The 113967-nt window shown below is 64.2% G+C and carries 109 protein-coding genes, 2 tRNA genes and 1 other RNA gene (1 of these 112 cut by a window edge); 70 read left to right on the top strand and 42 right to left on the bottom strand.

The window, feature by feature from the left end:
* Positions 1 to 89 precede the first annotated feature (89 nt).
* From LDH74_RS02060 to LDH74_RS02045, 4 genes are all read left to right on the top strand, one after another.
* Entirely contained in the window at positions 90 to 1256 is a 1167-nt protein-coding gene (locus tag LDH74_RS02060; protein ID WP_226040975.1) for an ABC transporter ATP-binding protein, read from the top strand.
* A gap of 222 nt (positions 1257 to 1478) precedes the next feature.
* Positions 1479 to 2120, top strand: coding sequence for a DUF998 domain-containing protein (locus tag LDH74_RS02055; RefSeq protein WP_226040974.1), 642 nt, complete (start codon positions 1479 to 1481; stop codon positions 2118 to 2120).
* A 72-nt stretch (positions 2121 to 2192) separates the two neighbouring features.
* On the top strand, positions 2193 to 2471 hold the full coding sequence (locus tag LDH74_RS02050; protein WP_098724042.1) for a UPF0058 family protein: 279 nt from the start codon (positions 2193 to 2195) through the stop codon (positions 2469 to 2471).
* 57 nt (positions 2472 to 2528) lie between these two features.
* Positions 2529 to 5258, top strand: coding sequence for a transcriptional regulator (locus LDH74_RS02045; RefSeq protein WP_226040973.1), 2730 nt, complete (start codon positions 2529 to 2531; stop codon positions 5256 to 5258).
* A 248-nt stretch (positions 5259 to 5506) separates the two neighbouring features.
* On the opposite strand, the gene LDH74_RS02040 is transcribed toward LDH74_RS02045, so the two are convergent.
* The gene (locus tag LDH74_RS02040; RefSeq protein ID WP_098724040.1) at positions 5507 to 5812 is read right to left on the bottom strand and encodes a hypothetical protein; all 306 of its coding nucleotides are present in this window, start codon (positions 5810 to 5812) and stop codon (positions 5507 to 5509) included.
* Positions 5813 to 6117: 305 nt separating this feature from the next.
* Between LDH74_RS02040 and LDH74_RS02035 the strand changes: the two genes are divergently transcribed.
* The 3 genes from LDH74_RS02035 (at position 6118) to LDH74_RS02025 (ending at position 8488) form a co-directional block, all read left to right on the top strand.
* Complete coding sequence (locus tag LDH74_RS02035; protein WP_226040972.1) at positions 6118 to 7533, top strand: adenylosuccinate synthase; 1416 nt, start codon at positions 6118 to 6120, stop codon at positions 7531 to 7533.
* A 154-nt stretch (positions 7534 to 7687) separates the two neighbouring features.
* A complete protein-coding gene (locus tag LDH74_RS02030; protein WP_226040971.1) occupies positions 7688 to 7882 on the top strand; it encodes a methytransferase partner Trm112 in 195 nt (64 codons plus the stop codon).
* A 15-nt stretch (positions 7883 to 7897) separates the two neighbouring features.
* The gene (locus tag LDH74_RS02025; RefSeq protein WP_226040970.1) at positions 7898 to 8488 is read left to right on the top strand and encodes a hypothetical protein; all 591 of its coding nucleotides are present in this window, start codon (positions 7898 to 7900) and stop codon (positions 8486 to 8488) included.
* Between the two features lie 129 nt (positions 8489 to 8617).
* Here the strand turns inward: LDH74_RS02025 and LDH74_RS02020 are convergent, their stop codons facing one another.
* From LDH74_RS02020 to LDH74_RS02010, 3 genes are all read right to left on the bottom strand, one after another.
* The gene (locus tag LDH74_RS02020; protein ID WP_226040969.1) at positions 8618 to 9754 is read right to left on the bottom strand and encodes a DR2241 family protein; all 1137 of its coding nucleotides are present in this window, start codon (positions 9752 to 9754) and stop codon (positions 8618 to 8620) included.
* Between the two features lie 4 nt (positions 9755 to 9758).
* Positions 9759 to 10676: a CbiX/SirB N-terminal domain-containing protein gene (locus tag LDH74_RS02015; protein ID WP_226040968.1), complete on the bottom strand. Its 918-nt coding sequence runs from the start codon at positions 10674 to 10676 to the stop codon at positions 9759 to 9761.
* Between the two features lie 156 nt (positions 10677 to 10832).
* On the bottom strand, positions 10833 to 11177 hold the full coding sequence (locus LDH74_RS02010; RefSeq protein ID WP_226040967.1) for a BsuPI-related putative proteinase inhibitor: 345 nt from the start codon (positions 11175 to 11177) through the stop codon (positions 10833 to 10835).
* Positions 11178 to 11303: 126 nt separating this feature from the next.
* Between LDH74_RS02010 and LDH74_RS02005 the strand changes: the two genes are divergently transcribed.
* A complete protein-coding gene (locus LDH74_RS02005) occupies positions 11304 to 12062 on the top strand; it encodes a DUF2797 domain-containing protein (RefSeq protein ID WP_226040966.1) in 759 nt (252 codons plus the stop codon).
* Between the two features lie 73 nt (positions 12063 to 12135).
* On the top strand, positions 12136 to 12534 hold the full coding sequence (locus tag LDH74_RS02000) for a hypothetical protein (RefSeq protein ID WP_226040965.1): 399 nt from the start codon (positions 12136 to 12138) through the stop codon (positions 12532 to 12534).
* 89 nt (positions 12535 to 12623) lie between these two features.
* Here the strand turns inward: LDH74_RS02000 and LDH74_RS01995 are convergent, their stop codons facing one another.
* The 3 genes from LDH74_RS01995 to LDH74_RS01985 all read right to left on the bottom strand — a co-directional run bounded on the left by LDH74_RS01995 (position 12624) and on the right by LDH74_RS01985 (position 17212).
* A complete protein-coding gene (locus LDH74_RS01995; RefSeq protein WP_226040964.1) occupies positions 12624 to 14402 on the bottom strand; it encodes an ABC transporter substrate-binding protein in 1779 nt (592 codons plus the stop codon).
* 138 nt (positions 14403 to 14540) lie between these two features.
* Complete coding sequence (locus LDH74_RS01990; protein WP_226040963.1) at positions 14541 to 15413, bottom strand: phosphatase PAP2 family protein; 873 nt, start codon at positions 15411 to 15413, stop codon at positions 14541 to 14543.
* A 5-nt stretch (positions 15414 to 15418) separates the two neighbouring features.
* A complete protein-coding gene (locus LDH74_RS01985) occupies positions 15419 to 17212 on the bottom strand; it encodes an ABC transporter substrate-binding protein (protein ID WP_226040962.1) in 1794 nt (597 codons plus the stop codon).
* A 212-nt stretch (positions 17213 to 17424) separates the two neighbouring features.
* Here LDH74_RS01985 and LDH74_RS01980 point away from each other — a divergent pair, with 212 nt between their 5' ends.
* From LDH74_RS01980 to LDH74_RS01970, 3 genes are all read left to right on the top strand, one after another.
* On the top strand, positions 17425 to 17721 hold the full coding sequence (locus tag LDH74_RS01980) for a ribonuclease P (RefSeq protein ID WP_226040961.1): 297 nt from the start codon (positions 17425 to 17427) through the stop codon (positions 17719 to 17721).
* A 117-nt stretch (positions 17722 to 17838) separates the two neighbouring features.
* Positions 17839 to 18087, top strand: a complete 249-nt coding sequence (locus tag LDH74_RS01975) for a YhbY family RNA-binding protein (protein WP_226040960.1) — start codon at positions 17839 to 17841, stop codon at positions 18085 to 18087.
* Positions 18084 to 19010, top strand: coding sequence for a mechanosensitive ion channel family protein (locus LDH74_RS01970; RefSeq protein ID WP_226040959.1), 927 nt, complete (start codon positions 18084 to 18086; stop codon positions 19008 to 19010). Before LDH74_RS01975 ends, LDH74_RS01970 begins: the two co-directional genes overlap by 4 nt.
* 44 nt (positions 19011 to 19054) lie before the next feature.
* Here LDH74_RS01970 and LDH74_RS01965 read toward each other — a convergent pair whose 3' ends face one another.
* Both LDH74_RS01965 and ffs read right to left on the bottom strand, forming a co-directional pair.
* The gene (locus tag LDH74_RS01965) at positions 19055 to 19876 is read right to left on the bottom strand and encodes a DUF2092 domain-containing protein (protein WP_226040958.1); all 822 of its coding nucleotides are present in this window, start codon (positions 19874 to 19876) and stop codon (positions 19055 to 19057) included.
* Between the two features lie 474 nt (positions 19877 to 20350).
* Positions 20351 to 20662: signal recognition particle sRNA (gene ffs, locus LDH74_RS01960), an RNA gene on the bottom strand.
* A gap of 173 nt (positions 20663 to 20835) precedes the next feature.
* Here ffs and LDH74_RS01955 point away from each other — a divergent pair.
* The 3 genes from LDH74_RS01955 (at position 20836) to LDH74_RS01945 (ending at position 23476) form a co-directional block, all read left to right on the top strand.
* Entirely contained in the window at positions 20836 to 21165 is a 330-nt protein-coding gene (locus LDH74_RS01955) for a DUF5798 family protein (RefSeq protein WP_226040957.1), read from the top strand.
* A gap of 97 nt (positions 21166 to 21262) precedes the next feature.
* A complete protein-coding gene (locus LDH74_RS01950; RefSeq protein ID WP_226040956.1) occupies positions 21263 to 22243 on the top strand; it encodes a PLP-dependent cysteine synthase family protein in 981 nt (326 codons plus the stop codon).
* A 90-nt stretch (positions 22244 to 22333) separates the two neighbouring features.
* Positions 22334 to 23476 (top strand): class 1 isoprenoid biosynthesis enzyme, encoded by a 1143-nt coding sequence (locus LDH74_RS01945; protein ID WP_226040955.1) that lies wholly within the window; start codon positions 22334 to 22336, stop codon positions 23474 to 23476.
* A gap of 9 nt (positions 23477 to 23485) precedes the next feature.
* Here the strand turns inward: LDH74_RS01945 and LDH74_RS01940 are convergent, their stop codons facing one another.
* The 4 genes from LDH74_RS01940 to LDH74_RS01925 form a co-directional block, all read right to left on the bottom strand.
* Positions 23486 to 23896, bottom strand: coding sequence for a CoA-binding protein (locus LDH74_RS01940; protein WP_226040954.1), 411 nt, complete (start codon positions 23894 to 23896; stop codon positions 23486 to 23488).
* Between the two features lie 361 nt (positions 23897 to 24257).
* Positions 24258 to 24890 carry a recombinase RecA gene (locus LDH74_RS01935; protein WP_226040953.1) on the bottom strand — a complete coding sequence of 211 codons (633 nt, stop codon included), beginning with the start codon at positions 24888 to 24890 and terminating at the stop codon, positions 24258 to 24260.
* A gap of 192 nt (positions 24891 to 25082) precedes the next feature.
* Positions 25083 to 25943: a geranylgeranylglycerol-phosphate geranylgeranyltransferase gene (locus tag LDH74_RS01930; RefSeq protein ID WP_226040952.1), complete on the bottom strand. Its 861-nt coding sequence runs from the start codon at positions 25941 to 25943 to the stop codon at positions 25083 to 25085.
* Positions 25944 to 26115: 172 nt separating this feature from the next.
* Entirely contained in the window at positions 26116 to 26298 is a 183-nt protein-coding gene (locus LDH74_RS01925) for a hypothetical protein (RefSeq protein WP_226040951.1), read from the bottom strand.
* A 149-nt stretch (positions 26299 to 26447) separates the two neighbouring features.
* On the opposite strand from LDH74_RS01925, the gene LDH74_RS01920 reads away from it, so the two are divergent.
* A tRNA-Arg gene (locus tag LDH74_RS01920) sits at positions 26448 to 26522 on the top strand.
* Positions 26523 to 26880: 358 nt separating this feature from the next.
* Here the strand turns inward: LDH74_RS01920 and LDH74_RS01915 are convergent.
* A complete protein-coding gene (locus LDH74_RS01915; protein WP_226040950.1) occupies positions 26881 to 27969 on the bottom strand; it encodes a class I SAM-dependent methyltransferase in 1089 nt (362 codons plus the stop codon).
* A 435-nt stretch (positions 27970 to 28404) separates the two neighbouring features.
* On the opposite strand from LDH74_RS01915, the gene LDH74_RS01910 reads away from it, so the two are divergent.
* Positions 28405 to 29238: an alpha/beta hydrolase gene (locus tag LDH74_RS01910; RefSeq protein WP_226040949.1), complete on the top strand. Its 834-nt coding sequence runs from the start codon at positions 28405 to 28407 to the stop codon at positions 29236 to 29238.
* Positions 29239 to 29872: 634 nt separating this feature from the next.
* Here the strand turns inward: LDH74_RS01910 and LDH74_RS01905 are convergent.
* The 8 genes from LDH74_RS01905 to LDH74_RS01870 form a co-directional block, all read right to left on the bottom strand.
* Positions 29873 to 30448: a helix-turn-helix domain-containing protein gene (locus LDH74_RS01905; RefSeq protein ID WP_226040948.1), complete on the bottom strand. Its 576-nt coding sequence runs from the start codon at positions 30446 to 30448 to the stop codon at positions 29873 to 29875.
* Positions 30449 to 30734: 286 nt separating this feature from the next.
* A complete protein-coding gene (locus tag LDH74_RS01900; protein ID WP_226040947.1) occupies positions 30735 to 31190 on the bottom strand; it encodes a hypothetical protein in 456 nt (151 codons plus the stop codon).
* A 507-nt stretch (positions 31191 to 31697) separates the two neighbouring features.
* A complete protein-coding gene (locus LDH74_RS01895) occupies positions 31698 to 33869 on the bottom strand; it encodes an ATP-binding protein (protein ID WP_226040946.1) in 2172 nt (723 codons plus the stop codon).
* Between the two features lie 146 nt (positions 33870 to 34015).
* A complete protein-coding gene (locus tag LDH74_RS01890) occupies positions 34016 to 34333 on the bottom strand; it encodes a hypothetical protein (protein ID WP_226040945.1) in 318 nt (105 codons plus the stop codon).
* Between the two features lie 122 nt (positions 34334 to 34455).
* Entirely contained in the window at positions 34456 to 35796 is a 1341-nt protein-coding gene (locus LDH74_RS01885; protein WP_226040944.1) for a PQQ-binding-like beta-propeller repeat protein, read from the bottom strand.
* Positions 35797 to 35980: 184 nt separating this feature from the next.
* Positions 35981 to 36634 carry a MaoC family dehydratase gene (locus LDH74_RS01880; RefSeq protein WP_226040943.1) on the bottom strand — a complete coding sequence of 218 codons (654 nt, stop codon included), beginning with the start codon at positions 36632 to 36634 and terminating at the stop codon, positions 35981 to 35983.
* A 233-nt stretch (positions 36635 to 36867) separates the two neighbouring features.
* Positions 36868 to 37695: an alpha/beta hydrolase gene (locus LDH74_RS01875; protein WP_226040942.1), complete on the bottom strand. Its 828-nt coding sequence runs from the start codon at positions 37693 to 37695 to the stop codon at positions 36868 to 36870.
* Between the two features lie 125 nt (positions 37696 to 37820).
* Complete coding sequence (locus LDH74_RS01870; RefSeq protein WP_226040941.1) at positions 37821 to 40073, bottom strand: VWA domain-containing protein; 2253 nt, start codon at positions 40071 to 40073, stop codon at positions 37821 to 37823.
* A 34-nt stretch (positions 40074 to 40107) separates the two neighbouring features.
* Here LDH74_RS01870 and cobN point away from each other — a divergent pair, with 34 nt between their 5' ends.
* From cobN to LDH74_RS01855, 3 genes are read left to right on the top strand one after another with little or no spacing between them, the layout of a single operon-like run.
* On the top strand, positions 40108 to 43998 hold the full coding sequence (cobN, locus tag LDH74_RS01865; RefSeq protein WP_226040940.1) for a cobaltochelatase subunit CobN: 3891 nt from the start codon (positions 40108 to 40110) through the stop codon (positions 43996 to 43998).
* The gene (locus LDH74_RS01860) at positions 43991 to 44749 is read left to right on the top strand and encodes a precorrin-8X methylmutase (RefSeq protein WP_226040939.1); all 759 of its coding nucleotides are present in this window, start codon (positions 43991 to 43993) and stop codon (positions 44747 to 44749) included. Before cobN ends, LDH74_RS01860 begins: the two co-directional genes overlap by 8 nt.
* The gene (locus LDH74_RS01855) at positions 44746 to 45537 is read left to right on the top strand and encodes a cobalt-precorrin-7 (C(5))-methyltransferase (RefSeq protein ID WP_226040938.1); all 792 of its coding nucleotides are present in this window, start codon (positions 44746 to 44748) and stop codon (positions 45535 to 45537) included. The genes LDH74_RS01860 and LDH74_RS01855 overlap by 4 nt, the downstream gene beginning before the upstream one ends.
* A gap of 452 nt (positions 45538 to 45989) precedes the next feature.
* Here LDH74_RS01855 and LDH74_RS01850 read toward each other — a convergent pair whose 3' ends face one another.
* Both LDH74_RS01850 and LDH74_RS01845 read right to left on the bottom strand, forming a co-directional pair.
* On the bottom strand, positions 45990 to 46157 hold the full coding sequence (locus LDH74_RS01850; RefSeq protein WP_226040937.1) for a hypothetical protein: 168 nt from the start codon (positions 46155 to 46157) through the stop codon (positions 45990 to 45992).
* 60 nt (positions 46158 to 46217) lie between these two features.
* Positions 46218 to 46775 carry a DUF1802 family protein gene (locus LDH74_RS01845; protein ID WP_226040936.1) on the bottom strand — a complete coding sequence of 186 codons (558 nt, stop codon included), beginning with the start codon at positions 46773 to 46775 and terminating at the stop codon, positions 46218 to 46220.
* Between the two features lie 238 nt (positions 46776 to 47013).
* Between LDH74_RS01845 and LDH74_RS01840 the strand changes: the two genes are divergently transcribed.
* The 22 genes from LDH74_RS01840 (at position 47014) to LDH74_RS01735 (ending at position 66796) form a co-directional block, all read left to right on the top strand.
* Complete coding sequence (locus tag LDH74_RS01840; protein WP_226040935.1) at positions 47014 to 48321, top strand: cobyrinic acid a,c-diamide synthase; 1308 nt, start codon at positions 47014 to 47016, stop codon at positions 48319 to 48321.
* A 249-nt stretch (positions 48322 to 48570) separates the two neighbouring features.
* A complete protein-coding gene (locus LDH74_RS01835; RefSeq protein ID WP_226040934.1) occupies positions 48571 to 49353 on the top strand; it encodes a 3-oxoacyl-ACP reductase family protein in 783 nt (260 codons plus the stop codon).
* Positions 49354 to 49660: 307 nt separating this feature from the next.
* On the top strand, positions 49661 to 50278 hold the full coding sequence (gene cbiT, locus LDH74_RS01830) for a precorrin-6Y C5,15-methyltransferase (decarboxylating) subunit CbiT (protein WP_226042585.1): 618 nt from the start codon (positions 49661 to 49663) through the stop codon (positions 50276 to 50278).
* Positions 50275 to 51093, top strand: coding sequence for a cobalt-factor II C(20)-methyltransferase (locus LDH74_RS01825; RefSeq protein ID WP_226040933.1), 819 nt, complete (start codon positions 50275 to 50277; stop codon positions 51091 to 51093). Before cbiT ends, LDH74_RS01825 begins: the two co-directional genes overlap by 4 nt.
* Positions 51090 to 51986, top strand: coding sequence for a cobalt-precorrin-4/precorrin-4 C(11)-methyltransferase (locus LDH74_RS01820; RefSeq protein ID WP_226040932.1), 897 nt, complete (start codon positions 51090 to 51092; stop codon positions 51984 to 51986). Before LDH74_RS01825 ends, LDH74_RS01820 begins: the two co-directional genes overlap by 4 nt.
* Before the next feature lie 273 nt (positions 51987 to 52259).
* Complete coding sequence (gene cbiG, locus LDH74_RS01815; protein ID WP_226040931.1) at positions 52260 to 53258, top strand: cobalt-precorrin 5A hydrolase; 999 nt, start codon at positions 52260 to 52262, stop codon at positions 53256 to 53258.
* The gene (locus tag LDH74_RS01810; protein WP_226040930.1) at positions 53255 to 54136 is read left to right on the top strand and encodes an SAM-dependent methyltransferase; all 882 of its coding nucleotides are present in this window, start codon (positions 53255 to 53257) and stop codon (positions 54134 to 54136) included. The genes cbiG and LDH74_RS01810 overlap by 4 nt, the downstream gene beginning before the upstream one ends.
* A gap of 19 nt (positions 54137 to 54155) precedes the next feature.
* Positions 54156 to 55199: a precorrin-3B C(17)-methyltransferase gene (gene cobJ, locus LDH74_RS01805; protein ID WP_226040929.1), complete on the top strand. Its 1044-nt coding sequence runs from the start codon at positions 54156 to 54158 to the stop codon at positions 55197 to 55199.
* A 38-nt stretch (positions 55200 to 55237) separates the two neighbouring features.
* Entirely contained in the window at positions 55238 to 55504 is a 267-nt protein-coding gene (locus LDH74_RS01800) for a ferredoxin (protein ID WP_098723960.1), read from the top strand.
* The gene (locus tag LDH74_RS01795; protein WP_226040928.1) at positions 55501 to 56223 is read left to right on the top strand and encodes a cobalamin biosynthesis protein; all 723 of its coding nucleotides are present in this window, start codon (positions 55501 to 55503) and stop codon (positions 56221 to 56223) included. The genes LDH74_RS01800 and LDH74_RS01795 overlap by 4 nt, the downstream gene beginning before the upstream one ends.
* A 14-nt stretch (positions 56224 to 56237) precedes the next feature.
* Positions 56238 to 57470: a CbiX/SirB N-terminal domain-containing protein gene (locus LDH74_RS01790; RefSeq protein ID WP_226040927.1), complete on the top strand. Its 1233-nt coding sequence runs from the start codon at positions 56238 to 56240 to the stop codon at positions 57468 to 57470.
* Positions 57471 to 57513: 43 nt separating this feature from the next.
* Entirely contained in the window at positions 57514 to 57885 is a 372-nt protein-coding gene (locus LDH74_RS01785) for a DUF3209 family protein (RefSeq protein WP_226040926.1), read from the top strand.
* A gap of 2 nt (positions 57886 to 57887) precedes the next feature.
* Positions 57888 to 59180 (top strand): PQQ-binding-like beta-propeller repeat protein, encoded by a 1293-nt coding sequence (locus tag LDH74_RS01780; RefSeq protein ID WP_226040925.1) that lies wholly within the window; start codon positions 57888 to 57890, stop codon positions 59178 to 59180.
* 111 nt (positions 59181 to 59291) lie between these two features.
* Entirely contained in the window at positions 59292 to 60179 is an 888-nt protein-coding gene (locus tag LDH74_RS01775; protein ID WP_226040924.1) for a hypothetical protein, read from the top strand.
* Positions 60179 to 60709 carry a DNA polymerase V family protein gene (locus LDH74_RS01770; RefSeq protein WP_226040923.1) on the top strand — a complete coding sequence of 177 codons (531 nt, stop codon included), beginning with the start codon at positions 60179 to 60181 and terminating at the stop codon, positions 60707 to 60709. The genes LDH74_RS01775 and LDH74_RS01770 overlap by 1 nt, the downstream gene beginning before the upstream one ends.
* A gap of 53 nt (positions 60710 to 60762) precedes the next feature.
* Positions 60763 to 61761: a hypothetical protein gene (locus LDH74_RS01765; RefSeq protein WP_345778540.1), complete on the top strand. Its 999-nt coding sequence runs from the start codon at positions 60763 to 60765 to the stop codon at positions 61759 to 61761.
* Between the two features lie 90 nt (positions 61762 to 61851).
* Positions 61852 to 62766, top strand: coding sequence for a hypothetical protein (locus LDH74_RS01760; RefSeq protein ID WP_226040921.1), 915 nt, complete (start codon positions 61852 to 61854; stop codon positions 62764 to 62766).
* 109 nt (positions 62767 to 62875) lie between these two features.
* Positions 62876 to 63340, top strand: coding sequence for a hypothetical protein (locus LDH74_RS01755; protein WP_226040920.1), 465 nt, complete (start codon positions 62876 to 62878; stop codon positions 63338 to 63340).
* A 152-nt stretch (positions 63341 to 63492) separates the two neighbouring features.
* Entirely contained in the window at positions 63493 to 64416 is a 924-nt protein-coding gene (locus LDH74_RS01750; protein ID WP_226040919.1) for a substrate-binding domain-containing protein, read from the top strand.
* Between the two features lie 60 nt (positions 64417 to 64476).
* Entirely contained in the window at positions 64477 to 65148 is a 672-nt protein-coding gene (locus LDH74_RS01745) for an ABC transporter permease (RefSeq protein ID WP_226040918.1), read from the top strand.
* Between the two features lie 34 nt (positions 65149 to 65182).
* Positions 65183 to 65986, top strand: coding sequence for a phosphate ABC transporter ATP-binding protein (locus LDH74_RS01740; protein WP_226040917.1), 804 nt, complete (start codon positions 65183 to 65185; stop codon positions 65984 to 65986).
* Between the two features lie 75 nt (positions 65987 to 66061).
* Positions 66062 to 66796 (top strand): TOBE domain-containing protein, encoded by a 735-nt coding sequence (locus LDH74_RS01735; RefSeq protein ID WP_226042584.1) that lies wholly within the window; start codon positions 66062 to 66064, stop codon positions 66794 to 66796.
* A gap of 52 nt (positions 66797 to 66848) precedes the next feature.
* On the opposite strand, the gene LDH74_RS01730 is transcribed toward LDH74_RS01735, so the two are convergent.
* Positions 66849 to 67514, bottom strand: a complete 666-nt coding sequence (locus LDH74_RS01730) for an HD domain-containing protein (protein WP_226040916.1) — start codon at positions 67512 to 67514, stop codon at positions 66849 to 66851.
* 135 nt (positions 67515 to 67649) lie between these two features.
* On the opposite strand from LDH74_RS01730, the gene LDH74_RS01725 reads away from it, so the two are divergent.
* From LDH74_RS01725 to LDH74_RS01690, 8 genes are all read left to right on the top strand, one after another.
* Positions 67650 to 68141 (top strand): universal stress protein, encoded by a 492-nt coding sequence (locus LDH74_RS01725; protein ID WP_226040915.1) that lies wholly within the window; start codon positions 67650 to 67652, stop codon positions 68139 to 68141.
* Between the two features lie 136 nt (positions 68142 to 68277).
* Entirely contained in the window at positions 68278 to 68778 is a 501-nt protein-coding gene (locus LDH74_RS01720; RefSeq protein WP_226040914.1) for a universal stress protein, read from the top strand.
* 104 nt (positions 68779 to 68882) lie between these two features.
* A complete protein-coding gene (acs, locus tag LDH74_RS01715) occupies positions 68883 to 70871 on the top strand; it encodes an acetate--CoA ligase (protein ID WP_226040913.1) in 1989 nt (662 codons plus the stop codon).
* 128 nt (positions 70872 to 70999) lie between these two features.
* Complete coding sequence (locus LDH74_RS01710; RefSeq protein ID WP_226040912.1) at positions 71000 to 73234, top strand: bacterio-opsin activator domain-containing protein; 2235 nt, start codon at positions 71000 to 71002, stop codon at positions 73232 to 73234.
* A 271-nt stretch (positions 73235 to 73505) separates the two neighbouring features.
* Positions 73506 to 75485 carry an acetate--CoA ligase gene (gene acs, locus LDH74_RS01705; RefSeq protein ID WP_226040911.1) on the top strand — a complete coding sequence of 660 codons (1980 nt, stop codon included), beginning with the start codon at positions 73506 to 73508 and terminating at the stop codon, positions 75483 to 75485.
* A gap of 56 nt (positions 75486 to 75541) precedes the next feature.
* Positions 75542 to 75985: a DUF4212 domain-containing protein gene (locus LDH74_RS01700; RefSeq protein ID WP_226040910.1), complete on the top strand. Its 444-nt coding sequence runs from the start codon at positions 75542 to 75544 to the stop codon at positions 75983 to 75985.
* The gene (locus tag LDH74_RS01695; protein WP_226040909.1) at positions 75982 to 77673 is read left to right on the top strand and encodes a VC_2705 family sodium/solute symporter; all 1692 of its coding nucleotides are present in this window, start codon (positions 75982 to 75984) and stop codon (positions 77671 to 77673) included. The genes LDH74_RS01700 and LDH74_RS01695 overlap by 4 nt, the downstream gene beginning before the upstream one ends.
* A gap of 4 nt (positions 77674 to 77677) precedes the next feature.
* Positions 77678 to 78130: a universal stress protein gene (locus LDH74_RS01690; RefSeq protein WP_226040908.1), complete on the top strand. Its 453-nt coding sequence runs from the start codon at positions 77678 to 77680 to the stop codon at positions 78128 to 78130.
* Between the two features lie 192 nt (positions 78131 to 78322).
* Here LDH74_RS01690 and LDH74_RS01685 read toward each other — a convergent pair whose 3' ends face one another.
* The 3 genes from LDH74_RS01685 to LDH74_RS01675 all read right to left on the bottom strand — a co-directional run bounded on the left by LDH74_RS01685 (position 78323) and on the right by LDH74_RS01675 (position 79521).
* Positions 78323 to 78544, bottom strand: a complete 222-nt coding sequence (locus LDH74_RS01685; protein ID WP_226040907.1) for a hypothetical protein — start codon at positions 78542 to 78544, stop codon at positions 78323 to 78325.
* An 81-nt stretch (positions 78545 to 78625) separates the two neighbouring features.
* Positions 78626 to 78991: a cupin domain-containing protein gene (locus LDH74_RS01680; protein WP_226040906.1), complete on the bottom strand. Its 366-nt coding sequence runs from the start codon at positions 78989 to 78991 to the stop codon at positions 78626 to 78628.
* A 53-nt stretch (positions 78992 to 79044) separates the two neighbouring features.
* Positions 79045 to 79521, bottom strand: a complete 477-nt coding sequence (locus LDH74_RS01675; RefSeq protein ID WP_226040905.1) for a cupin domain-containing protein — start codon at positions 79519 to 79521, stop codon at positions 79045 to 79047.
* A 500-nt stretch (positions 79522 to 80021) separates the two neighbouring features.
* Here LDH74_RS01675 and LDH74_RS01670 point away from each other — a divergent pair, with 500 nt between their 5' ends.
* Both LDH74_RS01670 and LDH74_RS01665 read left to right on the top strand, forming a co-directional pair.
* On the top strand, positions 80022 to 80585 hold the full coding sequence (locus LDH74_RS01670; protein ID WP_226040904.1) for a tRNA (cytidine(56)-2'-O)-methyltransferase: 564 nt from the start codon (positions 80022 to 80024) through the stop codon (positions 80583 to 80585).
* A gap of 219 nt (positions 80586 to 80804) precedes the next feature.
* Positions 80805 to 81635, top strand: coding sequence for an MBL fold metallo-hydrolase (locus LDH74_RS01665; RefSeq protein WP_226040903.1), 831 nt, complete (start codon positions 80805 to 80807; stop codon positions 81633 to 81635).
* Between the two features lie 80 nt (positions 81636 to 81715).
* On the opposite strand, the gene LDH74_RS01660 is transcribed toward LDH74_RS01665, so the two are convergent.
* The gene (locus LDH74_RS01660; RefSeq protein ID WP_226040902.1) at positions 81716 to 82264 is read right to left on the bottom strand and encodes a hypothetical protein; all 549 of its coding nucleotides are present in this window, start codon (positions 82262 to 82264) and stop codon (positions 81716 to 81718) included.
* A gap of 123 nt (positions 82265 to 82387) precedes the next feature.
* Between LDH74_RS01660 and LDH74_RS01655 the strand changes: the two genes are divergently transcribed.
* Positions 82388 to 83965 (top strand): class I adenylate-forming enzyme family protein, encoded by a 1578-nt coding sequence (locus LDH74_RS01655; protein ID WP_226040901.1) that lies wholly within the window; start codon positions 82388 to 82390, stop codon positions 83963 to 83965.
* Between the two features lie 61 nt (positions 83966 to 84026).
* On the opposite strand, the gene LDH74_RS01650 is transcribed toward LDH74_RS01655, so the two are convergent.
* Positions 84027 to 85022: an MBL fold metallo-hydrolase gene (locus tag LDH74_RS01650; protein WP_226040900.1), complete on the bottom strand. Its 996-nt coding sequence runs from the start codon at positions 85020 to 85022 to the stop codon at positions 84027 to 84029.
* Between the two features lie 478 nt (positions 85023 to 85500).
* Between LDH74_RS01650 and LDH74_RS01645 the strand changes: the two genes are divergently transcribed.
* The 3 genes from LDH74_RS01645 to LDH74_RS01635 are packed head-to-tail and all read left to right on the top strand — an operon-like array spanning position 85501 to position 87495.
* On the top strand, positions 85501 to 86019 hold the full coding sequence (locus LDH74_RS01645; protein WP_226040899.1) for a transcription factor: 519 nt from the start codon (positions 85501 to 85503) through the stop codon (positions 86017 to 86019).
* The gene (locus tag LDH74_RS01640; RefSeq protein ID WP_226040898.1) at positions 86019 to 86717 is read left to right on the top strand and encodes a DUF2110 family protein; all 699 of its coding nucleotides are present in this window, start codon (positions 86019 to 86021) and stop codon (positions 86715 to 86717) included. Before LDH74_RS01645 ends, LDH74_RS01640 begins: the two co-directional genes overlap by 1 nt.
* A gap of 1 nt (position 86718) precedes the next feature.
* Complete coding sequence (locus tag LDH74_RS01635) at positions 86719 to 87495, top strand: DUF5803 family protein (protein ID WP_226040897.1); 777 nt, start codon at positions 86719 to 86721, stop codon at positions 87493 to 87495.
* A 62-nt stretch (positions 87496 to 87557) separates the two neighbouring features.
* On the opposite strand, the gene LDH74_RS01630 is transcribed toward LDH74_RS01635, so the two are convergent.
* Positions 87558 to 88016, bottom strand: a complete 459-nt coding sequence (locus LDH74_RS01630; protein ID WP_226040896.1) for a chemotaxis protein CheW — start codon at positions 88014 to 88016, stop codon at positions 87558 to 87560.
* A 140-nt stretch (positions 88017 to 88156) separates the two neighbouring features.
* Here LDH74_RS01630 and LDH74_RS01625 point away from each other — a divergent pair, with 140 nt between their 5' ends.
* The 9 genes from LDH74_RS01625 (at position 88157) to LDH74_RS01585 (ending at position 99134) form a co-directional block, all read left to right on the top strand.
* Positions 88157 to 88951 (top strand): chemotaxis protein CheW, encoded by a 795-nt coding sequence (locus LDH74_RS01625; protein WP_226040895.1) that lies wholly within the window; start codon positions 88157 to 88159, stop codon positions 88949 to 88951.
* A gap of 138 nt (positions 88952 to 89089) precedes the next feature.
* Positions 89090 to 89452, top strand: coding sequence for a chemotaxis protein CheY (cheY, locus tag LDH74_RS01620; protein WP_006181855.1), 363 nt, complete (start codon positions 89090 to 89092; stop codon positions 89450 to 89452).
* The gene (cheB, locus tag LDH74_RS01615; protein WP_226040894.1) at positions 89449 to 90666 is read left to right on the top strand and encodes a chemotaxis-specific protein-glutamate methyltransferase CheB; all 1218 of its coding nucleotides are present in this window, start codon (positions 89449 to 89451) and stop codon (positions 90664 to 90666) included. The genes cheY and cheB overlap by 4 nt, the downstream gene beginning before the upstream one ends.
* Positions 90659 to 94420, top strand: a complete 3762-nt coding sequence (locus LDH74_RS01610; protein ID WP_226040893.1) for a chemotaxis protein CheA — start codon at positions 90659 to 90661, stop codon at positions 94418 to 94420. The genes cheB and LDH74_RS01610 overlap by 8 nt, the downstream gene beginning before the upstream one ends.
* Positions 94421 to 94448: 28 nt before the next feature.
* Positions 94449 to 95054, top strand: a complete 606-nt coding sequence (locus tag LDH74_RS01605; RefSeq protein ID WP_226040892.1) for a chemotaxis protein CheC — start codon at positions 94449 to 94451, stop codon at positions 95052 to 95054.
* Positions 95051 to 96319 carry a chemotaxis protein CheC gene (locus tag LDH74_RS01600; RefSeq protein WP_226040891.1) on the top strand — a complete coding sequence of 423 codons (1269 nt, stop codon included), beginning with the start codon at positions 95051 to 95053 and terminating at the stop codon, positions 96317 to 96319. The genes LDH74_RS01605 and LDH74_RS01600 overlap by 4 nt, the downstream gene beginning before the upstream one ends.
* Positions 96316 to 96831, top strand: a complete 516-nt coding sequence (locus LDH74_RS01595) for a chemotaxis protein CheD (protein WP_226040890.1) — start codon at positions 96316 to 96318, stop codon at positions 96829 to 96831. The genes LDH74_RS01600 and LDH74_RS01595 overlap by 4 nt, the downstream gene beginning before the upstream one ends.
* Complete coding sequence (locus tag LDH74_RS01590) at positions 96831 to 97778, top strand: protein-glutamate O-methyltransferase CheR (RefSeq protein ID WP_226042583.1); 948 nt, start codon at positions 96831 to 96833, stop codon at positions 97776 to 97778. Before LDH74_RS01595 ends, LDH74_RS01590 begins: the two co-directional genes overlap by 1 nt.
* A 129-nt stretch (positions 97779 to 97907) precedes the next feature.
* Entirely contained in the window at positions 97908 to 99134 is a 1227-nt protein-coding gene (locus LDH74_RS01585) for a hypothetical protein (protein ID WP_226040889.1), read from the top strand.
* Positions 99135 to 99147: 13 nt separating this feature from the next.
* On the opposite strand, the gene LDH74_RS01580 is transcribed toward LDH74_RS01585, so the two are convergent.
* Genes LDH74_RS01580 through LDH74_RS01550 form a run of 7 tightly spaced genes read right to left on the bottom strand, consistent with a single transcriptional unit; the run spans position 99148 to position 108127 of the window.
* A complete protein-coding gene (locus tag LDH74_RS01580; protein WP_226040888.1) occupies positions 99148 to 99954 on the bottom strand; it encodes a hypothetical protein in 807 nt (268 codons plus the stop codon).
* Complete coding sequence (locus LDH74_RS01575) at positions 99951 to 100424, bottom strand: hypothetical protein (protein WP_226040887.1); 474 nt, start codon at positions 100422 to 100424, stop codon at positions 99951 to 99953. Before LDH74_RS01575 ends, LDH74_RS01580 begins: the two co-directional genes overlap by 4 nt.
* Positions 100421 to 100882: a hypothetical protein gene (locus LDH74_RS01570; RefSeq protein WP_226040886.1), complete on the bottom strand. Its 462-nt coding sequence runs from the start codon at positions 100880 to 100882 to the stop codon at positions 100421 to 100423. Before LDH74_RS01570 ends, LDH74_RS01575 begins: the two co-directional genes overlap by 4 nt.
* Positions 100876 to 101517 carry a hypothetical protein gene (locus LDH74_RS01565; protein WP_226040885.1) on the bottom strand — a complete coding sequence of 214 codons (642 nt, stop codon included), beginning with the start codon at positions 101515 to 101517 and terminating at the stop codon, positions 100876 to 100878. Before LDH74_RS01565 ends, LDH74_RS01570 begins: the two co-directional genes overlap by 7 nt.
* A 4-nt stretch (positions 101518 to 101521) precedes the next feature.
* Complete coding sequence (locus tag LDH74_RS01560; RefSeq protein ID WP_226040884.1) at positions 101522 to 102061, bottom strand: hypothetical protein; 540 nt, start codon at positions 102059 to 102061, stop codon at positions 101522 to 101524.
* Between the two features lies 1 nt (position 102062).
* Positions 102063 to 104132, bottom strand: a complete 2070-nt coding sequence (locus LDH74_RS01555) for a type II secretion system F family protein (RefSeq protein WP_226040883.1) — start codon at positions 104130 to 104132, stop codon at positions 102063 to 102065.
* Entirely contained in the window at positions 104129 to 108127 is a 3999-nt protein-coding gene (locus LDH74_RS01550; protein WP_226040882.1) for an ATPase, T2SS/T4P/T4SS family, read from the bottom strand. Before LDH74_RS01550 ends, LDH74_RS01555 begins: the two co-directional genes overlap by 4 nt.
* A gap of 297 nt (positions 108128 to 108424) precedes the next feature.
* On the opposite strand from LDH74_RS01550, the gene LDH74_RS01545 reads away from it, so the two are divergent.
* Together LDH74_RS01545 and LDH74_RS01540 are read left to right on the top strand one after the other, a co-directional pair.
* On the top strand, positions 108425 to 109192 hold the full coding sequence (locus tag LDH74_RS01545; protein WP_226040881.1) for a glucose 1-dehydrogenase: 768 nt from the start codon (positions 108425 to 108427) through the stop codon (positions 109190 to 109192).
* 131 nt (positions 109193 to 109323) lie between these two features.
* The gene (locus LDH74_RS01540; protein ID WP_226040880.1) at positions 109324 to 110565 is read left to right on the top strand and encodes an acyl-CoA dehydrogenase family protein; all 1242 of its coding nucleotides are present in this window, start codon (positions 109324 to 109326) and stop codon (positions 110563 to 110565) included.
* A 336-nt stretch (positions 110566 to 110901) separates the two neighbouring features.
* Here LDH74_RS01540 and LDH74_RS01535 read toward each other — a convergent pair.
* Both LDH74_RS01535 and LDH74_RS01530 read right to left on the bottom strand, forming a co-directional pair.
* Positions 110902 to 110974 (bottom strand) — tRNA-Arg (locus tag LDH74_RS01535).
* A gap of 16 nt (positions 110975 to 110990) precedes the next feature.
* Positions 110991 to 111308, bottom strand: a complete 318-nt coding sequence (locus LDH74_RS01530) for a twin-arginine translocase TatA/TatE family subunit (RefSeq protein WP_226040879.1) — start codon at positions 111306 to 111308, stop codon at positions 110991 to 110993.
* A gap of 217 nt (positions 111309 to 111525) precedes the next feature.
* Between LDH74_RS01530 and LDH74_RS01525 the strand changes: the two genes are divergently transcribed.
* Positions 111526 to 112005 (top strand): redoxin domain-containing protein, encoded by a 480-nt coding sequence (locus LDH74_RS01525; RefSeq protein WP_226040878.1) that lies wholly within the window; start codon positions 111526 to 111528, stop codon positions 112003 to 112005.
* Positions 112006 to 112087: 82 nt separating this feature from the next.
* Entirely contained in the window at positions 112088 to 112903 is an 816-nt protein-coding gene (locus LDH74_RS01520) for an HD domain-containing protein (RefSeq protein WP_226040877.1), read from the top strand.
* Between the two features lie 253 nt (positions 112904 to 113156).
* Here LDH74_RS01520 and LDH74_RS01515 read toward each other — a convergent pair whose 3' ends face one another.
* Positions 113157 to 113381: a helix-turn-helix domain-containing protein gene (locus LDH74_RS01515; protein ID WP_226040876.1), complete on the bottom strand. Its 225-nt coding sequence runs from the start codon at positions 113379 to 113381 to the stop codon at positions 113157 to 113159.
* 271 nt (positions 113382 to 113652) lie between these two features.
* Here LDH74_RS01515 and LDH74_RS01510 point away from each other — a divergent pair, with 271 nt between their 5' ends.
* Positions 113653 to 113847 carry a DUF1427 family protein gene (locus LDH74_RS01510; RefSeq protein WP_226040875.1) on the top strand — a complete coding sequence of 65 codons (195 nt, stop codon included), beginning with the start codon at positions 113653 to 113655 and terminating at the stop codon, positions 113845 to 113847.
* Between the two features lie 31 nt (positions 113848 to 113878).
* Here the strand turns inward: LDH74_RS01510 and LDH74_RS01505 are convergent, their stop codons facing one another.
* On the bottom strand, positions 113879 to 113967 hold the 3' portion of the coding sequence (locus tag LDH74_RS01505; protein WP_226040874.1) for a hypothetical protein. Its footprint extends 61 nt past the window's final position; only the last 89 of its 150 coding nucleotides appear in the window; its start codon lies beyond the right edge, outside the window — the gene reads right to left on this strand; it ends in the stop codon at positions 113879 to 113881.

The raw sequence follows: 113967 nt of genomic DNA, 5'->3' as shown, positions 1-113967 counted from the left end.
CGTTCACCGTCCGGTGCTGGACCGGCAATTATAAGTGTTTTAGGCGTGCCTAAAGGCATGTACGCCGGCGGACGGCGAGGAGTCGATATATGGTGAACGGGCAACTACGGACGACGACGGCCGAGGAACAATCCGCAAAGCCGACGGCGAGGGAGTCGATTCTCGAACTCGACGGAGTCACGAAACGGTACGGAAGCGAGGACGTCATCGGTGACCTTTCCGTCTCCGTCCACGACGGCGAAATTCTCACCCTCCTGGGCCCGTCGGGCTGTGGCAAGACCACGACGCTCCGGCTGATTGCTGGCCTCGAGAAACCCGACGCCGGCCGGGTCCGACTCCAGAACGAGACCGTCTCGGGCGACGGGAACTTCGTGCCGCCGGAGGAACGTAACGTCGGAATCGTCTTTCAGGACTTCGCCCTCTTTCCACACCTGTCCGCGCGAGAGAACGTTGCTTTCGGCCTTCAAGACCGGACCGAGACCGAGCGTGCAGCCCGCGTCGACGAACTCCTCGATCTGGTCGGTCTCGAGGCACACGGCGACCACTATCCGGACGAACTCTCCGGCGGGCAACAACAGCGAATCGCACTCGCGCGCTCGCTGGCCCCCGAACCCGAGATGTTGTTGCTCGACGAACCGTTCTCGAGCCTGGACGTGAGTTTGCGCGTCGAGATGCGTGAGGAGGTCCGCCGGATCATCAAGCAAACGGGCGTCACCGCGATTTCCGTTACCCACGATCAGGAGGAGGCGCTGTCAATTTCCGACAGGGTCGCCGTAATGAACGACGGCGACATCGAACAGATCGACAGCCCGCAGCAGGTCTTTCAGCAACCAGAATCTCGATTCGTCGCCGGCTTCCTCGGCCACGCCAGTTTCCTCTCTGGTGAGGTCCACAGCGACAGCGTCGACACCGCGCTCGGCCGCGTCCTCCGCAACGACGTTCACGGACTGGCACAGCAATACGACGGGAGTACCGTCGACCTGCTCGTCCGGCCCGACGACGTGACCGCCTATCCGGCCGAGGGCGCGGAGGCCGACGGCCGCGTCGTCTATCGGCGCTATCTCGGCCCGACCGTCCTCTATCGCGTCGAACTCGACGGCGGGGAGACGATCGAGTGCATGCACAATCACTCCGACCGGATCGACCTCGACGAGCGTGTCGGTGTCCGCGTTAGCACCGACCACGAACTCGCGTGGTTCCCCGCGGATCACCGCGAGGACGTCGACGCGGAGCCCGCTCCCGCCAGCGCCGATTGATCGCGACGCGTCACGACTCCCAGCCACTTTTCGTCTTCCAGCGGGCCTCGCCCGTCTGTTCGGATCTGTCGCTCGAGAGTTGATGGTGTGGACCCTCGCTCGAGTCGATTCGACGGCGGCTTACCCCTTTACCGGCACTTGCGCTTACGCAGGTGTTCGCTCACAGCGAAATCAACGATCCGAATAGTCACGTTGATTGAGACGCACATGCGAGTCAGCGCTATGGTTGCCTGGAGACGGATCGCGACGTACTGTGGGTTCGCCGGACCGATCGTCTCGATTGGGGCGATCATGCTCGCCACGATCGTTGCACCGCTCGAGACGTTCACGTGGCACGGACGGGCGCTCTCCGATATGGGTCGGTACGGCGCGCCGACGTTTTTCCTGTTCAACGGTGGACTGATCGTCGGCGGGCTGCTCGGTTTCCCCTTCGCGTGGCGGCTGTGGCTCGAGAGTCGAAACAGCCTCGAGCGCGTCGGCATCGTGCTACTCGCGGTCGCCGTCGTCGGGATGATCGGCGTCGGGATCTTCTTCCTCGAACACACGACCCTCTACCTCGAGACGAGTTTGCACGGCCTCGCGGCACTGACCGTGTTCGGCGTGGCACCGTTTGCGGGGTGGATCTACGGTACCGGTGCGGCACTGGCCGGCGATGGCCGTCTCGCGGTCGCCTCGTTCTGGCTCGGAATCGTCCACCCGGTTGCGTGGCTGGGCTGGCTGGTGTCCCTCGGCGGCGCAATCGATACCGGGACGTGGTTCGCCGTCCCCGAATTCGTCGCCGCCCTCGCGTTCGGCGGCTGGATCCTCTCGCTGGCACTCACCGTCTCTCGTCGGGCTGACAGCGAACCGGACGTATCGGCCTAGTGAGCGCTTCCGGCCGTTATTGCGACCGTCGGCCACACAACGCTTAAATCGAAACCGTTCTTACACGTGTATATGCATAAAGACGAACTCCTCGAGCTTCACGAAGAACTCGTCGTCATCATGGAGTACTTCTCGGAGCGCGAGGAGGTCGACGAGACGTTGTTCGATCACTACCGACAACTCGACGTCGACCCCTCGCACGTTCACAAGTCGAAGAGTGAACACAAACACGCGGTTTTCGTCCTCGGCAACGCGCTCGCGAGCGCGATGAGCGAAGACGAGTTCTCGAGTGCCGGTCGGATCGGCAAGCGGATGAAGGAACTCGCCGAGGACGCGGAATCGAAGATATAGAAAATAGCGCGGTCGTCTAGGCGAAACGTATTTGGTGTGGTTCCCGCTTGTTGACGTATGGACTCGCGCACGCAAGAGCGCGTCGAGGAGTGGGACTCCCGCCCATTCAACGGCGGTTTCGACGGTCTCTCCGATCTCGCTGATAGTGATTTTTCGGGTGCCGTATCGGCGGCGGGCACGTGGCTCTTTATGCTCAACGGCCGCATCGTCGGCGTTGTTGATGGCGACATCGAGGACTTCGAGACTGCCTCGGGCACGCGGTACGAGGCCCCCCACTCGTCGCTTCCCTTACTCTGTACGATGGAGGAACAGGGCGGCGAGCCGCGGGCGAAATACTACACGAACGAGACACCGCTTCGCGAGGTCGACGGCACGTTGCAGAGCGGCTCGTTCACCGGCTACATCGAACTGAGCGAGAACGTGCTCAGCGGCGACTACTACGCCGTCTACTACGGCGGTCGCCGCATGGCCGCAGCCTACATCGGCAACGCCGAACGGCTGCACACCGGGGACGATGCCTTCGAGCGAGCGGCCGACGAGGTCGGTATCTACGAGGTCACCGACGTTGAGATCGATGTCGTCGACGTTCCAGGGACGGCCGACGTCGAACCCGATTCAGGGCCGAAATCGACGACAGGCGCCGATACGGCCGATCGAGCGGTCGACGCGGGCGCTACCGACCCGTCTCCGGCTGCCGACTCGGCGTCCGATCCGACCGCTGACTCATCTACTGACTCAACGACCCCGTCGATCGACCCGATCGACGTCTCGGACACCGACCCAGTCGCCACCGACGACGCGGCCGGGAGCGACCCGATCGAAGCGGCCACCGACGACGACGAGCCGACGCTGTCGTCGGAGATCGATCTGACGGACGACGCGACGGGTATCACGGCGACCGACGAAAGCGAAGCGGAGTCGGAGTCCGCCACTGCGGGCATTACCGACTCGGGGCTGTCCGTCGATCTCGATCCGGATTCTGACCCGGACAACGAACGCACCCCAGCAGAGCAGGAGACGGGCGCGGAGACCGAGTCGACGGAGTATGCGGATCCCGACACTGAATCCGCTGGATCGGTCGAGTCCGAATCGGAGTCGGAGCCAGCACTGGCGGAGCCGGAAGTCGAAGGATCGTCGGCCGGCGAGGGTACCGCGCCCGATCCGACGGACGGAGACAGCACTGAGAACGAGCCGTCGACGACCACGGAGACGACTGCAGCGTCCACCGAGACGGCCGTCGAACCGACTGAAACTGCGGATTCCGTTGAAACCGACGACGCCGACACCGATGATTCACGACCGACGACGGGCGAGGGGTCCGCTTCGAGTCCCAACCTCGCGGAGGTCGAGGCGGCGGCCGAGGAACTCGAACAGAACGATATTTCCTGGGTCGATGAGGACGACGCAGACGAGGACGACGAGACGACGGCAGTCGGCTCGTCCGACGACGAACCCGCCACCGAGGCCGAGGCGACGAGCGCGGAGGACGGCCTCGAGGAGCAGTTCGAACGGGAGGAGGAGTGGCGCGAGACGCGACGCATTCCGTCGATCGATCCGGAGAACAGCGAGGCGATTTCCGACTCGAGTGCGAGCGAACGCGAGGCGAAACCGGGTCGCTCGTCGCCGGATCGATCCTCGTCGGAGCAGTCGTCGAACCAGGCCGACGCGAGCACGGCCAACACCCCGTCGAACGACGCTCGAGCGGACTCGCAGGACTCTGCGGCCGAGACGTCGACGGCGTCGGCCGCCGCCGGGTCGCGAGCGGGCCGATCTCGAGACGCGGAGTCGGGTTCACGGAGTGAGGCCGCCGCCGCGACCGACGCGCGCAACGAACGGGTTGCGGCCCTCACCGAGAAGGTCGAGACGCTACAGGAGCAACGCGACGCGCTCGTCGCGAAAGCCGACGAACTCGAGGCCGAACGCGATCGGCTGCAGTCGACGAACGAGGATCTCTCCGCGACCGTCGAGCGGCTCCAGACGCGGATCGAGGAACTCGAGACGGAGCTGCAACGCGCCCGCCAGCGCGAGGCCGGCGATGTGGAAGCCGAAGCGAGCGCGACCACCCAGCTCTCGGCCCAGCAGGCGCTCTCGGGGACGAATCTCTTCGTTCGCTACGGGTCGAAGAGTCAGCCGACCCTCGAGACGGCCCACGACGGCAACGCGGATCGCAGCGAGGTCGCGTCGAACCTCCAACTGGAACACCACACCGGGTTCGATTCGAGTGACGCCGCCGTCGACGGGACGTCCTACGAGGAATTCCTCGAGTCGACGATGGAACACCGGTTCGTCGACTGGCTCACCGAGATGCTGCTCTACGAGATCCGCGACACCGGCAACGCGGACGGACTTGGTGACCTGTACGACGCGATCCCGCGGATCGATCGGGCCGAGCTCGGCGCGACCATCTCGCTCGCGGACGACGAGACCGAGGACGTCCCCGACCAGGTCACCTTCGACATCGTCGCCTACGACAAAATGGGGAATCCGCTCGTGCTGGTCACGCTCAACGACTCGCGGGAGCCGGCGACGCAGGAACTCCTCGGCGAACTCGAGGAAGCCGCGTCCGCGGTGAAGGCGAACTATCCGGATCTGGCGGCCGCGATCGCCGTCACCTCGAGTTACTTCGAACCCGGCGCGCTCGAGGTGGCCGAGCAGGCCACGAGCGGGGGCTTCCTCAGCCGGGGCTCGAAACTGAGTTACGTCAACCTCTCCCGGAAGGACGGCTACCACCTCTGTCTGGTCGAGTCCCGTTCCGAAGGGTTCCACATGAACGTCCCCGAGCTGTAGGCCGCCGCCGTCGAATCCGTCCGATTTTCCCCGTCGATAGCAGTTATCACCATCGTACCGACGGTGCCTACTACTGATCACCAAATCGGCCGCGGTGGCTCTCTCGGCGTAGCGACGCTCTGAGAGGAACAGGTGAGCTATAAGTAGCCGCTGTCCGGCAAAAAACGGCGGGAAGAAGTGTCGTTCGTCGGCGACGCACCGGCTAGCGGCCGCGGGGTCGGGCGACGGCGTCCGAACCGGACGCGAGACTAGCCTTCGATCTCCGCGACGTCTTCGATCTTCATGCCGTCGAGCTTCTCGACGATTTCGTCGAGCTTGCCGTCGAGTTCGTCGACGAACTCGACGGTGCGCTCGGTCTTGATCGCTCCCTGACTCGAGGGCTCGATCAGGTTCTCCTCCTCGAGGACTCGAAGCGAGTAGCGGACCTTGTGGTGGGGGTACCCCGTCTCGTTCGACATCTTGACGATCCCGATCGGTTCGTTCTCGATAACCATCTTCAGGACCTGCAGATGACGTTCCAACATATCGACTTCCTTCTCAAGTCGGTCTATCATGGCATTTGTTAACTTGTCTTTGGACCTTTTAAAAGTTCCCCTCGAGAATCGGAACGTCCACTCTCAACTAGGTGTTTGTTCCTGTGAGTAGTTAACACTTTCGGTGGCGCCGGCGTGTCGGAGACGCCCGCGGGCGAGTCACCCGAATCTGTCGCTTCCGGTTGTGCCTCAAGTCACAGACCCGAGACCGGCGGGGAAGCGCGTTTTCGCGGACGCTGTCGCTCGCGTGGCGGATTCGCGGCCCTCGGTAGAGTCACCCGCATACCGTAATCTGTTTATCGGCCCGGCAAGAACCCGCCGCTGTTATGACCGTCACTATCGTCGGGTCGCAACTCGGCGACGAAGGCAAAGGTGGGGTCGTCGATCTCTACGGCGACGCCGCCGACGTCGTCGCCCGGTATCAGGGCGGCGACAACGCTGGCCACACCGTCGTTCACGACGGAACGAAGTACAAACTGTCGCTCGTGCCGTCGGGAGCCGTTCGAGGGAAGATCGGCGTCCTCGGCAACGGCTGCGTCGTCAACCCCGAAACGCTGTTCGACGAGATCGACACGCTACGAGAGCGCGGTCTCGAGCCGGACGTCCGGGTCGCCGAGCGCGCCCACGTCATTCTCCCCTACCACCGCGCGCTCGACGGCATCGAAGAGGAGGAAAAGGAGGACCTCGCCGCCGGGACGACCAAACGCGGCATCGGCCCGACCTACGAGGACAAAGCCGGCCGCCGCGGCGTCCGCATCGGCGACCTGCTCGACCCCGACGTGCTCCGCGAGCGCCTCGAGTACGTCGTTCCCCAGAAGAAAGCCCTCGCGGAGGAGGTCTTCGACAAGGAGACCGGCGAGGAGTTCGACATCGACCACCTCTATGAAACCTATCGCGAGTACGGGGAGCGCCTCGCCGAGGAGAACATGACCGTCGACTGCGGGACCTTCCTGCAAGAGCGGATCGACGCCGGCGAGAACGTCATGCTCGAGGGCGCGCAGGGTACCTCCCTCGATATCGACCACGGGGTCTACCCCTACGTCACCTCCTCGAACCCGACCGCGGGCGGCGCGACCGTCGGCACCGGTCTGGGCCCGACCGTCGTCGGCGACGGCGAGGTCATCGGCATCGTCAAGGCGTATCTCTCTCGAGTCGGGACCGGCCCGCTGCCGACCGAACTCGGCGGCGTCGAGGACCAGACGCCCGACTACGATAGTGACGCGGATGGGGCCGCGGACGAGGAAGAACTCGCGACCTACATCCGCGACGAGGGTGGGGAGTACGGCACCGTCACCGGCCGCCCGCGGCGCGTCGGCTGGCTCGACATGCCGATGCTTCGCCACGCGGCCCGCGCGAACGGATTCACCGGACTCGCGGTCAATCACATCGACGTGCTCGCGGGTCTCGAGACGGTCGAAGTCGGCCACAGCTACGAGTTCGACGCCGCCGAGCAAAGCTCGGCGAGCAATCAGAACTCCCCGAGTTCTGATGACGGCGAGGAGATCTTCACGATGCCGCCGACGACCGAACAGTGGGGGCGCTGTGAGGCCACGTTCAAATCGTTCGACGGCTGGCCCGAAGTCGACTGGGGCGCGGTCGCCGCCGAGGGCTACGAGGCTATCCCCGAGAACGCGCGGACCTACCTCGAGTACATCGCCGACGAACTCGAGACGCCGATCTACGCCGTCGGCGTCGGTCCCGGCCGCGAGGAGACCATCGTCGTCGAGAACCCGTACCAATAGCGCGACGGCCGTTTTCTTCGACCGCCGTCCGCTCTCCGCTCGGGCGTGCGCAAACCGCTACGCTTCGTCACCAGTCCCACTACCGCCCGGTTGCCCGTCCGCTCGCGAGCGACGTTCCCGAAACCTTTTGCTGGAGGCGACGAGCCTACGTAGTATGAAGGAGTCGTTGCTGGACATTCTCTGCTGTCCGCTCGATAAACACGACCTGGAGCTCGAGGACGCCGAACACGATGACGAGGAAGTCATCGCCGGCACCCTCGTCTGTTCCGAGTGCGGTGAGGAGTACCCCATCGAGGACGGCATTCCGAACCTGCTGCCGCCAGACATGCGCGAGGGAACGCCGGCCTAACCGGTCAGATCTATCGTGTCTCAACCAGCGGTCACCGTCCACGTCAACCGCGGGTCCGCCGAGGCGCTCGAGCCGTCGAGCACGTCGCTCGAGACCGACGGCTCGTTTCTCCTCTCGCTGTCGGGTCACGAGTCGCCCGCACACGTCCACTGTCGCCTCGCGGGTGACCTCGAACGGATCGCATCGCTCGAGGAGTCGAACTACTTCGTCGAACCGGACGGCGTCACGACCGTCCCGATTGCCGTCAACGCCGACGTGATCGAACGTCCCGTCGACGGCCACCTCGAGGTACTGACGGGCTACGGCTCCGAGTCGATCTCGATCGCCGTCACCGTCGTCCCCGGACCGCCGGATGTCGACGTCGACGAGTCCCTCGCCGAACCCGCCCGCTCGGAGCCCGAGCCGACGACGCTCGAGCGCGCGGTCGATCGGGTCACCGATATCGCGGGACTCGAGCCGGGAACACTGGCGGTGCTGGCGCTCGGAGTCGTCGCGGTCGGGATCGCCGCGCTGACGGCGGCGTCGATCGGCAGTCCGGTCGTCACGGCGGGGCTCGCGATCGTCGTCGCTGGGTTTGCCGTCGCGCTGTTTCTGTTGGTTCAGTAGATCGTCGCGTATCGTCGGTGCAACTCCCCAGTACGAACCCAGACGACGGATCGAAAGTCGAGTTGCGGCGGGTCGCAGCCTCGAGTCCGGGCCTCGAGCCGGAATACGAATTACGGGCCGATATCCGATTCACTCGTCGACCGGCGTCGCCTCGAGTCCCTCCTCGCCGAATCGCTTGGCCCGGAGGTACCGCGCCCGGTAGCGGTTCGCACCGTCGTTGACGTCGGCTTCGCGGATCTCGTCGACCCGCCCCTCGGCGACCGCGTCGATCAGCTCCTCGAGCTGGTTGCGTTCGCTGGTCGTCAACTCGAGCTCGTAGGTTCGTTCTTCCTCGGACTCGAGGATGGCCCACTTGCGAGCGGCCGCGATCACGAGCGAGCAGGGCTCGCGGCAGGGGAAGGGGCCGTCGCCGCCGTCGGCGTCGAGTTCGTCGCCGTCCTCGTACTCCCACTCCCGCCGACGGAGACACTGGGAATCGACGCAGCAGGCCTCGGCCATCCACTCGACGGCCTCGCGGGGGAGTTCGTCGATCACGTCGTAGATCCCGGTCTGTCGCTCGGCGGTCTCGAGCCAGTGGTCGACATCGAGGGCCCCCCGTCGTTCTCGATGCCAGTTGGCGATCGTTGCCGGATAGAAGAACCCGATCGCGTCGACGAGGTCGTCACCCGAGAGACCGGTGAAGGCCCAGCCGGCGGGAAGCGTCGGTGCGGTCTTCAGCGGCCGATAGCGGCCGTCATCGTCGTGCGTCGCGATCTCTCGCGCGTCTCGCGGCTCGTCGTAGACCTCGAGGTCGGCGAGATCGCTGTCGGCATCGTCGACGTGCCAGAGGTCGTAGACGCGCTCGCCGTCGGGGTCGTCGATATCGACGAAGCGGGCCGTGATAGACAGCTGGCCCCACTCGCGGTCGATACCGTCGCGCAGCGCGTCGTACCGCTCGGGGACGGCGAGCGGCGCGTCGACCGTGGCTTCCGCATCCGCCGCGTCCTCGGCGTCCGCGAGCGGCGCTCGTTCGCACCACCGGAGGAAGGCGCGTCGCGCGGTCCCCTCCCCGCCGACCGTTTCCTGCCAGTAGCGCCAGTTCGTGACGTACTCGTCGCTGGACTCGAGGGCGCGCCCCAACGCGGCCTCGTCGAGGCCGGGCCACCGGTTTTCGCCCGCTTCGAGGCTGTACCCGTCGTCCGTCTCGTCGATTCGGAGGCCGTCGAACGCGACGCCCGACGACGCGCGGTCGAGCAGCGCCTCGAGGTCGTCCGTCGCGACCGTCACGCGTCTAATCCCCCGCGCCCGCTCCGGCGTTCGGTTCGGGACCGGAGTCGGCCCCGGTCTCGGCGACCGACGCGGCGAGTTCGCGGACCGCCTCGCGCGCGTCGCCGATGTCGGCTCCCGCGTCGGCCGCCCGCTCGAGGAGGACGTCGGCCAGCAGGTCCTCCGTGCCGACGGCGCCGGTGTACCAGATCCGGTGGCCGTCGACCTCGCTCGGCACGTCCCAGCCGAGCCGGTAGTCCTCGGTCAGCCCCATATCTTCGGGAATGTCCTCCTGCGTGTGGTAGCCGTCGGCGATGAAGAGGGGGACGACGACGATGTCGTCGCTCTCGAAGTAGTCCGTCACGTCGTCGACCTCCGGCTCCTCGTCCATGAACAGCGCCTTCACCTCGTCGAAGCGGTCTCGTTCGGCGATTCGGTCGCTGTGGTACTCGATGGCCTTCGCGGAGTTCTCGTTGCGGTCGGTGCCGTGGCCGACGACCGAGAGGCCGACCCCCTCTCCCACGTCCGGATTCTCGGTCGCGGTTTCGGCTCGCTGGATGATCACGTCCGTCATCGCGTCGTGCGTGCCGACAGGCCCGCAGTAGTGGATCGTCTTGCCGACGTCCTCGGCCTCGAGCGTGGCCTGTGATGCGCTGGTGCCGTCCGACTCCCACCTGTCGGGATCCCAGTCCTCGAGGCGAAGTTCCCGCGGAATGATTTGCTCGGTGAAGTAGCCCTCGCTGATGAAGAGCGGGACGACGAACACCTCGTCGGACTCGAGGGTGCGGATGACCTCGCGGAAGTGGGGTTCCTCCTTCCAGAACGCCTCGCGGACCTCGTCGAACGCGCCCGTCTCGCGGATCGTGTCCGCGTGGGCGTAGGTCGGATCAGAGGCGTCCGGATTCAGATGCGATCCGTGTGCCGCGATGACCAGCGCTTGCATGGCCGACGCTTAGGATGGACACGGTATATGGACTTCGCTGCCGGTCCTCGTCGCCGGGTCCGATGACGGCGCTGGAACCGGTTCGACCCCGCAAACGACGGGTCTCACGACGGCACCGAAGTTGCGAGTGTTACGACGCCACCAAAGCGGCGAGCGTCACGACGGCACCGAAACGTCGGTTCTCGCCTCGCAGGTCTCGTCGGTCGCTCGCAGCTCCGCGGTCGCGGTGTACGTTCCCGGCTGGGGGTCGGACCACTCCGCTTCGTACGTCGCCGACTCGCCGGGCGCGAGGGGTTCCGAGCTGAGTACCTGCGCGAACACCCGTCCCTCGGAGAATCGCCAAACTTCTTCCTCGTCCGCGGCGAGCACGAACTCCGCCGTACACGCGTCCGTAAACTCGAGTTCGACCGCTTCGCCGCCTGCGTTGGTAATGGTGAACACGAACAACACGGCGTCACGCGCGTCGTCACCGGCCGTCTCGAGCGTTCCCTCGAGGGACATGGCTCACCAATCGGGGTCGTCGCGGATAGGTCTTCCTCGGCGGCCGCCGAACGATCGGTCGGCGCGTCCGAGACGGCGAATCCTGAGAGCGCTACGCCTATTTACGCCCGGTCCCAACCCGAACCCGTGCAACTGGTCGGCTACCGCTCGAGCGGGAACGGCTCGTCGCTGCTGGTGAGCGACGACGCCGGGGAGATCGACCACCGACCGCTCGAGGCCGGCGAGGACCTCGCGTACTCGCTCGGAGAGCGTCACTGTGCCGGCACCATCGACGAAGACGGCGCGCACGTCGCCTGCGATCGGCCGTCGGCCCCCTACTGCGAGTACCACACGAGCACGTGGGTCTGTGCCCGCTGTACCGGCACCTGCCTGAAAGACGAAATGGACTGTTACGAGGAGCACGCGGTGTACATCGCAGCCTTCGCCCCCGACACGTTCAAGGTCGGCGTCACCAAGCATCGGCGGCTCGAGACCCGACTGCGCGAACAGGGAGCCGACCGCGCGGCCCACGTCCACACCGTCTCGAACGGCCGGATCGCCCGCGAGATCGAGGCCGAGATCGCCCAGCGGCTGGTCGATCGCGTCCGGACGCCGGCGAAGGTCGCCTCGCTGGCCGCGACGGTCGACGAGGCCGCGTGGGAGTCCACCCTCGCGGAGTTCGATATCCTCGAGCGGTTCGACTTCGACTACGGGGTCGACCTCGAGACGCGTCCGGTTCGCGAGACGATCGCCTCGGGGACCGTCGTGGGCGTGAAAGGGCGGTTGGTCGCGCTCACGAACGGCGGGACGACTTACGCCGTGGATATGCGCGACCTCGTGGGGTACGACCTCGAAGAGGGCCCGTCGAATCGCGATCTGCAATCGTCGCTGGGATCGTTCGGGTAGGCATCACGTTCGGTCCGGCGTGCTCATCAGAGACATGGCAACCCTTTTCCCCGCCGCTCCAGAATCGATTGGTATGACGGACGAAAACGATTCTCCCGACGGAGAAGAGACAGGCGAGGATAGCGAGGAGAAATCCTTCCGCGAGCGTGTCGAGGAGATTCGCGAAAAACGCGCCGAAGAGGGCGACGGCGAAGGAGAGGCCCCCGAGAACCCGTTCGGCGGCGGTGGCGGTCCGGGTGGCCCCGGCGGTATGGGCGGCGGCAACCCGTTTGCACAGATGATGGGCGGCATGATGGGCGGCGGTGGCGGCCCCGGTGCCGGCCCGGGCGGTCCGGGTGCTGGTCCCGGCGGTCCCAGCGCACAGGACGAGAGCAACGAAGAACTCGTGCGTGAGGTCCGACAGATGCGGGACGAACTACGCGATCAGACTCGCGCACTCAAGCGCATCGCCGACGCGCTCGAGGATCGATAACGTCACCGTCTCGTTTTCGACGCTTCTCCGGCCGATAAGCGACGCGAGAAGCGCGTCTTCCGCGCTCATCGACGGGAACACGACGCCGATCACTGTCTGACGCGGAGTCGGTCCTGCTCGTCGTATCGGAAGCCAGCGTCTTCGAACGCCATTTGTGCCGCGTTGACGTTTATCTCTCCGTCCGTTCCAAGGAACGGCGTTTCGGGGTCGCTCCCGTTCCACTCGAGGCTCTCGGGAACCCACTCGTCGATGACTGGCGTCGCCACGGGTCGTGCGTTTCCGTGGAACACCTCTTCCACCAGCCACTCCTTGTCGATCAACTGCGCGAGGACGCGCCGGAACCGTGGGTTACTGAACGGTGCGTTCCGCGCGTTGAAGCCGAGGAAGTAGAACGTCCACGACGGCGATTCGACCAGCTGGCCACCGTCGGATCTGCTGACGCCGTCGATGACGTTCATCTCGAGTGCCGACAGCGTGACGTCGGCGTCGTCGTTCTCGACGGCCTGAACCGCCGTTTTACTGCTCGGGGCGATTCCGACCGAGAACTCGTCGACGGTCGGTGACGGCAGATCGACGTCGTGGTCGAGTGTAAAGTGAGAGTCGAACCGTTCTACGGTGAGCCGTTCGCCTTCGGTTCGGTCCGCGAACCGGAACGGGCCGCTTCCGACCGGTTCCATATTGTTCGTCACGACCGCCTTCGTGGTCCCCTGAGCGATGCTGACAGTGCCTGGTCCCCTGGCGTCGGCTGTCCGGTCGCGCCAGACGTGTTCGGGGAGTATCGGAACGAGAAGGGCGCGTTCGCCGACCGCTCGATTCGTCCCGACCGTAATCTCGACGCGATTGCGGCCCCGGGTGTCGACCGTCTCGACGGATTCGACCTGACCGCGGAACCGGGGGGCTGGAGAGTCGATATCCCCATCCTCGAAGGACATGTCTTTGAGAAACTCGTACGTGAACTTGACGTCGCTGGCGGTTACCGACGTGCCGTCGTGGAACTCGCACCCGTCTCGCAGTCGGACATCGATCGTCGCTCCGTCCCAGTCCCACGATTTTGCGAACCACGGGTGGACGGTGCCAGTGGGATCGTCCGTCGCCAGCGAGTCGTAGAGCAACTCGGTAATCGTTCCGCGACCGCGATAGTCGACCGCGAGCGGATTGAGATTTTCCGTCGGTCTGGCATCCGTGTGGGTGGCGCGGAGCGTCTCGACGCCCACCGACGGCTCGAGACCGAGATAGCCGCGACGGGTCGCGAGGTGGTCCTTGCTCCAGCCGGCGAATCGATCCGTTCTGACGGCTCGGTGTTCTTCAGGAATGCAGATCGGAACGAACGGCTGCTCGACCGCGATCGCCTCGAGTGCGCTCGTGACGGCCTGCCGTCGTTCATCGCCCTCGGCGCGGCGTTGCTTCACGAGGAGGTCGTCGACGGCCAGGTTAGTGTAGCCGAATGGGTTCTGCCAGCCCGATTCGTCGGCGTAGCGCGAGTACAACGCCTGGAAGAGGTAGTCGGGATCGGTTCCGCCGGGATGACGACTGATACAGATGTCAAAATCGTGGTCGTACAGCACCGTCCGGTGGAAGTCGATGCCCGATCGAACGTCCAAGGAGACATCGATTCCGGCTGCCGTGAACGTCTGTTCCAATCCGTTCGCGATCCTGATGCACGCTCTGTCGCTTTCGGCGGGGAGGGTAGTGATCGTTAGCGAGAGCTGGTCGATATTGTCCCGGGTTACGAGATTCCGGAGGCGTTGCATACAGCCGCTGGTGGAGACCGTCAGACCGGCGGTCGCAGCGAGCGCGGCTCGACGGCTGATGGATGTGCCGTCAGTGTCGCGGCTACTGCGTTTCGGGACGCCACGTCGTCCGTTCATTATGGTCGTCTCTCATCATTACCCACCGCGCTATAACAGTATTATGTTCCCTGAATGGATGAGTCGTCGGTGACGCCGCACGACTTCGGTAGATCAGGTGGGGGATCTGTCGACTCAGTTGGACTCGGTTCCCCGCGTTTAGTCCTGTTCCTGAACCGAAGGGAGTCGCTCCTGCAGCCAGGGGAATCGATCACTGACCTTTGTAGCGAGTTCCTCGAGCGTCCAGCGACCGACGAGCCGATCCGAGAGGCTCACACAGAGGGCGGCGAGCAGTAATCCCGCGGCGACGTCGATGCCCCAGTGAATTCCGAGATACATCGTCGAAATCGCGACGCTCGCCGCCAGCACGACCGCGATGGGGAACCACTTCGGAAACGCGGACCGCGTTTGCCACGCGAACGCCGCGACGGTCGCCGAAAGCGAGGTATGAAGCGACGGGAAGACGTTCGTGCTGGCGTTGACCTCGCGGGTGAGATACTGGTACTCTGGGTTCGTGTTGTACAACATCCGCTCCATGAGTTCGGCGGGCATCAGATTCCGAGGACCGTACGCGATCACGAAGATATACAGGACGAGACCGATCGCGTAGTTGAGGGCGTAGGCCGTCAACAGGCGGCGAAAGACCCGGGTATCGGAGAGGGTAAAGTAGGCGATAACCGGGAAGATCAGCAGGAACGTGTAGCCGTAGACGTAGACCGACGAGAAATACGCTGACGTCTCCGGGGTCTGAATCGTCTGAAAGACCAGGATGAACTCCCCTTCGATATTGTAAAACGCCGACGTCAGGCGGATCCCGATCTGCCGCGATAGCTTCGGCGCGGTCTGTCGGGCGACCCGGTTGATCAGTAAGACGACGATCAACACGGCGATCACCGGGGCAGTCGTCTTGAGCCGAGTCCGCCACTCCGAGCGCGTTCGAGCGAGGCGCTCACGGCCGATGAAGACGATGATCGACACCGGCACCAGAATCGCGATTACGACGACGAGCTGAGTCAGCACCTCGGCGAGCATCGCACCTAGTAGCCTCCAAGCAACCGACCGTTATCATCGTACCGGAAGCCGGCTCTCTCGAACGTCGCTTTCGCCGCTTCGACGTTGAGTTCCCCGTTCGACCCGATGAACGGCAGTACGGGGTCTTCACCGTTCCACTCGAGGCTCTCGGGAACCCACTCGTCGGTGACCGGCGTTGCGACGGGAGTTGCGTGTCCGTAGAACACGTCCTCGACGACCGCTTCCTTGTCGATCAATTGCGAAACCGCGCGTCGGAAGTGCGTGTTGCTGAAGGGTGCGTTGCGGACGTTGAATCCGATATGGTAGAAGGTTCTCGAGGTGGATTTCAACTGTTCGACGTCCGGGGAGTCGGGAAGCGCGTCCAACGTGTATGCGGAGAGCATCGAGGCCGTCACGTCCGCATTCCCGTCGGCGACCCGGCTGATCGCTGACGCGCTGCTGGGTTCGATATCGAATCGGAGTTCGTCGACGGTCGGCCCGGGGAGAGCCACGTCCTCACGGAGCGTAAAGTGGTCCTCGTATCTGGTGAGGCGGAGTTGCTCGTCCTGGGTTCGACTGTCGAACTGGAACGGGCCGCTTCCGACCGGCGGGATGTGGTCCCCCGTGACGGCGATCCACCGGCCTTGCGGCGCGGTGAACTCGCCGTTGGCAGTTCGTCGGTCGACGAGATCGCGCCAGTAGTGTTTCGGCAGGATCGGGACGGTAAACGCTCGCTTAGCGGCCTCCCGACCGCCCTTGAACGAGAACAGCAGCTCGTACTCGCCATCGGCGGCGTCGTCGTCGACAGAGATCTCGTCGATCACGTCGACGTGGCCCTGATACCGCGGTGCCGGCGACGAGGGCCCTCGTCCGAGCGACGTGTCTTCGAGGAACCGATAGGTAAAGGCGACATCCTCGGCGGTCAGCGGCTCGCCGTCGTGGAACTGACAGTCTTCGTGGAGGGTGACTGTCGCGGTCAGCGTCGATTCCTGCTCGCTGGCATCCGGTTCCGTCCAGTCCCAGGACGTGGCCAACCACGGCTCTATCTCGCCGTTGTTGACCGTCGCCAGGGAATCGAAGAGCAGGTCGATAGTCGTGTTTCGCTCACGCATCGTCGCCGAGAGCGGGTTGAGGTTGCTCGTCGCTCGAGCGTCGGTTCTGAGCGCGTGGAGCTGATCGACACCGTCCGCCGGCTCGAGACCGAGATAGCCGTGGCGGGTCGTGAGATCGGCTTCGGTCCAGCCCTCGAACCGATCCGCTCTGGCGAGGCGATACTCGTCGGGCAGACAGATCGGGTCAAACGGTTTCGCCTGTGCCAGCGCTTTCAGGACCGATTGGACGTCTCGCTTCCGCTGGTCGCCCTCGGAGTGGCGCTGTCGCTCCAGTAGCGTGTCGAACGCCATGTTGGTGAGCCCGAATGGATTCTGCCAGCCGGCTTCGTTCGCGTACGTCGAGTGGAGCGTTTCGTAGAGGAAGTCCGGATCGTAATCGGCGGGGTGGAGACCGACGTAGATATCGAAGTCGTGATCGATCAGGACCGCTTTCAGCAGCTCCGATTGCGAGCGGACGTCAAGTGTGACCGCCATACCGGCCTTCTTGAGGTTACTCTCGAGACGGCGCGCGATCTGGATGCTCTGCTTGTCGCCTTCCGCCGGGACCGTCGCGATAGAGAGCGATAGCTGATTGTCGCCGGCCTGACCGACCACGCTTCGCACGCTGTTCATACAGCCGCTCGTCGTGATTGCAGCCCCCGTTGCGCCGGCCGCCAGGAACGACCGCCTGCTGAGACCGTCGTCGGGGAGGGTGGGGTTCCAATTCATAGCGTTATGTAGCACCTCCTATCATGTGATATATAACAATATTGCGTACTATGAATGAAGACGTGTCACTGTAAAGAATCTTTCTACTCGGGAGTAGATTCGTCTCGGACGCGCAGTCGTGTGATAAGTTACCGATGCGCTGGATAGCTGTCCGTGATCTGACGCCGGTTTCGGAGCGCAACATCAATAGGTCGACCGACGAAACGTCGGGTATGGACGTCGCCGGTGAACGAATCGAGCGGCTTCACGACCTCGCTCGAGCGGCGGCAGCGGACGGCGACGCCGATCGAGCGCGCTACTACGTCCGCCTCGCGCGGCGAGTCGCGGAGCGAAACCGGCTCACGTTGCCCCTCGCGTTTCGTCGGTCCACGTGCGATCAGTGTGATGCGTATCTCCGGCCGGGGGCCAACGCTCGCGTCAGGTTACGGGACGGTCACGTCGTCGTCACCTGCGACTGCGGTGCGCACGCGAGATACCCGTACGAAGACCGCGTCTCCGACGAAGACTGAACCGCGACCTGAGATTAGCGAGACCGAACGACGGTCGAATCGCGACGACGCAGTCACTCCGCTGGCTGTCCGTGCCGAATCGAGAAGATTGAAACCGCTCCTCTCCCTTTCCCGGGTATGGACCAACAGGAACTCAAGCGCCGCGCACACGACCTCGACGTGACCGTCTGGGTCGGCAAGAGCGGCATCGACGCCGTCGTCGACGAACTCGACGACCAGCTAACCGACAGGGACCTCGTGAAGGTGAAATTCCTGCGGGCCGCCCGCGCCGGAAGTTCGACCGAGGAGAAAGCGGCCGATCTCGCCGAGCACGTCCACGCGGATCTCATCGATACGCGCGGGCACACCGCAGTGTTGCATCGATGAGCGGTAGTCCCGCGAAGCTGCTACAGAACGGGACTGGAGATCTCGGCGTGATCGGAAACGCGCTCGAGGACGCGTGGCTCACTCCGACGCAGGCCGGGATGGCCGAGGGAGCGATTCGATTCGTCGTCGCGCTCGCAGTGATCTGGGTGATCGGTCGGTTACTGTTCGTCCCGCTGGTTAAACGAGCCCTCGACAGGCGCGAACTGGACGAACACGCCCAGAACCCGTTGTTATTGCTCACCCGATTCGGAATCGGCTTCCTCGCGTTCGCCGTCGCCTTCGGCTTCGCTGGCTTCGGCAACTTCCTCGTCTCGATGGCCGGTATCGCGGCGGCCGGCGCGCTCGCCGTCGGGCTCGCGATGCAGAACGTCATCTCGAACTTCGTGGCCGGCGTGTTCATCTACACGGACAAACCGTTCCGCATCGGCGACTGGATCGAGTGGGAGGACGGCACCTACTCGGGCGTCGTCGAGGACATCAGCCTCCGCGTCACCCGCGTGCGAACGTTCGACAACGAACTGCTCACGGTTCCCAATTCGGCGCTCACTGAGGGAGTCCTCAAGAACCCCGTCGAGGCCGATAAACTCCGGCTGAAGTTCGTCTTCGGCATCGGCTACGACGACGACATCGAGCAGGCGACCGAGGTCATCGTCGACGAGGCCGAACGCCACCCCGACATCATGGACACCCCCGAACCGTCCGTTCGCCTGACTGAACTGGGCGACTCCGACGTCGGCCTCCAGTCGCGGATCTGGATCTCGAACCCGTCTCGTGCCGACTTCGTTCGAACCCGGGGGGAGTACGTCACCGCGGTCAAACGTCGCTTCGACGAGGAGGGGATCGACATTCCCTACCCCGTCCGCACGCTCGAGGGCGGACTCGACCTCGAGAGTGACAAGAGCGTCGTGCAACCAGCAGAGTAGCAGCAAAAAACCGCCATCGTTCCGTCCGTTCCCCGCTGATCGACCTACGAGATGTCCTGAACGGTCGCGTTTTCCGGCGGCTCGAACGTGAACGTCTCGTCGTCGAGACCGGTGTTGAACGAAACCGACTCGAACTGTTCGGTCATGACGATGCGCTCGCCGTTCGGTTGTTCGAACACGACTCGCTCCTTGAGCGGGTAGTCGTACTCCGTGTCGATCCACAGCGTCTGTTCGACGGCCTGCAGTTCGTCTTTCGGGTCGCTCGTCTCGAGGGCGTAGACGAACTTGGTGTCGCCAATGATCGCCGAAATTCCTTTTTCGACGGTCTCGTTTTTCGCTTCGACGTCGAGAACGTGTGCGTCCCGCCCTGCGATCTGTTCCGTGCCCTGATACTCGAGATCGTACTTCTCGAGTTGCTGGTCGGCCATCTTGGCCCGATCCGATCGAACCCGTTCATTGTCGAACGGCTCGTCCGGCTTGAAGTACTGCGCCACCTGTGAGTCGGGGAAATAGAACCAGTTCTTCGACGCGTTCGAGACGTAGACGTTCCCTTTCGCAGCGGGATCCGATGCGTCGAGTACTTCGGTTCGTTCGTCGATGTACGGTCGCTCCTGAACACGAACGAGTTCCGTGACCGTCACGGAGCCGTTGGTTACTTCGCTCGTCCGATTCCCCTGCACGTCCTCGAGATCGTCGGCGTGGACGAACGCGCCCTCGAACACCGCTTCTGGATCGGGGCCGTCGGAATCGTCGGGACCGTCGGGATTGTCGGGACCGCTCGAGGGAGCGTCGAAAGCGATGCAGCCACTGAGGAGAACGCCCACGACAATGATTCCGAGAACAGCTGCGAATCGACGAGTCGTCATTGGTGTACTCCTTTAGAAGAGCTGCTGTAAGTTTTTCCGTTATTGTGTCCGGAGAGAGGCCCGACGAGTGACTCGAGTTCGTCCACGCGGTCAGTGGCCGGGAACGCTGCTCGAACGACAGTGAGAGCCGCGCGACCCAGCGGAAGAGCAAGCTCTTCCGAGCGGCGAGGGACCGCTGGTCCCTCGAGCAGTCGGCGCTTCGCGCCGACGACCTCGCGGACGCGGAGCGTCCGCTCAACGGGGAAGGGCAGGCGGTTACCCGGTACCGACCGCGAGCGAAGCCGTGCGCGGCGCTACGCGCCGCGAACAGGCGAACGGCCGAAGGCCGTGAGATAGGCTCAGCGAGCGGGCCGACGACTGACTCGAAGCGAGAGAAACGAGCTGAGAGGAAGGAGGAGTGCTTTTGATCGACCTTTTACCGAGTGAGCGCGGCGCGCAGCGCCGCTGCTCACGTAGAGTAAAAGGTCGGTATGAATGCGGACAACCGCGGTTGCCCGGCGTTCCGACCGGGGGAATCTCGGTTGCCTTCTCCACCCCGCAACCCGTCGAGCGACAGGTGTCCGGCGGTCCACTGCTCGCTTCCGCGCCTGATGGGCTGTCGCCGACTAACCACGATGGGGCGTCCCTGCGGACGGCCATCGTGGACCGCTGTCCCCGACGGACGAGGCTTCTCTGTTGGCTCCCGAGGCCCCGGTCGGTCTGACCGGACGCCTGCGGTGTTCGGTCCCCGCTAATGACCATAGCGCGGGTAACGAGCAGGGCCAAACTGCCCGACCTAGTCCAGTTCACCATAGGCAATGGGTACTTATGGGCCTTTCGTCTCCGTGCGCTCGAGTGCGCGGTGGCTAACTCGCTCAAGCGTACCGTGGTCGACCGGCCGTATCCGTCGCTGATTCGGGCGAGACCTCCGCTCGGAGCGGAGGAAAAGGCCCATTAGTTCCCCGACACATCCTTCGGGTATGGGACTCGGCAGCACCGCAAAGAAGATTCAGGGCATCTCGGACCGAGCGGAAGCAATGTACAAGCAGGTACAGAAACTCCAGCAGCGCATTACGGGGCTGGAAGAGGAGATGGACGAAACCCACGACACGGTCACGCGCATGGACCACCAGCTCACCGAACAGCGCGCGCTCTTGCTCGCCATCGCCGAGGAACAGGGGCTCGACGGCGAGGAAATCCTGGCGGAGGCGGCGATCGACGAAGCCGAACTCGAGGACGAGGCCGCCGATTCGGCGACCGATGGGGATGCGACGGCCGAGGCGACCGCGGGCGACACGACCGCCGAATAACGGCTCGAGACTCCCGCCGTTTCGTCCGTTCACGTTCCCGGCCTCGGGCACGGCTTCGGGACAAGAGCTAACAGCGGGGGCGCCTTCTGCCAGTACGATGACGACCCACGAGGAGCCGGCGGACTCGGTCCTCGAGACGATCGGTCGAACGCCGCTCGTCCGGCTGCAGGACGGTCCCGCGGACGTCCCCATCTACGCGAAACTCGAGACGTTCAACCCCGGGGCCAGCATCAAAGACCGGATCGGGAAGTACATGCTCGAGCGAATGCTCGAGCGCGGCGACGTGGCACCCGGCGGAACGATTATCGAGCCGACGGCCGGCAACACGGGGATCGGGCTGGCGATCGCGGCCGAGCAACTGGGCCTGGAGTCGATTTTCGTCGTCCCCGAGCGGTTCAGCGTTGAGAAACAGCAGTTGATGGCGGCGCTGGGGGCGGAGGTCATCAACACGCCCACGGACGACGGCATGGACGGTGCTATCGCTCGCGCTCACGAACTCGCCGCGGAACTCGAGGACGCCGCCGTCCCCCAGCAGTTCTCGAACCCCCTGAACACCGAGGCCCACTACGAGACGACTGCTCCGGAAATTTTCGAGGCACTTGACGGCCAGGTCGGCGCGGTCGTCGCCGGCTGTGGCACCGCCGGCACGCTCATGGGAATCGCCCGCTACGCGCTCGAGCAGGAGCCGGAAACCCACATCGTCGCCGTCGAGCCCGAGGGATCGGTGTACGGCGAACTCCTCGGCGACGACCGCGCGGAAGCCGAGTACAAGACCGAGGGCATCGGCACCCACGACACCGCGACCAACGAACTATTCGAGCCCGAACTGGTCGACGCGGTCGACGCCGTCTCGGACCGAGCGGCCCACGCGGAACTCGAACGGCTCGCCCGCGAGGAGGGGCATCTGGTCGCCTCGAGTGCGGGCGCCGCGAGCGTGGCGTCGAAACGGGTCGCCGAACGGATCGACGACGGCGACCTCGAGGTCCCCCACGAGACGGTCGTGACGATCTTCCCCGACTCGAGCGAGCGCTACCTCTCGAAGGGGATCTACCGCTCGTTCGAGGAGTGGACGTCGTAGACCGCTGTCAGACCGGGGCACCGACCGGTGATCGGTCCGGATGCGGCCGCTAACCAGTACACTCTTTTGATTTCCCCGGAAGAAGTGGGTATGAGCCGGCTGTCGGACTTCCTCCAGTCCGAAGCGGACCTGCCACCCGCCCTTCGGCCGAAAGTCGACGCCTACGCCGACCAGGGCGGCCTGTTAGGTGCGTTCACGTACTTTTTCGCGTCGCTCGAGACCGACGACGAGGAACTCGCCGCGACGCTCGCGTCGATCCCGACCGATCTCTTCGTCACGAGCGCGCTCCACGACGACGCGATCGACGAGGCGGATACGTGGTGCGCGGATCGCAAGCAGCGCCTGAACGAACACGTCTCGGTCGGCGATCTCGCCTTCACGAACGTCGCCGCCGCCGTCGCCGAGACGCCGGCCGACGTCAACCTGCGCTCGGCGCTCGAGACCGTCCGCGAAATCGGGTCGGGCCAGCTCGCGGAGGAAGCGTTCGACGCGACGACGGCGACCGTCGACGATGCGATCGCTCGCATCGAGGAGCGCGGCGGCATCTGGGGCGACCTCGCGGTCGAGATCATCGCGGCTCTCGGCTGCTATTCCGACGCGCAACTCGAGCACCTGCGGACGATCGCGACGAACGGCCTGTTCGTGTTGACCGTCATCGACGACCTCGCGGACCTGCCCGAAGACGTCGAGAACGGCGTCGCGACGCTGCCGCTCGTCTGCTTCGACGGGAATCCCGACGAGTACCGCTCGACCGAGGCGCTGATCGAGGCCGTCCTCGCGTCCGACGTTCCGGACCGACTCGAGGAACTCGTGGCCCAGCGCCGGGCCGCGATCGACGCCGCCGCGTCCGAACTCTACGCGTCGCTCGACCGGTCGAACGAAGCGCTGCTCGCGGCCGCCGCTCGAGCGCTGACGTGGTACTGCGAGTCGGTCTGTTCGGTTCCGGTCGCCGAGACCGTCTCGGCGGAGCAGCGACGAGCGATCCGCGACCGGCTAACGGGCGACGAGCGCTCGACGCGTCGGTACGTTGCCGAGCGCGTCGAAAAATACCGGTACCCGGTTGCCGTCGATACTGACGAAATCGGTTCGACCGTCACCGAACTCCCCGACGAACCGGTCGTTCAAACGGCGATCCGACTACGACACCTCGAGTCGATCGTCGACGGCGTGATGTACACGACCCTCGACGACGCGCTGACCGAGCTTCGGGCGGAATCGGCGTCGGTTTCGTGACCGATTCCCTCAAGCGACCAGACGCCGGTGCTGGACCTTCATACACCGATCCTGGACGACGGTTCGACCGTCGGTCTCCGCGCGGGCCGCCGCCTCGTCGTCGCGAATGCCCTGCTGGGTCCAGATGACGCGCACGTCGTCGCGCTCGAGCGCCGCGTCGACGATCTCGCTCACCTCGTCACTCGGGCGGAAGATACAGACGACGTCGATCTCCTCCTCGACGTCCGCGAGGGAGTCATCCACCTCGCGGCCGAATATTTCGTCCGCGTAGGGGTTGACCGGGAGCACGTTGTAGCCGTGCTCGAGCAGGTACTTCGGCACGTCGTGGGCTGCCTTCCCGGGCGTGCTCGAGCAGCCGACGACGGCGATCGTGTCGTATCCGAGAATCGCCTCGAGTTCGTCCGCGGATTCGACTGGCATACCGCAGCGTACGGGCTCGAGGAGTAAACGTCTCGGGGTCGTGGCGGTAGTGCGTTGCGGCGCGGGGGTATGGCGGTAGTGAGTTACGGCGCGGGGGTAAGGCGGTAGTAAGTTGTGGCGTCGAGGACGTCGATCCTCGAGGGATTCGATGCCGCACCACTCCGAAAGCCCTCTCGCGCTCGCGGCCTGCACCTCGCTACGCGCGGCTCGGCGGCCGTGTTCGCATCGGTTCGGCTCGCGAGCGCTCGGCCCCGTTCGAGTTCCTACCCGATAGCGGACGGGCGGTCGGCCGTTACAGCGCCGAAATTGCGGTGGCTACGGCTCCGTCTGATTGCGGATGGGAAATCGTCGTGACAGCCACTTACGTCGAAAACCCGGCCGTCCGAATCGGGGGCTCCTCGCCATCGGCCCCTTCCTCGAGTTCGATGACGGCATCGAACAGCTGTTTGAGCGTGTTCATCGTCTGGTCGTCGTGAGCCGTCGAGTCGATGACGTAAACGCCCAGTGCGTCGGCGCTCTGGATTCGACCCGTGAAGACGTGGAGGAACCGGAAGACGGTCTGCAGATCGGAGTACATCAGTAGCGTCGAGACGGAGTGCAACAGGACGCGGTTCTCGGTGACCCCTCGCGTCTCGTAGAACTCCTGGAGGAACTCGGAGAGTTTGATCCCGATGCCGGTCATATCAACTGGCGAGGAGGCGTATTTGATCCGCGGATCGTCGTCGATGGTCCCGATGCCACGTTGCTTCGTTACGCAGTCGACGACACCGATGTCAGGTTCGATGCCTTCGTCGATACGGTCGTCGAAGCTCTCGAGGACCTTGTCGGCGCTATCCTTCGTGGTGACGATGATCGAGCCATCACCGCGGTTCGCGCCGCTCGCGAGGATATCGAAGGCGATCCGTCGTTTCCCCGTCAGTGGCGGGCCCGCGACGAGTACGTTCGTCCCCGGATCGAGTTCGGCGTCCGGCAGGACATCTGCGAGGTCATACATACGGAATACTCACATCCATCGCCGTGGCAACGAGCTGGTACCACAGCTCACTCCGATGGCCGGCGTGTTGTATGAGAATACGCGAAGCCGCTTATAGTACTTTTGATTACAATATACGGATCACTCGTTCAATCGTCTCACATGTCCGGCTATCGTCCACTTCCGATCGCGCTATACCGGTACAATCGCGAACTACAGTGGCAGTGATACCGAGAGAGCAGCACGACCGACCATAAACGCCACTGCGGCGAGGAACATCCCGTACTTGAGATGTGATTGGCCGGCGGTCGGGTCCGCGAAGCTCTCGTAAGCGGCGATAAGCATGATCGCGTCCGCGGGGACGACGACGAGTAGATACGCGACCCCGAACTCCTCGCGGAGGTAGGGCATCGGACTGGCGACGACTGCCGCCACGAGCAAGAGGGCCGCGACGGCGAGCGCCCGGCGTTCCCCGATCGCGATCGGAAGCGTGTGCAGTCCTTCCTCGCGGTCGCCCTCGAGGTCCTCGACGTCCTTGATGATCTCTCGGGTCAGCGTCGCGATCGCCGCGAGCACGAAGAGCACGACCGCTGGACCGATCTCTCCTCCCTCGATCGCCGCCGCGCCGAAGAGGAACGTGCTGCCGACGAGGTACGCGACGAGCGCGTTACCCAGTCCGGGAAGGCCCTTGAAGAACTCAGTGTACGCGATCAACGCCAGGAGATTGACGACCGCGATACCGATCGCTAACGGGGGCAGTGCCAGCGCAAGGGCGACCGCGCCAGCGAAGAGGACGATGCTGAACGCCAGCGCGCCACGCGGACTCACCGCACCGCGGGGGATCGCCCGCTCGGGTTGGTTGATTCGGTCGATCTCCCGATCAAAATAGTCGTTGATCGCGTTCCCCGCACCGACCGCCAACGCCGTGGCACCCACCGCTGCAGCGACTGCGATCGGCTCCTCAGTCACGCCGCCGGCGACGAACGAGCCGATGAACGTCAGCACGCCCGCCGCGATCACGTTCACCGGCCGCGTCAACTCGAGCAACCCGCGACCAGTCTCCCCGGCTGTCATACGCTGGAGTGGTCATGCGGACCGGTTAAACGGTGCGGTCCGCCGTCGAGGAGCGCCACAGTACGACCGTTGAATCGATTTTCGAACGGCCGACGGCGAACTCGAACCGACATTACTCGCGGACAGAAAGAGAGGAATCGACCGCTAGCGGAACCGGCGTCCGTCCCGCGTTTCAGCGCCACTGCTCGAGGTCGCAGAGCACCTCGTCTTCGATCTCGAGCCACTTGCTCACCCGCTCGTCGCCGCTCGCGTCCGCGGGGACGGCGGTCCAGACGTGCTCGTCGTCGGAGAGTAACTCGAGCGGGGTCGCACCGGATTGCACCTCGTCGGGAACGGGGGCCTCGGATTTCGTCATGGTACGCGTAGACGTTGGGACTACATAACAAAGACCCCTGACGGCGATTGTCAGTGGGTGAAAACTCTCGAGGCGTGGGCGTGTCTGTCACTGTCGAAAGCGGTGAAAATCGAGTGACTTATACGGATACATCGGGAACGAAGCGATGCGGGCGCTTAGCTCAGTCTGGACAGAGTTCTTGGCTTCGGACCAAGCTGTCGCGGGTTCAAATCCTGCAGCGCCCATACATTTGACGCGAGATAAACGCCCGACAGCACAGCGATAATCGGTCGAACGAGCCTGATTTCACTTTCATTCGATGACCGAACGGTTGAGTGGACGTCTCGGAAATTCGCGTACAGCCAAACTGGTCGCGTTCGAGAAAATCAATCGCCGATTGAAGAGCAATCTTCGATGGCTCCGAATCAGTAGTCTTGATTCGGGACGTCCGTAGGGCCTGTCAAGACTTCGTACTGAATACAGAGGCTGCATTCAGTAAATCAGTAACTCCAGTGCAAATAGTTCACAGATGCGTGACGATGAGGGCTGCGGAGAAAGAACTCAAAATGTATCGACCCCTCGTTTTGAGGTCGGGGGTAACCATCACTCTCTGACTTCGAGTACCAGATTGAACGGTGTCTCAGCCGCCTGCCGGAATCGGCTGAAGCCTCCTTCAGTAACCACCTCACGCAGCCGTTCCTCGCCCGCTTGCGCACCCAGTGCAGGATTTCCGCCTTGGTCAAGCGAGTTCGGCGTGCAGAACATTGTCGAGAAGCCGTAGAACACTCGCCCCACCGGGTTCAGATTGTCTTCGACCTGATCGTTGGCGAACGGCTCGATCAACATCAACGTCCCGTCGTCGGCGAGCGTCTCCCGGACGTGCGCCGCCACGCCGACGGGATTGCCCATGTCGTGGAAGGCGTCGAATATGGTTACTAGGTCGTAGTCGTTCCCATTATACTCCTCAGCTGTCGCCACCTCGAAGCTGAGGCGGCCGGCGACACCAGCCTCTTCGGCGCGCTCACGTGCCATGTCTATCGAGTGGTCGTGGTAGTCGATGCCGACGAACGTCGAATTCGGGTACGCCTCGGCCATGAGGATCGTTGTTGCCCCATAGCCACAGCCGATGTCGGCCACGCGTGCGCCGTTTTCGAGCTTCTCATCTACCCCTTCAAGGGAAGGGATCCACTCACTCACTAGGCTGGCCGCATAGCCAGGTTTGTAGAACCGCTCCGTGGCCGGGAACAGTTCCGGGTGGTGCTCGTGCCATCCTACACCGTCGCCAGTCCGGAACGCCGCTTCGATGTCGTCTTGAACGTCCGCAAGGATAGCGTTCATTCCTTGGAAGCCGCCCAACATGAACGCCGGACTGTCCTCATCAGCTAACACGGCCTTCTGTTCGGGAGAAAGACTATACAGACCTGTCTCGGGGTCGTAGGTTACGTAGCCACCAGCAGCCTGCGAGCGTAGCCACTCACGCACGTAGCGTTCGTGGGTATCTGTCTGTTCGGCCAGTTCAGTAGATGTGAGTGGTCCTGCGTCGGCCAATGCCGTGTAGAGGCCGAGCCAGTCACCGATTTCGGCCAGTGCGGCTTGGACCGCACCGCCGAGATCGTTCACGGCTGTTCCGACGAGTTCGTCTAGTTTCTCTTCATCAATTGATTCTGCCGGCGTGCGGGTTTCTGTTGTCATAGTTGGTCGTCCTGCGTATCCCGAGACGGGGCGAATGAAGACATAGGTATCTAGTGCAATTCACCCAGCGTCTGGTCCTCCTGTAGCCGATGAAAGTGAGCCACCGGCTGCAAGCGAGTGAATCGTTCCCTCTACCCATCCTGTCACTGACCGAATCAGTCACCAGTGATAGACACGACGAATATCCCCGTAGCCAGCGAGGGATGCTCATGCCGAGTAACGTGGTGTTGAATGATTTTCGCCTCTATCGAGATTTCCGGACAGAGATAAATTGTATTGGCTGTGCTGCAGCAGGGCGTGTATTATTCACCTACGGATCGACACGGAGTACCTCGCGTTCCTGGTCGGCTCGTGCATCGTGGTCAGGCTCTGCGGATCTTTCACGGAATGCGACTATGTGATGACGCCACGTAGTGACCCTGGGTGATCCACCCGATGGCAGAAGCGACACCACCAGGCACGGGGAAGGAAACAGGAACAGTCACGTCCACGGATGGAACTACGGTCGCCTTCGAGCGAACGGGGAGCGGGCCACCGCTCGTGCTCGTCCACGGGAACGGCGACGTTCACAAATTCTGGGATTTAGCTGGAGCCCATCCTGCTTTCGCGGAACGTTGCACCGTATACGCGATCAGCCGTCGCGGTCGTGGGGCGAGCGGCGACGCCGCCACGTACGAGCTGGAACGAGAGGCCGAGGACGTGGCTGCGGTCGTCGATTCGATCGACGACCCAGTGACACTGCTCGGGCATTCAGGCGGGGCCCTCTATTCACTGGAAGGTGCCCTACATACCGATAATCTACGCAAACTGATCCTGAACCAACCCCCCATTGCGGTCGGCAACAACGAACTTAACGTCGAAGAAGCGGTCACCGCAATGAAACGGTTGCTCGACAACGGTGAGAGCGAGCAGGCGCTCGTTTTGTTCCTGCAAGACGTCGGTCAACTTACGCCGGACGAACTCAACGCGGTTCGCTCGGCACCGATCTGGCAGGAGATGGTTGAGGCGGCCCAAGCACTGCCCCGCGAGTTGCGAGCGATCGCCAAGTACGAGTTCGATGCCACCCGGTTCGAGGGACTGACCACGCCGACGTTGCTGCTGTCCGGGGGTGAGAGCCCTCCACTCTACAGAGACGCGACCGAAGCGGTCGGCGCTGCGCTCCCGAACAGCCGGATCGTTATCTTCGACGAGCACGCACACGAGCCAATGAATACTGCACCGGACCGATTTGTTGACGAGGTACTCACGTTCATCCGTGCATCGAACTAGACGACCGGCAATCGATCACCTCCTCACTTCCGACATCCGTTCCAGATACGGGTGGAGGATGCCGCTGGTTTAGTGCAGCGGCCCGAAAGAATAGTGGGGCACTGGTATTGGGTATTGGAGATAACACAGTTGATTACAGTGAATCGATGAACTGTCCAACGATCTGATTGAACCGATCAGGTTCCTCAATGGTGGGCAGTGCCCACTTTCCTCGAATAGCTCAAAGCGAGCGTCCGAGACGAGTTCCGCAGTCCGCTCGACCATATCCACCGCCCGCCACTTTTCGTCCGTACCGGCGTATACCAGCATCGGGATGTCCACCAAGGGGAGGACCTCTCGGTAGCCGCGCATCGTCGCATCAAAGATGATGGAGCTTTTGACCGGTGGCGGAGACCGTGCGTCCTCGTCGAGAATCTCGGGTTACGTCTCGGTAGCTTCTACTTCGAGGGGTCGGGCCTCGTCACGATAGCACTCGTAGAGTGGAATCGCCCACTCGCGTGCTTTCGGAGCGTCGGTATCGACGATTGCCCGTAACATGCCTGTATCAGGGTTGTAGCCAGTGAGCACGACACGGTCGTCGAAGATGGTGAGTCCGCACGGAAGAGTGTCGTGCAGCAGGATAGTGAGGTTCCCGCTAGCAAGACCTTTTTTTGGCTGCTTGGGGCGACCAGTCGAGGACGGCCTCGACGATGGGTGGAGGGTAAATGATCTCCGTTTCCATGCCGGCGCGGACGTTTCGGAACAATGATCCGGCGTTGGCCGACTTGAGGGTTGCCGTGCCAAATGCCCGCATCGTCTTAGCGTCCTCGATGAGCTCGTCGTAACGCTCGACTGGCCTGTAGGGATCCTCGTCGTCAGAGACTGTGATAATCGCTTCGGCAAACGCCTCAATCGTAATACCGAGTTTCTCCGTCGGGAGCCACTGCGCGACATCCCGGAGTGTCCGCTCCGTTTCTACCCGCGTGAGCAACGTCGTGACCTCCTCCGCGATGAATCGACCCGCGGGCGTCGCCTGATGCTGGTGGCCGTCTCGGACGACCCAGCCCTGCGTTTCGAATTCGCGCAGCATCCGTCCAATCGTGGACGACGATGCGCCAGTTATGGCTCGTAGGTCTGATCGGCTATGCGGACCGTCGGCCAGTGCGTCGATCACTTCAATGCGGTGTTCTGAGCGTGTGAGATACTCGACCTCGTCGAGTGCTGAATCCATGCTATACGTTCGCACTCAGTATCTAAGTGTTTGGGGGGGGAAGAGCTGCTTCTCTGTACACGAATTAAGATATACAGCAAGCGCATGAATGTCAATTGGATATCGTAACGGGTGTTTTCAGACCCCCTGCATTCGGCCGCCTCACGCCTCAATGGTCGATTCGTTCGACACTGGAACTCGAGCCTGCAGCCCCCATCCGTTTTGTGGTTAGTTGGAATCCAACTTCGTGCTACAACACGACCCCAAGAGAACAGTGGAAAGACCCGTATCGTCTTAACCACGATTCCTACACGCCTTTCGAACACATCAGAACTGTGGCTTGCCGAAAAGCTACCCGAAAAATGGCCTTCCAACTTTGACTCGTTGATATAGTCGTTGACCCACTCCATCCAATCGTGCTCGTCGGCCTCCTCGAGCTGTGTCGCCGTCTCTGGCATCGAAAACCTGGATTCACTCGTCTGAGATAAAGCTGGCACATCCCGATGGCCGTTCGATGGTTCGCGGTGGGCAGCGCGTGCTTGAGGATCAGATTCGAGGCCAGGCGACCCGCCACCTCGACCGCCGTTCCGTTCCAGTCGATCTGATTGAGCGCTGGTTCGATGTCTTCGGCCGCGATGTCCTTATACACCCGCACTCGTTTCCCTTCCTCTACGTAGTTCTCCTCGAGAACGTTCTTGAAGGAGTCGACTAACCTGGTCGCGATGGCGCCGTTCGATGGCTCCATCGAGTCGATGCTAGCCATCGGACGAACTCAGCGACGGCCGCTCGGGCAGTTCGAACCGCCTCACCCTCGGCGGTCGCATAGACCGCCAATGGGTTGCGGTAGTGATTTTCGAGAGACGGCTGCATAGATGCGGTAACCTCTTCGTGGGGTTTCGTTGTCGCGGCGTTATCCACGTAGATCATGTGTAGTAGTGCTCGAGGCGCGACATCCGTTCCTGAACGCTTCAATTTGGAACTGAAACGACCCTCCACCATAATTAGTGGTCGTAGTTCCCTCTATTGAAGAATCCCCATCGAGACACAAGCCACCAACTGACGAAGCTCCTGTCTGAACTTCGGACTCGTCCTCAGTGGAACGATGGTACCTAGTCGCCAGACAGTTCCGCAGGACTAGCCCAGGAGGAGGTTCTTTTCATAAGCTCCGACTGTATCGTACGTTCTCTTTCTCTCAGTCCGGCCAGGAGCAGTGAGCAGTAAGATCAGCAGTGAATAGCTATGAACAAATAAGTCCTCCCCATCGAGCCCGTCACGCCGATCGAACGCCCGATGTGCGGTCGTCGCATTCTTCGTCGACCGCCGGCAGGGTGACCGAGAAGGTCGAGCCCTCGCCGGGTTCGGAGTCGACCCAGATCTCCCCGCCGTGGCGTTCGACGATCCGTTCGCAGAGCGCGAGGCCGATGCCGGTGCCGGCGTGTTTCTCGCGGCTGTGGAGTCGGTGGAATACCTCGAAGATGCGCTTCTGGTCGTCCGGCTCGATACCGATTCCGTTGTCCGCGACGGACACCGTCCACTCCGCACCGTTCCGTTCGGCGGAGACGTGAACCCGAGCCGGCTCCTCGCCGCTGTACTCGATCGCGTTCGATACCAGATTCTGAAAGACCTGGCGCAACTGGGCCGCGTCGCCCTCGACTCGGGGGAGCGACTCCGTCGTAATCTCTGTCTCCTGATCCTCGATTTTCACCTGGAGGTTCTTGCGAACGTCCTCGAGGACGGCCTCGAGATCCACCGGTTCGAACGGATCGCCCCGCATCTCGACGCGGGAGTACTCGAGCAGCCCGTCGATCATATCGCGCATGCGGTCGGCCCCGTCGACGGCGTACGCGAGGAACTCCTCGCCGTCCTCGTCGAGTTCGTCACCGTACCGCCGTTCGATCAGGGTGAGGTAGCTCGAGACCATCCGGAGCGGTTCCTGCAGGTCGTGTGAGGCCGCGTAGGCGAATTGCTCCAAGCGTTTGTTGGACTCCTCGAGGTCGTCGATCAACGCCTCGAGTTCGTCCTGATACTGCCGGCGCTCGATCGCCTCCGCGAGGACGTTGGCGACGCTCTGGACGAAGGTGACGTCCTCCTCGGTGAACCGTTTGCTGTCGGTGTCGTGCGTGCCGAGGATTCCCCAGGGGTCGTCGGCCGGACCGATGATGGTACTGATGCCGCTGCGGACGTCGTGACTCCGCAGTAACTCGGGCCCGCTGAAGCGCGATTCCGTCGCGAGGTCTTCGACCACGATCGGGTGATCGTTCGCGAGGGTGTACGCCGCCTGGGAGTCCGCTTCGACGGCGGACACGGTCGCCTCGCCGACGAGGCCGTCGGTCCAGCCGACGCCCTGGCGGAGCAGGAGTTCGTCGGTCCCCTCGTTGAGGTCGAGCACTTTGCAGTACTCGTTATCGAGGACGGTCGCCACCTGCCGGGTCGCGTCGTGCATGAGCTCGTCGAGGTCGTCGGTCTCGAGGGCGAGCTGGCCGAGATCGGCCACGACCTGTTGCTGCCGGGCTCGCCGTTCGAGCTCTCGTTCGCGCTCTCTGCGCTTCGAGATATCGCGGCCGATACCCGCCAGCACCGGTTCGCCGTCCGGAGTCTCGAGTCTCGAGGCGGCGAACTCGTAGGGGACTGACGCGCCGTCACTGGTGCGAATCGCTGCCTCGAGCTGCAGGCTACCGGTTTCGAATCCCGTCGCGATCGAATCCGCGATCCGCTCGCGATCGTCGTCATCGAAGAAGTCCCCGGCGCTCATCGACGCGACCGCCGCGTCCGAGTAGCCCGTTACCTCACAGAGGCTCTCGTTCCACCGCTGGAGCGTCCCATCCGCCTCGAGCACGTAGAAGACGTCGTGGATTGCGTTCAGCACGTGGTCGGTGTACGTTCGATAGTGTTCGAGGCGTTCGTTCGACTCCGCGAGCTGGGTGTTGGCGTCCTCGAGTCGCTGGACCGTTTCCTCGAGTTCCGACTGGGCGACCTGTAGCTCTCGGTTGCGGGTTTCGAGCTCTCTCGTTCGCGTTTTGGCCTCCCCGTCGCGGATCCCGGCGGCGAGCCCGGCGACGCTGGCGAGCGCCGTCAGGATGAGGATCGTCGCCACGTCGTCGACGATTTCGCCCGGCTGAAGACTGTACACCAGGAGGACGCCGAACATCACCCCGAACCCGCCGAGACACCACGCCGCGATCGTATCGTGAAATTCGGCGTGGATATCGAGCGCAGGCAACCGATAGCCGGTATAGAGGAGGACGAACCCGGGGCCCGCGACGAGCAGCGTGATGATGAAAACGCTCTCGATCGGGGTCCCCGCAGCGACTCGGACGAGCGCCCGCCCCGTGGCGAGCACGACGTACAGCGCGCCGAGCGCGATGATGATGGTTCTCCCACCGACGACGGAGATGGCACGGTTCCAGCTGACCACTGGTAACAGTCTACCGACCGTCACCATTAGAATTGCGCTGGAGGGCGCGGTACCGAGTCGGTTGCGTGGAGAAAACGATCCTCGAAACACACCGGTCTGCGAGGATTCAGGTACTGAACTGTGGGCAGCGAGGCGGACTGTGCGACCCGCGCCCGCTCGAGGGCTGCCGCGAGTTACTCGTCGATGTCGAGCCACGACCGGATCCGTTCGATGACGACCGTGGCGATGGCGTCACCGATGCGATCGGCCGACTCCGAGAGGTCCCACACGTGGTCGCCGCCGCGAGACACCGTCACCCACTCGACGTAGTCGTGACGGTCCAACTCGAGCAGGAGGTCCTCGAGAACCGTCTCGTCGAGCCGGCAGCCGAGCGCGGTCTCGATCGAATCGGTCAACTGGGTCGTCGTCGCGAGAACGCGATCCTCGGGTCCGGTATTCGCGATCGCGGACGCGACGGTCGGTGTCGATGGGGATGGCGGCCGATCGGTCATTCTCGGCCACTGGTTGTGGTGGTGGTAGTATTAATGCTGGTGGTAGTCGCGCGCGGCTGACTTCGGGTCGGAACGGAGTCGTCGAATCGGTCGATCGCAAACTATCGTCGCTAGTCGATCGCTCACTCGGCCTCGACGAGCTTGTAGCCGCCGCCGTCGGTATCGATATCCTCGTCGGACTGGTCCTCGCCGTCTTCCGGCGGATTCGGCGCGCGTTCGGCGTAGTAGATGTCGCCGTCGATCACGCGCGGCGTGCTCGTGACCACGCCGTCGTTGTCGACCTCCCAGACGAGATCTCCAGTGCGTTTCTCGAGCGCGTAGAGCGTGGTGTCCTTCGAGCCGACGAGCACCCGCTGGTCGCAGACGGTCGGACAGCCCGTGATCGCGAGGTCGGTTTCGAACGACCAGTGTCGCTCGCCCGATTGCGCGTCGAGCGCGTACAGGTTGCCGTCGTGGCTCCCGACGAAGACCGTGTCCAGTTCGGGATCGAGCGCCGGCCCCGACATGACCAGGTTCCCCGTCTGGAACGACCAGTCTTCGGTGCCGTCCTCGAGGTTCACCCGGTAGACGTTGTGGTCCCACGAGCCGAAGTAGGCCCCGCCGTCGTAGGTCGCGATCGGTCCCTTGATCTCGCTGTTGTTGTCGTCTCGGTCCTCGGTCTCGAACGACCAGGCGAACTCGAGGTCGGGGTAGCGCCACCCGTACAGGTTGCCGTCGTTCGATCCGCAGACCAGATGGCCGGACTCGGGATCGATCGCCGGCGTCGAGTGCGGGTGATCCGTCGGCCGCCCCTCGGGGTCCTCCCAGACGACCGATCCGTCCGCCGCGTCGACCACGAACGTGCTTCCCTCGGGATCGTAGTATTCGACGGCGATGACGATGGTGCCGTCGTGATAGAGCGGGCTCGAGCCGATGGCGTCGCCGAGGTCGTTTCGCCACTCGATGTCGCCCGTCTCGAGGTCGATGGCGTAGAGCACGCCGTCGTACGCGCCGACGTACGCGCGGCCGTCGGCGATCGCAGGGGTTCCGTGGATGCCGCGGCTGTCGGTGTCCGTCCCGGTACGCCAGCGCTCGGTGCCGTCGGCGTCGAGGGCGACGAGATACCCCGTGTCGCCGGGGAAGACGAGACCGCCGTCCGGCAAGGGGACGGCGCTGGCCTTCGCGGCGCCGTGGGAGCCCGTATTGAGTCGGTCGAGCCGCCACTCCCGTTCGACCTCGTCGGGAACCGTGGCGTCGGGATAGTACCCCCACCGCTCGAGCGAGTGTCTGAACTGGGCGACGCCGTCGGGAACGGTCTGCTCGAGTCCGGTTTCTGCTCTGGGTATCGCGTCCGTTCCGCGTTGGCCGAGACAGCCGGCGAGTCCGGCGGTCGCGACCGCGGCGGTGCCGACGGCCTGGAGTATCCGACGCCGGCCGTGTGCCGGCTCGAGTCGCCCGTCGACGGCACGTGGATCGTCTGTCATCGTCACGACGGTCTCACTCGAAGGGTACCAGCTTTGTGTTCTTCGCGACGGGTCTCCGCGTCGATATACCCCGCAGCAACTCTCGTCCGGCCACGTCGCTCTGGCCGCTCCGTCGGCCGGAGTTTCGATTGCGAAACGGGCGACCAGCCTCGACGCTGCTCGTCTGCTCACCTCGAGCGACGCGTCACTCGTCGGGCAGTTCGTTGATGATGACGACGGCTTCGCCGTCGATAACCGTCTCGTTGTCCTCGTTGACGACCGTGGTGTGCAGCCGGTAGCGATCGCCGCCGAGATCTTCGACGATCTCACACTCGGCGGTGACCGTCTCGCCGATCCGAACTGGTCCTGCGAACTCGAGGTCCTGCGAGAGGTAGACGGTCACCCCGGGGAGGCGGGCCAGCGCGGCACTGATCGTGCCGGCTACGAGCGTCCCGTGGGCGATCCGGCCACCGAACTGGGTATTTTCGGCGAACTCGGGCTCGAGGTGGAGCCGGTTCGTGTCGCCGGAAACCTGTGCGAACGCGGTGATGTCGGCGTCCATAATCGGTTTCGTGAATCGGACGTAGTCACCGACGCCGAGGGAGTCGTAGTCGTCGGTCGACCGTTCCATGAGCCAGTTCTCGTCGCCGAACGCGACTTCGACGGCCGGCGTCGAAGTCGTCGTGTCCGCGTTCGGCTGGGTGGCGGACGCCTCGCCGGTGCCCGTAAATCCCATCGCCGCGAGGAAGGCGTTGTTGGCCTCGATGTAGCTGTTGAAGACGTGTTTCGAGATACTGGTCCAGTGCTCAGTTGCTGGAGCGGAGTCGACGCTGTCGGTGTCCGTACAGTGGCTACTCATTGATCTGGTTCCGGGTCGGAGTGTCATTCGAGTGACTTTCCGATGCCGAAAGTGCGTACCACGGTCGCTGCCTTCGGGGTATCGCCAAATCACGTTGGGGTGGCAACCGTGACTCTCGTGACTGTTGACGGGCGACCCCGAACGGCGATCGGTGTCGACTGCGACTGACGGTATCCCTGTGCGCGATTCACCGAAGCGGTTCAGCGAATCGATCCCTGACGGGGAGTGATCGCCTACGCAGCGGGGAGGTCCTCGAGAAAGTCGGTCGCCGCCGCGTTGAACGCTCGGGGCCGGTCCTGATTGACGAGATGGCCCGACTCCGTGAGCTCGAGTTGCGTGCCGTCGGCGACGGCCGACGCGATCTGTCTCCCCTGTCGCTTGACCAGCGGGGCCTCCTGCTCGCCGTGGACGACGAGCGTCGGCGTTTCGATGCCCGATAGCTCGGGCGGATCGTAGCGGTAGAGCGCGTCGAAGATCTTCCGGAACTCGGCCGACGGGATATCGCCGACGGCGTCGATCGCGTCGGCCCTGGTATCGGGGTCGACCGACAGCCACCGTTCGCCGGTCGTCGCCTGTATCGAATACAGCATCGAACGGAAGGTCCCTTTTGACCCCGAGACCGACAGCGACGTGGCCAGCGCGGGCATCGGCGACCAGAACGACTTCACTCCCGACGGCATTTCTACGGGTGGCATCGACCGTACTGCCCCGCCCAGAATCGCCCCTGCCGTGTCGTCGGAATGACGATTCAGATACTCCTGAACGACCATCGACCCCAGCGAGAGCCCGCAGAGGATCGGCCGTTCGATTTCGAGTCGCGAGAGCAACGTCTCGAGGTCGTCGGTGAAGAGGCCGATCGAGTACTGATCGGGCTCCGTCACGCCGGTGTTACCGTGGCCCCGCACGTCGAGCGTGACGACCCGATACTCGTCGGCGAAGTGTTCGATCTGTGGCTCCCAGGCCGTCCCGTCCATCCAGCCGCCGTGGACGAACACCAGCGGCGGTCCGTCACCGGTCGTCTCGTACCAGATGGTCCCGTCGTCGAGTTCGAGTTCTGCCATACAACGACTGGGGGCCGCTCGCTCTTAGAACGCCGGGTTGCATGTCACACTCCGAGTGGCGATCAAAACGGGATACTGGTCCGCTCTCGTCGATGTCGCTCGAGGGTGCTACCTCGGGAACCGTCCTATCGGCCCGTCTCGTCGGCCGCACGCTCGGCGGCCGTTCTGACGGCGTCGGCCGACAACGTGGCGAGGTCGACCAGTTCGCCGTCGGTTTCGCTCGCGACGAGTTCCGAGAGGCCGGCGCGGGAGTCGTCGCCGGCGTCGACGACGATCACTTGAGTGTCGCCCGTCGCGAGCGCTCGAGCCGCGGTTCGCGTCGCCTCGGTCGGACTCCCGTCGGCGACGTTCGCTCGCCCGTCGGTGACGAGGACGACGACCGAGGCGTCGGTGTCGGCGCGCTCGAGGACCTTCCGCGAGGTCTCGAGGCCGGCCGGCAGCGGCGTCCGATCGCCCGAGGGGAGGTCCTTGAGATGTCTGGCAGCCAGCGAGACGCTGTCGGTCGGCGGGAGCAAGACGTCGGCGTCCTCGCCGGCGAAGGCGACGAACGAGACCTGATCGCGGTGTTCGTAACTGTCGCGCAGGAGCTCGAGGACGACGCCCTTCGCGGTTCGCATCGCCGGCCGCATCGAGGCGCTGGCGTCGACGGCGAAGACGATCGTCACCGACGTCTCGCCGGTGCGGACGGATCGCCGGAGGTCCCGCTCGTCGACCCGCGACTCCCCGCGGGACGCGGCCGACCGGACCGACGCGGCGGCGTCGATCGGTCCGTCGCCGGACGCGCGTTCGGTACGGACTCGAGCGCCCCGGTTGTCCGCGCTCGGTGCCGTGCTCGCTCGCGTTCCCGTGGCGCTCGCGGCCGCGCTCTTGTCGCGTTCGGCAGTCGGCGTCTCGAGATCCGGTGCCCGCGCCTCGCCGATCCCTGCGCGCTGCTGGCCGGGAACGAGCGGCTGGGCGGTTTCGTCTTCGCTATCGTCTTCGGGTGACTCGTCCGACTCCGAGTCATGCTCGCTCGAGTCGTCGTTCGAACTCCCGTTACCGGTCTCGGCGGACGACCGGTTCGGCGATGCCGGATCATCACTGCCCTCCGTTCGTTGCTCGGGCTCGGAGTCCTCGCCGTCGTCACCGTCGGATTCGGGATCGGTGCCGTCGCTCGAGCCGTCGCCGTCCGTACCGCCGTCGTCATCGCCGGATCCGTCGTCTCCGCCCGCCTCGCGATCGCCGCGCTCGTCTCCGTCTCTCGGTTCGGGCTCTGATTTCGGATCGTCGCCGTCACTTCCATCACCGTCGTCCGCGTCATTTCTGCCAGATTCGTTTCCCTCCTCGTTGCCCTCGTCCGGCGACTCCTCGTCGAACCGGTCCTCGAGCAGGTCGTCGAGCTCCGGTTCGTCCTCGAAGGGCGTGCTCCGGAGGCGGTGTGGGAGCGCGTAGGTCGCGGCCTCGTGGATATCGGGCTCGATGACGGTCTCTCGACCCTCGAGCGCGGCCAGCGTCATGGCGGTTCGAGCCGTCGCCACGTCGCCGCGGTGGCCGTCGACGCCGGCCTCGAGGCAGAGGTCGGCGATCTCCGCTTTGAAATCGGGCGGGAGATCGACGCTCGAGAGGCGATCGCGGGCCGCGGCGAGGTCGCCGCGCAGCGTTTCGACTTCGTCTGCGTACTCCGTCACAGCATCCGTTTCGCCGCCGTCCGCCTCGAGCGCGCGGTCGATGATCTCGACGCGGTCGTCGATCTCGCGACAGCCCTCGACGGTGGCCTGTAGGGCGAATCGATCCCGCAGTTGAGGCCGTAGGTCGCCCTCCTCGGGGTTCATCGTGCCGATGAGCGTGAAGTCGGCGGGGTGAGAGACGCTGATGCCGTCGCGCTCGACGGTGTTGAGCCCGCTCGCGGCCGAGTCGAGGACGACATCGACGAGGTGGTCGTCCAGCAGGTTGACCTCGTCGACGTAGAGGATGCCGCGGTTCGCCCGAGCCAGCAGGCCGGGATCGAAATCCGCCTCGCCGGCCAGCGCGTCTTCGACGGAGAGGGTGCCGACGACGCGGTCTCGAGTCGCACCGAGCGGCAGCGTGACGAGCGGGACCGGGCGCGTCTCGACCGGCAGGTCGTCGGAATCGCGTTCGCGGCACTCGTCGCACTGCAGATCGGGGTCGTCGGGCGAACAGCCGTACGGACAGTCGGCGACAGCTCGTTGCTCGGGGAGGAGATCCACGAGCGCTCGAACGGCGGTCGACTTCGCGGTCCCCTTCTCGCCGACGATCAGGGCCCCGTCGAGGCCGTCGTTGGCCGCGACGGTCAACAACACGCGTTTCAGATCGTCCTGTCCGACGATCGCCGGAAAGGGGAGTGACGACAGCTTTTTGCCCCCGGCGTTTGCAACCATACTTGCGCTAATACAACAGAGGTTTAAAAACACGATGGCACGGATCGGGATCTACACTGCGACGGAGAACGAACTCGGCTCGATCGGCCGGGCCGCACAGCGCCTCGAGGGGGTCGAGCTGGTCGTCCGGTCGGAGAGCGACCTCGACGAGGAGGCCGACGTCGAGGAGTTCGTCGAGGAATTGCGCGACGCCGCGGCGGCCGTCTTCTGGCTGCACGGGGCCGAGGACAGCATGCCGGGCTACGACTACGCGACGGGCGCGCTCGAAGAGGCGGGCGTCCCGCTGATCGTCAAGGCGACCGGCGACGCCTTCGCCGTGGAGGACACGACGGTTTCGGCAGCCCACCGAGACCGCGTCTACGACTATCTGGAGAAGGGCGGGACGATCAACGTCGCGAACCTGTGTCGGTTCCTCGCCGCCGAGTACGAGGGACAGGATTTCGAGTACGACGATCCCACCGAACTGCCGACGGAGGGGGTCTACCACCCCGACCATCCGGGGATCGAGTACGAGGACCTGCTCGAGACGCACGATCCCGAGAAGCCGACGGTCGCGGTCTGGTTCTACGAGTCCCACTGGACCCACGAGAACACCCGCTACGTGGATTCACAGGTCCGGGCGCTCGAGGAGCAGGGGGCGAACGCCCTGCCGATTTTCTGTAACCCCGCCACGGATACCGACGAACAGGAAGACGCGGAGTGGGTGACGGACAACTGGCTCATCGACGCTGACGGGAATTCGATCGTTGACGCCGTGCTGTCGTCCTTTATGTTCTCGCTCTCGATGGACGAGCGCGGCCGCAGTGCCAGCGACGAAGGTACCTCCGCGGAAGACGTCTTCCTCGACCGGTTGGGCGTCCCCGTTTTGCAGACGGTCACGACGATGCGATCGCGCTCGCGCTACGAATCCAGCGACACGGGCGTGATGGGCTTTGAACTCGCCCTCTCCGTGGCGCTGCCGGAGTTCGACGGCAACGTGATCACACACCCGATTTCCGGCAAGGAGCGCACCGACGACGAGGCCGGTATCGGCTCCGCGCCGAAACACCACTTCCCGATCGAGGACCGGATCGACCACGCGACCCGCCTCGCTGTGAACTGGGCCGAGCTTCGTCACACGCCCAACGAGGACAAACAGGTCGCCGTGGTCCTCCACAACTACCCGCCGAGCGACGACGGGATCGGGACCGCATTCGGTCTCGATTCGCCGGAGTCGACGGTCAATTTGCTCGAGGAACTCGACGCTCGAGGGTACGACCTCGGCGACGAGATGCCCGACAGCGGGCAGTCACTCGTCGAGAAGTTGACCGCCCAACTCACGCTCGAGGACCGCTGGGTCGCACCCGAGGACGTCCGGGACCTCTCGGTCGATGTCGTTTCCTCGGACACGTACGAACAGTGGTTCAGCGATACTGACGACCGATTCCAGGAGAATATTATCGAGGAATGGGGCGAGGTTCCCGACCGCCCGTTCGCGATTCCGGGCGTCGAGTTCGGCAACGTCCTCGTCACGGTCCAGCCCCCGCGCGGGTTCGGGATGGATCCATCGAAGGTCTACCACGACTCGAACTTGCAGCCCCCACACGACTACTACGCCTTCTACGGCTGGCTACGAAATACGTTCGAAACCGACGCGGTGGTCCATCTGGGCACGCACGGCAGCCTCGAGTGGCTCCCAGGCAAGACCGTCGGCCTGAACGGCGAGAGCGCACCTGACCAGCTGATCGACGACATTCCGAACGTCTACCCCTATATCGTCAACAATCCCGGTGAGGGGACTCAGGCCAAGCGCCGATCCTACGCCGCTATCGTCGACTACCTCACGCCCGTCATGCGGAACGCGGGCACCTACGACGAGCTATCCGAACTCGAGGAACTCGCCAACCAGTATCGAGAAGCCGGAATGGAGGACGCTCGCGCAGACGACGGCGAACACCTGGCGGACCTCATGCGCGAGAAAGTCGAGGAGCTCGATCTCGCCGTCGAACTCGGTATTACCGGGACGATCGACGAGAAGGCCGACGTTCGCGGTCCGGATGTGGCTGGCTCGAGCCTCGCTGAAGGCGACGTCGAAGGCGACGAGGTCGATATCGACGAACTGGTCGAACGGATCCACGAGTACCTGACCGACGTGAAGACGACCCAGATCCGGCTCGGACTGCACACCATGTCCGAGCCGCCGGAGGGCGAACGCCTGACCGAGTATCTGGTCGCCCTGACGCGACTCGAGAACCCTGGCGCACCGAGCCTTCGCGAGAGCGTGGCCGGCGCGCTGGGCGTCGACTATCAAACGATGCTCGACTCCCCCGGCGAGTACGCCGAGGATCTCGGGATGACCTACGCCGAGGCCGCGGACATCGTCTACGAGACCAGCGTCGAACTGATCGAGACGCTCGCCGAGCACGACTTCGACATCCCGGTCTCGGGTCGCGAGGCCGGTCCCGATGACGAGGTCAACGTCAACCTCCTGATCGTCGACCTCGAGACGATCGGCGACGGGCGCGCGAAATCCGGCGCACACAACGACCTCCGGGAGGCCCTCGCCTACATCTGCGAGGAGGCCCAGCCGCGCGTGCAGGGGGCCGAGGACGAGATTCCCAGAACCGCGGATGCCCTCTCGGGCGAGTACGTCCCGCCGGGGGGCTCCGGCGCGCCGACCCGCGGCGGGGTCGACCTGCTGCCGACCGCGCGGAACTTCTACACGCTCGACCCGCGCAAGGTACCGGCGAAGGCCGCCTGGCAGGTCGGGAGCGAAGTCGCAGAAGGGGTGCTCGAGCGCCACCACAGCGAAAACGACGAGTACCCCGAGGAGATCGGCGTGGTCGCCTGGGGCACCCCCACCGTCCGCACCCGCGGTGAGACCATCGCACAGGTGCTCGCGATGATGGGCGTCGAGCCACAGTGGACCGACGCCGGACGGATCGACGACGTCGAACCGATCCCGCTCGAGGAACTCGATCGACCCCGCGTCGACGTGACGACCCGGGTATCCGGGCTGTTCCGCGACGCCTTCCCGGCGGCTGCGGGCGTCATCCACGACGCCGTCGACGCCGTCGTGGATCTCGACGAACCCCTCGAGAGAAACTACGTCAAAAAGCACGTCGAGGAGGAGCAGGCGGAACTCGAGGCGGAGGAGGGCCTCGACGAATCGGACGCCCGCAAGGCCGCGAAACACCGCGTCTTCACGACCCGCCCCGGCGGCTACGGTGCCGGGACGAACAAGGCCGTCGACGAGGGCAACTGGGACGATCGCTCCGATCTCGCCGAGGTGTACGTTCAGTGGGGCGGCTACGCGATGGGCTCGAGAGGGCGCGTCTCGGACGCCCACGAATCCTTCGAGCGCCGCCTCTCGAGCGTCGACGCGACGGTCAAGATCGAGGACACGATGGAACAGGACGAGTTCGACTCCTCGGACTGGTACGCCTTCCACGGCGGCTTCATCTCCGCCGTGTCCGAAATCTCGGGCGAGGAACCGGCCTCCTACGTCGGCGACTCCTCGGACCCGGACAACGTCGACGTCTACACCAACGAGGAGAAGGTCCGCAAGGCCATGCGCTCGCGCGTGCTCAATCCCGACTGGCTCGAGTCCATGGAAGAGCACGGCTACAAGGGTGCTGGCGACCTCTCGACGACCGTCGACGTGACGCTCGGCTGGGACGCGACCACCGGCGTCGTCAGCGACACCCTCTGGGAGGAGGTCGCCGAGAAGTTCGCCTTCGACGAGGATCGACAGGACTGGATGCGCGACGTGAACCCGTGGGCGCTCGAGTCCATCACGGACACGCTGCTCGAGGCCATCGAGCGGGACCTCTGGGACGCCGACGACGAGACGATCGACCAGCTTCGAGACCTCAATCTCGAGGTGGAAGGCGATCTCGAGGCGCGGACGACCAACGAGGCCGTGGGGGTGACCACCGATGACTGAACAAGAGTTCGAGAAGGAGTACGCCGATCTGGGTGCAACGACGCAGAACGCGATGGACATCGCGGAGACGAGCATGGACATCGTCCGGCAGTTCGTGCCGGACGAGACGCTGGCCGACCGCATTCGGCAGAAGTCGGTTCATTCGATGGGTGACATCGAGTTTCAGCACCTGATCGAGTTCACTGGCAGCGACGCGCTCGGCGACGACGAGGACGCGCCGGTTCGGGCCGGCGCTCGAGCGGTCCTCGACGAAGCCACGATCGTCACGGACATCACGATGTCCAAGGCCGGCATCACCGGTCGCGGACACAACTGCGAGAAGCGGAAAGCGATCGGCAACGGGGCAGAGCTGGCCGAGGAGACTGGGATGACCCGAACCGCGGCTTCGGTGCTCGAGCTCGACAAGCAGGGCGTCTACGACGGCGCGATCGCGACGATCGGCAACGCGCCGACGGCCGCCTTCGCGCTGGCGGACTGCATCGAGGACGGCACCCGACCCGCCGCCATCGTCGCGACGCCCGTCGGCTTCGTCAAGGCCGAGGAGAGCCGCCAGCGCATCCGCGAAGTCAGCGAAGAATATGCTGTGCCGGCGATCACCAACGTCGGCCGCCGCGGCGGCAGCGGACTGGCGGCGGCCCTGACGAACGAACTGATTCACGTCGCGAAAGACGTTCGGACCGACGACCTCGAGTTGGAACTCGAGGCCGAGGCTCGAACAGCCCGGAATCGCGACGCGACCGAGGACGAATGAGCGACGAATACGACCTCGAGAGCGGACCGGACCCGGCGACGTTCGCGGCTGCAGCGGCGGAGCCAGATATGGACGAAGGGGCGGACGACCCGGTCTACGCCGTCGGCGTCGGGCCGGGGAATCAGGAGTATCTCACCCCCCGCGGCGAGCGCGCGATCCGCGAGGCCGACGTCGTCGTCGGCTTCGCGACCGTCGTGGAGTTCGTCGAAGACCTGACGGACGCCGACTTGCTGACCTGCGGCTACAAGGACGAGGCCGAGGCGCTCGAGGAGTTCGGCGAGCGCGTCGCCGCCGGCGAGTCCGGAACCGCGGTCGCGATGGGCGACCCGAACCACTCGGGCTACCAGTTCGTCGGGAAGGTCCAGGACGCCGTTGAACGCCGCGATACAGAACGCCCGGTGCGCGTGATTCCTGGCATCTCGTCGCTCCAGATGGCCGCCAGCCGCGCCCGGACGCCGATGGAGGACACGGAGTTCGTCACGCTCCACAAGAGCGGCGACCTCGCGGCCGACATGGACCGCCTCGCCGCCGCGGCGACGGCAGACGAACGGCACCTGCTCGTGCTCCCGCGCCCCTACGACCGGATGCCCGGCGACATCGCCGCGTTCCTGCTCGAGGCGGGCGCTAAATCCGACCTCGAGGCGCTGGTGCTCGAGAAGCTGACCCACGACGACGAGCAGGTCCATCGATTCACGCTCGCGGAGCTGGCAGAACACGCCGGCGGGAGCGGGAAAGAGGATACGCCGTTCTCGGATCTGGTCGTGCTTGCGGTCCGTCAACCGGTATAATCTGTCGGCTGTCGGGTGTCTATGGGCTGTCTGGTTCACTCCGTGCCGTCGGGTCTCACCGTCCTCGATTCGATTCTGTCGATCACGCTCGGATGACTCCTGGTCAGAAAGCCCCCGGTGCGCTCGAGTCGGAGGGCTCGCTGCGGTCCTCGTCTCCGTCCCGTCGACTGCGGTCCTTGCGTCGCCCGCCGTCCCCGATCGCACCGGCCCCTCTCAGTCCCACCCACCCATCTCCCCACCCATTACCCTCCCCAACCGACTCGTTCGCTCGCTGGGCTCGCTCACTCGCCCCTCGCACGGGTGAGTGACGCGCTCTCGCACTGCTCGAGCGCGTCGGTAGCGCGCGCCACGTGGAGAGTCAGAGCGGCTCGAGCACGGTGAGAATCACGACTGGCGTGGCGTAATTGGGGAGCCACGATTGGCGAGCCGGGGGCAGAGTGCCCGACCGTTCGCTACTCGTCGCCTTCGTATTCGCGCAGCACCGACGACACGGTGTTCGACACTTCCTCGAGCGCGACGGCGTTGGTCTTCCTGAGAGTATCGTCGTCCTGTGCCTGACCCAGGTGTCGGAGCGCCTCGCGAAGGTGACGTTCGGTGTCGGTTCCGTTTGTGCCACTCATAGTTCGAGGGGGCGGTCGTAACCGACTCGAGCGGTTAAGTTCGTCGGTGGGGTGAACCGGTCACTCGAGCGCGTCTCGAATCGCCGCGCGGCGTTCGGCGAACGTCGCGTCGTCCAGTACGGGTGTCGTCGACTCGAGATCGATATCGACCGCGTCGGCCAGTTCGATCCAGGCGCGACAGCCCCGATAGCTGTCGCGTTCCTCGATAAGCCGCGGCGATTCGAGCGTCGACACACGAAGTAACAGCACTCGCAGGTCGTCGTCCGGACCGTACTTGTCGCGCAGGCCGTCAGGGGTGTAGACGTAGTGACGTGCGAGGGAGGCGAGGTCATCGCTCGAGACGGTGTACTCCTCGCGAACGTCGGCGACGGCGCGGATCGGCACGCCGTCGTCCGGTTTGGTGCTCGCTCGATGGTAGTACTCCTCGTATCCGGACTGGTAGCGACTCGGCTCCTGATGCGTGTAGGCCGGATAGAGGACGAACCGGTCGTCAATCGTTCCGGGGTCGAGGGTAGGATGTCGAACGAGCACCGTCTGAGAGCCGTCGGCGAGGGCGGTAACCACGCCGGCGCGCTCTTTCAGCGCGGGGATCAGGGTCGTCGATTCGGTCGTCCTCATTCGTCCCTGCCCAACGCGAACGACTCCCAATTACGTTTCGGCTTTTCGCCCGAACGATCCCTTGTCCAGCCGTCTCGGACGGCTCGAGGACGTGAGGCGACGCCGCGGTGCTCGTCGATGCCACCGACGCATTCAAGTCGAATTGTCCTAACTCAACGACAATGATGTTCGTGGACGCCACGGCTATCGCGGACGACCGGATCGTGAAGACGACCGAGCGCGTCCCGGAGCGGCGACGATGAAGGGGTTCGTCCTCGGCGGCGTCAGCTCTGGCGTCGGGAAGACGGTCGCAATGCTGTCGATTATGCAGGCGCTCGAGGACGCGGGCCACGAGGTCCAGCCGGCCAAGGCGGGCCCGGACTTCATCGATCCGAGCCACCACGAGGCGATCGCGGGGCGTCCCTCCCGCACGCTCGATAGCTGGCTCGAGGGCGAGGACGGTCTCCGCCGGAATTACCGGCGCGGCGAGGGCGATATCTGCGTCGTCGAGGGCGTGATGGGGCTCTACGACGGCGACGGCTCCAGCACCGCGATGGTCGCCGAAGCGCTCGGTCTTCCTGTCGTCCTCGTGGTCGATGCGAAGGCCGGTATGGAGAGCGTCGCCGCGACCGCGCTCGGCTTCCGCGAGTACGCCGAGACGATCGGCCGCAACATCGAGGTCGCGGGCGTCGTTGCCCAGCGGGCCCACGGCGGCCGCCACGAGCAGGGGATCCGCGACGCGCTGCCCGACGACCTCGAGTTCTTCGGTCGGATCCCGCCGAACGACGACCTCGAGATTCCCGACCGACATCTGGGCCTCGAGATGGGCGCGGAGGCCGCGCTGCCCCGGGACGCGCTGCGGGCGGCCGCCGAATCGCTCGCGGCCGATCGACTGGCGGCCGTCGCGAGCGAGCCGCCCGCTCCCGAAACGCCGCCCGAATCCGGGGAGTCGGTCGACGCTACGATCGCCGTCGCCAGTGACGCCGCCTTTTGCTTCCGGTATCCGGCGACGATAGAGCGGTTTCGGGAGCGAGCCGAACTGGTCGCGTTCTCGCCGGTCGCGGGCGACGCCGTCCCGGACGCGGATGCTGTCTATCTCCCCGGCGGCTACCCCGAACTCCACGCCGACGCTCTCGAGTCGGCGGGCACCCTCTCGGAGGTCGGTGACCTCGCGGCTGACGGGGTGCCGGTACTCGGTGAGTGCGGTGGCCTGATGGCGATGAGCCAGTCGCTAACGACGGCCGAGGGTGAACGGAGCGAGATGGCCGGCATTCTGCCTGCAGACGTTACCATGCACGACCGCTATCAGGCGCTCGATCACGTCGAACTCGAGGCCACCGAGGAGACGCTGACGGCGGCCGCTGGCGAGACGATCCGCGGTCACGAGTTCCACTACTCGAGCGCCGACGTCGATGGCGACGCCCGATTCGCCTTCGAGACGGTTCGTGGCGACGGCATCGACGGCGACCACGACGGATTGACCGAGTACGAGTCGCTGGGCACGTACGTCCACGTCCATCCCGAGAGCGGGGCGTTCGATCGATTCCTCGAGTCGATCGCAAACTGAGTTCGTCCGCCGGTACTCAACCGCGAACGGGATTCGGTTATATCCTAGTTATAGTGCTCGCACTGTCGTGCCGCATACGGGCCCCACTTCGCCGTCCGATCTACCGGTCTCCCGGACGGTCGGTCCGGTTCCGAATGGCAGCCGGGACGGCGAGCCCGATCCAACGAGACGACGTGTGAACGAACGTTCGTTCACACGTTCTGAAACGAGAGTCAGGTCATTAACACGAACCGGCACGTAGGGTCCCGTATGGCCGAAACGATGCAGCGCCTCGAGCCCCTGGAGCGCCGTCCGCTGACCGACCGAACCTGTCTCGTCACCGGGTCCTCGCGGGGGATCGGTCGCGAGATCGCGTTCGAACTCGCCCGGTGCGGCGCCGACGTGGCGGTCAACTACCGCTCGTCCGACGCAAAGGCCCGCGAGGTGACCGAGACCATCGAGGAAAACGGCGAGACGGCAATTCCCGTCCAGGCGGACGTCTCCGATCCGGCGCAGGTCGAGCGGATGGCCGAGGAGATCCGGGCTGAGATCGGTGAGATCGACGTGCTCGTCAACAATGCGGGGATCACTATCGATCGAACGTTCGAGAACATGACCTACGAGGACTGGCAGACCGTCATCGACGTCAACCTCACCGGGACGTTCAACTGCACGAAGGCGTTCTACGAGGACATCAAAACCTCCGATCACGGCCGGCTGATCAACATCTCGAGCGTCGTCGGCCAACAGGGCAACTACGGGCAGGCGAACTACGCGACCTCGAAAGGTGGTCTCTTCGCGTTCACTCGGACGCTGGCGCTCGAACTCGCCAGTCACGATTCGACGGCGAACTGCGTCGCGCCGGGATTCACGGAGACGGATATGCTCGAGAAGGTGCCCGAACGGGTTCAAGAGAAGATTCGAAACGACATTCCGCTCGGCCGATTCGCCAAGACCGAGGACATCGTCGGCATGATCCGGTTCCTCGCCGGCGATCAGGCCGAGTACATGACCGGGCAGGTTCTCGGCATCAACGGCGGGATGGAGTGGTGACGGTACGGTTGTCGTAGCTTCGAGCTGTCGTAGCCACAGACCGTCACTCTACACCTGATCGCATGATCGCGGTGCGATCAGCACGGAATCCGTTTCAGTGGTTACTGTCGTGGTGCGTCGGCCCGAACGATGCTCATCGGTCTCTTTTCTCACTCGCTTCGGCAGTTCTCGACCGTGTTTATCCCCGAGACGAACGGTCGGATCCGATTATCAACCTCCGTTGTCCTACTCCAAGTCTACATGGGCAATCGTAGTTGTTCTACCCCAAACAAAATTGTTTTAGGGGCGGGCTCTGTTCCACCTGATGATGCCACCCATCGCGCTGCCACACGACGCGAAGGCCGGCCCGACCAAGTCGGAGGTACGCGCCGTCGTCGGCTCGAAGCTCGCGCTCGAGTCGGACGATCACTTCGCGGAGGTCGGCTCCTGTACGGGGGCCGTCACGATCGAAGCCGCACAGCGAGCCGGGCGGGTGACCGCACTCGAGCGGAAACCCGAGCGACTCGAGACGACGGAGCGGAACCTCGCCGCGAACGAGGAGTCGGTACGCGCCGACGTCGAACTGCGCAACGCGGAAGCGCCCGAGGGGCTGCCCGACGACGCCGACGCGCTCTTTCTCGGCGGAAGCCGCAACTTCGAGGAGGTGCTCGATCACGCGGTCGAGACCGAGATCGACCGCGTCGTGATGAACGTTTCTCGACTCGAGGTCGCCGGACAGGCGACCGAGGCCTTCCGCGAGCGCGGCCTGCTCGAGGAGGTCGTCCAGTTTCAGGTGAGCCACGGCTACGAACTCGCCGGGGCGACGAGTTTCAACTCGGACAACCCGGTGTACATGCTGGTCGGGAGCGCGACGCCGGACGAAGACGCGGACGACGATGGCGGGAAGAAAGTCGCTGCAGACGGTAGCGGGAGGAGTCGACAATGACGCTGTACGGCGTCGGACTCGGCCCCGGCGAGGCCGATCTCGTAACCGTTCGCGGGAAGGAGGTCCTCGAGAACGCCGACGTGGTTTACTCGCCGGGCCGCTTATCGCGGACGGTCGCGCTGAAACACGTCGACGAGTCGAAGATCGGGGACCTCGATTTCCCGATGACGAAAGACGAGGAGAAGCTGCGAACGGCGTGGAAGGCGGCCGCGGCGGAGATCGCCCCGAACGCACGCGACGGCGATGTCGCCTTCGTGACGCTTGGCGATCCCAACGTCTACTCGACGTTCGGCCACCTGCGCCGGACGATCGACGCTTTTCATCCGGACGTCGACCTCGAGATCGTCCCCGGCGTGAGCGCCGTCACGGCCTTCGCGACCGCGATGGGGGTCGAGATCGAGGCCGGCGCGGGACTCTCCTTGCGGGAGGCTGCCAGCGGGGCGAGTCCGACCGGTCCCGATCGGATGATCCTGTTCAAAGTCACCGACGCACCGGCGACCCACGAGGGGCTTCTCGAGGCCGGCTACGACGTGACCTACGGTCGCCGGCTGTTCATGGAACAGGGCGAGACGATCGTCACGGACGACCCTGCGGAGATCGACGAGCGCGACTACTACACGCTCGCCTACGCCGAGAAGGAAGACCTCGAGGTCGAGCAGGCGACGGCGGCCTTTCAGACCGACGACGAGGCGGGATCGGAGGATGCGACGGCAGATGGTGAGCCGGTGACCGACGGCGGTCGGCTGATCGAGATCGAGCACGCTGAAGGCTGCGAGGGCGGCGACTGTGGCGGACACCGCGGAGGACACCGATGACTGATGACACACCGAACGACCCGCAGGACGCGATCGACTCGCAGGGCGAACGCCGCCGCGAGGAACTCGACGACCGGATCTTCGACCACAGCGCCGGCGACGAACAGGAGGGCATTCCCTTCGTCGGTGCCGGCCCCGGCAACCCGCGGCTGCTGACCGTCGCCGGAAAGGAACTGCTCGAGGCGGCCGACCTCGTCGTCCACGCGGGCTCGCTCGTCAACAGCGAACTGCTCGACGAGTACTGTTCGCACGCCGAACTGGTGAACTCCGTGGGGAAGGACCTCGAGGAACTGATCCCGCTCATGAGAGACGCCTACGAGGACGGCGACAACGTCGTCCGCCTGCACAGCGGCGATCCCGCCATCTACGGGGCCGCGCTCGAGCAGATGGACGCGCTGGAACACGAGGGCGTCCCCACCCACTTCGTCCCGGGCGTCACGTCGGCCTTCGCGGCCAGCGCGACGCTGCGGACGCAGCTGACGCTCAACGAGGTCTCGAACCACGTCGCGTTCACCCGGCCGCAGGGGAAGACCCTGACGTCCGAGGAGGACCACATCTCCGACTTCGTCGAGATGGGCGACGTGACGACCTGCATCTATCTGGGGACCCACGCGGTTCGGGACACGATGGACCGCCTGCTCGAGGACGACCACGACCCGGAGACGCCGGTCGCGGTGATCTACCACGCCTCGTGGCCGGACGAGGACGTGATCATCGGCGATATCGGGACGATCGCAGACAAGGTCGAGGAGGCGGGCTACCGCGCCTCGGCGCTGGTCGTCATCGGCGACGCCGTGACCGGCGCGGGCTACGAGCGCTCGTTCCTCTACGGCGACTGGGCCAATCGAGGATCGTCGGGAGAGTCCGGCGAGACGGAGGCGAGTGATGACTGAGATGCGCTGGAATTGCGACCGCGAATACGGCGAAAGCCCTTGGCGCGCTCGACGGCTGCGACTCGCTGTCGTTCGAAAGGCGCTGCGCGCCTTTCGTGATGACGAGAGAGCTTCGCTCTCTCGAGCCACGCCCTTCACTCACTCCGTTCGTTCCAGTGCTTGCGTCGCCTCGCTCGCCGAGCGCGCCAGCCCCTTTCAGTCCCACCCGGGCGGTGGACCGAGCGGGCTGGAGGTACGTGGACAAGAGAAGTTTGCTACGATAGAGGTTACACAATGAGTTCAGGAACTGAGAACGCAGACACGACGGACGATTCGGGATCGGATTCCGGCGGCGGCCACTGTTCGACGGCGGATTCGGACGGCGAGGTCGCAGAGGAGATCGCGATCATCTCCTTCGGCCGGAAGATGGATACCGCCGAGGAGATCAAAGCCGAGCTCGGCGATCGCTACGAGGCGATCGACATCATCGAGTACCACGGCGACGTCTTCGAGGAGCACTGGGGCGAGTACGACTGCTTCATCGGCCTGATGGCCTCCGGGATCGCGATGCGGAAGACGGCCCACCTGCTCGACGACAAGTGGGAGGACCCCGCGATCTGCGTCGTCGACGAGGAGCTAACGTGGGCCATCCCGATCACGGGCGGCCACCACGGTGCGAACCAGGTCGCACAGGACCTGGCGACGATGGGCGCGGTTCCGGCGATGACCACCGCCTCGGAGGCGGCCGGCAAGCAGGGCGTCGAGTCCCGCGCGAAGGCGATGGACACCCACGTCGTCAACGGCGACTCGACCGTGAAGACGAATCTCGCCGTCCTCGACGAGAACCTCGGTCCCGTTGCCCGACTCGAGGGCCCGAAGGCCGTCCTCGTCGGCGACGACGTAACGGTGCTCAAGCGCAACACGGACGACGGCTGCGTCATCGGCACCGGCAGCGTTTCGGGAGCGAGCAAGGAGTCGTTCATCACCGCGTGGGAGGAAGCCCTCGAGCGGACCGACTACGACTTCGACGACGTGGAGTTCGTCGGGACCGCGACTCGGAAGGAAGACGAGGAGGGGCTGCTCGAGGCCGCGCAGGAACTCGACCTCGGCGTGGTCGCCTTCGACAAGGAGACCCTGCTCGAGCACGAGGGTCCCACGCCCTCGAAGTCGAAGGAGCTGATCGGCTGGCCCGGCGTTTCCGAGGCGAGCGCGATCGCCGGCGGTGCTGAACAGGAACTCGTCCTCGAGAAGATCGGCTACGAAAACGAGGTTACGGTGGCGATCGGTCGATGAGCGGGACCGAGAGTGGATCCGCGGATGCGACGGCCGGCGGTACCCCCGACGATCACGGGACCCTCTACGTCGTCGGCATCGGCCCCGGCCTACCGGACCACATGACCAAGCGGGCCAAGGAGGTCATCGAGTCCTCGGAGGTCGTCATCGCCTCGAGCCTCTACCAGGAGTTTCTACGCGACGACGGGACGCTGCTGCCGGAGGAGCGAACGGACGAAGACGGCATCGCGATCCGAGACGACGGTTTCGAACAGGAGATCATCCGCTCGACGATGGGCCGCCAGATCGAACTCGCTCGAGCGGCGTTCGACCACGTCCGAGAGGGGAAGGACGTGGCCCACGTCTCCGGCGGCGATCCGTCGGTCTACGGCAAGTCCGACCTCGTCTTCACGATGGCGAAAGAGGACGACGCGACCGACATTCCGATCGAGATCGTCCCCGGCCTCACCGCGGCGCTCGGTGGATCGGCGAACGTCGGCGCGCCGCTGTGCAACGACTTCTGTACGGTCTCGCTGTCGGACAAGTGGCGCGGCTGGGACGAGATCGAGGAGAAGCTCCGGGCGGCCGCGATTTCGGGCTTCGTGATCGTCCTCTACAACTGCTGGCGCAACTACGAGCAGGCCGTCGAGATCGTCCGCGAGGAGCGGACCGACGACGCCGCCGTGGCAATCGTCAACGACGCCGGCCGGGAAGACGCCGGCCGGAACGGCGAGAGCCAGTTCATCACCACCCTCGGCGAGGCCGCCGACCACGACGACAAGGTGTCGGGGATGGGGACCTCGCTGATCATCGGCAACCACGAGACCGAAACCTGGCGCAACGACGACCGAACGTACCTCGTCACCCCGCGCGGCGGGCGTGACGTCGACGACTTCTAACTCACCACACAGCACAACGATGAGTACTGACACAAACGCGGACGCCGACGACGAATCGACTTCCAACTGCGGTGCCTCGAGCACGGAGAGCACCACCAGCGAGGCGAGCACCGATAGCTCGAGTTCGAAGTGCGGTGCCTCGAGCAGTACCGACGACTCGAGCGACTCCACGTGCGGAGCGTCCTCGAGTTCCGGTTCCTCGTCCTCGAGTAGCTGCGGGGCCTCGAGCTCCGACGACGACAGTTCGAACGAGAAAGAGGTCGGCTCCACGGTCGACGACTTCGACGCCGAGCCCGGCAAACTGAGCGCCGTCGGCCTCGGTCCCGGCCACCCGGAGGGGATGACCGACCGCGCGAAGACGGCGCTGCTCGAGGCGGACCACATCGTCGGCTACACGACCTACATCGACCTCATCCCGGACGAGATCACGGAGGAGGCCGACGAGCTGTACGACACGCCGATGTGCGGCGAAGTCTCCCGCACCGAAGAGGCGATCGACCGCGCGCTCGCGGGCCACGACGTCGCCATCGTTGGCAGCGGCGACCCCAACGTCTACGCGCTCGGTGGGCTCGCACTCGAGATCCTCGAGTCCAAGGGCGCGACGGCGTCGATGGTCGACTTCGAAGCCGTGCCGGGCGTCCCGGCGGCCCAGTCCTGTGCGGCCCGGCTGGGCGCGCCACTGGTCAACGACACCGTCTCGATCTCGCTGTCGGACCACCTCGTCCCGATGCCGGAAATCGAGTCGCGGCTCCACTCCGCGGCCAAGGAGAGCTTTACGATCACGATCTACAACCCCTGGAGCCGCAAGCGCCGGGAGAACTTCGAGAAGTGCTGCGAGATCCTCATGGCCCACCGCGACGAGGACACGCCCGTCGGCATCGTCCACGGTGCCGGCCGCGACGACGAACAGGTGATGATCACCGAACTCGGGGAACTCGAGGAGCTCGGCGAGAGCGAGATCATCGACATGACCACGACGATCGTCGTCGGCAACGAGGACACCTACGTCTGGGACGACCGGATGGTCACGCCGCGCGGCTACGAGACGAAGTACGACTACTGAGCGCTTCGATTGAAATCCGACTCAGACGCAATTCACCAATGTCACGATACGAAGTTACTATCGAGAAGGACGCCTGCGACGGCATCTTCGCCTGCCTGACCCGCGACCCGCGATTCGTCGAGGGCGAGGACGGCCTCGCGACGATCGATCCCGGCGCGGATCCGGTCTACGACTGCGAAGGCGAGGTCACCGACACCGACGAGCGCGTCGTCGCGACGTTCGACGACGACCGCATCGACGAGGCCCAGCAGGCCGCCGCGGCGTGCCCGACGGACGCGATCATCGTCGAGGAGGTGGGCGAATGAGCGACACGGAATCCGCGACCGAGATCGAGGTTCCGTCGGATCCGCTCGCGGGTCACGCCGCGACGGCGTACTTCTGGGGCCACGTCGCCGGGAGCGGCGATGTCTCGGACGCCGGCATCGAGGTCGTCACCAACGACGAGGCGTCCGCGCAAGTGCTCGCCGCGATCGCGGGCGGCGACCTCGAGCACGACACGACCACCCGCGACTACGCCCACGACACGTCCATTACGCGAACCGAGGACGAGTACACGCTCTCGATCGGCGGTGACGGGGGAGAGGGAGCCGACACTGAGGGAGCCGGCCTGCTCGGGCGCAGCGGCGCGCTCGGCCTCCCCGTCGACGGCCGCGGCAACTACCGCTTCGGGGCCTTCGCGAGCTACGATCGGGAACTGCTCCGCGGGCTGCTCGAGGGCTGTGGCACGATCTGCTTCAAGTCCTCGAGCGGCACCGTCGGCATCTCGTTCGTCCACGATGACGAGGAGTTGCTCGAGCTCGCGCGAGAGCTGATCGCGGCGTGTCCGGTTACCGCGCCGATGGGCGACCTCTCGGAGACCTCGTCGGGCGGCTACTGGTTCGGCGTCGACGACGATGCCGCCCCCGACTTCGGCACGTGGCTCTACGAGAACTGCGAGGAAACCGGACTGTTCGCGCCGAGTCGCCGCCGCAAACTCGAGCGGAGCCTCGAGCAGGCGTCAGCTTACGACGGCGACGAGACGTAGTACACCGACAATCGATGAGCACACCCGACGAGATCACGCCCGCACCGACAGCCGGCTTCGACGACGAGGCCGTCCTGCTGGTCGGTCACGGCTCCCGACGCGAGAAGTCCAACGAACAGGTCCGCGAACTGGCCGCCGACCTCGAGTCCCGGCTGGGGATCCCGGTCGACGCCGCGTTCCTCGAACTCGCGGAGCCGGCGATCGACGAGGCCTTCGCGGGGCTCGAGCCCGTCGCGTCGCAGGTTACCGTCGTCCACTGCTCGCTGTTCGCCGCGAGCCACGTCAAGAACGACGTTCCCCTGGCGATCGAACAGGCCCGGGCCGAGCGCGACCTCGAAATTGCCAATGGCGCGCATCTGGGTGTCCATCCGGCGATTTTGGATCTGCTGGACGACCGCGCCGCGGCCGTGGAACGCGAACTGGGCGTCGACCGCGAGGCGGACGACGTCGCGGTCGTCGTCTGCGGCCGCGGATCGAGCGATCCGGACGCCAACGGCGACGTCCACAAGCTTGCCCGGCTGCTCTACGAGGGCCGCGAGTTCGACCGCGTCGAGGCCTCCTTTATCGGCGTCACCGAGCCGACGCTCGAAGAGAGCCTCCACGGACTCTCGAAGCACCGGCCAGACGCGGTCGTCGTCCTGCCGTACATGCTCGGCGACGGCGTCCTCACTCAGCGCGTTCGCGACTGGACAGCGGAGTTCGACGAGGACTATCCTTACGTCGATGCGCTGGCCGGCGACCCGCTCGGAACCGACTCCCGGCTGCTGGATGTCTTCGCCGATCGCTGGCAGGAAGCGAGGTCGGGGAGCGTCGAGATGTCCTGTGACACGTGCAAGTACAAAGTCGACCTCGAGGGCTACGAGGAGGACGTCGGCGGGGCTCGAGCCATGCTGCGCGCGCTGGCACATCAGGAGGCCCACGCCGACCGCGAGGACGTCGACGACGAACCGCACAGTCACGACGCGCCGGAAAAGCACGTCGCGGTCTGTACCAACCAGACCTGTGCGAAGATGGGGGCGCCGGCGGTCCTCGAGCGCCTGCGCCAGGAGGTGCGGGATTCCGCGCACTGTGACGCCCGTATCACCCGCTCCTCGTGTCTCGGACGCTGCGGCGACGGGCCGATGGTCGCGGTGTATCCGGACGGAATCTGGTACGGCGGCGTCGAAGACGACGACGCCGAACGGATCGTCGGCGACCACCTCGATCGGGATCGCATCGTCAGCGATCTCGTCGATCAGACGCTGTAATCGAACCGAACGACGCGAAATCGACAATTCAGATATTCAACCCATGAGCTGCTACGAAATCGAAGCGCTACGACTCGGACTGATGACCGTCCTCGGCGTCGGGGACGACAGTGCCCGCGATCACGCGGAGAAAGAACTCGAGGGCCACCTCGAGGGCCCCATCCAGGGTCTCGCGGAGGCCGACAGCCTCGCGGAGATCGAACGCCACCTCGACGCGGCGCTGGTCGACCTCGAGGAAGAGGTTGCATCGATGGACAGCGACGACCCCGAATACGACTACACGCGCGGACGACTGCTGGCGGTCCGGGACGCCGAGCGGGCGGTCCAGCGGCTGAGCGCGCAGGGAGAGAGCATCGTGGACGGGCTGGGCGACGCCCACGATACCCTCCACGAGACGTTCCCGGTCGAGGAGTGACGATGAGCGAAACTGCCGATACCGAACGGGAACGATCCCTCGAGTTTCGGTCGGTCCCGCTCGGCGAGATCGAGACGGCCCGCAGCCGCCACATGTGGACTCGATCCGCGGTCCACGTTGCGGAGGACGGAGACCTCGTCGTCACGGGGACGTGGGACGGAACCGTCACCGCCCGCGACGCCGACACGCTCGAGGCGCGGTGGACGGCCGATCATCCGGACCACGCGGTCGGGATCGCGTCCCTCGAGGGCGGTGTCGATGAGAGTGTGGACACGATCGTCGTCGCCGGCCGCGGCGAAACGGGGACGATCGCAGCCTACGACGGGGAGACCGGCGACCGGCGCTGGCGGTACGACACCGCTGACGACGTCGGCGAGGCGGTCAAGGACACCGTCTTCTACTTGCCCTACGTGGTCGCGCTCGAGACTGGAACCGACGCTGACGGCAACGATCGGCTCTACGCGGCCGCACGACGCTACGAGCGCGACGGCGAAACTCGACGGTGGCACAGCACTGTCTACGCGTTCGACGCCGACGGCTCGGTCCGCTGGACGTACGAGACCGACGCCTCGCCGATCGCACTCGATCTCGATGCGGCGGGCGAACGGCTCGCAGTCGGCTACAACCGCTGTATGGGCGACCACGACACCGGGCTGGTAGTCCTCGAGACCGAATCGGGCGACCTCGGGTGGACCTGGGACCCCGGAACGGACGGCGACCGGCGCGTCGGCGACGTTTCTTTCGATGGGGAGTCGGTCGCCGTCTCGAGTCACGGCGACAAACGCGGCTACCTGCTGGGTCCCGGCGGTGCCGAGCGGTGGCACGTCGACCTCGCCGTCGAGACCGAGATCGACGGGGAGACGCTGTACGCGTATCCGAATCACGCGTACGCGAACGACGGCCGAGTGGCGTTCGTGACCGGCAACACGTACGCGATCGAGAGCCGCGAGACCGAGAGTCGCCACCCGAACGAACACCGCGTCGCCGCGTTCGACGCCGACGGGGACCTCGTCTGGGACGACGAGGTCCGCGGCTTCGTTCACGGGCTCGCTGCCGACGATGGGCGACTGGTCGCCCCCTGTGCACAGAACTTCCGCGTCCGCGATCCGGATACCCACGCCGTTCGCTGGTTCGATCTCGAGTCCGGCGCGGGCGGTTGCGAGCGCCTCGACGGAATCGCGACGGCGGCGGCCGTCGATAGCGGAACGGTCGCAGCCGTCGAGGAGCCGGTCGAGTACCACGACGAGGGCGAGACGCGCGGCGAGTACGCACTTCGCGTCGGCTCGCTCGAGTAACGCGGTCGATCGATTCGGCCGTCAGCAGGATTTTCTGCCGCAGTACGTCGGGGTAGTCGCATACGCAAGGCCAACCGCCACAACGCTCTCTCTCGTCTGTGTTTCCGTATAATGACCGAGGATTTCGCATCCGACGGCACCGAGGAACGTTCGGCTCCCGACGGAACCGAACAGGCCTCGAGCCGTCCCGACGAAGCCGAATCGACGGCAGGATCGCCACGCCGAGTGCTGACTGACGGTGGGCAAGCGGAGATGGAGGAGTCCGACGCCGAGCAAGACGACGACTCGAGCGAGGCAGACCCCGAAGCGGAGGGCGACGGTGAAGAAGGGGCCGAAGGCGAAGGTTCGGAGACGGAGTCAGAAGACGCGGAAGAAGCCGAGGACGAGGCGGAGGAAGACGAGTCCCATGTCCAGGGTACCGACGAGGTCTACCAGAGCGACGACGCGTCGGGCGTCGTCCACCTCGACCTCGACGGGGTGTTCCTCGATCTGCTCGGACTCGAGGTCAATCTGGATCCGATGACGCTGGACGTCTCGGCGCGACCGGGTGAGAACAACCTGCTGGGGAATCTGCTGTCGGCGGTGTCGGGGCTGCTGGACGGCCCCGGCGCGATGATCGACAAGGCGAAGTCGCTGTTGAGCAAGCCGATCGAGTTCGTCAAAAACCTGCTGAACAAGCCCGTCGAAAAGCTCACGGGGCTCTTCGGCGGGGACGAGGAAGCGAGTGAGTCGGACGCCGAGGAAGAAGAGGCGTCCGAAAGCGAAGACGAGTCCTCCGGTCCGCTTTCGTCGGCGGTACGGCGTCTGAAGAACGGGGTCATGGGAGCCGCGACCTGGGTGAGAGAGAAACTATCCGGACTCGCTCCGAGCCTCCCCACCGAGGAGATCGTCTCGGCGATTGTTAGCGCTGTGCTCGAACAGTTGCTCGAGCAACTCGAGCCGGATCAGGACGAAGAGAGCGGCGGACAGGCGGAGCCGTCACAGGCGGAGGCAGCATAATGAGCGACGAGTCACTCACACAGCGGGTCGATACCGAGAAGATCACCGAGAACATCGACGTCGACGAACTGGTCGAGGGAACCGAGTGGGAAGACGAGATCGACGGGGACAAACCGCTCGGAGAGGCGCTGGGCGGACAGATCGGCGCGATCCTCGGCCGGGCGATCGGCGAATCCCTCGGGCGGACGATCGGGAACATGGTCGTCGACGAACTCCTCAGCTCCGACGAGGAGGATGAGACGGACGAGGAGTCCGACGAAGGCAGTGCCGAGGATGGCGAGGAAGATGATGAAGCAGACGACGAGTCTGCTGACGAAAGCGCCGAAGACGACGACGAGTCCGCCAAAGAAGACGACGCGGACGAAGAGGGTGCAGATGAGACCGACGCCAAGAGTGGCGACGAGAGCGGCGAGAACGAATCCGAGGACGACGCAGACGAGAGCGAGGCGCAAGGCGACGACGAATCGGACGCGGCGGACGAGGAATCGGCGGACGACGAATCAGAGCAGACGGCCGAAGCCGAGGAATAAGACCGTGATTCAGGGAACGCAGCCGCTCCGCGAACCGACTCGAGGTGGTCGCCGTGAGTGACGAGTCCGGCGGACTGAAGAGCATGGTTGCCGATGAGGTCAGCAACCAGATCGATGTCGCCGATATGCTGGGCGACGGGAGTCTCGAGGACAATATCGACGGCGGGGAAGTCGGCGCTTCGGTCGGTCGCGAGTTCGGTGAACGGTTCGGGCGCGAACTCGGCGCGTCCATCGGTCGGGAGATCCACGAGACGATCGCCGCGGGCGTCGAGGAAGGAAAGGAACTCGACGAGATCCGAACGGAGCTCTCGACGGCGATCAAGGACGCCCTCCGTGAGTCGGTCGCGAACGTGGAGGGCCGCGACTCGCTCGAGTCGATGGCCAAGGGCGTGACCGACGGCAGCAGTCTCGAGGGACTCCTCGACGGCGTCGGAAGCGACGAGACCGACGAGGACGAATCCGAGAGCGAGGAACGGGCGGAATCCGAGGATGAGGAGCAGACGGAATCCGAGGATGAGGAGCAGACGGAATCCGAAGACGAGGAGCGGACGGACGAAACGGACGCACAGGAGGACGACAGCACTGAAAGCGACGAAACGAGCACCACTGAGTCAGTCAAAGAGGCCGCCGATACGGCCGAAGGATCGGTCGAAGGAGCCGCCAGCAAAGCCAAAGAGACGGTCGGCGAAGGGAGCGAGGACGGCGAAGAGACGGGCGACGAAGCTGACGAATCGGCTGCCGACGGTGACGAGACGGCTGAGGAAAGCGAAGAATCGACCGACGAAGCCGAACCGCCCGAAGCGGGCGAGGACGAGCCGTCCGCGGAGGACCTCGAGGATCTCCGGAAGGATACGCTCGAGGACTTCCTCGGCGTGATGTCCTACAGCGATCTGCAGTCGGTCGCGAAGGATGTCGGTGTGAAGGCGAATCTCAGCCGGGAGGAGATGACCGACGAGATCATCGAGGCGGTGACGGATGGGGGGTCGGATTCCACCACGAATGAGGACTCGGACTCGGACGAAGAGTCTGAAAGGGAAGCGGAAGCCGAGTGACGACCACCAGGGACGAGACGATCGACTGCACTCCGTCGCTCCCGATCCGACTACCGCACACGACACGGCGGTACCACCTGAAAGTTACAGATGAGCGACACACAACTTCACGATCGAGTGCACGAGGTACTGAACGAGGCCGACGAGTTCAGCGGATCGATCGTTTCGGGCAGTGATTCGGAGAGAGAGGACGACTCGAGCGATGAGCGCGAGTCGGCCGAGCGGGATCTGCTCGAGACCGCCCGGGAGGCGAGCGACATCCTTGAGTCGGCCGACCCAGACGAACTGCTCGCAGCGGTCGGACTGGACACGCTCGAAGACGGCTCCGAACCGGATTCGATCCCGGCGGCTATCGCTCGCGGCGAGCAGGGAAACCTCGAGGACCTCCAGCGATTGCTCCACCTCGCGAAACTCGCCGACCGGGCTGACGACGACAGCTTTGAAGGGGCTGTCGGTGATCTCCAAGAGACGATGAGCGAACAGGCCGAATCCGATGCCGAAGAAGCGGAGGGAGCTGAGAGCAACGTCGACGAGGACACGCCGGACGACGAGTCGACGACTACGGAGGACGAGGCAGCCGAATCGGAAGCGGACGAGGCGGCTGAATCGGAAGCGGATGAGGCGGCCGAATCGGAAGCGGACGAGACGGCTGACGATCTCGGAGATCGCCTCCGATCGTCGATGGAATCCTCGTTCGAGCAGTTCGGCGACGATGTCCAGCAACTCAAGGAGCGACTCGAGTCGGCGAGTGCCGAGACTGAGGAGGCTGACGAAACCGACGAGACGACCGACGCCGACGCCGAAGCGACAGCCGATGACGCGGCGGACGAGGAGGACGCTGACAAGGACGACGAGGGACTTCTGGGATCGGGTCTCGGCGGCGATGAGAATCGTAGAACGGCGTCGGGCGGCCACAGCCGCCACTCGACGATGGCACCGCCGCCGTCCAAACGGGCGGATATGCGCAAGACGACGCGGCACTCGACGATGCCGGACAAGCACTGAGAGCGCGGATTCGGTTCACTCGCCCGATTCCGGCTCGAGGCAGAAACCGGTGAACGGAACAGGCGATATCCCGCTGAAGCCTTATCCTGCTGCTCGCTGACGGCCCTGTATGACGAGACACATCAGCGAAACGCAGGTCCGCCACTGGCTGGACGACACGGCCATCCGGAACGTGACTCCCCACACCGACGAGGACACTGAATTCAACTTCCAGGTCGAACTCTCGCAGCTGCCGGTCCACGTCGTCAAGGAGACCGAGTTCGGCCCGGTTCGGATCGTCGGCCGGAGCGGATTCGATACCGAGCGGGCCCGAAACCTGCTTCGCGATGATCAGCGACGCGGCGAGTTGCTCGAGTACGTCGGGCCGATGCTGGCGGCGACGCCGGGGTTCTACACGTTCCTCGATGAGGACGGCGTCTCCTGTCAGCTGCGCGAGGCGGAGACGGTGCAAGTGGAGTACCGAATCTATCCCGACGGTGCCTCCCAGCAGGCACTGATGGACGGGATCATGGCCATCGCGACGAGCATGCGCTACGTTCGGAACGTCGTGGTAGCGGTGGCGGAGGCCGACTAGTCTCGGTCGAACGTCGATTGGATCAGTCCCGTCGCTGTAACCGGTTACAGTTACGTTTTCACTCGCATCGAGTCCGAGAGCGGCCTCGGTAACCACTGTCGGGGTCCCTGAGCGGTACGTTTATCACACTGTGTTCCATCGTTGTTCCCAATATGGAATATCGGCGACGAGAGCTACTCGGGGCGAGTGCGGCGGGGATCGCCGCTGCCGTTGGCGGCTGTCTCGGACTCGGAAGCGACCAGGGTGAGGGATCGATCGCCGGCGAGGAACTCGCGCTCGCGACGACGACCAGCACGTACGACACGGGGCTGCTCGACGAGATCAACGCCGCGTTCCAGGAGCGGTTCGGAACGCCCGTCGCGGCCAACGCTCAGGGGACGGGTGCCGCGATCGAGTCCGCTCGCAACGGCAACGCCGACGTGATTCTGGTCCACGCCCGCTCGCTCGAGGACGAGTTCATGCGGGACGGACACGGAATCAACCGGCGGAGCCTGATGTTCAATGACTTCGTGATCGTCGGGCCGAGCGACGACCCGGCGGGCGTCGGTACTACCGAGCAAGCGACGGCAGCCTTCGAGGCCATCGCGAGCGCGCAAGCGCAGTTCGTCTCGCGCGGGGACGACTCTGGCACGCACACGAAGGAGTTAGCGATCTGGGACGAATCGGGTGCCGAGCCCGGCGGTGAGTGGTATCAGGAACTCGGTGACGGGATGGGAAACACGTTGAACAACGCGAGCGAGTCGGGTTCGTACACGCTCGCCGATCGGGGGACGTTCCTCTCGATGCGGGACAACGTCGACCTCGAGATCCTGCTTCAGGGCCCGATCGAGGGCGGGCCGGAACTGCTCGCGAACCCCTACGGGATCATGGCGGCCAATCCGGAGATCCACTCGAACGTCAACTACGACCTCGCGATGGCCTACATCGGCTATTTCACGAGTCCGGAGGGACAGGAACTCGTCGGGGACTACACGGCGAACGGCGAACAGCTGTTCTACCCCGAGGCCCTGTCGGCGGACCCGAACTTCCAGCAGTACGTCCCGAAAGGATGGCAGCCGGACTCGAGCGAGGAGTGATCGACAGACCCACTACCCGGACGAAACGACCCACTATCCGGACGAAACAACCTACTACCGATGCCATTCGAGTCCCTCGCCGAACCGAACTATCTCCGGAGCATCATTCAGGTCTCGCTGACGGTCAGCCTGGCCGCCATCCTGTTGAGTACCCTTCTCAGTTTACCGATCGCCTTCGTCGTCGGCTTCGCGGACTTCCGCGGGAAGCGGGTGATCACGGCCATCATCAACACGGGAATGGGTTTTCCGAGCGTCGTCGTCGGATTGCTCGTCTTGATGGCCCTCTCGAACAGCGGCCCGCTCGGCGCGCTCGGGCTCGTTTACACGCCCGAAGCCATGATCATCTCTCAGTGCGTTCTCGCCGCACCGGTGATCACCGGTGTCGCCCTATCGGCCATCGAGAGCGTCGACGACGCCGTCCGGGACGCGGCCTACGGTGTCGGGGGGACCCGAACCGATGTCGCGCTGATCACCCTCAAGGAGGCGCGCTACGGCGTCGTGACCGGAATTCTCGCCGGCTTCGGCCGCGCGATCAGCGAGGTCGGCTCGGTTCTGATCGTCGGCGGCAACATCGCCTACGCCGACGGGACGTCGAAAACGCGGACGATCACGACCGCGATCACGCTCGAGACGCGCCGCGGCGAGTTCGAGACGGCGCTGGTACTCGGCGCGGTGTTGCTCGTCCTCGTCTTGCTCGTCAACGGGATCGTCCTGCGACTCGGAGGCCGATAATGATTCGAGCGACTGCAACGGAGGCGCATCAGAGATGAATCTCGAGCTCGAGCACGTGTCCTACGGCGTCGACGACACGGACATTCTGGACGGCGTCTCGCTGCCCCTCGAGTCGGGCGAAATCGTGACGGTGATCGGCCCTTCGGGGGCCGGCAAGACGACGCTGTTGCGGCTGGCCGCACTGTTCGAGCGACCGACCGACGGCGTCGTCCGCTGCGACGGAATGGATCCGTGGTCGCTGTCGCGGGACGATCGACTCGAGTTCCGTCGGCGGATCGGCATGGTCTTCCAGCAGGCGAGCCTGTTCGAGACCTCGGTCGCGCGCAACGTCGATATCGGCCGGCGGGTTCGCCGGCCGTGGTCGCAGCGCGTTCGGGGATTCGGCCGACGGCTCGCGGACCGATGGATCCGGAGCCGGCCGACTGTCGACGACCGGACGCTCGAGGCCCTCGAACTCGTCGGACTCCGGGACGAGTGGGACCGGGACGCGGGCTCGCTCTCTGGTGGCGAGGCACAGCGGGTGTCCTTCGCCCGCGCACTCGCCGCGGGACCGGACCTGCTGGTGCTCGACGAGCCGACCTCTGATCTTGACCCGCGGAACACGGCTATCCTCGAGCGCGCGATCGAGCGCGCCCGGGGGCGCGGTCACGGCGTCTTGCTCGCGACCCACGACATGCACCAGGCCGAGCGGATCTCGGATCGCGTCGCCTTCCTGCTCGAGGGCGAACTGGTCGAAGTGGGCCCGCCCGAGCGGATCTTCGACGATCCCCGCGACGAGCGAACCGCGCGGTTCGTCGACGGAGACCTGTTGTACGATGAAAACGAACTTCTCGCGTGAACGCGAATGGGGACTCGAGCGGCTCCGGACCCGGCTGCGATTCGACCGAACCCACCGCGTGATCCACCGATGACCATGGAAAAGGAGTTCGACCCCTACCTGCGGATCGACGATGTCGCCGTCGATCGCAGTGACGTCGAGATGCTGCGCGCGATCGACGACCGCGGCTCGCTGTCGGGGGCGGCCGACGCTCTCGAGCGATCCTACCCCCGCCTCCAGCAGCGGGTGGTGGCGATCGAGGAGGCGATCGGCCCCCTGGTCGAGCGCACTCGCGGCGGAGCCGACGGCGGTGGCAGTTCGCTGACGCCGACGGCTCGGGATCTGCTGGCGCGGTTCGATCGACTGGTCGCGGCATACGAGGGCGTCGCCCGCGTCGACGAGACGGTTCTCAGGGGGACGGTCGTCGACCGCGACGGGGAACTCGCAACCGTCGAGACCGCTGCGGGGGAGATTCTGGCCGTCGTTCCGGCCGACGCCGCGACGGCGTCCGTGACGATCCGCTCCGACGCCGTGAGTCTCCACGCGCCAAGCGACGTGCCGCGAGCCGATGGGACGAGCGTTCGGAACCGGTTCCCGGGGACCGTCTCGTGGCTCGAGGCCGGGGACGCCGTCGCTCGGGTGGGAATCGGTCTCGAGAGTGCGGACGGTGGCGACGGCGGGAGCGACACCGAACTCGTCGCGCTGGTCACGCGGCGGAGCGTCGAGACGCTGGGACTCGAGCCCGGGCGGTCGATCGTGGCCTCGGTGAAGGCGACGGCGGCGCGCGGTGTCGGGATCGAAGATCGCTCACGGGAGGGGACCGACGACTGACGGTGCTTCGAAGCCCTATCGGCCGTCTCTCTCGAGACTCGCGAAGTCGAAATCATCGCTCTCCCTCGACGCCGATTTCGCTCTCGAACTGTGCGAAGAAGTCGTCCATGAACTGTCGTCGCGAGTCGCCGAGACGCCGCCCCGGCGCGGTATACAGCTCGTTTAGGCGCTCTTGACCCCACTCCCGGAGGAGCGTGATGTCGGGACGGTCCGACGAATCCGCTCCGGACACCGATGCATCGTCGATGACCGCGTATTTTTCACCGGCGCTGCCCGACCGCTCGCCGACGATACAGGCCATTCGAACGATACCGCGGGCTCCAGCGGCGTCTAACTTGTCCGCATCGAAGAGCAGTTTGGCCTCGAGCGTCTCCGGCTCCGGAGAACTTGCCCGAATACTGTGCGCCCGAATGCAGTGCGTGATCGCGTCGATTCGATCCGCCGTCACTCCGTCCGTCTCGAGAAGCTCCGCGGCTTCGGCCGCGGCCCACTCGTCGTGATCGTCGATCGCTCCCGTTCTCTCCCGCGGGCGACCGATATCGTGTAACCACGCCGCCGCGGAAAGGACGGCTCTATCGACCCCGCGCTCGCAGTCCGCTGCTAACCGAATCGAGACGTTTCTGACTCGAGCAGCGTGGAACAGATCGTGCGCCGGAAGGGCGTTTTCGTAATAGGGCTTCGACAACTCTCGAGCGCGCGGACCCAATTCCTGCGACATTATCAGGTGATGACTATTTGACGAGAAATAATCGTTCTGGAACTTTCGGATGGCATTCGAACGGGGCGTAACCACGTCCGGGGACGCCGCCCTGCGAGCCCCAACGCTTTCTCGAGGGGGCACGTACTGACGTCCATGTACGATTCCATTCTGGTCGCAACCGACGGGAGCGAGGCTGCGGCGACCGCGGTCGATCACGCGATCGCGCTCGCCGAGCGTTTCGACGCGCCGCTGTACGGGATCGCGGTCGTCGACGAGCGCACCGAATACGACACCGGTATCGTCGATCCCGAGGAGGCGACGCGACAGCTTCGAGCGCGCGCGGCTGGCTGGCTCGAGGAACTGGAGTCGACGGCGGCCGAGGCCGGCGTGACCGTCGAGACGGCCGTTCGGTCCGGCGTTCCCCACGAGGAGATCCTCGACGACGCGGCCGATCGGGACGCCGGGGCGATCGTTCTCGGTTCCCGCGGCCGCTCGTCGTTCAGGGGGGCGCTGCTCGGGAGCACCGTCGACAGAGTCGTCAGGATCGCGAATCGACCCGTGCTGGTCGTCGGTGGCGGCGGCGAGCAGGTCGGTGATCGGTCGGCCGGCGAACCGCCGCACGACGCCGACGGAAGCGACGTCTGATACGGGTTACTGCACCGTTCTACCGGCGCACACGTCTTGCGGGTCGCAGGTGCGCCGGAACTGACAGGGTGAGTCCGTCCGAGTGCGGTCGAGCGGAGGGAGAACATTTACCTCTGCTGTCCTATGAAATAGCCGTATGTCACTGCTGGTTCCCTTCGACGGGTCGAAGTTAGCGACGAAAGCGCTCGAACGGGCCGCCGCCTTCGGCGACCTGCTCGACGAGGAACTCATCGTACTGACGGTCATTCCGGACGACGCCGAGTATGCGCGCGATCGCGGCTGGATCACGCAGGGCGAGCCGTTCGATCCGGACGCGATCGCGACGGGAATGCAGACCCGAGCCGAGGAGGTCGCGCCGGAGGCGACCGTCCGGATCGAGCGGGTCAGTTCCGACGAGCCCACTGCGACGTCGACGACGAACGTCGTCCGCGAGATCCGACGGATCGCCGGCGAGATCGAGGCTTCAGTCGTCTTCATCGGCTCCGAGAACGCGGGCTCGGTCATCGCGCCCCAGTCGAGCGTCGGGAGCCCGGTCGCGAACGACCACCGCTACGACGTCTACGTCGTTCGCGAACCCGGTCACGAGATCGATCCCGAGGAAATGGCCGATATCGATTCGACCCAGGACGATCTCTGATCGGTTCGGGGAACGCACCGCGAGCAGCGGGATCGAGATCCGCCTACTGCGCGGCGATCGGGAGGAACGTTTATTCCTCTGACTGACCACCGTTCGGACGATACATGGTCGAACGGAACGGGCCGGATCGAGACGCGTCCGCGCCGACCGGCTCTCCCCACAGCCCTCCCGACTCCTTCATCGAGCAGGCGAACGTCACGGATCCGACGCTTCACGAGTCGTTCGAGACGAACTGGCCCGACTGCTGGACGCGTGCGGCCGACCTCCTCTCGTGGGACGAGCCGTACGATACCGTCCTCGAGGCGGAGGACGCGCCCTTCTATCGCTGGTTCGCGGACGGTCGCCTCAACGCCTCGTACAACTGCCTGGATCGCCACCTCGAGTCGGGGCGCAAGAACCACGCCGCGATCCGCTGGGAGGGGAAACAGGGCGAGCGCCGGACCTACACCTATCGGGATCTCTACGTCGAAGTCAACGAACTCGCGGCGGCCCTGCGCGACCTCGGCGTCGCGGAAGACGACGTCGTGACGATCTACCTGCCGATGATTCCCGAGTTGCCGATCGCGATGTTGGCCTGTGCCCGGATCGGTGCACCCCACAGCGTCGTTTTCGCCGGCCTCTCTGCGGATGCGCTCGCAACGCGGATGGACGCCGCGGACAGCGAGTTTCTCATCACCTGCGACGGCTACTACCGACGAGGAGACGCCTTCAACCAGAAGAGCAAGGCCGACAACGCCCGCATCGACCTCGAGCAGGACGTCCGAACGGTCGTCGTCGACCGGCTCGGCGACGACCTCCCGCACGTCCTCGGGGACGGCGAGTGGGACTACCACGAGCTTCGCGACGAGTTCGCGGGCGAAACGGTCGAGCCGGTCTCGCGCGACGCGGAGGACATGCTGTTCTTAATGTACACCTCTGGGACGACCGGCGAGCCGAAGGGCGTCGTCCACTCGACGGGGGGCTACCTCGCTCACGTCGCGTGGACGACGCACGCCGTTCTCGACGTCAAACCCGACGACACCTACTGGTGTGCGGCCGACATCGGCTGGATCACGGGCCACTCCTACATCGTCTACGGGCCGCTCGCGCTGGGGACGACGACCGTGATGTACGAGGGGACGCCCGACTATCCCGACCGGGATCGGCTCTGGGAGATCGTCGATCGGAACGCCGTCGACATCTTCTACACCGCGCCGACGGCGATTCGCGCGTTCATGAAGTGGGGCTCGGACTACCCCGCGCGCCACGACCTCTCGTCGCTGCGCCTGCTCGGCACGGTCGGCGAGCCGATCAGTCCCCGGCCCTGGAACTGGTATCGCGAACACATCGGCGGCGGGGACTGTCCGGTCGTCGACACCTGGTGGCAGACGGAGACCGGTGCGGTGACCGTCTCGACGCTGCCGGGCATCGACGAGATGAAACCAGGCTCGGCGGGGCCGCCGCTGCCGGGGATCGACGCCAGCGTCGTCGACGCGCAGGGCGAGCAAGTCGCTCCCGGCGAGGCCGGCTATCTCACGATCGCGCGCCCGTGGCCGGGGATGGCGCGGACGCTGTACGACAACGACGAGCGGTTCGTCGCGGAGTACTGGCGACGCTTTTCCGATCCCGAAACCGACGACTGGCGCTACTTCAGCGGCGATACGGCTCGAGCCGACGACGACGGCTATATCACCGTCCTCGGCCGGGTCGACGACGTGATCAACGTCTCCGGCCACCGACTCGGGACGATGGAGATCGAGGGCGCGATCGCCGACGTCGACGGCGTCGCCGAAGCCGCCGTCGTCGGCCGCTCGAGCCAGACCGAGGACACCGAGATCTACGCGTACGTCAGCACCGAGAGCGGCCACGAGTCCGACGCGACGATTCGGCGGGCGATCCTCGAGAGCATCGAATCCGCGATCGGCCCGATCGCCCGCCCCGCGGAGTTGATCTTCACGCCGGAACTGCCCAAGACCCGCTCGGGCAAAATCATGCGCCGCCTGCTCGAGGACGTCGCTAACGGCGAGGAACTGGGTGATACCAGCGCGCTCCGCAATCCGGAAATCGTCGGCGAGATTCAGGCCGAGATCGGCGACGAGGGCGACTTCGACTGATTCTGTTTCGCAGAACCCAGTACCGCGAAACCGCGACTATCCGCTGTCGCCCGCCGAATCAGTCGAACGGTCGCGAATGTCAACGAGAGGCGATACAATTATGTTCGCGTCGCCAGAACGAGCGAACCATGAGCCTCGAGGGGGGAACCGAGACGGTACTCGAGCGTCGGGAGTACGAGTCGCTTCTCGACGCCGCCGAAACCTATCGCGAGGCGCTGGTGATCCGCCTCTGTGGCGACGTCGGGCTCCGACCGCCCGAGCTGACGCGGCTCACGATCGGCGATATCGAGCAGGTCCGGATCGATCCGCCGCGGTACCTGATTCGCGTGTCGACCGACGACGGCACGCGGGACCGGACCGCGTACCTGCCGACCCGCGTCGAGCGCGAACTCCGACGATACGCCCGGAGTAACGATCTTTCGACCGACGATCGGATCTTTTCGGTCACGACCCGTCGGCTCCAGATGCTGGTCTCGGACGTGGCCGACCGAGCGAGCGAACTGGCCGACGAGCCCGGGCTCTCCGACGCCTCCACGAGCGACCTCCGGCAGTACTTCGCTCACACCGCCCTGGTCGAGCACGACGTTAACCCCCGCGTCGTCAAGACTGCGGGCGGCTGGCGCAGTTTCGAGGCCCTCGAATCCTATTTGCCCGAGCCGACGGACACCGAGATCGTCGACGCGTTTGACGCCGTCGAACGACCGTCGGGGGCCGACCGCGGACGATCGGGCGGTCGATCCGGTCCGGTGGTGGGCGACGACAGCGTCATCCGCCTGTTGCTGGCCGCGAGCGACCGATACGCGCTGCTCCGACTCGACGCGGACGGCTACGTCGAACGCTGGAACCGCAGCGCGGCCGCGATGTTCGGCTACCGGGCCGGCGAGATCGTCGGCACGCACGTCTCGACGTTCTATCCCGACAGCGCCGTCGAGGACGGCGCTCCCGAGCGAGCGCTCTCTCGGGCCCTCGAGGAATCCGGCACCGAGACCGACGGGTGGCGCGTCCACGAGGACGGGTCGCAGTTCCGTGCGACCGAGGTCGTCTCGCCGCTGCGGGACGATCGGGGGGACCATCGGGGGTTCGCCGTCTTCGTCCGCGACGTTACGGCCGCACACGAGGAACTGGCGGCCGCGCGCGAGCAACGCGACGAACTCGATGGGCTGTATGCCGTCGCCAACCAGCACCGCGCCGTGACTCACGCGCTGCTCGATTCGACCGATCACGAGGAGGTCGAGACGGCGACCTGTGGGGCGCTCGCCGACGGCCGAGCCTACGAGTTCGCGTGGATCGACCGCGCGACGGTGTCGGACCGTCGCCGCGAGTGGCGCGCGTCCAGTGGGATCGATCCCGACGCGGTCGAGCGGGTCTCCCCCGACGAGTGGGACGACGAGGAGTCGATCGCCGCCCTCTCAGACGCGAACGCGGTGTCCGATAATCGTTACGGGGAGCGGACCGTACTCGTCGCAGACGACGTGACGGCGACGCTCAAGACCGATGTGTTCGAGAACGACGCGTTCGAGGGCGCCGTCGCCCGGATCCCGCTTGCGTACGGCGATACCGTCTACGGGACGCTCTCGGTCGCGACCGAGCGCTCGGCGGCGTTCGGAGACGACGAACGCGCGTGGCTCGCGACGATCGGCCGGCAGGTCGGCTACGCGATCGCTGCCATCCGCCGGCGGAACCTCTTGCTATCCGACCGGGTGACCGAACTCGAGGTCGCCTGCCGCGACGGTCGGTCGTTCTTCGTCGACGTCTCGCGCCGACTCGACTGCCGGTTCGAACTCGACTCGCTGGTCCCGATCGACGAGTCGACGCAGCTCTACTACGTCCGCCTCGAGGACGCGTCGCCGGCCGACGTCTTCGACCTCGCCGACGACGAGCCCGGGATCGAGGACTGTCGGCTGGTTGAGACCGATGAGGACGGCTGGCGAATCGAAGTCGTCGTCGACGGTTCCTGTCCTATCGTGACGCTCACGGAGTACGGCGTCACGGTTCACGAAGCGGTCTTCGAGGGCGGAACGGCGACGATCACCGGCGACTGCGCCGTCGACGCGGACCTTCGGACCATCGTCGACGGTCTCCGATCCGCGTTCCCGGACTCCGAACTGGTCGGCAAACGCGAGACCGAGCGGCCCGTCCAGACCGCTCGCGAGTTCCGAGAGGGGCTCGAGGATCGACTGACGGACCGACAGGAAGCCGCGCTCCGAGCGGCGTATTTCGGCGGCTACTACGACTGGCCCCGGGAGAGCACGGCCGAGGAAGTCGCGGACGCGATGGGCGTCTCATCGCCGACGCTGCACAACCACCTGCGGAAGGGCCAACACGAGTTGCTTCGGACGTTCTTCGACGATCCGGCCGAGTAGTCACGGCGTCGCGAGGGATCGTCACCTGATCCGATCGGGGCTACGTCTCTAGAGGCGGCATTCTATCCGTCCTCGAACGGCTCGTATGAAACGCTACTTCGAGGGAGAGTAGTTCGTTGCGCTCCCGATCTGTCCCGATTGAGCGAGCGACGGCCGATTATCGTGTCCTAATACAGTCAATATATGCTAGGTTCCCTTCTGCGTATCGAGTCGATTTTGCACAACTAGAGGCCGTCTTTACTATGCTAGTTGGAGATTGATTGGGTGTACCATGTCACAGGACAATGCCGATCTCGAGGCGCGACTCGAAGAACAGGAGGCGTTCGAGCCTCCCGAGTCGTTCGTCGAGCAGGCAAACGTCACTGATCAGGGGATCTACGAGGAGTTCGAGGAGAACTGGCCGGAGTGTTGGGAGCGTGCCGCCGACCTCCTCTCGTGGGACGAGGAGTACGATACGGTTCTCGAGGACGGGAACGCCCCGTTCTACGAGTGGTTCACCGGCGGTGAACTCAACGCGTCGTACAACTGCCTCGACCGACACGTCGAGGAGGGGCGGGGCGACAGCGTCGCCATCGAGTGGGAAGGCGAACTCGGCGAGACGCGCACGTACACCTACGACGAGCTGCTCGACGAGGTCGAGGACTTCGCGGCGACGCTGCGAGACCTCGGCGTCGAGGAGGACGACATCGTCACGCTGTACATGCCGATGGTTCCGGAGCTACCGATCGCCATGCTGGCCTGTGCCCGCATCGGCGCACCGCACAGCGTCGTCTTCGCCGGCTTCTCGGCCGACGCGCTGGCCACCCGGATGAACTCCGCGGACAGCGAGCACCTCGTCACCTGCGACGGGTACTACCGCCGCGGCGACGCGCTCGATCACATTTCGAAGACAAACGAGGGCCTCGAAGGCGTCGAGCACGAGGTCTCCGACGTCGTGGTCGTCGACCGACTGGGCGACGATCTCGATCACGAGCTCGCGGACAACCAGCACGACTACGACGAACTCGTGGCCGACCACGAGGGGTCGACGGTCGAACCGGTCCCGCGCGACGCCGAGGACATGCTGTTCCTGATGTACACGTCGGGAACGACCGGTCAGCCGAAGGGGGTCAAACACACCACCGGCGGCTACCTCGCGTACACGGCCTGGACGAGCCACGCGGTACTGGATATCGAGGCCGACGACACCTACTGGTGCTCGGCCGACATCGGGTGGATCACCGGCCACTCCTACATCGTCTACGGACCGATGGCGCTCGGCACGACGAGCGTGATGTACGAGGGGACCCCCGACTACCCCGACAAGGACCGGCTGTGGGAGATCGTCGAGAAGAACGAGGTCGACATCTTCTACACCGCGCCGACGGCCATCCGCGCGTTCATGAAGTGGGGCGCCGAGTACACGGAGAACCACGACATCTCGAGCCTCCGCTTGCTCGGCACCGTGGGAGAACCGATCAACCCGCGCGCGTGGAAATGGTACTACAAGCACATCGGTAACGAGGAGTGCCCGATCGTCGACACCTGGTGGCAGACGGAGACCGGGGGGATGATGATCACGACGCTGCCGGGGGTCAACACCATGAAACCCGGCTCGGCGGGGCCGCCGCTGCCGGGGATCGACGCCCGCGTCGTCGACGCGCAGGGCGATGAAGTCGACGCCGGACAGGCCGGCTACGTGACGGTCAACAACCCCTGGCCCGGCATGCTTCGCACGCTGTACGACAACGACGAGCGCTTCCTCGAGGAGTACTGGCAGGAGTACTCCGACGAGGAGGCCGACGAGTGGGTCTACTTCCCCGAGGACGGTGCGAAGATCGACGAAGACGACTACATCACCATCCTCGGCCGGGTCGACGACGTGATCAACGTCTCCGGCCACCGGCTGGGAACGATGGAGATCGAGTCGTCCGTCGTGGGCGTCGAAGGGATCGCCGAAGCCGCCGTCGTCGGCGGCGACCACGAGGTCAAAGGCGAGGCCGTCTACGTCTACGCCATCCCCGAGGACGGCTACGAGGACCGGCACGACGAACTCGAGGAGAAGGCCATGTCGGCCGTCCTCGACTCGATCGGGCCGATCGCCAAGCCCGAGGAGATCGCCTTCACGCACGAACTGCCCAAAACGCGCTCGGGCAAGATCATGCGCCGGCTGTTAGAGGATATCGCGAGCGGGAACGAACTCGGGAACACCTCGACGCTGCGCAACCCCGAGGTCGTCGACGAGATCGCAGAGCAAGTGTCGAAAGACTAACCACCACCCGATTTTCGGGCTGAAAAACGCGACTAAAAAACACGATTCGAACGCATATGCCAGATAATAACACTCACGATTCGGCTGACAAACAGGCTGCAACGGACGGTGGCGTGGCTGGACAGGCCAGCCAGGCTCACCGAAACACCGACTATCTCAATTCGGAGGTGAATCTCCTGAATCCGAGCACACCGTTCATGCGCGACCACCTACGTGTGGTCTGGACGGGCTTCGTCATCTGGGTCATCGCCGTATGGGGCCCGGTGACGATGACGTACTTGGCGACTGATATGATGACGGTCGAGATGCCAGTTCTGGGCTTCCCGCTCCACTACTTCCTGGTCGCGTTCGGCGCACCGACCAGTGCGCTGATCCTGTCGTTCTGGTACTCGCGCAAACGCGACGCGCTCGATGCCAAGTACGGCATCGAGCACCCGACCATCGATGACGAGACCGGCGGCGAAGCCGCTGCAGCCGCCGACGGAGGTGTCGACGAATGACGGGGGTTCCGGTCGTTCCGCTGCAGGAAAGTCTTCTGCCGGAGGCGATGGACATCTCGTTCAAGATCCTTCCGGCCCTCTTGGTGCTGGCGATGCTGGGCCTGTTCCTCGCCATCGGCTTCGTCTTCCGCGTGGCCGACACCGATAACATGTGGGTCGCCGGCCGTTCCATCGGAAACCTCGAGAACGGGATGGCGATCGGCGCCAACTGGATGTCGGCAGCGTCCTATCTCGGGATGGCGGCATCTATCGCACTGGCCGGCTTCTACGGGCTGGTGTTCGTCGTCGGCTGGACGACGGGATACTTCATCCTGCTCATCTTCATGGCCGCACAGCTGCGCCGGTTCGGGAAGTATACGGCACCCGACTTCGTCGGCGACCGTTTCAATTCCGACACCGCACGCGCCATCGCGGCCGTGACGACGTTCCTCATCGGATTCGTCTACGCCATCGGCCAGGCGAAAGGGATGGCACTCGTCGGTCTGTACATCTTCGGTGACTTCGGCGGCCTCATCCCCGGCCTCGACGGTTACCAGGTGATGGTCGTCTTCATGATGACGATTACCGTCGCCTACCTGACGCTGTCCGGTATGATGGGCGCGACGAAGGGCCAAGCGGTCCAGTACGTCATCCTCATCCTGGCGTTCGTGATCGGCCTGTACGTCGTCGGCTGGACGAACGGCTACTCGACGGTGCTGCCCCAGCTCGAGTACGGTGCGCTTATCAACGACCTCGGTTCCGAGTTCAGCGAACCGTTCTCCGGCTCGAGCTACTACCTGTGGGTCGCGACGACGTTCTCGTTGATCTTCGGTACCTGCGGGCTCCCGCACGTGCTGGTGCGGTTCTACACGGTCGAAAGCGAGCGGACGGCCCGCTGGTCGACCGTCTGGGGACTGTTCTTCATCTGTATTCTGTACTGGAGCGCCCCCGCGTTCGCGGCGTTCGGTACGGACCTCTACTCCTCGAACGTCGGCCCGACGTACGGTGACCCCGGCATGACCGGTGCAGCCAGTGAGGTCATCGTCGTGCTGGCGGCCCAGCTATCGGCGCTACCACAGTGGTTCGTCGGACTGGTCGCAGCAGGCGGTATCGCCGCGGCGATCGCAACGGTCGCCGGGCTGTTCATCGCCGGCTCCTCGGCGATCAGCCACGACATCTACACGAACATCATCAACCCGGACGCGACCCAGCGCCAGCAGGTCCTCGTCGGACGGCTGTCGATTATCGCGCTCGGTGTGCTGACTACGCTGGCCGCGCTCGACCCCGCGTCGTCGATCGCCGCCCTCGTCGGCTACGCGTTCGCGCTGGCCGCCTCCGTGCTGTTCCCGATGTTCTTCCTCGGCATGTGGTGGGAGAACGCCAACCGTCAGGGCGCTCTCGCCGGCATGACCACCGGACTGATCATGTGGTCCATCCCGATGATCAACGAGATCGTCCCGAATTACGTCTCCTCGCTCGAGGCACCCCTCTCGGCAGGACTGGCGCAGTGGATGCCGGCCATCGGGTCGGCGCTCATCACGCTGCCGGTCGTCTTCGTGGTCACCATCGTCGTCTCGGTGGTGACCGACGAGCCGGACATGGCGACCAAGCGGGTCGTCCGACAGTGTCACAGCCCCGAACCGATGCGTCAGCAACAGACTGCAGAAGACGTCGTGACCGACGGGGGAGAAAACCCCGCGGACGACTAACACCATGTACGAGAAAATACTCGTTCCGACGGACGGTAGCGAAACGGCCGAGAAGGCGGTCGAGCACGCGCTCGATCTCGCCGACCGGTACGGGGCCGAAGTGCACGCCCTGTACGTGCTCGATACCAACGCGATGAGTCTCAGCCTCGGCGGCGAACAGCTCGATCGAATCGAGCAAGGGAACTACGGCGAGATGGACGAGGTGCGGGAACGCGCCGATAGCGCCACCGGCTTCGTCGCTGATCGCGCGGCCGAGCAGGGGCTCGAGGTCGTCGAACACGTCTCGGCGGGCAGACCCCACTCGATGATCGCCAAATACGTCGACAAGAACGGAATCGATCTCGTCGTAATGGGATCGCACGGTCGCTCGGGCGTCAAGCGGGCGTTGCTCGGCAGCGTCACCGAACGGACGCTTCGGTCGACCAACGTTCCGATCCTCGTCATCGACTCGAGCTGAACCGACTCGCGGATCGAGACTGCGGCTTTTTTCGCGACGCTACGCTGGACAGCGGTGGCGATATCGACGGACCGAGCGTGAGAACGAGGAGATGAACGTGGGGCCTTCGGAGACCCCGTCAGTAGCAGTCGCGGACGAAACCATCGACTCGATCGCCTTCGGAACGACCCTCGAGAAATAACCGACTGACCGCTACTGATTCTCGCGCTTGCTTGCGATTTCGAAGTTCCAGACGAATCCGAAATACGCAACGATCCCGGCGAGCATGAGCATGTAGTACACCATGGTCGGTGGCCCGAGCAGGACGTTGATGGTCTCGACGAGCGTTACCCAGATGACCGCGAACGCGAGGTCGGTCAGTATCCCCCACCGTTCCTCGCGAGCGGTTCGAAGCCACTCGCCGGCTCCGGTCATCGAGTGACCTCCCTTCTGGTTTCCATCATCACGTGAACGTTTCGCAGACACTCAAAAAAGAGTATCGACGACTGTGTCGGGTTACTGGTCGTAAAATTCGTCGACTTCGGCGTCCGGGAACGCCGGCGTCGCAGCGGAAACGTACTCGAGCGTGCTGTCGCCGGTGTTCTCGAGGCCGTGTTCGGTGTTCGCCGGGATGTGGACCAGGTCGCCGGCCTCGACCGCCCGCTCGTCGTCGCCGACGGACATGATTCCCTCGCCGGTGAGAATGACGTAGACCTGTTCCGGATCGTGTTCGTGGCGGACCTGGCGCGCACCCGGCTCGACGTCGACCCAAGTGATCGTCAGATCCGTCTCCGACGCGTCCCGCTGGGAGTGCAGAATGTGGGAAACGAGTCCGTCGTCTCGGCTCAGTGCCGGCGCGTCAGATTTGTGTACTGATCGCATATCAGTAGAATACAACGACTAGCACTTATTTCCACTCCTGTATTTCCGAATCGTTATTCGTCCCAGTACTCCGTCTCGTCGTCGATGCGGTAGTAGCCCTCGAGCGACCGTTCGTCGCGGCCGCCCGGCGGCGAGCCGACGTAGACGCCGAACTTGTTCATCTCCGGGTAGACCGTGACATCCGGCTCGTTCATCGTCGACATCGCCAGATATCGGAGCGGTTCGTCGCCGTCGTTGACGACCCGATGGCCGCCACGCTCGTCGGCGGGAAAGGTGGCGTAGTCGCCGGCCGTCAGGGGCTCGAGGCCGTCTTCCGTTTTGAGTTTGCCGTCGCCCGCCAGCACGTAGATCGCCTCCTCGTTGGCCGTGTGGTAGTGGTAGGGCCACGACCGCATCCCGGACGGGAGTTCGTAGAGGCTACAGCCGAGGTCCGAGGCGTTAACGGCATTGGAGAGCTCCTTCCGCCGGAACGCCGTTTGCTCTCGATCGTACTCCTTCCAGTCGACGATCGACTCGTTGATCGTTTCCATACCATTTGTCACTCACGTCAATTACGTATAACTTCGTGTCGGCCTCGAGCGTCGTGGGTGACTCCTTCAGTAGTCGTGTGAATGGAGTAGTCGGTTCTGATGGGAATGCGTGTGACAAAGTGTCCTGCTATCGTGGTAACAGGGAATTGCCACGCCCTCCCCAACCGATTCGTTCGCGCCTCACGGCGCTCACTCATCCACAGGAAGACGCGAAGCGTCTTCCAAGCCTTCGTTCACTGCGTCTGCTCACGGGTGCGAAGCACCCGTTCGCATGGTATGCGGGACCGTCGGTCCCGCACTATTCACGAAGACCTCGCACGGCATCGATGACCGCCCTCACTCTCGTTCGGACGGTCGACAGCGCGCGCCATAGTACGCCGGATGGTCGGTCTGGCGTAATACCTTGGTTCCCATACTGAGTGAATCGTCACACTGGCCGCGATCGGGACCGGCACGCTGAAAACGAAACCCCCTAACCGCCGCCGAGAGTGGATAGCGGTATGCACGACGATAGCGAGGTTGCCGTCCTTCGGCTCGGCCACCGCCCCGGTCGGGACGAGCGGATGACGACCCACGTCGGACTGACCGCGCGGGCGCTGGGGGCCGACCGCGTCTACTTTCCCGACAACGCCGGCCAGTCGCTCGAGACGGTCGCGGACATCACCGATCGGTTCGGCGGCCCCTTCGGAGCCGAACTGACCGATTCGCCCCTTCGAATCATCCGGAACTGGGAGGGACGGGTCGTTCACCTCACGATGTACGGCGAGCGCGTTCAGGACGTGGAAGCCGATATTCGGACGGCCCACCGTTCCGAGGGAGAGCCGCTCTTGCTCGTCGTCGGCTCCGAGAAGGTCCCCTTCGACGTCTACGAGGAAGCCGACTGGAACGTCGGCGTCACCAACCAGCCTCACTCCGAAGTGGCCGGGCTGGCGGTCTTTCTCGACCGGCTCTTCGAGGGCCGGGAACTCGAGCAGGAGTGGGCCGACGCCGACCGCCGCGTGATTCCGATGGAGACGGGCAAGCGCGTCGAGTCGTCGGATCCGGACGCCGATCCGGAGCCGTAGTGTCAGTCGCGAACGGAACCGCGCGTCGGAGCTTTGGATTCCGAACTCGTCGCTCGCTCGAGTACGGATATCCGAAGGGGAATCGTGGTGAATCATCCCGACGTAGTCACGTACTATGTTGTGTCTCGATCAACGGGACGGTGATCCGCCTCTCGACCGGCAGGGCGAACGGACGCATCGCGACGGGAACCGAAATCGATACCGAACGGGGCGAGGACCGTGGTCGAGATAACGGTTCTCGCGGACAATACGGTCGCGAAGCCGATTCCAAAGGGGCTGCGCGGTGAGTGGGGCTTCGCGGCAGCCGTCGGCGATGTCCTGTTCGATACCGGCCAGTCGGCGGGCGTCGTCCACAACGCCAGGCTATTGGACGTTCCGACGACGTTCGACACCATCGTCCTGAGCCACACCCACTTCGACCACACTGCCGGCCTCGATCAGTTCCTCGATCCGATGGAGAAACCGACGGTCTACTGCCATCCGGAGCTGTGGACCGATCGATACTCGACCGGCCCTCCCGGCGGCGGCGAATTCTCGGATCCGATCCATCTCGGAATCCCGTTTTCGCGAACCGAAGTCGAGAGCGGGGCCACGCTCGTCGAACATCGGGATCCGGTCGAAGTCGCCGACGGCGTGTTCGCGCTGGGAGAAATTCCGCGAGAACACCGCGAGATGACCACGGGTAAACGACGGGAAGGCGGAGAACTCGTGGACGATACGGTCGACGATGATCAAGCGATCGCGATCCGAACGGGCGACGGGACGGCGCTCGTCCTCGGCTGTTGTCACGCCGGATTACGCAATTCGATCGAGTACGCCGAAGCCGTGACCGGTGACGACGTGCGCTACGTCATCGGCGGGACGCATCTCGTCGCGCTGGACGACGACGAGGTCCGCGAGATCGCCGACTGGCTCGCGGGCAAGCTCGAGCTCTTCGCCGGCACCCATTGCACCGGATTTCAGGCACAACGGATCCTCGCGGACCGGCTCCCCGAAGCGTTCCGATCCGTCGGCGTCGGCAGTTCGATCGAACTACCCCTGACAGCCTGACCGTCGAAACTCGGTCACGGCGAACGGTCAGCGCCCCCGATCGTCGCATCAGTTCGTTCGGAACCTACGTCGCCGCCTGATCATCGAGAAACCGCCGGCCGAATCAACCGAATCGGCCGGAGCAGTCGCCGACCCACCATTCGAGCGACCCCACCAATCCCCATCTCGCTCTCGTCGATCGCGTAGCCGTTGCCGACCCGCTCGATCGATCCCGATTCGCCGTGGATCTCGAGGAGGCGTTCGAAGTCATCCTCTAGCAGCCCGGTTCGGTTACAGAGCTCCGTCTTCGTGAGCGGGCGGTCGGCCTCGCGGAGTTCCTCGAGGAGCCAGCCGCCGACCGCAACGAACACCCACCCGAGCCAGCTACTCGCGCTTCGGAGGTGGACGACGCCCGTGACAATACAGAGCACTCCGAAGGTGAATTCGGTGAACCCCGGCCGCGGATCGGTATCGGTCCCGTCGGACACCGCGTCGGCGATCACCGGACCGACGACCATCGCGGAGACGAGCGTGGCGATTTCGACCCGCTCGAGTCCGAACTGCGAGAGGACGACGACGAGGAGCACGACCGCGACGATGCCGCTCGCGTCGATCGAGTTCCGAAGCCGCCCGACGATCCGCTGGACCATTTGTCGGTTATTTCACTCGATCTACACTAAATGTACCGGTCACCCGTCTCGATCGAGTCGTGACAAGCTATCCCACTGCCGGCTGGCGGAAGCTTTTACATGTGGCCTTCGGTATCACGATCCATGGATCTGGACGCGGTCGACGAATCCGCACTGGAGGGCAACGTCGCAAAACTGTTCGACCAGACCGCCGCACAACACGGAGATGCACAGGCTATGGAACACCACGGCCGCCGCTGGACCCACGAGGAGGTCCGCGACTGGACCGCCGAACTCGCCGGCGGACTCCACGATATCGGTCTCGAGCCCGGCGACCGACTGCTGCTCTTCTTGCCGAACTGTCCGCAGTACCTCGTCGCCTCGCTCGGCGCGTTCAAAGCCGGCGTCGAGATTTCGCCGGTCAACCCGCAGTACAAGCGCCGCGAAGTGGCCTACCAGATGGAGGACACGGACGCGAGCGCAATCGTCACCCATCCGGCGCTGCGGGAGGTCGTCGATCAAGCGATCGAGGACGCCGGAATGGAACCCGAAATCATCACCATTCGGAGCGAGGACTGGCCGCGGGACGACGCGGACCACGCATTCGAGGAACTGCGCGGCGAGCCGACGCTGGTCGACCGCGCGGACGACGACGTCGCCCTGTTGCCCTACACCTCCGGGACGACCGGCGACCCGAAAGGCGTCCAGCTCACCCACGAGAACACCCGGGCTCAGCTCATGTGGCCCCTGACCGCCTCGAACGTCGACGTCGAGCCCGAGGACGTCCGCAGCCTCACGTGGCTCCCTCTCTACCACATTACCGGCTTCACCCACACGGCGCTCCAGCCGCTGGTCGGCGGCGGCCGCCTCTACTTCCGCAGCGCCCTCGAGTGGGACGCCCGGGAGTGCATGCAACTCATCGAGGACGAGGGGATCACCCACTTCGTCGGCGTGACGACGATGTACGCCGACATGGTCGAGTCCGAGGAGTTCGGCGAGTACGATCTCGGCAGTCTCGAGTCGGCCTCCGAAGGCGGCGCGAAGCTCTCTACGGCAGTGCAAGAACGATTCGAGGAGACCGCAGGCGTCGACATTTCGGAGGGATACGGCCTCACCGAGACCCACGGCGCGACCCACACCCAGAGCGGCTCGACGTTCGGCCTGAAACACGGCACGATCGGACAGCCGCTCCGAATGACCGACTGCAAGATCGTCGACGAGACCGGTGACGAGGTCGCGCCCGGCGAGAAAGGCGAACTCGTCGTCCGCGGCCCACAGGTGATGACGGGATATCTCAACTTGCCCGAGGCCACCGAGCGGGCCTTCACCGAGCACGGCTACTTCCGCACCGGCGATATCGCCCGCCGCGACGGGAACAACTACTACGAGATCGTCGACCGGAAGAAGCACATGATCAACACCGCCGGCTACAACGTCTATCCCAGCGAACTCGAGAACCTCCTCCTCGAGCACGAGGCCGTCACGGACGCGGCCGTCGTCGGGATCCCGGACGAACGACGCAACGAGGTGCCAAAGGCGTTCATCGTCCCCGCCTCGGGCGTCGAGCCCGGCAGCGACGTGACCGCCGAGGAGCTCACGGAGTTCTGTCTCGAGGAAGTGGCCAGCTACAAACACCCCCGCGAGATCGAGTTCATCGACGACCTCCCGCGGACGACGAGCGGGAAGATTCAGAAATACAAACTCGAGGACGGCGAGGAGTAACGCATCGTCGTGTGGAGCCTGCAGCGCTGGGCACTCGCTGTGCTAGGCGCTCGCTGTCCACTCACGTCGTCTCGTAGTACCGGACACCGTCTCTCGTCTCTGACGATACCTGATCCCGATTTTCGAGCGTGCCGAGCGCTCCGATCGTGTCGAGTACCGGAGCCATATGCCGAACGTTGCCGACGCGCTCTTTGGCGATCTCCAGCGCCGTGGCGGGTTCGATCGCCGCGGTCGCCGCTTGCGTCTCCTCGAGGAGCGCGTCGAGTCGATCGCGCGTCGTGCCGACAGTCCGATGGGGGTCCTCGAATGTCGGGCCGTGGCCGGGGAAGACGTGAGTGGCAGTCGTTTCGGTCAGCCGATCCATCGCCTCGTAGTAGGCGTCGACGGCCTCGTCGGCACCCCGATCGAGCCCGACCTGGAAGGCCCCGGCGCGGAACGGCTCGATCAGCGCGTCGCCCGAAAAGAGGACCGTCGTCCCCGCGATCGTCGTCTCGAAACACAGGTGATCGACCGCGTGGCCCGGCGTGTCGAACGATTCGAACGTCCGATCACCGACGGTGAACGTCGAATCGGGTTCGATGGCACGGGCGGTTTCCGGGTCGACCATCTGCCTATCTCGACGGAACGACTCCACTTCCTCGTCGACGATCTCCGCGAGAGCATCACCGCGATAGCCCGCCGCGATCGACGCGTCCCGGAAGTCGGCGCGGGTCGCCTCAAGACCGCGATCGAGTCTGGACAGCGCGGTTTGGGGGACGTGAACCGTCGCGTCGGCCGCTCTGAGAACCGGTAGCTGTCCGATGTGGTCGCTGTGAACGTGGGTCACGAGTACGTGATCGATATCGGACGGCTCGTAGCCGGCGGCCTCGAGTCCCTCGCGTAGTTCCGATTCGCCCGCGTCGTCCGGCGCGCCCGCGTCGATCAGAATCGGTTCCGGTCCCTCGAGGAGGTAGGCGGCGACGTGGTTCGGTGGCCAGGGAACGTCGAACTCGAGGCGATGGATCAGCGAGAGAGCGTCGTCGGCTCGAATGGAACTGCAAGAAGCATCGGTAGTCATTATCTCGAGAAGTGCGATCCAGCTTCATAAACGTCGCGCCCGAACGCGCTGACGGTCCGCGCCCGACGCAGTGCTGTTTCGGAAATCGATCGAGCGGTGAGCGATGGCTCTCGAGAGACCGGCGGCCCACCGGACACGGCTACCGGAGGTGTTTTGTAGCGAGAACAGCGAGAGGATACTAGACGGCACGGTCAGACAGTTACCTTTCAGCGCACGTGGTTTCCACGTGCGTTCACCTGATCTGACCTACCCCGTCTCTCAATCACCCACGAGCGGCTGCTATTCCGCTCTCCGAACCGGAGAGAACTACTATCGGATACGCATAGCACTGCCCACCGTCTGCCGGTTTGTCGGTTCGAAGTGGAGCGTTGTGCCGTGGAGTCAACTCCATCTCAGTCACATCGACATCGGAACGCCTGCCACCGCGGGCGGGGGCACTTGACAAGCTTTAATGGCTTCATGCCGTTACATGGAGGTAATGGCTTTTGAGGACCTGCTCGAGGATCCGGTAATCCAGAAATATTTGCACGAGCTGGTCGGTCCCAAGGGGATGCCCGTCGCGGCGGCACCGCCGGACGGCGAAGTGACCGACGAGGAGCTCGCGGAAGAACTGGATCTCGAGTTGAACGACGTGCGGCGCGCGCTGTTCATTTTGTACGAGAACGATCTCGCCACGTATCGGCGACTGCGCGACGAGGACTCGGGGTGGCTGACCTACCTCTGGACGTTCGAGTACGACAACATTCCGGAGAACCTCGAGGAGGAGATGTACCGACTCCACGAGGCGCTCGACGACCGCCGAGAGTACGAGCGCAACCACGAGTTCTACCTCTGCGAGATCTGTTCCATCCGGTTCGAGTTCGGCGAAGCGATGGACTTCGGCTTCGAGTGTCCGGAGTGTGGCTCGCCGCTGGAATCGATGGATAACGACCGCCTGGTCGACTCGATGGACGACCGCCTCGCGTCGCTCGAGGACGAACTCAACCTGGACGCCTAATGGTCGTACTCGCAACCAAACTGTACGTCGAAGGCGACGCCCGCGAGCGCTCGCTGGATTCGCTGCGATCGCAGGTCACCAACGAAATCGGCGAACTCGACGTCGAATTCGAGATCGGAATTCGCCACGACGATTTCCCCTCCGTGACGATCGAGGGTGACGACGCCACCGTCGCGCGCAACGTCCTCCGCGAGGCGTTCGGCGAGATCGTCCCCGACCTCGAGGCCGGCGAAACGTACGTCGGAACCCTCGAATCCTGGGACGACGACGGGTTCGTCCTCGATGCTGGACAGGGCGACGGCGTCCGAATCCCGACCGACGAACTCGGGCTCGGCCCGGGGTCGGCGACGCAGATCCGCGAGCGGTACGGGCTCGTTCAGCATCTGCCGTTGCAGTTCGTGTACGGCGGCGATGCGGATGGCGACGATGACACCGCTCCGTCCCGGCTCGCCGACGCCGAACAGGATCGGCTCTACGAGTGGACCCGCGGCGACGGCAGGCTCAACGTCAACAGCGCGACGCGAGCCGAGGTTCGGGCCACGCTCAACCGCGCTGGCCACGCGCAGGACTACGTCACCGTCGAACGACTCGGGCTGCTCGAGCAGAGCGTCATCTGTACCGAAAATACCGACCCGCCGGGTCTCCTCGCGAGCGTCGGCGAGTACCTCCCGGCCGAACTCCGCTGTGTCGTTCCCTAGCATGAACCGACGGCTCGTTTTCGCGACGATCGCGGTCGTGTTGCTGACGACGGGAGCCGGCTGCTCGGGATTCTTCGGCGGAATATCGGACGAGGAGCTCGACCGCGAGCAGGAGTACGGCGACCTGCGTGACACCGAAACCGACGCCGACGTTACCATCGCGCTCGAGGACGGAAACCTGCTCGGGGGCGGCGAGTTCCGGGCCGTCTACGACCTCAGCGGGACCGACGAACTGGAGCTGTACCAGTCGACCCTCTTTAGCGACGAACCGCTGAATATCCACAGCGTTCGCTACTGGTATCCCAACGGCACCGAACTCACGGGCTCGGAACTCGAGATCGAACAGGGCGGATCGATGACTACCGTCCAGGTTCCCGACGGGAACGGCACGCTCGCGTTCTCCGGCGAGGCCGGGCGCAAGACGTTCCAGCAGCCGGCCTACGTCGGGGGCTCCTACGAGGTGCTGGTCCCCGAGGGTCATCGGACGTCGAATTTCCTGTTCGGCGACGTTTCGCCCAACGGGTACGAGCGCACGGTCGCCGACGATCGGGAGCAACTCTACTGGGAGGAGGTCGACGAGGACAGCACGATCTCGCTTCGATACTACCTCGCGCGTGACATCCCGCTGTTCCTCGGTCTCATCGGAGCGGTCGTCCTCATCGGCGGCATCGGGATCGGCTACTACTACCGACAGGTCAAGCGACTCCGGGAGGAACGAGAGGAATTCGGCGTCGACGTCGACGACGATTCTGACGGCGGGCCGCCGGGGCTCCTGTAGTCAGTTCGACATCGCGTTTCCGGCAGATTCAGTGTTTGCTTCGATCCGGTCGGAACGGCCGCTCAGCCGTGTATGGTTCGTTCGTCGAGCCAGATGACGTTCGAGCCGTCGATCTCGAGTCGACCTTTGACGTGGGTCGTGTTCGCGTGTGGCGGCTCGAGTGCAGTTGTTCGGACGGTTCTGGTCGCATCGACGTGGTCGACGAGCCAGCTGTAGTAGCGCCCCGTCTCGTCGGTGGCGTCGAAGACGAGCAGTTTCGGCTCGTCGACCCGGGTCGCCGTTCGAAACGTCGATCCGAACACCCGGGGGAGGTCGACCACTCTGACCCGTTCGCCGGCGACGGTGATCGTCCCCGCGTTCCACGGATCGGCCGCGTCGGCGAGTGACTCGTCGTCAGCGACGCCCAGCACGGAGGCCACGGACTCGGCCCTGACGCAGTATCGCCGCTCCTCGAGATCGAACGTCAGGACGGTCACGCGTTCGTCGTCGGTGCCGGTTTCGTCGTTCGAAGCCGATGCCATTTCGTCTGAAGACTTCCCGTTCGGAAAATAAGCCTTCCGGTGCGCTACGTGAGTGGATGCGTCCGGATACCTATCAGAATAGTAGACATACGTGATTGAGTCAACGTTTTAGTGATGGGCTCTGATACACGAACAAGACCATGGCCCCGGACCTCTCCGAGAAGTTCCTCGGAATCGATATCGACGACGCCGATCGCACCCGCGATTCGGACGGCGGGGACGACGAGCAAGAAGAACTCCGCCAGTTCGTCTTCGTCGGCGTCGGTGAACACCGACTCGCGCTGCCGGTCGACGCGGTCAGAACGATCACCGAACCACCGGCGGAACTGACCCGCGTCCCACGCGCACCGCCCGCGATCGAGGGGTTGATGGACCTCAGGGGGGAGATCACGGCCGTCATCGATCCGCGGGTTCACTTCCCGGTTTCCGACTCCCGCTCGGGCCGCGAACGACTGCTCGTGCTCGATCGCTCGAGCGACCGACAGTCGGCAGCGATCCGCGTCGACGAGGTGATCGGCGTCGAGACCGTCCCCGAAAGCGACGTGATCGACGCGGACACCGTCGATGCCAGTGAGCTGTCGGGCGACGCCCTCGACCATCCCCTGGTCCTCGCACTCGTTACGCAAGAACGGAACCCGGAACCGGAGCCGCGCGTCGGACGCGTAACCGCGGATGAATCGGCCGAGGACGGTGTCGAGACACCCGGGGCCGGAACGACAGTCGGCGCTGGCGGTTCCGCGGCGCTGTCGTCGGCGCGTCGCACGAGCGGCGGCGTCGGCGAGCCGATCGGAGAGACGTTCGAGATCGAATCGGACGAGGATACCGGCGACGACATCGATGAGAACGAGCTGGACGATTCGACGCAGGAGATCATCGTCGAAGCGACCGCCCTCGTCGATATCGACCGGCTGCTGTTGGCGTCGGGAAACCGGTAAAACTGCTGCGAACCGGCGATTTTCGATCTTCTGCTCTGAGTGGGGTCTCCGGGGCAGATTCGACACTTATCATGACTGATAATCGAGAGACAGCATTTATGGTAGTTGTATCTCTACGGACGTTTGGTGTACTACTGAATGTCGACAGGGGTGCTCATCGTGGACGACTCTCATTTTATGCGGAACCTACTGCGGCAGATCTTGGAACAAGATTACCGCATTCTCGGAGAAGCGTCCAACGGAGCAGAAGCCGTCAAACTGTACAAAGAACACGACCCCGACATCGTCATGATGGATATCGTGATGCCGAAATGCAACGGCATCAAGGCGACCGCGGCGATCAAGAAAATCGATCCGGACGCCCGCGTCATCATGTGTACGAGCGTTGGACAGCGTGAGAAAATGAAACTCGCCGTAAAAGCTGGTGCGGACGGCTACGTGACAAAACCGTTCGAAGAGCCCAGCGTTAGAAAGGCCCTCTCAGACGTCGTCGCGGCATGACGCGAGTACTCGTTGTCGACGACTCGAGGTTCATGCGGACAGTCATCGGCAACGCGCTCGGCGAGGCCGGCTACGAGGTCGAAACGGCGGCGAACGGCGCAGACGGTGTCGAACTCGCCTCGACCTTCGATCCGGACGTCGTCACGATGGACGTCGAAATGCCCGAGATGGGCGGCATCGACGCCGTCGAGCGGATCATGGCGACGAATCCGACCATGATCCTCATGCTCAGCGTTCACACTGAACGCGGCACGGAGGCCACGCTCGACGCCCTCGAGCGCGGTGCCGTCGATTTCCTTCACAAGCCCGACGGCTCCGACTCGCGCAATATCGCCCACCTCACGGACGAGGTCGTCGCGAAAGTCGATGACTTCGCCGAGGCGAACGTCTCGTCGGTCGCGCTCGCTCGCGCCACCGCGGCAGCTCACTCGACCCGATCGAGACGCGCCAGCGGGCCGGGACACAACACCGTGACCGGAAACGCGGTCGCGGGCGGCGGATCCGACGCACAGTTTCGTCACGACAGCGGGACGACCGGTCCCGACGCCACTCCTGGTATCGAGACTGGGGCCGCGACCGACGAAGCGGCCGAACCGATCGCCGTCGACGGCGAACGAGCGGAGGCACCGACTATCGTCCTCGGCGCGTCGACCGGCGGCCCGAAGATCGTCGAACGGCTGTTCGAACGGCTGCCGGCCGCCCTCGAGGCGAAGGTGCTGGTCGTCCAGCACATGCCGCCCGAGTTTACGACCCGGTTCGCCGAACGACTCGACGCTCGGAGCGCGTACGACGTCACCGAAGCCGCGGATCGCGATCGGCTCGCGGCCGGCGAGGCCGCGGTCGCACCGGGAAACGCCCACCTCGAGGTTGCGAGCAACGTCGGCGGCCGCCTCCGCCTGCAACTCGATGACGGCGAACGGGTCCACGGTGTGCGGCCGGCGATCGACGTGACGATGGAAAGCGCAGCCGAGCGGATCTCCGACGCGCTCTGTGGCGTCGTTCTGACCGGGATGGGCCGCGACGGCGCGGCCGGGATCAAGGCAGTCAAGGCCGCGGGCGGTCGGACGATCGCCCAGGACGAGGCGACGAGCCCCGTCTTTGGCATCCCTTGTCGGGCGATCGAAACGGGCTGTGTCGACGCGGTCGTACCCGCTCACGGCATCGCCGACGCGATCGTCGACGCGTTCACGACGGACGGTGAGACCGATGACTGATTATCTGACAGACTTCGTTCAGGAGAGCGAAGAACGAATTACGGAACTGAACAACGCCTTGCTCACCCTCGAGCGGGATCCCGACGACGAGGAGGCGATGGAGAACATCTTCCGAATCGCCCACACCCTCAAAGGGAACTGCGGGGCGATGGGGCTGGATTCGGCCAGCGACCTCGCCCACGCGATCGAGGATCTGCTCGACGCCGTTCGTGGGGACGAGATCGACGTGACGCCGGAGCTGATGGACGTCGTCTTCGACGGCGTCGACGAGCTCGAGACGATGGTCGACGAAGTCGCCGCGACCGGCGAGATCGAGACGGATCCGTCAGCGACGATCGAGGCGCTTCGAACGCACCTCGAGGACGCCGAGAACGAGGCGGCAGCCGGACTCGTCGCGCCCGCGGCGGACGAGATCGACGACGTGTGCTCGCGGTTCGAGCCGCCGGCCGACGACGGTCACGACGTCTATCTCGCACGGCTCGCGATCGCCGAGCGGGAGGGCGTCAACAACGGCGAACTGGTCGTCGACGCGTTGATCGATGCGTTCGATCTGATCGGGACCGATCCGCCGCGCGAGACGATCGAGGCCGCGGCGTACGGCGACCGCTTCGACGCCGTCTTCGCCACCGCGGTCGGCGAGAGCGCGATCTCCTCCGGTCTCGAGCCGGTCGAAGAGGTCGCGGACTTCGAACTCGTCAACGTCTCCGATCGGTTCGAGACGGCCGACGAGACGGCGCCGACGGCGGACCGGCTCGCGGACGCAGCCGAACGGGCCGACGATATTTCGCCCGAGGAAGCCCAAGACCTCGAGGTCGATGACCTCCTCGACGAGTTCACCGAGTTCGACGACTTGGACGAGATGGTCGAGGATGTCGGGGACGACGAACTCGAGGTCTTCGAGAACATGGGCGAGGCCGGCTCGTTTGACGACCTGTTGGACGAGGACGATCTCGACGACGAGCCGGGAGAACCGCCCGAAACGCCCCTCGACGAGGCTGACGACGCGGCGACTCCCGACTCGGGGTCGGCGACCGACGACGGTCCCGGTGCGACCGAGACGGACTCGGCGTCCGAAGACGACGTCGACGACGCCAGCGCAGTCTTCGACGAACTCAAAGACGAAGTCGAAATGGTCGGCTTCGACGAGTTGCAGGACGAACTCGCGGAACTCGAGTTCGACGAGTTCGACGACGAGGACGAGGTCGATATGGACGAGCTTCTCGGCGAGGACGTCGACGACGACGCGTTCCTCGACGGCGAGGAGCCGTCCGAGAGCGCGGTCGACGACATACTGGTCGATGCGGAGTCGAACGAGGACCTCGCTGCTGACGCGGCCGATGACGAGGGCGAGACCGATGCACCCGATGTCGACACGACGGCGGCCGACGGCGTGGACGATGACTCGGTGGCGGACGATAGCGGCCTCGAGCCGGCGACCGAGCCGGACGAGGAAGCGATCGTCGACGACGATGACGTAGTCGCTGCCGAAACGGATGATGACGTGACTGCTGCCGAAACGGACGATGACGTAGTCGCTGCCGAAACGGACGATGACGTAGTCGCTGCCGAAACGGACGATGACGTGGTCGCTGCCGATGACGTGGCTGGCGGACCGGACGACGAAATCGAGACCGGGCCCGCACCTGATCCGGTCGACGAGCCCGAACCGACGGACTCGAAACCCGACGTTTCCAGCGACGACCCGGTCGATACAACCACGGCCGAGGACGACACAACGGCCGATGAGGCTCCCGTGGAGGACGTCGCCGCGGCTGACTCGACTCCCGACGACGCCGTCACGGACGAGCAAATCGTCGACGAACCAGTTGCGGACGACACGGTCAGCGACGATACCGATGAAACCGACGCCGACGAAGTCGACGGCGATGCAGTCGACGACGGTACTGGCGCGGCCGACACCGCTGACGCCGAACCGATCGGCGACGCTGACGAGTCCCCGGCAGCCACCGATGCAACCGAAACCGAATCGACCGACGACGCTACCGTCGAAAGCGACGATCTCGCCCTCGAGACTGACGATACCGGGTTCGAAACAGGCGACGGTGCCGAGAGCGACGATGGCCTCGAGTCCGCAGCAGACGTTGGCGAGGAAGACACCGCTACCGACGATGACGCTGTAACCGGCGGTTCCTTCGGTGCTGACGTCGAAGCGGAGTTCGAGCCGACGGCGGCCTTCGGTGACGACCTCGAAGAGACGACGGACGACTCGGACCCGTTCGATGACGAGGATGAGGGCACGTTCGACGACGATTCGTTCGACGACGACGCGGCCGAGTCGGATGAGTCCGACGCGGACGACGACTTCGAAAGCGAGTTCGAGGACGATCTGTCCGAGGATCTCGACGACGAGGCGTTCGCCGGAACCGACGAGTTCGACACCGGCGGGGTCGACTTCGACTCGTCCGCCGCGTCTGGGGAGAACGACGACTCGAGCGGTCCGCCGGCGGCATCGTTCGGCGACGATACGACCGATTCGGACGCCGACGCGGACGATGAATCGGCCGTCCGGATCATCGACGAGCCCGAATTCGAGCGTCCGGAGATCGACGTCCCCGAGTCGAGCGATCGACCCGATGCCGACGCCGAAACCGACGAAATCCAATCGGTCAGGGTCGACGTCGAACAGATCGACTCGCTGCTCACGCTCGTCGAGGGACTGGTGACGAGCCGCGTCCGACTCCGGCACGCGGCCGAGGCCGACGACGACGGCGACGCCGCCCTCGAGACGGAACTCGACGCGCTGTCGGACCTGACGACCGATCTGCAGGAGACGGTGATGGACATCCGTCTGGTGCCCCTCGAGACGGTGACGAACCGCCTGCCGCGGGTCGTTCGCGATATCGCCCGCGATCAGGACAAGGAAGTCGAATTCGAGATGACCGGCGAGGACGTCGAACTCGACCGGAGTATCCTCGATCGGATCGGCGATCCGCTGATCCACCTGGTCCGCAACGCCGTCGACCACGGAATCGAGCCGCCGAAAGATCGAGAGGAAGCCGGGAAACCTCGCGAGGGCGCCGTCGAGGTGCACGCCGATCGCGCGCGCGATCGCGTGACGATCACGGTCGAAGACGACGGTGCCGGACTCGATCCCGACCGGCTTCGATCGGAAGCCGTCGCGGCCGACGTCCTCGACGAGGAGGAGGCGGCGGCGATGTCCGACGACGAGACCTACGACCTCATCTTCCATCCCGGCCTCTCGACGGTCGACGAGGTGACCGACGTCAGCGGTCGCGGCGTCGGAATGGACGTCGTCAAGCGGACGGTCGAAGATCTGGACGGCACGGTCGCCATCGACAGCGAGGAGGGCGAGGGGACGACCGTCACGATGCGGCTCCCCGTGACGGTCGCCATCGACGAGATCCTGTTCGTCGAAAGCGGCGGCGAAGAGTTCGGCGTCCCGACCAAAGCCGTCCAGGACATCGAGTCCGCCGGGGCGATCGAGACGGTGGACGGCGAATCCGTCCTCCCCGGCGACGGGAGCGACTATCCCGTCGTCTCGCTGGCCGACGCTCTCGAGACGCCAACCCCCGGCGCGAACGGCGACGGGATGGTCATCCGGATCCGCGGCGAGGTCCGCGACGTTGCGTTGCACTGCGATCACGTTCGCGGCCAGCAGGAGGTCGTCGTCAAGCCCTTCGAGGGCTTCATGAGCGGCATGCCGGGAATAAGCGGTGCGACGGTTCGGGGGCGGGGGGAGGTAGTCAACATCCTTGACGTGACGACACTATGAACGAACACCCAACCCTACGGAGGAATCCATGACGATGATGGTCGATATTCGAAAGTTGAGCTTCATAAACGAGATGGCGAAGGTCGGGACGAACGGCGTCGCCGACAACATGAGTAAACTGACCGGCGAAGACGCCCAGATGGAGGTGACCAAGACGAACTTCATCGACGTCGACGACATCGGGTCCCAGCTCGACGGCGGGAAGCGGGTCGGCGTGCGCGTCCGGCTGCTGGACCCCCCACACGGACACATCCTCATTCTCTTCCCAGAGGCGAGCGCGAAGAAGATCACGGCGATCATGCTTCGCGACGTCGTCGATGACATGGGAGATGTCTCCGGAAAGATGGCTCGCAGCGCCGTCGAGGAGATGGGGAACATGATGGCCAGCGGCTTCATCGACGGCTGGGCCGACGTGCTCGGGCGCGCGATCGATATCGCCGCCCCCCAGCTCGTCTACGCGCCGACCGGTGACATCGTCACCCGGACGGCCGGGCTCGGTGGCGACGACCTCGCGCTGTTCTTCGATTCGGACCTGTCGGTCCCCAGCTACCAGATCGAAGCCGAGATCTACGCATTCCCCGATCTCGAAGAGTTCGTGGAAATGGTCAACGGCATCGAAGTCCAACCCGCATGAAACTCGACGTCAACGCGCTCGGCACGTTTTACCGAATGGCTCGAGAGGGGGCCGGCCTCGCGGCGGGTCGACTGACGCACATGCTCGGCGTCGAGACGCAGTTGGGCGTGACGAAACTCAACTTCATGCGGGGCCAGGAGATCCGGCGCGATTTCGAGGACTCGACCGAGAAGGTCGGCGTCCGGGTCAAGCTGACCGGCGCGATCGAAGGCTACTCGGTCGTCGTCTTCGAGCGCGAGAACGCGTTCCGTATCGTCGAAACGCTGCTCGCGGAAGCGGATCCCGACGCGGACGTCAACACCGATGTCGGCGAGATTACCGAGTTCGACGAGATGACCGAAAGCGCCGCGACCGAGGTCGGCCACATCATCAACAGCGGTTTCATCGACGGCTGGGCCGACGTGCTCGAGGCGGTTATCGACGTCTCGACGCCGGAGTTCGTCGAGGGCCAATCCGCCGAGCCGTTCTTCGGTGACATCGACGAGGCCCCGGCTGACGACGACCTCGCCTTGCTCTTCCAGAGTCGAATCGAGACCGTCGGCACCGAGGTCGGATTCAGTCACTACCTCTTCCCGAAACGCGAGTCGATGGCGACGCTCCTCGAGCGACTGCGAACCAGCGAGGGCATCGAGTACGACAAACTCGACGGCTTCGATCGGATGGCCGAGCGGGGTGCCGAGGAGGTCGCCAAGACGGCGACCACGCTGACGGGGATCGACACCAGCGTCGAGATCCGTCGGCTCAACTTCGTCTCGCTCGAGGCGATTCCGGAACAGGTAGCGAACGAGAAACTCGTCGGCGTCGCATTCGAGTTCGACGGGATGCCAAGCGGCTATCTCCTCTTCCTGTTCGACGAGCAGTCGGCCCACGAGATCGTCGATGCGATGGTGCCGATGGAAATCGAGGAAGACGGCTTCGGCGAGATGGGGACCAGCGCAATCAAAGAACTGGGCAACATCATGGCCAGCGGTTTTCTCGACGGCTGGGCGAACGTCCTGGATACGACGATCGATCACTCGCCGCCGGAGTTCATCCACGACATCGGAGCGGCGGCCGTCGACCCGGTGATCATCCAGCTCGGCGAGAATCAGGACTTCGCGTTCGTCTTCGACACCGTCGTCATGGCCGACGGCCGAGAATTCGACTGCGAAGTGTACGCGATCCCCGACGAATCGGACCTCGAGCGGGCGCTGAACAATCTCGACGTCGATCGGATCGAGGACGCCCCGACGACGGCGGAGTTTCAGGAAGTCGATAACGCATGAAAACGTACGGCACCGAACCGGGCGCACCGACACCGGTCCAGGTCGGCATCTCGGAACTGGTCGTCAGTGACGGCGACGACACGCTCAAATCCTACGGGCTGGGTTCGTGCCTGGCCATCGCGCTGTACGATCCCGGCTCGGAAATCGGCGGGATGGCACACGTCATGTTGCCCGACGGCGACACCGCCGATAACAGCGACCGCAAACCCGGGAAGTACGCCGATACGGCGATCCGCGCACTGCTGCGCCGGATGGTCGAGCAGGGTGCCAACTACACCACTGTTGAGGCGAAAATCGCCGGCGGCAGCGATATGTTCGAATTCGAGAGTTTCGGGGAGGGTGTCGGGCAGCGAAACATCGCCGCCGCGAAGAGCGAACTCGAGAAGCTCGGCGTCCCGCTCGAGGCGGAAGACGTCGGCGGCGAATACGGCCGTACCGTCGAGTTTACGCCGGGAACGGGAGTGCTCACCGTCAAGACCTCGGACGGCGACAACGGAGTGACAGAGCTGTGATCGGCGACGGCGGTGGGGAGACGGATACGGATACGACCGCCAACGGCGCTGCCGGCACCGGTTCCGACGCTGACGATGGGGAAGCAGTCGACGGTGACGATGCGTTTACCACCCTTCTCGAATTCGTCGAGGACGAGCTGGCGTTCGCGACGAGCCACTACAACGACAGCTATCTCGACCGACGCGTTTCCTCGCGGATGCGCCGCACCCAGAACGATAGCTACGCGACGTACTTCGAAACGCTTCGCTCCGATCCGGACGAACAGGACGCGCTCCTCGAGGCGCTGAGTATCAACGTCACGGGGTTCTTTCGCAACCCCGACGTCTGGGCCGGCATTCGGACGATCCTCCGGCGGCTCTCCGAGACCGAGAACACGGTCCGGGTCTGGAGCGCCGCGTGTGCCGACGGACGGGAGCCGTACTCGGTGTCGATGCTCGCCCACGACGACCCCGAAATCGACGAGTCGGCCGTCTCCGTCCTCGGGACCGACATCAGTTCCCCGGCGCTCGAGACGGCACGAAACGGCGTCTACGAGGAATCGCGGACCATCGATCTGGACGAGCAACTTTCCTTTCTCGACGACTATCACCGCTACGTCGACGTCGACGGTCGGACCTACCGGATCGGCGACGCCGTGAAACGATCGGTCCGCTTCCAGCGCCACGATCTGATCAACGACGAGCCGAAGTCGGGATTCGACCTCGTCATCTGTCGCAACCTGTTCATCTACATCGACAACGCGTACAAGGAGCCGATGCTCGAGACGATCGCGCGGTCGCTACGACGGGACGGCTACCTCGTCATCGGCAAGGCCGAAACGATCCCGCCGACACTCAAGTCGGCGTTCGACGTCCGCGAGGCGCGCCTGCGGATTTACCAGCGAGAGGGCGACGGTTCGGACGCTAGCCGACCTGACCGGCGTCCGAACTCGAGTTCCGAATCCTAATTCGTCGGTTACCGACGTCCGTAACAGGAGGTTGCGATTTCAGGTTCCGACCGCGATCGAGACGATGCGGGTTCGCGTGTTGGAAAATACCCAATCGTTACATGATGGTCCGCCGAATACGTCCGACGAATGCCTTCGCTCGACCTCGATGCGTTCGTCGCCCGCACCGCGGCGCTGGTTGATTCCTCGCCGCCCACTACCCTGCGGGAGACTCGAACGTGGCTCGTCGAGCCCTTCCTCGAGACGCTCGGCTGGGCCGTCCGCGCCGAGTCGTGCGTGACCGATCGGGTCGTCGACGACGTCCGTCTCGAGTACGTGCCGACCATTGACTCGGTGCCGGGCCTGTTCCTCGCCGCCGAATCCGCGACTGACTCGCTCGAGGAGTCGCGAGCGAACGCCCTCCGCCGGGCGATGGCGTGGACGAGCGTCGACCGCGCGATCTACACGAACGGCCGCCAGTACCTCCTGTTGGCCGGAACGACGGACGTCGAATACCACGCGCTCGAGCGCGCCGCACTCCCCGCGAACGAATCTGTGGTCGCCGACTATTCGCGGGCGGCGGTCGGACAGCGACTCGGGCGACACACTCGGGGCCACGTCGCCAGACGGCTCGCGGTCGAACGGCCGAGGCTCGTCGAGTCGATCGCCGAGGGACTCGCGGACGACACCGCGCAGGGTGAGCTCTACGCCGACGAATTTGAAGCCGCGGCCGACAGGTTCCTCGATCAGCTCGTCGTCGCGTTCACCGAGGACGGAAGAGCGTCACCGGACGACGCCACGGACGTCTCGATCCGGTTCAGCGAGTCGACGATCAGCGAGGACGAGTCGCCGAGTGAGCGGGCCATCGACACGGACTCGAGCGCGGATACCGATCTCGAGAGCGAGACGGATAGTCCGGATACGACCGGCAGCACCGACCGGCCGGGAGCCCCCGCTCGAGACGGGGACTCGACCCGGACGACGGCCGATACGGAGACGGACGACGACAAAAACCGGGAACGAGAGGGCGACGAGGACGGCGAATACGTCGTGCGATTCTTCAACGATCGGGGTTCGATCGGTGCGATCGGACACTCGACGTCTGCAGGGGCACTCGTGGAAGCCGCCGACTACCTCCTCGAGCGCGGACTCGCCGGCGTTGACGTTCCCTGGTCTCCGGATGAGGGCGATCGGACACTTCTTAACGCTGATCCGACCTGTGCCGACGGCTCACCCATGGAGGCCCCGGAACGGCTCTCGAACGGCCTCGTTCTCGAAACGGCCGGCGACGTCGACGAGCGCGCCGCCCGTGTCGAGGTGCTGGCCGCTCGAGCGGGACTGCGAGCGATGCTCACCGGGGACTGGGAGACGGAATGACGAGAGTCAGCAATCAGTACGTGAGATCGACGTCGACGATGGTGACGACGACTCGTCCGGAACTACTGGGGCCCCCGAAGTCACAGGTGCCGGTGTCCCCTCCTGACCGCTCCCATCCTTCGCTCTCGAGCATCGAATTCCAGGCGTCCTCGTACGCGGAGTCGACTACCGTTATGGAAACGTTGTCCTCACCGGGGTAGACTCTGCTACTCCGGTCTTCGACGGACATCGTGAGTCCGAGTCCGCCGCTGCTCTGTATCGATCGATCGTCCGCCGAAATCGTTACGAGCGAGAGAAGTGCGACGTCGTCGCCACACCGAAGCTGTGGACGTTTGAGGACGGTGCTCCACGATTCCGATTCGTCGCCTCGAACGAGACCGCTGCCTTCGTACGCGATACGATTTCCGTCCGTTGTATACGCAAATTCGCCGAGATCAGCGGTCGTTCCGTCTCCGTAGCCGACGAACTCACCACTGTCGGTCCCAATTGGATCCCTGCCACTGATCGAGATGTTTAGCTTCGTCCCGGAATCACCGGTCGAGACCGTTCCTTCCCGAAGTGAGAGTTCACCGTAGCGCTGTTCGATCCCGTCGTACCGGACGACATCGTTAAAGTTCACCGCGAGCGCGTCCATCGCCCGTTCGGCATTTTGCAGTTGTTCGCCCTCCTGATAGTCCTCCATCGCCTGAAAACCGGTCGCCGACAGCAGCGCGACGGAACTCAGGATGATCGCGAAGACGAGGATGAACGCGAGTACATCGGATACCGCCCGGTCGTGACCCCGCCGCCGAGTCAGCATTCTGGGATGTGTCCGTCTCATTGGTTCCCGTCCTCGATGTGTATCTCGCCGTTTTCGTAGACGATTGCAATCGTTCCACCGGCCGTCGAACTCTCGTCGATAGTCGCAGCGGTTTTGATCGGTACGTGGACGGTCGCATCGACGTCCTGTGCCGTCAGCTTCACGCAGTCGGTCCCCTCGAGCAAGGGTGCGTTACAGTCCTCAAGTAACTCGACGGTGTACCGCGAGTTTGCGACCGTTCGTGGATGATCGGTCCTGACAGTCACATCGTCTGTTTGACTTCCGATCTGGTCAACGTTACCGATCTCGTCGGCCAGTCGCTCGCCGATCGTCTCGAGCGAAGAGTCTGCGCTGCGGTCCTTCTCGGTTTCCAGCATGGTCCCGGCGCTGGTCAGCAACATGGCGATGAGGATCGTCGTGATGCCGATCGTCAGGACGTGAGTAAGCGAAATAGAGACTGCCCGATCTCGCCCAGTCTGCCGTTCAATCATGGTCCTCCAGTGGGGCAATCCCCCGGTTCAATGGTCTTCTTCTGTCTATAGCTGTGGGTATTTGAATCGTACGTAATAATCACGGTAACGTTCTGTACGATAGGTGAGACGACAAGCGCGTCGTCAGTACCGACATTTACGGCCGTCGGTGTCGAATGAATGGTCGTATTCCGATATGATTTGCTGAATTTTGAAATGTTTTCCTCGACGTTGTTCCGTAACGTCGAATTGAGGGGGCCCGATTCCTCTTCGACATGTGCGATCAAACAGCTAACGCTCTGCTCAACCTCGAGTTCGATGACGTCAGCGTCACTCGCGCTCTGGCTCGTCCCGCCCGAGGACAAGGTCTCCGTGTAGAGAACGCCGTTGAAGACGACGACGATACCCAGAATGATGAACGCGAGGGCGATGGCACCGATGAGGATTACCTGTGCGCGCTCGCGACGTTCGCTCACCATAGTATCACCCGAATTTCGACGACGTTGTACAGCGGTGTGTCATCCTTGTGTTCGCGCGGAATAACCGCATATCCATCGCTCTCGGCCTCTTCGAGAGTGTCGTCGTTGCCGCTCTCGGACGTTACCGATTGATTGTCGTACAGCGTAACCGTATAACTCGCCGTCTGAGCGCTCGCCGGTGGACTCCCCTGATACACGAGCGTTCGCTCGCCGCCGCTCTCCGGATGGAGTTCCACGTTATAGCTCCACCCCTTTTCAGCGAAGCGTTCCTTCAGGATCTGTCCGAGTTCGGATTCGTTCGCGAATCGGTCCACGGAGTAGGTCTGGTTCTCTTCGTCCTCGCCGGGTGCTTCCGGTTGGTTCGCACCTTCGAACCCACCGTCGCTTTCGTTCCACCGCCGAATCGTTTCCGAGAGATTCCCGTCCTGGTTCGAGACGACCAGGGCGTCTTGTACCTCCTGTTGAATCTGCGCCTGGACCGACCGGTCGGCTAAGCCGCCCGTCGTCGGCATGATCACGACCGACTGCAGTGCGAACAGGACGGCCATCAGAACGACCATCGCACCGATGAAGCCCTCGAGGGTGTAGGCCTGTCCGCGGTCGGTTTCTGAATCGATGATATCTATTCCGGGCATCGTTTCACCAGACCCTCACCACGAGTCTACATGCGGGATTACAGTCCGAGGGATCGCCATCGATCGTAACGATCCGCGCCGAACTGGCTGCTGATTGATTCTCGTAGGTGTCTCCAGCGGTCCACTCACCCGGGTCCCCGATCGAAGTTTTGCTCTTGAGCTTCTCGATGCGTACGTTTACCCGATCGATTCGGTTTCCGTTACTCGATCGAAGACCAAGCGTCTCGGTCAGGTTTCCGTTCGCGTACGTGGTATTGAATTTCGTCCCGTTGATCTCGTTTGCCGTCTCGGTCGAAACGTTGTGAACGACCAGATCCGCGATCCGATCGGCCTGTGCCGTTTCGGCCCCACCGACCGACGAGTCGAAGGGCGTGATGACCGACGGCAGAAACGAGAAGACGAAGGCGATCGCTAGCAGGAAGACGCCGATCCCGACGGCGAAGTCTTGCGTGGTCTGGCCTCGCTCATCGAACGAGACCGAAATCGTTCCTGGTCGCCCCGTTTGCAGCCGGTGACCGCGTTTGTTCGTTCGTTTCCCGATCATCTTAGGCCACCAACATCCAGCCGATGAGTGCGATCGACGACAGGCCGATCGCGTACTTCAATCCGCTCAACAGGTCTGCGTCTCGGATGTATCCGCAGATGAATCCGGAGATGATCGCCTGCAGCGTTACCGCGTGGAAGAACAACACCGACAGCATGTCGACGTCGATATTCTCGCTGAGGTTGGCCCCTTCCATTCCGCTCCCCCCGCCAGCGCTAGAGCTGGCTTCGGCACCGCCACCGCCGGCGTTGAGTCCCGCCATCGTGTCGATGAACTGCGTCTTGAGAATCGCGATCACCGCCAGCACCGTCATGAACGTCATGATGATGATCACGATCTGCATGCGAGTCCGCGATTTCCGTTCCCGTTCGATGTCGTCGTGGTTCTCGCTCGCAGTCGCGGCCGTCCGGAGCACGTCCGAGATCTGGTTCGACGCTTCCTGGGCCTCGGTGATCAGTCGAGTCGTCCGGGCGAGTCGCGGAATGTGGTACTTGTTGTTGAACTCGATGAGCGCCTCCTTCAGGCTCGTTCCGTAGTTGACCTTCGTATGCATCATCTCGAACTCGCGAGCGAGTTTCCCGTTCGTGGTATCGGAGACGGACTTGAGCGACTCGAGCAGGGTCAACCCGGTATCGTTCGAACTCGAGAGCTTACGCAGGTCCTCCGAGAGCTTGTTGACGACGGAGTTGCGGTGTCGAACGTTCCACTCCCGGAAGATCGACAGCGGGATCGCCGTGATGTAGAGGGGCAAATAGACGTAGATGAACGTTCCCCAGATCGGCCTGTCGAGTATCCCCTGCCAGGAGGTGGGAGCCGACCCGGTTACCATGGCTGTCACGACGATGACCAACACCAGTGGCACGGTCAACGCGAGCGTAACTAGAGGATTATCTCGGAAGAAGAGGTGGGGCTTCCGCAGCACCTCGAGCGTTTCATAGGTCCCCTCGCGGTTCTTGACCCGGTCGAAGACGCTGTGCTCGCCGGTAAACTGCTCGATGAGTCCGAGGCTCAGTAGTCCGCCTTTCTGCCCGGTTTCGGTCCGTTGGCTGGTGTTTCCCATCGAAAGGTAGCCATCGCCGGGCTCGTCGTGCTTGACTGTCGATACGAGAACGAGAAAGCCGACGCCGATCATCGGAATCAGCCCGTAGACGACCATATAGAGCATTTGGTCCGTCACGTTCGCGTTCGGTATCATCTTCATGACGACCATGATGATGATCAACAGGAGCGGGAACAGCGACAGCGTCATGTACATCTCGCCGAAGAGCTCGAGCGTCTCGAGGGTGAGCTCCTGTTCCTGCTTCGCGGTGCGCATGTGCTTTTCCTTCTTGTCCTCGAGGAAGCTCTCTATGTCGCCGCCGCTGTTGACGATCGAGAGCATGTCGGTCAGAAACTGCGAGAGATCGTCGCTCGGGGTCTGGAGTGCCTGTTTCCGGATCGCCGTCCGGTAGTCGATATCGAAGTACTCGGTCTCCTTGACGATGCTCTGGAACTCCCGCGCGACCTCGCCGTAGGTGTCGTCGGCCTGGGCCATCGCCTCGATGATCTCGAGTTGGTTCAGGCCGCCGACCGACAGGGCGTACATAAACGAGACCGAGTCGGTCATCAGCATGTTGATCTCGCGCTTGCGGGCCGAGGCGCGAGAGTAGGGAATCGCGACCATCGATCCGAACCCGACCGCGAAGCCGATCGAGCCGAATATCAGCCCGGTAAAGAAGACGACGGCGGGTACCCGAAGCAGTTCGATGATACTGAGGAGGAGTCCGTGACCGACTGGGATACCGATAAGCGCCTCGTTCGAGAGGAGACCGATCGCGAAGATGCCGTAGCCGAGCATCAGGCCGACCAGCCAGAGACTCAGGCCGCTGATGAACCCGATTCCGATCGCTCGTGAGAGGTAGAGCTCGACCGTATCGCTCATCCGGGCCTGCGCGAGTTTCGTCTCGATGTCGGCGACGAACTCGCTGTCTTCGCCGAACAGGCGATCGTACATCGGGTAGAACCGGTCACCCAGCGCGTCGGAGCTGGCCGACATCCCCGAGCCGCCACTGTCGTCAGTTTGCAGACTCATGCGTCGTCCTCGTCCGTTCCGTCTTCAGTGCCGTCCGCGTCGGTTCCGTCTTCGTCGGTTCCGTCTTCAGTGCCGTCCGCGTTAGTTTCGTCGTCGAAAATCCCAGTGTTGCCGTCCGTCGGTTCGTCACCGGAATCTGTCTCGTCGTCTCTGAAGATCGACCCGTCGTCACCCGCCTCGCTCTCATCGAACAGCGAGCCGTCGTCATCGTCAGCTCCGTCCTCGTCGTCGCCGAAGATGGAGCCAGATCCGCCGCCGAATATCGAGTCACCCTCGTCGCCACCGATTGCGGCGTCGGTATCCGTCTCGGAGGAGGTATCAGATTCGACGTCGGTGCCATCGTCAGCATCGGTAGCGACAGTGCCATCGGAATCGGTGTCAGCAGCACCATCGGAATCGGTGTCGGCACCGGTATCGGTAGCGTCGTCGATCGCTGCCGGCTCGCCGGTTGCCGCCTCCGTGCCGTCGTTCGCGTCGTCAGCCCCGTCGTCCCGCGGATTCGAGGTGTCGTCATCGATATCAATCGTCGGCGGTTCGGTGTTCGACTCGTCCCTATCGGAGGCTGACTCGCTGTCGACGTCGATCGTCGGGGTCTCCGGTCCGTCCGCGTCGCTCGAGGCCGACGATCGGCCGGTATCAGTATCCGTTGGGGCCGCCGAGGTGGTATCCGGCTCGTCGTCGGACGAATCCGGATCGAAGATCGAAGCGAGGTCGTCCTCCGGGAACATCGAGTCGAAGCCGGAGGTATCCGGTTGGGCGGTCGTCGACTCCTCGCTGCGCTCCCTTCGGCCGGCGTCGGGATTATCGAGTTCGTCGATCGTCTCGCCCATATCGTCGAACAGTCCGCCCAGATCGCCGTCCTCGGCGTCGTCGGTCGGGAGTACGGTCGACTCGGGTTGGGTCGAGTCCGCTCCCTCACCGTCTGCTCCCGTGGGTGGACTCGAGTCAGTCGACCGATCCGCTGTTGTCTTCGCCTCCCCACCGGCTACAGCTTCGGAATCGGCTGTCCCCGTTCCCGCTGTCAATTCGGTACCCGGCGCAGTCGTGGGCTGTGAACCGCCGCTCGAGGAGTCGGTGTCCGACGTTTCATCGACAGTGGGTGCCGGCTCGATCGCGGTCGAACGACCGCCGGCGTCGGACGCACCGTCCGACGTACTCACATCGGTTGTGGAAGCGGCGTCGGTCGCACTTGCAGTAGCTTCGTCGCTGTCACTATCACCGCCGATGGCGAACCCCGTCTCTTCGCTGAGCCACGCCGGTTCGTCACCGCCGTCATCGTCCTCGTCGGCGAACGTCGACGAGCCGGCACCGAGTTCCCACTCGTCCTCGTCGACCGTTTCGTCGACCTCACCGGCGAAGTCGAACTCCTCGCTGTCGGCGCGGCCGACATCGATCGTACTCTCCGCCTCGACGTCGCCGAGGGCGCTCGCGAGGCCGCTCGGGACCTTCCCCCGGTACTCCTCGAACAGGGATTCTTCGGCCCGCTCGAGGAGGTCCATCGAGAGATTGTACGTCTCGCTGCTCGCATCCGGGCGCGGGACGAGTTCCTCCTTTTCGGGATCGACGTCGATCAGGACGCTCTCCATCTCGCGGAGGTCCTCCAGACTGTCCTCGAGTTGCCCGTTCGCGATGAGGGTGAGGATCGTCTCCGGGTCGTTGATGAACGCCTGTACCGTCGCGGCAACCTCCGCGTACGTGTTCAGCCCCTTCTTGATGAGATAGGCGAGGATGACTTCCCGCTTGAACAGCTCCTCTTGGAGTTTCTCGTTGCTCCAGCCGCGGTCGAACTGGATCTCCTCTAACGTGTTCGAGTCCCCCATCTTGAGGTACTCGTCGGTTTCGGCCTGCCACTGGTAGACGTCCTGGACGTTGATCTCGTCGTGTTCGGCCTCGTAGTGGTTGATCTCGGTCAGGGACTTGTTCCGGCGGACCTTCCGGCCCTGAACTCTGGTCTGCGTCTGGATCGAGACCAGATCCAGCGCCGTGAACATCGTCTTCGAGACGTTGATCGGGTCCGTCGTGAACCGCTTGAGAACCTCATCGACGGAGTCGGCGTGGAAGGTGGTGTAGGTGGTGTGACCGGTCGACATCACCTGGAACAGCGTCCGACCCTCCTCGCCACGGATCTCGCCCATGACGATGTAGTCGGGCCGCTGGCGCAGCGCGGCCTCGAGCAGGTCGAACTCGTCGACATCACCCTGCTCGTCGTCGGCGAACGAGGGGCGGGTGACGCTGGCGATCCAGTTGCGCTGGGGGAGTTCGACCTCACGGGTATCTTCGATAGAGACGATCTTCGCGCTCGAGGGAATAAACAGGGAGACGGCGTTCAACGAGGTCGTCTTCCCCGATGCAGTACCTCCGGCGAAGATCAGGCTCTTGTGGTTTTCGATGGCGAGCCAGAGGAACGCCATCTCGTCGAGCGAGAAGGTGTTCCAGTTGATGAGATCGATCGGGGTGAAGGGGACGTCCTTGAACTGGCGGATGGTGTAATTCGTCCCGTGAGCTGACACCTCCTTTCCGAGCGTGAGCTGTGCACGCGAGCCGTCTGGCAGCGTCGCGTCGACCTGTGGAAGCCGCTTGCTGATCCCCTTCCCCGAGCGCTGAGCGAGTTTGACGACGAAGTCGTCGAGTTCGTCCTCGCCGTGGTAAATATTCGAGATGATCTGTTCGTACTCGGAGTGGTAGACGAAGACCGGCGAGTTGTAGCCGTCGACGGAGATGTCCTCGACGTTGATGTCGTGTTTGATGCCGTCGATGCGCTCGTACCCGATGAAGTCCCGCTTGAGCTGGTAGAGCAGTTTCTCGACCTGGTACTCGCTTAACGTGTCCGGATCGTCCGCGAGGATCGCCGGCTCGGGTCTGACCTCGATTCCCCCGAGTTGACTCGGCCCGTTGTCGACTTCCTCCTCGTCTTCGTCGTCGAGGAGCCCCCGGAGCGTCTCGAGGATTCCCTCCGAGGTGTCACCGGAGGTCGCCTCGAAGAGATCGTATCGCTTGAGAAGCCGCCGCGTTTCGTCCTCGATAACCATCCGTCGGCCGTCTTCGGTCGCTTTCTCTTTGATACCGTCTTCGGAGTACTTGATCGCCGTCCTGAGTTTGCCCGAGAGGAACTCCTGGAGTTCGTTCTCGATCTCGTTCTGGTACGGCTCGATCATGTAGTACTTCTTCTCGTTTTCCTTCTCCGAGTGGAAGATGATGACGTAGGCGTAGGGTTTGTTCACCCAGTAGCGCTCGATCTCGCGGAAGTGAGTCTTCTTCTCGAAGGGCACCGCTTTCTCGAGATCGTAGCGATTGGAGACGGTGGTATTGCCCGCAACCGTCGAGAAAAACTCGTCTTCCTCGATATCCTCTTGGATGTTGACGGTCCGTTCCTCGACGATATCGTCCAGTTCCAGCGCGGCGTCGTTGCCGGCCGCGAGGTGTCCCTTTATCGTGTCAGGATCGAAGCCGAGAGCGTCCTCCTCGTCGTGGCGGACGATCTCCCCGTCACCGTCTCGCGGGCGACTCCCGTCGTCCTCGTAGTAATACTCCCACTTGAAGTGTTCCCAGGTCCAGGTATCCTTGACGACCGGCGTCGTTTCGGGATCGGCGTACTCACAGAAGCGTTCCCAGAGCGTGTCCGCATTGTCACCCGCGATCGGTAACACGTGGTTCGCGAGGTCGTCCGGGTGGTGTCCGAGATATGCTTCCGGATCGAACTCGACTTGATTCCAGTCGTCCCCGCTCGGGGCCGTCGTCCCAACGTCCTCGGCGGTGTCGAGCCCGAGCTGATCGTCCGCGTCAGCTTGCTTGGGATCGTCCGGATACAGGACTGATGCCTCGTCGCCGTACCCGTATTCGTTCATGAACTCTTCCCACGTGTACGTTCCAACGCGGATGGCCGAGTTCGATCTCGGCTCCGACTCGTGGGCCCGTTCGTCCTCCGACGCAGGGTCGGACGCCTCCCCCTCAGAAAAGTCCCCGGCATCCGATTGGTCGGCCTCGTCAATAGCCATTGCATCCCTCCATACAGTCACCCCTCAAAAAATTCATCCGCTCATTACCAGTTCTGATAATCCGGTGTCCGGTGGTTTTCGGTTGAAACTAACGTTTTATTGTCAGTTCGTCGTGAGAGAGAGACGCTGCGACGGTACGCTTCAGGCAATAGAGGACCGATATGGGCCGATCGCGGAAAACGCCGTATCGGCCACTTCCACTTCGACCGGATCGGCTCGTAGAAGTAATTGAACGGTCGATACGCCCTCTCACCTGCGTGAAAAACTTCACGTGAGTGACGACGGTATGGAGGATCGATGAACGATCTCTTTGATCTCGACGGACGAGTTGCGGTGGTAACGGGCGGCGGACGCGGTATCGGCCGCGCGATCGCCGTCGAACTGGCGAACGCGGGAGCGGCGGTCGTCCCGAGCGCGCGCTCGACGGACGAGATCGAGGCCGTCGCCGCGGAAATCGAAGCCGCGGGCGGCGATGCACTCGCCGTGCCCGCAGACGTGACGGACGCCGACGCCGTGACCGACGTCATCGACCGAACCCTCGAGGCGTTCGGCGGCGTCGATGTCGTGGTCAACAACGCGGGTTTCAACCCCGATGACGCGCTCGGGCGGCCGGAGGACGTCGATACTGCGGCCCTCGATCGCGTCCTGGACGTCAACCTGAACGGTGCGTACGAAGTGACGCGAACGGCAGCGGACCACCTCCTCGAAAGCGACGGCGGTTCCGTGATCAACGTCGCGAGCGTCGGCGGACTGGTCGGACTGCCGCGCCAGCATCCCTACGTGGCCTCGAAACACGGGCTCGTCGGGCTCACGAAGAGCATGTCGCTGGATTGGGCTCCCGACGTCAGGGTTAATGCTGTCGCGCCCGGCTACGTCTCGACGGAACTCACCGAAGAACTCGAGGAAAACGATCGGCTACGCCAGTCGATCATCGACCGCACGCCGCTGGATCGGTTCGCCGAACCCGAAGAGATCGCCGGTCCCGTCGTCTTCCTCGCGAGCGAGGCAGCGAGTTACGTAACCGGGTCAGTGCTCGCGGCCGACGGCGGCTGGACGGCGCGATAGGGGTCCGCTCTGCTGCGCGTTCGAACCGATCACGTTCGGCCGATCTCGTTTTCCACCAAAAATCACGGGGACAGTTGCGACCCTCTGGTAGTTCTCCGAACGCTTAGCTTTCAACCGGGGCTACCTCCAGTATGCGATACAATGACAGTGACCGAGCGCGCGAGGTCGCCGAACGTGCACACGCCTTGATGGAAGATGTCGTTCTGCCGATCGAACGCGATCGGGCCGGTGGGATGGCCGTCTCGAGCGGCACCATCGCGGAACTGCGCGAGGCCGCTCGCGAGTACGATGTCTACGCCCCACAGATTCCGGAAGAGTACGGCGGCATGGGACTGAGCTTCCGCGATTCGCTGCCCGCGTTCGAGGAAGCGGGCCGCAGCCTCCTCGGCCAGGTCGCGATGCGCGTCGACGCGCCCGACGAGGGGAACATGCACCTCCTCGAACTGGCCGGCGACGACTTACAGAAGGAAACCTACCTCGAACCGCTGGTCGCGGGCGACATCAAGTCCGGCTTCTCGATGACCGAGCCGATGCAGGGTGCCGGTTCGGATCCGAAGATGATCCGGACGACGGCTGAAAGGGATGGCGACGAGTGGGTCATCGACGGCCACAAGTGGTGGACGACGCAGGGCGTCGAGGCTGACGTCCTGATTGTCCTCGCGCGGACCGACCCGGATGCTCACCCGTACGAGGGCTGTTCGCTCTTTCTCGTGCCGGCCGACGCCGACGGCGTCGACGTGATCCGCGACGTTCCCCACATGGGCGGTGGCGGTCACGGGGTTTCCCACGCCGAAATCCGCTACGAGAACGTTCGCGTGCCCGACGAACACCTGCTCGGCGAGCTGAATCAGGGGTTCGTCCACGCTCAGGAACGCCTCGGCCCGGCCCGATTGACCCACTGTATGCGTTTTTCCGGTATGGCCCAGCGCGCCCTCGACATCGCGAAGGCCTACACGAGCGAACGCGAAGGCTTCGATTCCACGCTCTCGGACAAGCAGTCGCTTCGCCACCGAATCGCCGACGCCGAGGCCGAACTCCACATGGCTCGAACCGGAATCCGAGACGCTGCCGACCGGATCGCCGCCGGCGACGAGGCTCGCGTCCCCGTCTCGATGTGCAAAGTATTCACCGCGAACGCCACCCAGGACGCCGTCGACCTGGCCGTCCAGTGTTGTGGTGCGAACGGGATCGGGAAGGACCTCCCGCTGTCGGACTTCTACGAATCGGTCCGGCAGTTCCGCATCGTCGACGGCGCGGACGAGGTCCACCGTCGCGTCATCGCTCGAGCCGCCTTCGAAGACGTTCCCGAGGAGGAACTCGAGCCACTGACTCGCTTTGGCGATCCGAATCGAGAGCGACGGACGGAGCACTGACAACTCGCTTGCGACCGGCGGTTCTCCGTTTGCAGTTTCGGTCGCCCACTCCGCGTGCCTGTCGTTCACATGGAACGATTGTCTAGGACGATAGTACGTAACCGACGGGCTGGAATGGGGCGAGACTGTATCGGCGTCAACTTCTCGAGAGGCCGCTGTAGTCGTTCGCGACTGTCACCTGCGTTCGCTACTTCGGCCTCATTGGGCCTCGAGACTGATTGGAAGACGGGCGTGGCGGGATTCGAACCACGCGAACGGCTCGCTTCGCTCGACCGCTGCGACTTGCAGGGTTCGAACTCCGGGCCCGTCCGCTCCTCACGTCCGTTCGTCGCAGGACGGGCGTGGCGGGATTCGAACCCGCGATCAGAAGGTTAGGAACCTCCTGCCCTCTCCGCTAGGCCACACGCCCCGGCGTGAAAAGAACGTTAGTTGGTTTCCGTTTCGGTTTCGGCGTCGGTGGCCGTCTCCTCTTCAGAGGTAACGGGCTCCGTGTCGACGAACTCGTCGTCGGTACGGTCGGCCTCGTCGACGTTGCCGCTACCGCTGCCGTCACGCATTTCTTCGAGTTCCGTTTCAACCTTCTCGCGCCCCTTCTGGAACTCACCCATCGCCTCACCGGTCGATCGTGCCAGCTTCGGGATCTTGTTCGCCCCGAAGAGCAAGACCGCGATGATGAGAATGATTGCGAGCTCCGGAGGCCCCATGCCGCCGGGGATGAACAGCGGTGCAATTTCGGCTACCATCTCTATACGTGGCTTACCCGCTGGCAATTATAACCTTTTTGGACCACTTAGGTAAACAAGACACCGCGACAGTCCGTGTGAGGACGAGATTCGTCGGGAATGATAGTGCTTCGCACTGATCGGGGGAAATGCGCCGGTTCATTTCACTTCGCTAGCGCGATCTCCATCCGTTCCGCGAACGAAACTGTCTTTCCCGCTTGTACGGTATTGTCGACCGATGGTAACGACCGGCGATGCTGCACCCGACTTCACCGCACCGCTCGCAAACGGCGACATCGAGGAGTTCACGCTCTCCGAGCGCCTCGAGGACGAGGCACCGATCGTTCTCGCCTTCTTCCCCGGCGCGTTCACCGGCGTCTGTACGACCGAGATGTGTACGTTCCAGGACCGTCTGGCCGCGTTCAACGATCTCGACGCCACCGTCTACGGCGTCAGCCGGGATTCGCCGTTCACGCTCAACGAGTTCCGCGAGCAGAACGGCCTCGAGTTCGGTCTCATCAGCGACTATAACAAGGAGATTATCGACGACTACGGACTTCCGATGGACTTCGCCGATCTGGGCGTCTACGGCGTCGCCAAGCGGTCGGTGTTCGTCGTCGACGCCGACGGCGAAATCGCCTACTCGTGGGTCAGCGACGACCCCGGCGTCGAACCCGACTACGACGAGGTCGAAGCCGCCGTCGAGAACCTGTCCTGACGCTGCACCGAGAACCTGCGTCGAGAACCGTTCGATCCGCGACTGTCGCAGGGCTTTTTTAGCCTGCAACCGACGTTCAGATATGAGCAACTCCCCCGTCGACGAGGATTCCCGCCGCGTCTACTTTCCCGACAGCGATCACAACTTTCCCGACGAGAAACTGAACTCGGTTCTCGAGTTCATCGACGACGACGAGGAGATCACCGCCTACCTCGAGGCCCAGAACGTCAACGCGGTCGACCGGATGCAGTACAACGACCACGGCTCGAAACACATCGAGATCGTCCGCAACCGGGCGCTGTGCCTCTACGACCTGCTCAAGGCAGGTGACGTCGACTTCAACGGTGCGCGACAGCAGGGGCTGGCCGAGGAGGACGAATCGGTCATCATCGCGCTCGCGGCGACGATACACGACGTCGGCCACGTCGTCCACCGCGACAGCCACGCCTACTACTCGATCCCGCTGGCCGCGGACATCCTCGACCGAGTCCTCCCCGAGTTCTACGACGTCGGCGACACCGTTCGGATGAAAGGCGAGATCCTCCACGCGATCCTCTGTCACCACACCGCGGAAACGCCGCTGACCACCGAAGCGGGCGTCATTCGCGTCGCCGACGCCCTCGACATGGAGAGCGGCCGCTCCCGGATTCCCTACGAGTACGGTGGCCGCGGCATCAACACCCTCTCGAGCCAGGCGATCAAGCGCGTCTCGCTCCAGTCCGGCGACACCACGCCCGTCATGGTCGAAATCGAGATGACCAACGCTGCCGGCGTCTACCAGGTCGACAACCTGCTCAAGGCCAAACTCGAGGACTCCGGTCTCGAGGATCAGATCCGGATCGTCGCGCTCAACACGAACGAGAATCACGAGCAGTTGGTCGAGCGGATCGAGCTCTAAAACCCACCTTTTGCCCTGCAGTCTGCCGCGCTGGTGACTCCGTCACACAGCGCGGCGTCCCTCGGCAAAAGCTGGACCAAAAGCACTCCTCCCTCCGTTCGCTCGCGCTGCTCGCTCATATCAGTCGTCGGCCCGCTCGCGCCTTCGGCGCTCGCGGTGAGTAACGGGAAACGGCCTGCCCTCCCCCGGGTCACGAGTTCCTCGCAACGCTCGGAACTCGCTCCCGGCCACTCAACTTGCCCGGTTCCTTGTTTCAGGCGAGTTCGAATCGTCCGTCCGCTCGCTCGAGATGCCCGCGATCGCGAAGCGTTCCGGTAATCGAGAGAACCGTTCCCTTCGTGACCGCGAGGTCGTCACAGAGGTCTTCGGCGGTCGCGCCGCCGCTCGCGTCGAGATACAGGTAGACGAGTTTCGCTCGAGCCGAATCGAGATCGGTCGGTACCGAGACGTCGAGGTCAGTCGTTGCTGGCTGCGTCATACTTCCACGTCTCTCTTTCGACGATAATAAACTCTGCCTACAACGATTGTCGAAAACACGACGACGAGACGCCAGCTATCATTGTCGATGCCGTGTACGTCATTCATCGAACCCGCGGCGATACTAGGTGTCGACCGCTCGGTCAGCCGTTCTCGGGTATAGGCGATTGTCGTGACTGGGAAGCAGTGACAACCGTTAGCAGGACGGTTACGGGCGTATCGCGGGCTGCTGTCCGACAGTATAACTTGCGGTCGGCGATATGGGGAACTCAATGTCGACGCAACTCACCGTCCTCGCGCTGCTGACCGGAGTGTTGACCGGGGCAGTGTTTCGGTTTTTCAATATCCCGGTCCCCGCCCCACCGGAGCTCCCCGGTATCATGGGCATCGTCGGGATCTATCTCGGATACAAAGCTATCGAATACGCCGATATCGGCATCGACCTCCTCGAGAAGCTGGGGTTGTAGCGAACGATCGAGCGACGAGCGTCGGCCGCGCTCAGGTGCTGAAGAAAAACCGCATGAGAACCCACAGCACCATCAGGAGCGCCGCGGGCGCGAACACGACCGCCACGAAAAGCAGCGGTC

The sequence above is a fragment of the Natrinema sp. DC36 genome (genome assembly GCF_020405225.1).
Taxonomy (GTDB): domain Archaea; phylum Halobacteriota; class Halobacteria; order Halobacteriales; family Natrialbaceae; genus Natrinema.
This window is presented reverse-complemented; position numbering and strand designations above follow the sequence as displayed.

Coding starts and splice junctions, on each gene's coding strand:
- LDH74_RS02060 (WP_226040975.1), top strand. CDS start 90: ATGGTGAACGGGCAACTACGGACGACGACGGCCGAGGAACAATCCGCA.
- LDH74_RS02055 (WP_226040974.1), top strand. CDS start 1,479: ATGGTTGCCTGGAGACGGATCGCGACGTACTGTGGGTTCGCCGGACCG.
- LDH74_RS02050 (WP_098724042.1), top strand. CDS start 2,193: ATGCATAAAGACGAACTCCTCGAGCTTCACGAAGAACTCGTCGTCATC.
- LDH74_RS02045 (WP_226040973.1), top strand. CDS start 2,529: ATGGACTCGCGCACGCAAGAGCGCGTCGAGGAGTGGGACTCCCGCCCA.
- LDH74_RS02040 (WP_098724040.1), bottom strand. CDS start 5,812: ATGATAGACCGACTTGAGAAGGAAGTCGATATGTTGGAACGTCATCTG.
- LDH74_RS02035 (WP_226040972.1), top strand. CDS start 6,118: ATGACCGTCACTATCGTCGGGTCGCAACTCGGCGACGAAGGCAAAGGT.
- LDH74_RS02030 (WP_226040971.1), top strand. CDS start 7,688: ATGAAGGAGTCGTTGCTGGACATTCTCTGCTGTCCGCTCGATAAACAC.
- LDH74_RS02015 (WP_226040968.1), bottom strand. CDS start 10,676: ATGCAAGCGCTGGTCATCGCGGCACACGGATCGCATCTGAATCCGGAC.
- LDH74_RS02010 (WP_226040967.1), bottom strand. CDS start 11,177: ATGTCCCTCGAGGGAACGCTCGAGACGGCCGGTGACGACGCGCGTGAC.
- LDH74_RS02000 (WP_226040965.1), top strand. CDS start 12,136: ATGACGGACGAAAACGATTCTCCCGACGGAGAAGAGACAGGCGAGGAT.
- LDH74_RS01995 (WP_226040964.1), bottom strand. CDS start 14,402: ATGAACGGACGACGTGGCGTCCCGAAACGCAGTAGCCGCGACACTGAC.
- LDH74_RS01990 (WP_226040963.1), bottom strand. CDS start 15,413: ATGCTCGCCGAGGTGCTGACTCAGCTCGTCGTCGTAATCGCGATTCTG.
- LDH74_RS01985 (WP_226040962.1), bottom strand. CDS start 17,212: ATGAATTGGAACCCCACCCTCCCCGACGACGGTCTCAGCAGGCGGTCG.
- LDH74_RS01980 (WP_226040961.1), top strand. CDS start 17,425: ATGGACGTCGCCGGTGAACGAATCGAGCGGCTTCACGACCTCGCTCGA.
- LDH74_RS01975 (WP_226040960.1), top strand. CDS start 17,839: ATGGACCAACAGGAACTCAAGCGCCGCGCACACGACCTCGACGTGACC.
- LDH74_RS01970 (WP_226040959.1), top strand. CDS start 18,084: ATGAGCGGTAGTCCCGCGAAGCTGCTACAGAACGGGACTGGAGATCTC.
- LDH74_RS01965 (WP_226040958.1), bottom strand. CDS start 19,876: ATGACGACTCGTCGATTCGCAGCTGTTCTCGGAATCATTGTCGTGGGC.
- LDH74_RS01955 (WP_226040957.1), top strand. CDS start 20,836: ATGGGACTCGGCAGCACCGCAAAGAAGATTCAGGGCATCTCGGACCGA.
- LDH74_RS01950 (WP_226040956.1), top strand. CDS start 21,263: ATGACGACCCACGAGGAGCCGGCGGACTCGGTCCTCGAGACGATCGGT.
- LDH74_RS01945 (WP_226040955.1), top strand. CDS start 22,334: ATGAGCCGGCTGTCGGACTTCCTCCAGTCCGAAGCGGACCTGCCACCC.
- LDH74_RS01940 (WP_226040954.1), bottom strand. CDS start 23,896: ATGCCAGTCGAATCCGCGGACGAACTCGAGGCGATTCTCGGATACGAC.
- LDH74_RS01935 (WP_226040953.1), bottom strand. CDS start 24,890: ATGTATGACCTCGCAGATGTCCTGCCGGACGCCGAACTCGATCCGGGG.
- LDH74_RS01930 (WP_226040952.1), bottom strand. CDS start 25,943: ATGACAGCCGGGGAGACTGGTCGCGGGTTGCTCGAGTTGACGCGGCCG.
- LDH74_RS01925 (WP_226040951.1), bottom strand. CDS start 26,298: ATGACGAAATCCGAGGCCCCCGTTCCCGACGAGGTGCAATCCGGTGCG.
- LDH74_RS01915 (WP_226040950.1), bottom strand. CDS start 27,969: ATGACAACAGAAACCCGCACGCCGGCAGAATCAATTGATGAAGAGAAA.
- LDH74_RS01910 (WP_226040949.1), top strand. CDS start 28,405: ATGGCAGAAGCGACACCACCAGGCACGGGGAAGGAAACAGGAACAGTC.
- LDH74_RS01905 (WP_226040948.1), bottom strand. CDS start 30,448: ATGGATTCAGCACTCGACGAGGTCGAGTATCTCACACGCTCAGAACAC.
- LDH74_RS01900 (WP_226040947.1), bottom strand. CDS start 31,190: ATGGCTAGCATCGACTCGATGGAGCCATCGAACGGCGCCATCGCGACC.
- LDH74_RS01895 (WP_226040946.1), bottom strand. CDS start 33,869: ATGGTGACGGTCGGTAGACTGTTACCAGTGGTCAGCTGGAACCGTGCC.
- LDH74_RS01890 (WP_226040945.1), bottom strand. CDS start 34,333: ATGACCGATCGGCCGCCATCCCCATCGACACCGACCGTCGCGTCCGCG.
- LDH74_RS01885 (WP_226040944.1), bottom strand. CDS start 35,796: ATGACAGACGATCCACGTGCCGTCGACGGGCGACTCGAGCCGGCACAC.
- LDH74_RS01880 (WP_226040943.1), bottom strand. CDS start 36,634: ATGAGTAGCCACTGTACGGACACCGACAGCGTCGACTCCGCTCCAGCA.
- LDH74_RS01875 (WP_226040942.1), bottom strand. CDS start 37,695: ATGGCAGAACTCGAACTCGACGACGGGACCATCTGGTACGAGACGACC.
- LDH74_RS01870 (WP_226040941.1), bottom strand. CDS start 40,073: ATGGTTGCAAACGCCGGGGGCAAAAAGCTGTCGTCACTCCCCTTTCCG.
- cobN (WP_226040940.1), top strand. CDS start 40,108: ATGGCACGGATCGGGATCTACACTGCGACGGAGAACGAACTCGGCTCG.
- LDH74_RS01860 (WP_226040939.1), top strand. CDS start 43,991: ATGACTGAACAAGAGTTCGAGAAGGAGTACGCCGATCTGGGTGCAACG.
- LDH74_RS01855 (WP_226040938.1), top strand. CDS start 44,746: ATGAGCGACGAATACGACCTCGAGAGCGGACCGGACCCGGCGACGTTC.
- LDH74_RS01850 (WP_226040937.1), bottom strand. CDS start 46,157: ATGAGTGGCACAAACGGAACCGACACCGAACGTCACCTTCGCGAGGCG.
- LDH74_RS01845 (WP_226040936.1), bottom strand. CDS start 46,775: ATGAGGACGACCGAATCGACGACCCTGATCCCCGCGCTGAAAGAGCGC.
- LDH74_RS01840 (WP_226040935.1), top strand. CDS start 47,014: ATGAAGGGGTTCGTCCTCGGCGGCGTCAGCTCTGGCGTCGGGAAGACG.
- LDH74_RS01835 (WP_226040934.1), top strand. CDS start 48,571: ATGGCCGAAACGATGCAGCGCCTCGAGCCCCTGGAGCGCCGTCCGCTG.
- cbiT (WP_226042585.1), top strand. CDS start 49,661: ATGCCACCCATCGCGCTGCCACACGACGCGAAGGCCGGCCCGACCAAG.
- LDH74_RS01825 (WP_226040933.1), top strand. CDS start 50,275: ATGACGCTGTACGGCGTCGGACTCGGCCCCGGCGAGGCCGATCTCGTA.
- LDH74_RS01820 (WP_226040932.1), top strand. CDS start 51,090: ATGACTGATGACACACCGAACGACCCGCAGGACGCGATCGACTCGCAG.
- cbiG (WP_226040931.1), top strand. CDS start 52,260: ATGAGTTCAGGAACTGAGAACGCAGACACGACGGACGATTCGGGATCG.
- LDH74_RS01810 (WP_226040930.1), top strand. CDS start 53,255: ATGAGCGGGACCGAGAGTGGATCCGCGGATGCGACGGCCGGCGGTACC.
- cobJ (WP_226040929.1), top strand. CDS start 54,156: ATGAGTACTGACACAAACGCGGACGCCGACGACGAATCGACTTCCAAC.
- LDH74_RS01800 (WP_098723960.1), top strand. CDS start 55,238: ATGTCACGATACGAAGTTACTATCGAGAAGGACGCCTGCGACGGCATC.
- LDH74_RS01795 (WP_226040928.1), top strand. CDS start 55,501: ATGAGCGACACGGAATCCGCGACCGAGATCGAGGTTCCGTCGGATCCG.
- LDH74_RS01790 (WP_226040927.1), top strand. CDS start 56,238: ATGAGCACACCCGACGAGATCACGCCCGCACCGACAGCCGGCTTCGAC.
- LDH74_RS01785 (WP_226040926.1), top strand. CDS start 57,514: ATGAGCTGCTACGAAATCGAAGCGCTACGACTCGGACTGATGACCGTC.
- LDH74_RS01780 (WP_226040925.1), top strand. CDS start 57,888: ATGAGCGAAACTGCCGATACCGAACGGGAACGATCCCTCGAGTTTCGG.
- LDH74_RS01775 (WP_226040924.1), top strand. CDS start 59,292: ATGACCGAGGATTTCGCATCCGACGGCACCGAGGAACGTTCGGCTCCC.
- LDH74_RS01770 (WP_226040923.1), top strand. CDS start 60,179: ATGAGCGACGAGTCACTCACACAGCGGGTCGATACCGAGAAGATCACC.
- LDH74_RS01760 (WP_226040921.1), top strand. CDS start 61,852: ATGAGCGACACACAACTTCACGATCGAGTGCACGAGGTACTGAACGAG.
- LDH74_RS01755 (WP_226040920.1), top strand. CDS start 62,876: ATGACGAGACACATCAGCGAAACGCAGGTCCGCCACTGGCTGGACGAC.
- LDH74_RS01750 (WP_226040919.1), top strand. CDS start 63,493: ATGGAATATCGGCGACGAGAGCTACTCGGGGCGAGTGCGGCGGGGATC.
- LDH74_RS01745 (WP_226040918.1), top strand. CDS start 64,477: ATGCCATTCGAGTCCCTCGCCGAACCGAACTATCTCCGGAGCATCATT.
- LDH74_RS01740 (WP_226040917.1), top strand. CDS start 65,183: ATGAATCTCGAGCTCGAGCACGTGTCCTACGGCGTCGACGACACGGAC.
- LDH74_RS01735 (WP_226042584.1), top strand. CDS start 66,062: ATGGAAAAGGAGTTCGACCCCTACCTGCGGATCGACGATGTCGCCGTC.
- LDH74_RS01730 (WP_226040916.1), bottom strand. CDS start 67,514: ATGTCGCAGGAATTGGGTCCGCGCGCTCGAGAGTTGTCGAAGCCCTAT.
- LDH74_RS01725 (WP_226040915.1), top strand. CDS start 67,650: ATGTACGATTCCATTCTGGTCGCAACCGACGGGAGCGAGGCTGCGGCG.
- LDH74_RS01720 (WP_226040914.1), top strand. CDS start 68,278: ATGTCACTGCTGGTTCCCTTCGACGGGTCGAAGTTAGCGACGAAAGCG.
- acs (WP_226040913.1), top strand. CDS start 68,883: ATGGTCGAACGGAACGGGCCGGATCGAGACGCGTCCGCGCCGACCGGC.
- LDH74_RS01710 (WP_226040912.1), top strand. CDS start 71,000: ATGAGCCTCGAGGGGGGAACCGAGACGGTACTCGAGCGTCGGGAGTAC.
- acs (WP_226040911.1), top strand. CDS start 73,506: ATGTCACAGGACAATGCCGATCTCGAGGCGCGACTCGAAGAACAGGAG.
- LDH74_RS01700 (WP_226040910.1), top strand. CDS start 75,542: ATGCCAGATAATAACACTCACGATTCGGCTGACAAACAGGCTGCAACG.
- LDH74_RS01695 (WP_226040909.1), top strand. CDS start 75,982: ATGACGGGGGTTCCGGTCGTTCCGCTGCAGGAAAGTCTTCTGCCGGAG.
- LDH74_RS01690 (WP_226040908.1), top strand. CDS start 77,678: ATGTACGAGAAAATACTCGTTCCGACGGACGGTAGCGAAACGGCCGAG.
- LDH74_RS01685 (WP_226040907.1), bottom strand. CDS start 78,544: ATGACCGGAGCCGGCGAGTGGCTTCGAACCGCTCGCGAGGAACGGTGG.
- LDH74_RS01680 (WP_226040906.1), bottom strand. CDS start 78,991: ATGCGATCAGTACACAAATCTGACGCGCCGGCACTGAGCCGAGACGAC.
- LDH74_RS01675 (WP_226040905.1), bottom strand. CDS start 79,521: ATGGAAACGATCAACGAGTCGATCGTCGACTGGAAGGAGTACGATCGA.
- LDH74_RS01670 (WP_226040904.1), top strand. CDS start 80,022: ATGCACGACGATAGCGAGGTTGCCGTCCTTCGGCTCGGCCACCGCCCC.
- LDH74_RS01660 (WP_226040902.1), bottom strand. CDS start 82,264: ATGGTCCAGCGGATCGTCGGGCGGCTTCGGAACTCGATCGACGCGAGC.
- LDH74_RS01655 (WP_226040901.1), top strand. CDS start 82,388: ATGGATCTGGACGCGGTCGACGAATCCGCACTGGAGGGCAACGTCGCA.
- LDH74_RS01650 (WP_226040900.1), bottom strand. CDS start 85,022: ATGACTACCGATGCTTCTTGCAGTTCCATTCGAGCCGACGACGCTCTC.
- LDH74_RS01645 (WP_226040899.1), top strand. CDS start 85,501: ATGGCTTTTGAGGACCTGCTCGAGGATCCGGTAATCCAGAAATATTTG.
- LDH74_RS01640 (WP_226040898.1), top strand. CDS start 86,019: ATGGTCGTACTCGCAACCAAACTGTACGTCGAAGGCGACGCCCGCGAG.
- LDH74_RS01635 (WP_226040897.1), top strand. CDS start 86,719: ATGAACCGACGGCTCGTTTTCGCGACGATCGCGGTCGTGTTGCTGACG.
- LDH74_RS01630 (WP_226040896.1), bottom strand. CDS start 88,016: ATGGCATCGGCTTCGAACGACGAAACCGGCACCGACGACGAACGCGTG.
- LDH74_RS01625 (WP_226040895.1), top strand. CDS start 88,157: ATGGCCCCGGACCTCTCCGAGAAGTTCCTCGGAATCGATATCGACGAC.
- cheY (WP_006181855.1), top strand. CDS start 89,090: ATGTCGACAGGGGTGCTCATCGTGGACGACTCTCATTTTATGCGGAAC.
- cheB (WP_226040894.1), top strand. CDS start 89,449: ATGACGCGAGTACTCGTTGTCGACGACTCGAGGTTCATGCGGACAGTC.
- LDH74_RS01610 (WP_226040893.1), top strand. CDS start 90,659: ATGACTGATTATCTGACAGACTTCGTTCAGGAGAGCGAAGAACGAATT.
- LDH74_RS01605 (WP_226040892.1), top strand. CDS start 94,449: ATGACGATGATGGTCGATATTCGAAAGTTGAGCTTCATAAACGAGATG.
- LDH74_RS01600 (WP_226040891.1), top strand. CDS start 95,051: ATGAAACTCGACGTCAACGCGCTCGGCACGTTTTACCGAATGGCTCGA.
- LDH74_RS01595 (WP_226040890.1), top strand. CDS start 96,316: ATGAAAACGTACGGCACCGAACCGGGCGCACCGACACCGGTCCAGGTC.
- LDH74_RS01585 (WP_226040889.1), top strand. CDS start 97,908: ATGCCTTCGCTCGACCTCGATGCGTTCGTCGCCCGCACCGCGGCGCTG.
- LDH74_RS01580 (WP_226040888.1), bottom strand. CDS start 99,954: ATGAGACGGACACATCCCAGAATGCTGACTCGGCGGCGGGGTCACGAC.
- LDH74_RS01575 (WP_226040887.1), bottom strand. CDS start 100,424: ATGATTGAACGGCAGACTGGGCGAGATCGGGCAGTCTCTATTTCGCTT.
- LDH74_RS01570 (WP_226040886.1), bottom strand. CDS start 100,882: ATGGTGAGCGAACGTCGCGAGCGCGCACAGGTAATCCTCATCGGTGCC.
- LDH74_RS01565 (WP_226040885.1), bottom strand. CDS start 101,517: ATGCCCGGAATAGATATCATCGATTCAGAAACCGACCGCGGACAGGCC.
- LDH74_RS01560 (WP_226040884.1), bottom strand. CDS start 102,061: ATGATCGGGAAACGAACGAACAAACGCGGTCACCGGCTGCAAACGGGG.
- LDH74_RS01555 (WP_226040883.1), bottom strand. CDS start 104,132: ATGAGTCTGCAAACTGACGACAGTGGCGGCTCGGGGATGTCGGCCAGC.
- LDH74_RS01550 (WP_226040882.1), bottom strand. CDS start 108,127: ATGGCTATTGACGAGGCCGACCAATCGGATGCCGGGGACTTTTCTGAG.
- LDH74_RS01545 (WP_226040881.1), top strand. CDS start 108,425: ATGAACGATCTCTTTGATCTCGACGGACGAGTTGCGGTGGTAACGGGC.
- LDH74_RS01540 (WP_226040880.1), top strand. CDS start 109,324: ATGCGATACAATGACAGTGACCGAGCGCGCGAGGTCGCCGAACGTGCA.
- LDH74_RS01530 (WP_226040879.1), bottom strand. CDS start 111,308: ATGGTAGCCGAAATTGCACCGCTGTTCATCCCCGGCGGCATGGGGCCT.
- LDH74_RS01525 (WP_226040878.1), top strand. CDS start 111,526: ATGGTAACGACCGGCGATGCTGCACCCGACTTCACCGCACCGCTCGCA.
- LDH74_RS01520 (WP_226040877.1), top strand. CDS start 112,088: ATGAGCAACTCCCCCGTCGACGAGGATTCCCGCCGCGTCTACTTTCCC.
- LDH74_RS01515 (WP_226040876.1), bottom strand. CDS start 113,381: ATGACGCAGCCAGCAACGACTGACCTCGACGTCTCGGTACCGACCGAT.
- LDH74_RS01510 (WP_226040875.1), top strand. CDS start 113,653: ATGTCGACGCAACTCACCGTCCTCGCGCTGCTGACCGGAGTGTTGACC.